93 protein-coding genes and 1 pseudogene (1 of these 94 only partly in view) are annotated in these 115,343 nt (G+C 52.5%); 22 read left to right on the top strand and 72 right to left on the bottom strand.

The features are described from left to right. The 6 genes from ACFOE0_RS17880 to ACFOE0_RS17855 form a co-directional block, all read right to left on the bottom strand. Nucleotides 1-2,602, bottom strand: the 5' portion of a protein-coding gene (locus ACFOE0_RS17880) for an efflux RND transporter permease subunit (protein ID WP_248933971.1). The gene continues 533 nt to the left of window position 1, outside the view; the window shows 2,602 of its 3,135 coding nt (coding positions 1-2,602); its start codon is at nt 2,600-2,602; its stop codon lies off the left edge, out of view. A 23-nt stretch (nt 2,603-2,625) separates the two neighbouring features. Further along, nucleotides 2,626-3,777, bottom strand: a complete 1,152-nt coding sequence (locus ACFOE0_RS17875; protein ID WP_248933970.1) for an efflux RND transporter periplasmic adaptor subunit — start codon at nt 3,775-3,777, stop codon at nt 2,626-2,628. 12 nt (nt 3,778-3,789) lie between these two features. Continuing rightward, on the bottom strand, nt 3,790-5,142 hold the full coding sequence (locus ACFOE0_RS17870; RefSeq protein WP_248933968.1) for a TolC family protein: 1,353 nt from the start codon (nt 5,140-5,142) through the stop codon (nt 3,790-3,792). A gap of 177 nt (nt 5,143-5,319) precedes the next feature. Beyond that, nucleotides 5,320-5,736, bottom strand: a complete 417-nt coding sequence (locus ACFOE0_RS17865) for a hypothetical protein (RefSeq protein WP_248934742.1) — start codon at nt 5,734-5,736, stop codon at nt 5,320-5,322. 262 nt (nt 5,737-5,998) lie between these two features. Continuing rightward, nucleotides 5,999-6,169, bottom strand: a complete 171-nt coding sequence (locus tag ACFOE0_RS17860; RefSeq protein ID WP_115137428.1) for a DUF3012 domain-containing protein — start codon at nt 6,167-6,169, stop codon at nt 5,999-6,001. 60 nt (nt 6,170-6,229) lie between these two features. After that, entirely contained in the window at nt 6,230-6,601 is a 372-nt protein-coding gene (locus ACFOE0_RS17855; RefSeq protein ID WP_248933966.1) for a SpoIIAA family protein, read from the bottom strand. A gap of 92 nt (nt 6,602-6,693) precedes the next feature. On the opposite strand from ACFOE0_RS17855, the gene arfB reads away from it, so the two are divergent. Then, the gene (arfB, locus tag ACFOE0_RS17850) at nt 6,694-7,110 is read left to right on the top strand and encodes an alternative ribosome rescue aminoacyl-tRNA hydrolase ArfB (protein WP_115137430.1); all 417 of its coding nucleotides are present in this window, start codon (nt 6,694-6,696) and stop codon (nt 7,108-7,110) included. A 240-nt stretch (nt 7,111-7,350) separates the two neighbouring features. Then, entirely contained in the window at nt 7,351-7,794 is a 444-nt protein-coding gene (gene aroQ, locus ACFOE0_RS17845; protein WP_248933964.1) for a type II 3-dehydroquinate dehydratase, read from the top strand. Here the strand turns inward: aroQ and glk are convergent. Continuing rightward, complete coding sequence (gene glk / locus ACFOE0_RS17840; RefSeq protein ID WP_248933963.1) at nt 7,787-8,767, bottom strand: glucokinase; 981 nt, start codon at nt 8,765-8,767, stop codon at nt 7,787-7,789. The two genes, aroQ and glk, sit on opposite strands and share 8 nt — an antisense overlap. Nucleotides 8,768-9,053: 286 nt before the next feature. Here glk and ACFOE0_RS17835 point away from each other — a divergent pair, with 286 nt between their 5' ends. Next, nucleotides 9,054-10,094, top strand: a complete 1,041-nt coding sequence (locus ACFOE0_RS17835; RefSeq protein WP_248933961.1) for a LacI family DNA-binding transcriptional regulator — start codon at nt 9,054-9,056, stop codon at nt 10,092-10,094. A 44-nt stretch (nt 10,095-10,138) separates the two neighbouring features. On the opposite strand, the gene ACFOE0_RS17830 is transcribed toward ACFOE0_RS17835, so the two are convergent. The 7 genes from ACFOE0_RS17830 to ACFOE0_RS17800 form a co-directional block, all read right to left on the bottom strand. Beyond that, nucleotides 10,139-11,797 carry an alpha-amylase family glycosyl hydrolase gene (locus ACFOE0_RS17830; protein ID WP_248933960.1) on the bottom strand — a complete coding sequence of 553 codons (1,659 nt, stop codon included), beginning with the start codon at nt 11,795-11,797 and terminating at the stop codon, nt 10,139-10,141. Beyond that, complete coding sequence (locus ACFOE0_RS17825; protein ID WP_248933958.1) at nt 11,790-13,316, bottom strand: MFS transporter; 1,527 nt, start codon at nt 13,314-13,316, stop codon at nt 11,790-11,792. Before ACFOE0_RS17825 ends, ACFOE0_RS17830 begins: the two co-directional genes overlap by 8 nt. A 110-nt stretch (nt 13,317-13,426) precedes the next feature. Continuing rightward, the gene (locus ACFOE0_RS17820; protein WP_248933957.1) at nt 13,427-15,814 is read right to left on the bottom strand and encodes a TIM-barrel domain-containing protein; all 2,388 of its coding nucleotides are present in this window, start codon (nt 15,812-15,814) and stop codon (nt 13,427-13,429) included. A gap of 57 nt (nt 15,815-15,871) precedes the next feature. After that, nucleotides 15,872-17,764, bottom strand: a complete 1,893-nt coding sequence (locus ACFOE0_RS17815; RefSeq protein ID WP_248933955.1) for an alpha-amylase family protein — start codon at nt 17,762-17,764, stop codon at nt 15,872-15,874. 32 nt (nt 17,765-17,796) lie between these two features. Continuing rightward, nucleotides 17,797-20,412, bottom strand: a complete 2,616-nt coding sequence (locus ACFOE0_RS17810) for an alpha-amylase family glycosyl hydrolase (protein WP_248933954.1) — start codon at nt 20,410-20,412, stop codon at nt 17,797-17,799. Continuing rightward, nucleotides 20,412-21,938, bottom strand: a complete 1,527-nt coding sequence (locus ACFOE0_RS17805; protein WP_380712475.1) for a tryptophan halogenase family protein — start codon at nt 21,936-21,938, stop codon at nt 20,412-20,414. The genes ACFOE0_RS17810 and ACFOE0_RS17805 overlap by 1 nt, the downstream gene beginning before the upstream one ends. A 420-nt stretch (nt 21,939-22,358) precedes the next feature. Next, nucleotides 22,359-25,088 (bottom strand): TonB-dependent receptor, encoded by a 2,730-nt coding sequence (locus ACFOE0_RS17800; RefSeq protein ID WP_248933950.1) that lies wholly within the window; start codon nt 25,086-25,088, stop codon nt 22,359-22,361. Nucleotides 25,089-25,630: 542 nt separating this feature from the next. Between ACFOE0_RS17800 and ACFOE0_RS17795 the strand changes: the two genes are divergently transcribed. Then, nucleotides 25,631-27,244: an alpha-glucosidase family protein gene (locus tag ACFOE0_RS17795; protein WP_248933949.1), complete on the top strand. Its 1,614-nt coding sequence runs from the start codon at nt 25,631-25,633 to the stop codon at nt 27,242-27,244. 638 nt (nt 27,245-27,882) lie between these two features. Next, nucleotides 27,883-28,542 (top strand): hypothetical protein, encoded by a 660-nt coding sequence (locus tag ACFOE0_RS17790; RefSeq protein WP_248933948.1) that lies wholly within the window; start codon nt 27,883-27,885, stop codon nt 28,540-28,542. Between the two features lie 264 nt (nt 28,543-28,806). Here the strand turns inward: ACFOE0_RS17790 and ACFOE0_RS17785 are convergent. The 3 genes and pseudogenes from ACFOE0_RS17785 to ACFOE0_RS17775 form a co-directional block, all read right to left on the bottom strand. Then, a pseudogene (locus tag ACFOE0_RS17785) lies at nt 28,807-29,484 on the bottom strand (integrase core domain-containing protein). A gap of 284 nt (nt 29,485-29,768) precedes the next feature. Beyond that, on the bottom strand, nt 29,769-30,365 hold the full coding sequence (locus ACFOE0_RS17780; RefSeq protein ID WP_248933947.1) for a DUF6624 domain-containing protein: 597 nt from the start codon (nt 30,363-30,365) through the stop codon (nt 29,769-29,771). 748 nt (nt 30,366-31,113) lie between these two features. After that, the gene (locus ACFOE0_RS17775) at nt 31,114-33,846 is read right to left on the bottom strand and encodes a TonB-dependent receptor (RefSeq protein ID WP_248933946.1); all 2,733 of its coding nucleotides are present in this window, start codon (nt 33,844-33,846) and stop codon (nt 31,114-31,116) included. Nucleotides 33,847-34,180: 334 nt separating this feature from the next. Here ACFOE0_RS17775 and ACFOE0_RS17770 point away from each other — a divergent pair, with 334 nt between their 5' ends. Next, the gene (locus ACFOE0_RS17770; protein ID WP_248933945.1) at nt 34,181-34,438 is read left to right on the top strand and encodes a hypothetical protein; all 258 of its coding nucleotides are present in this window, start codon (nt 34,181-34,183) and stop codon (nt 34,436-34,438) included. A 192-nt stretch (nt 34,439-34,630) separates the two neighbouring features. Continuing rightward, nucleotides 34,631-35,974, top strand: coding sequence for an NADP-specific glutamate dehydrogenase (gene gdhA / locus ACFOE0_RS17765; protein WP_115138261.1), 1,344 nt, complete (start codon nt 34,631-34,633; stop codon nt 35,972-35,974). Between the two features lie 71 nt (nt 35,975-36,045). Here the strand turns inward: gdhA and ACFOE0_RS17760 are convergent, their stop codons facing one another. The 3 genes from ACFOE0_RS17760 to ACFOE0_RS17750 are packed head-to-tail and all read right to left on the bottom strand — an operon-like array spanning nt 36,046 to nt 38,877. Next, on the bottom strand, nt 36,046-37,344 hold the full coding sequence (locus ACFOE0_RS17760; RefSeq protein WP_248933943.1) for a TRAP transporter large permease: 1,299 nt from the start codon (nt 37,342-37,344) through the stop codon (nt 36,046-36,048). Then, nucleotides 37,337-37,855 (bottom strand): TRAP transporter small permease, encoded by a 519-nt coding sequence (locus tag ACFOE0_RS17755; protein ID WP_248933942.1) that lies wholly within the window; start codon nt 37,853-37,855, stop codon nt 37,337-37,339. Before ACFOE0_RS17755 ends, ACFOE0_RS17760 begins: the two co-directional genes overlap by 8 nt. Next, complete coding sequence (locus tag ACFOE0_RS17750; RefSeq protein ID WP_248934741.1) at nt 37,852-38,877, bottom strand: TRAP transporter substrate-binding protein; 1,026 nt, start codon at nt 38,875-38,877, stop codon at nt 37,852-37,854. Before ACFOE0_RS17750 ends, ACFOE0_RS17755 begins: the two co-directional genes overlap by 4 nt. A gap of 124 nt (nt 38,878-39,001) precedes the next feature. On the opposite strand from ACFOE0_RS17750, the gene ACFOE0_RS17745 reads away from it, so the two are divergent. Genes ACFOE0_RS17745 through ACFOE0_RS17735 form a run of 3 tightly spaced genes read left to right on the top strand, consistent with a single transcriptional unit; the run spans nt 39,002 to nt 41,427 of the window. Then, complete coding sequence (locus ACFOE0_RS17745) at nt 39,002-39,763, top strand: 5-oxoprolinase subunit PxpA (RefSeq protein WP_248933941.1); 762 nt, start codon at nt 39,002-39,004, stop codon at nt 39,761-39,763. Then, a complete protein-coding gene (gene pxpB / locus ACFOE0_RS17740) occupies nt 39,764-40,474 on the top strand; it encodes a 5-oxoprolinase subunit PxpB (RefSeq protein WP_248933940.1) in 711 nt (236 codons plus the stop codon). Beyond that, on the top strand, nt 40,456-41,427 hold the full coding sequence (locus tag ACFOE0_RS17735; protein ID WP_248933939.1) for a 5-oxoprolinase subunit C family protein: 972 nt from the start codon (nt 40,456-40,458) through the stop codon (nt 41,425-41,427). The genes pxpB and ACFOE0_RS17735 overlap by 19 nt, the downstream gene beginning before the upstream one ends. A 30-nt stretch (nt 41,428-41,457) precedes the next feature. Here ACFOE0_RS17735 and ACFOE0_RS17730 read toward each other — a convergent pair whose 3' ends face one another. Both ACFOE0_RS17730 and ACFOE0_RS17725 read right to left on the bottom strand, forming a co-directional pair. After that, complete coding sequence (locus tag ACFOE0_RS17730; RefSeq protein ID WP_248933938.1) at nt 41,458-42,036, bottom strand: peroxiredoxin family protein; 579 nt, start codon at nt 42,034-42,036, stop codon at nt 41,458-41,460. Nucleotides 42,037-42,046: 10 nt separating this feature from the next. Further along, nucleotides 42,047-42,787, bottom strand: coding sequence for a hypothetical protein (locus ACFOE0_RS17725; protein ID WP_248933937.1), 741 nt, complete (start codon nt 42,785-42,787; stop codon nt 42,047-42,049). A gap of 166 nt (nt 42,788-42,953) precedes the next feature. Between ACFOE0_RS17725 and ACFOE0_RS17720 the strand changes: the two genes are divergently transcribed. Then, the gene (locus ACFOE0_RS17720) at nt 42,954-43,511 is read left to right on the top strand and encodes a MarR family winged helix-turn-helix transcriptional regulator (RefSeq protein ID WP_248933936.1); all 558 of its coding nucleotides are present in this window, start codon (nt 42,954-42,956) and stop codon (nt 43,509-43,511) included. A gap of 18 nt (nt 43,512-43,529) precedes the next feature. Here ACFOE0_RS17720 and ACFOE0_RS17715 read toward each other — a convergent pair whose 3' ends face one another. From ACFOE0_RS17715 to ACFOE0_RS17700, 4 genes are all read right to left on the bottom strand, one after another. Further along, nucleotides 43,530-43,760 carry a hypothetical protein gene (locus ACFOE0_RS17715; RefSeq protein WP_248933935.1) on the bottom strand — a complete coding sequence of 77 codons (231 nt, stop codon included), beginning with the start codon at nt 43,758-43,760 and terminating at the stop codon, nt 43,530-43,532. Between the two features lie 139 nt (nt 43,761-43,899). Next, nucleotides 43,900-44,133 (bottom strand): hypothetical protein, encoded by a 234-nt coding sequence (locus ACFOE0_RS17710; RefSeq protein WP_248933934.1) that lies wholly within the window; start codon nt 44,131-44,133, stop codon nt 43,900-43,902. Nucleotides 44,134-44,184: 51 nt separating this feature from the next. Then, on the bottom strand, nt 44,185-44,439 hold the full coding sequence (locus ACFOE0_RS17705; protein WP_248933932.1) for a hypothetical protein: 255 nt from the start codon (nt 44,437-44,439) through the stop codon (nt 44,185-44,187). Between the two features lie 141 nt (nt 44,440-44,580). Next, complete coding sequence (locus ACFOE0_RS17700) at nt 44,581-45,282, bottom strand: oxidative stress defense protein (RefSeq protein WP_115138273.1); 702 nt, start codon at nt 45,280-45,282, stop codon at nt 44,581-44,583. A 256-nt stretch (nt 45,283-45,538) separates the two neighbouring features. Here ACFOE0_RS17700 and rimO point away from each other — a divergent pair, with 256 nt between their 5' ends. The 3 genes from rimO to ACFOE0_RS17685 all read left to right on the top strand — a co-directional run bounded on the left by rimO (nt 45,539) and on the right by ACFOE0_RS17685 (nt 50,211). Next, a complete protein-coding gene (rimO, locus tag ACFOE0_RS17695) occupies nt 45,539-46,954 on the top strand; it encodes a 30S ribosomal protein S12 methylthiotransferase RimO (protein ID WP_248933931.1) in 1,416 nt (471 codons plus the stop codon). A gap of 606 nt (nt 46,955-47,560) precedes the next feature. Then, complete coding sequence (locus tag ACFOE0_RS17690) at nt 47,561-48,883, top strand: pre-peptidase C-terminal domain-containing protein (protein WP_248933929.1); 1,323 nt, start codon at nt 47,561-47,563, stop codon at nt 48,881-48,883. Nucleotides 48,884-48,933: 50 nt separating this feature from the next. Next, nucleotides 48,934-50,211 (top strand): thioredoxin domain-containing protein, encoded by a 1,278-nt coding sequence (locus tag ACFOE0_RS17685; RefSeq protein ID WP_248933928.1) that lies wholly within the window; start codon nt 48,934-48,936, stop codon nt 50,209-50,211. A gap of 55 nt (nt 50,212-50,266) precedes the next feature. Here the strand turns inward: ACFOE0_RS17685 and pmbA are convergent, their stop codons facing one another. Continuing rightward, complete coding sequence (gene pmbA, locus ACFOE0_RS17680) at nt 50,267-51,610, bottom strand: metalloprotease PmbA (RefSeq protein WP_248933926.1); 1,344 nt, start codon at nt 51,608-51,610, stop codon at nt 50,267-50,269. A gap of 192 nt (nt 51,611-51,802) precedes the next feature. Between pmbA and yjgA the strand changes: the two genes are divergently transcribed. Both yjgA and ACFOE0_RS17670 read left to right on the top strand, forming a co-directional pair. Continuing rightward, on the top strand, nt 51,803-52,333 hold the full coding sequence (gene yjgA / locus ACFOE0_RS17675; protein WP_248933925.1) for a ribosome biogenesis factor YjgA: 531 nt from the start codon (nt 51,803-51,805) through the stop codon (nt 52,331-52,333). Nucleotides 52,334-52,409: 76 nt separating this feature from the next. Beyond that, a complete protein-coding gene (locus tag ACFOE0_RS17670; RefSeq protein ID WP_248933923.1) occupies nt 52,410-54,899 on the top strand; it encodes an Ig-like domain-containing protein in 2,490 nt (829 codons plus the stop codon). Nucleotides 54,900-54,974: 75 nt separating this feature from the next. On the opposite strand, the gene ACFOE0_RS17665 is transcribed toward ACFOE0_RS17670, so the two are convergent. The 4 genes from ACFOE0_RS17665 to ACFOE0_RS17650 are packed head-to-tail and all read right to left on the bottom strand — an operon-like array spanning nt 54,975 to nt 59,816. Continuing rightward, the gene (locus ACFOE0_RS17665) at nt 54,975-56,147 is read right to left on the bottom strand and encodes an ABC transporter permease (RefSeq protein WP_248933922.1); all 1,173 of its coding nucleotides are present in this window, start codon (nt 56,145-56,147) and stop codon (nt 54,975-54,977) included. After that, a complete protein-coding gene (locus ACFOE0_RS17660; protein WP_248933921.1) occupies nt 56,147-57,349 on the bottom strand; it encodes an ABC transporter permease in 1,203 nt (400 codons plus the stop codon). Before ACFOE0_RS17660 ends, ACFOE0_RS17665 begins: the two co-directional genes overlap by 1 nt. Nucleotides 57,350-57,373: 24 nt before the next feature. After that, a complete protein-coding gene (locus tag ACFOE0_RS17655) occupies nt 57,374-58,345 on the bottom strand; it encodes an HlyD family secretion protein (RefSeq protein ID WP_248933920.1) in 972 nt (323 codons plus the stop codon). Next, nucleotides 58,335-59,816, bottom strand: coding sequence for a TolC family protein (locus ACFOE0_RS17650; protein ID WP_248933919.1), 1,482 nt, complete (start codon nt 59,814-59,816; stop codon nt 58,335-58,337). Before ACFOE0_RS17650 ends, ACFOE0_RS17655 begins: the two co-directional genes overlap by 11 nt. 401 nt (nt 59,817-60,217) lie before the next feature. Here ACFOE0_RS17650 and ACFOE0_RS17645 point away from each other — a divergent pair, with 401 nt between their 5' ends. Both ACFOE0_RS17645 and ACFOE0_RS17640 read left to right on the top strand, forming a co-directional pair. Further along, entirely contained in the window at nt 60,218-60,814 is a 597-nt protein-coding gene (locus ACFOE0_RS17645) for a hypothetical protein (RefSeq protein ID WP_248933917.1), read from the top strand. 77 nt (nt 60,815-60,891) lie between these two features. Further along, a complete protein-coding gene (locus ACFOE0_RS17640; protein ID WP_248933916.1) occupies nt 60,892-61,383 on the top strand; it encodes a hypothetical protein in 492 nt (163 codons plus the stop codon). On the opposite strand, the gene ACFOE0_RS17635 is transcribed toward ACFOE0_RS17640, so the two are convergent. Next, nucleotides 61,380-61,958 (bottom strand): TetR/AcrR family transcriptional regulator, encoded by a 579-nt coding sequence (locus ACFOE0_RS17635; RefSeq protein WP_248933915.1) that lies wholly within the window; start codon nt 61,956-61,958, stop codon nt 61,380-61,382. The two genes, ACFOE0_RS17640 and ACFOE0_RS17635, sit on opposite strands and share 4 nt — an antisense overlap. Before the next feature lie 147 nt (nt 61,959-62,105). Here ACFOE0_RS17635 and ACFOE0_RS17630 point away from each other — a divergent pair, with 147 nt between their 5' ends. Then, the gene (locus ACFOE0_RS17630; protein WP_248933913.1) at nt 62,106-63,146 is read left to right on the top strand and encodes an alkene reductase; all 1,041 of its coding nucleotides are present in this window, start codon (nt 62,106-62,108) and stop codon (nt 63,144-63,146) included. Between the two features lie 204 nt (nt 63,147-63,350). Here the strand turns inward: ACFOE0_RS17630 and ACFOE0_RS17625 are convergent, their stop codons facing one another. Further along, on the bottom strand, nt 63,351-63,758 hold the full coding sequence (locus ACFOE0_RS17625; RefSeq protein WP_248933912.1) for a VOC family protein: 408 nt from the start codon (nt 63,756-63,758) through the stop codon (nt 63,351-63,353). Continuing rightward, nucleotides 63,758-64,354, bottom strand: coding sequence for a glutathione S-transferase family protein (locus ACFOE0_RS17620; protein ID WP_248933911.1), 597 nt, complete (start codon nt 64,352-64,354; stop codon nt 63,758-63,760). Before ACFOE0_RS17620 ends, ACFOE0_RS17625 begins: the two co-directional genes overlap by 1 nt. 81 nt (nt 64,355-64,435) lie before the next feature. On the opposite strand from ACFOE0_RS17620, the gene ACFOE0_RS17615 reads away from it, so the two are divergent. Then, nucleotides 64,436-65,353, top strand: coding sequence for a LysR family transcriptional regulator (locus tag ACFOE0_RS17615; RefSeq protein ID WP_248933910.1), 918 nt, complete (start codon nt 64,436-64,438; stop codon nt 65,351-65,353). Between the two features lies 1 nt (nt 65,354). Here the strand turns inward: ACFOE0_RS17615 and ACFOE0_RS17610 are convergent, their stop codons facing one another. From ACFOE0_RS17610 to ACFOE0_RS17440, 35 genes are all read right to left on the bottom strand, one after another. After that, nucleotides 65,355-65,507, bottom strand: a complete 153-nt coding sequence (locus ACFOE0_RS17610; RefSeq protein WP_248933909.1) for a hypothetical protein — start codon at nt 65,505-65,507, stop codon at nt 65,355-65,357. Nucleotides 65,508-65,999: 492 nt separating this feature from the next. Further along, entirely contained in the window at nt 66,000-66,548 is a 549-nt protein-coding gene (locus tag ACFOE0_RS17605) for a sugar O-acetyltransferase (RefSeq protein WP_248933908.1), read from the bottom strand. Between the two features lie 107 nt (nt 66,549-66,655). Continuing rightward, entirely contained in the window at nt 66,656-66,934 is a 279-nt protein-coding gene (gene ppiC, locus ACFOE0_RS17600; protein ID WP_248933907.1) for a peptidylprolyl isomerase PpiC, read from the bottom strand. 436 nt (nt 66,935-67,370) lie between these two features. Beyond that, nucleotides 67,371-67,592: a hypothetical protein gene (locus tag ACFOE0_RS17595; RefSeq protein ID WP_248933906.1), complete on the bottom strand. Its 222-nt coding sequence runs from the start codon at nt 67,590-67,592 to the stop codon at nt 67,371-67,373. Nucleotides 67,593-67,954: 362 nt separating this feature from the next. Next, nucleotides 67,955-69,403: a metalloprotease TldD gene (tldD, locus tag ACFOE0_RS17590; protein WP_248933905.1), complete on the bottom strand. Its 1,449-nt coding sequence runs from the start codon at nt 69,401-69,403 to the stop codon at nt 67,955-67,957. Between the two features lie 30 nt (nt 69,404-69,433). Further along, nucleotides 69,434-70,291 carry a carbon-nitrogen hydrolase family protein gene (locus ACFOE0_RS17585; RefSeq protein ID WP_248933904.1) on the bottom strand — a complete coding sequence of 286 codons (858 nt, stop codon included), beginning with the start codon at nt 70,289-70,291 and terminating at the stop codon, nt 69,434-69,436. Then, nucleotides 70,215-74,498: a YhdP family protein gene (locus ACFOE0_RS17580; RefSeq protein ID WP_248933903.1), complete on the bottom strand. Its 4,284-nt coding sequence runs from the start codon at nt 74,496-74,498 to the stop codon at nt 70,215-70,217. The genes ACFOE0_RS17585 and ACFOE0_RS17580 overlap by 77 nt, the downstream gene beginning before the upstream one ends. Beyond that, nucleotides 74,498-76,006 carry a ribonuclease G gene (rng, locus tag ACFOE0_RS17575; RefSeq protein ID WP_248933902.1) on the bottom strand — a complete coding sequence of 503 codons (1,509 nt, stop codon included), beginning with the start codon at nt 76,004-76,006 and terminating at the stop codon, nt 74,498-74,500. The genes ACFOE0_RS17580 and rng overlap by 1 nt, the downstream gene beginning before the upstream one ends. A gap of 149 nt (nt 76,007-76,155) precedes the next feature. Beyond that, nucleotides 76,156-76,740, bottom strand: a complete 585-nt coding sequence (locus ACFOE0_RS17570) for a Maf family protein (RefSeq protein WP_283106296.1) — start codon at nt 76,738-76,740, stop codon at nt 76,156-76,158. After that, a complete protein-coding gene (gene mreD / locus ACFOE0_RS17565; RefSeq protein WP_248933900.1) occupies nt 76,740-77,228 on the bottom strand; it encodes a rod shape-determining protein MreD in 489 nt (162 codons plus the stop codon). Before mreD ends, ACFOE0_RS17570 begins: the two co-directional genes overlap by 1 nt. Continuing rightward, nucleotides 77,225-78,094, bottom strand: a complete 870-nt coding sequence (mreC, locus tag ACFOE0_RS17560; protein ID WP_115138296.1) for a rod shape-determining protein MreC — start codon at nt 78,092-78,094, stop codon at nt 77,225-77,227. The genes mreD and mreC overlap by 4 nt, the downstream gene beginning before the upstream one ends. 36 nt (nt 78,095-78,130) lie before the next feature. Further along, on the bottom strand, nt 78,131-79,180 hold the full coding sequence (locus ACFOE0_RS17555) for a rod shape-determining protein (RefSeq protein WP_115138297.1): 1,050 nt from the start codon (nt 79,178-79,180) through the stop codon (nt 78,131-78,133). Between the two features lie 365 nt (nt 79,181-79,545). Further along, the gene (locus tag ACFOE0_RS17550; RefSeq protein WP_248933899.1) at nt 79,546-83,112 is read right to left on the bottom strand and encodes a DUF2572 family protein; all 3,567 of its coding nucleotides are present in this window, start codon (nt 83,110-83,112) and stop codon (nt 79,546-79,548) included. Between the two features lie 167 nt (nt 83,113-83,279). Further along, nucleotides 83,280-87,719 (bottom strand): DUF6701 domain-containing protein, encoded by a 4,440-nt coding sequence (locus ACFOE0_RS17545; protein ID WP_248933897.1) that lies wholly within the window; start codon nt 87,717-87,719, stop codon nt 83,280-83,282. Between the two features lie 135 nt (nt 87,720-87,854). Beyond that, nucleotides 87,855-92,039 (bottom strand): DUF6701 domain-containing protein, encoded by a 4,185-nt coding sequence (locus ACFOE0_RS17540; RefSeq protein ID WP_248933895.1) that lies wholly within the window; start codon nt 92,037-92,039, stop codon nt 87,855-87,857. Nucleotides 92,040-92,163: 124 nt separating this feature from the next. Beyond that, the gene (locus ACFOE0_RS17535; RefSeq protein ID WP_248933894.1) at nt 92,164-92,628 is read right to left on the bottom strand and encodes an MSHA biogenesis protein MshP; all 465 of its coding nucleotides are present in this window, start codon (nt 92,626-92,628) and stop codon (nt 92,164-92,166) included. After that, on the bottom strand, nt 92,618-93,469 hold the full coding sequence (locus ACFOE0_RS17530) for a PilW family protein (RefSeq protein ID WP_248934738.1): 852 nt from the start codon (nt 93,467-93,469) through the stop codon (nt 92,618-92,620). The genes ACFOE0_RS17535 and ACFOE0_RS17530 overlap by 11 nt, the downstream gene beginning before the upstream one ends. Then, nucleotides 93,469-93,969, bottom strand: a complete 501-nt coding sequence (locus ACFOE0_RS17525) for a type IV pilus modification PilV family protein (RefSeq protein ID WP_248933892.1) — start codon at nt 93,967-93,969, stop codon at nt 93,469-93,471. Before ACFOE0_RS17525 ends, ACFOE0_RS17530 begins: the two co-directional genes overlap by 1 nt. After that, nucleotides 93,956-94,450, bottom strand: coding sequence for a prepilin-type N-terminal cleavage/methylation domain-containing protein (locus tag ACFOE0_RS17520; RefSeq protein WP_248933891.1), 495 nt, complete (start codon nt 94,448-94,450; stop codon nt 93,956-93,958). Before ACFOE0_RS17520 ends, ACFOE0_RS17525 begins: the two co-directional genes overlap by 14 nt. A gap of 140 nt (nt 94,451-94,590) precedes the next feature. Continuing rightward, complete coding sequence (locus ACFOE0_RS17515; RefSeq protein WP_248933890.1) at nt 94,591-95,082, bottom strand: prepilin-type N-terminal cleavage/methylation domain-containing protein; 492 nt, start codon at nt 95,080-95,082, stop codon at nt 94,591-94,593. Nucleotides 95,083-95,147: 65 nt separating this feature from the next. After that, nucleotides 95,148-95,759 (bottom strand): pilin, encoded by a 612-nt coding sequence (locus ACFOE0_RS17510; RefSeq protein ID WP_248933888.1) that lies wholly within the window; start codon nt 95,757-95,759, stop codon nt 95,148-95,150. A 69-nt stretch (nt 95,760-95,828) separates the two neighbouring features. Continuing rightward, the gene (locus tag ACFOE0_RS17505; RefSeq protein ID WP_248933887.1) at nt 95,829-96,356 is read right to left on the bottom strand and encodes a hypothetical protein; all 528 of its coding nucleotides are present in this window, start codon (nt 96,354-96,356) and stop codon (nt 95,829-95,831) included. Between the two features lie 3 nt (nt 96,357-96,359). After that, nucleotides 96,360-97,583, bottom strand: coding sequence for a type II secretion system F family protein (locus ACFOE0_RS17500; RefSeq protein WP_248933886.1), 1,224 nt, complete (start codon nt 97,581-97,583; stop codon nt 96,360-96,362). Continuing rightward, nucleotides 97,583-99,325 carry a GspE/PulE family protein gene (locus ACFOE0_RS17495; RefSeq protein WP_248933885.1) on the bottom strand — a complete coding sequence of 581 codons (1,743 nt, stop codon included), beginning with the start codon at nt 99,323-99,325 and terminating at the stop codon, nt 97,583-97,585. The genes ACFOE0_RS17500 and ACFOE0_RS17495 overlap by 1 nt, the downstream gene beginning before the upstream one ends. Next, nucleotides 99,322-100,563, bottom strand: coding sequence for a tetratricopeptide repeat protein (locus tag ACFOE0_RS17490; RefSeq protein ID WP_248933884.1), 1,242 nt, complete (start codon nt 100,561-100,563; stop codon nt 99,322-99,324). The genes ACFOE0_RS17495 and ACFOE0_RS17490 overlap by 4 nt, the downstream gene beginning before the upstream one ends. Then, on the bottom strand, nt 100,560-101,459 hold the full coding sequence (locus ACFOE0_RS17485; protein WP_248933883.1) for an ExeA family protein: 900 nt from the start codon (nt 101,457-101,459) through the stop codon (nt 100,560-100,562). Before ACFOE0_RS17485 ends, ACFOE0_RS17490 begins: the two co-directional genes overlap by 4 nt. 6 nt (nt 101,460-101,465) lie before the next feature. Further along, nucleotides 101,466-103,160 carry a pilus (MSHA type) biogenesis protein MshL gene (mshL, locus tag ACFOE0_RS17480; RefSeq protein ID WP_248933882.1) on the bottom strand — a complete coding sequence of 565 codons (1,695 nt, stop codon included), beginning with the start codon at nt 103,158-103,160 and terminating at the stop codon, nt 101,466-101,468. 10 nt (nt 103,161-103,170) lie between these two features. Beyond that, nucleotides 103,171-103,509 carry a general secretion pathway protein GspB gene (locus ACFOE0_RS17475; RefSeq protein WP_248933881.1) on the bottom strand — a complete coding sequence of 113 codons (339 nt, stop codon included), beginning with the start codon at nt 103,507-103,509 and terminating at the stop codon, nt 103,171-103,173. Continuing rightward, nucleotides 103,496-104,140 carry an MSHA biogenesis protein MshJ gene (locus ACFOE0_RS17470; protein ID WP_248933880.1) on the bottom strand — a complete coding sequence of 215 codons (645 nt, stop codon included), beginning with the start codon at nt 104,138-104,140 and terminating at the stop codon, nt 103,496-103,498. Before ACFOE0_RS17470 ends, ACFOE0_RS17475 begins: the two co-directional genes overlap by 14 nt. Then, complete coding sequence (locus tag ACFOE0_RS17465; RefSeq protein ID WP_248933879.1) at nt 104,137-104,754, bottom strand: fimbrial assembly protein; 618 nt, start codon at nt 104,752-104,754, stop codon at nt 104,137-104,139. Before ACFOE0_RS17465 ends, ACFOE0_RS17470 begins: the two co-directional genes overlap by 4 nt. Further along, complete coding sequence (locus ACFOE0_RS17460; RefSeq protein ID WP_248933878.1) at nt 104,751-105,632, bottom strand: MSHA biogenesis protein MshI; 882 nt, start codon at nt 105,630-105,632, stop codon at nt 104,751-104,753. Before ACFOE0_RS17460 ends, ACFOE0_RS17465 begins: the two co-directional genes overlap by 4 nt. 238 nt (nt 105,633-105,870) lie before the next feature. Further along, nucleotides 105,871-107,769, bottom strand: a complete 1,899-nt coding sequence (gene csrD, locus ACFOE0_RS17455; protein WP_248933876.1) for an RNase E specificity factor CsrD — start codon at nt 107,767-107,769, stop codon at nt 105,871-105,873. 388 nt (nt 107,770-108,157) lie between these two features. Continuing rightward, nucleotides 108,158-109,405 (bottom strand): malic enzyme-like NAD(P)-binding protein, encoded by a 1,248-nt coding sequence (locus ACFOE0_RS17450; protein WP_248933875.1) that lies wholly within the window; start codon nt 109,403-109,405, stop codon nt 108,158-108,160. Nucleotides 109,406-109,824: 419 nt separating this feature from the next. Then, nucleotides 109,825-110,037, bottom strand: coding sequence for a 50S ribosomal protein L31 (gene rpmE / locus ACFOE0_RS17445; protein ID WP_115138318.1), 213 nt, complete (start codon nt 110,035-110,037; stop codon nt 109,825-109,827). 142 nt (nt 110,038-110,179) lie between these two features. Further along, on the bottom strand, nt 110,180-110,911 hold the full coding sequence (locus ACFOE0_RS17440) for a FimV/HubP family polar landmark protein (protein ID WP_248933874.1): 732 nt from the start codon (nt 110,909-110,911) through the stop codon (nt 110,180-110,182). 55 nt (nt 110,912-110,966) lie between these two features. Between ACFOE0_RS17440 and priA the strand changes: the two genes are divergently transcribed. After that, nucleotides 110,967-113,162, top strand: a complete 2,196-nt coding sequence (priA, locus tag ACFOE0_RS17435) for a primosomal protein N' (RefSeq protein WP_248933873.1) — start codon at nt 110,967-110,969, stop codon at nt 113,160-113,162. A gap of 62 nt (nt 113,163-113,224) precedes the next feature. On the opposite strand, the gene ACFOE0_RS17430 is transcribed toward priA, so the two are convergent. Beyond that, nucleotides 113,225-113,881 carry a DedA family protein gene (locus ACFOE0_RS17430; protein ID WP_248933872.1) on the bottom strand — a complete coding sequence of 219 codons (657 nt, stop codon included), beginning with the start codon at nt 113,879-113,881 and terminating at the stop codon, nt 113,225-113,227. Nucleotides 113,882-113,887: 6 nt separating this feature from the next. Here ACFOE0_RS17430 and ACFOE0_RS17425 point away from each other — a divergent pair, with 6 nt between their 5' ends. Next, on the top strand, nt 113,888-114,109 hold the full coding sequence (locus ACFOE0_RS17425) for a hypothetical protein (protein WP_248933871.1): 222 nt from the start codon (nt 113,888-113,890) through the stop codon (nt 114,107-114,109). Here ACFOE0_RS17425 and ACFOE0_RS17420 read toward each other — a convergent pair. Together ACFOE0_RS17420 and ACFOE0_RS17415 are read right to left on the bottom strand one after the other, a co-directional pair. After that, nucleotides 114,096-114,752, bottom strand: coding sequence for a DedA family protein (locus ACFOE0_RS17420; protein WP_248933870.1), 657 nt, complete (start codon nt 114,750-114,752; stop codon nt 114,096-114,098). The genes ACFOE0_RS17425 and ACFOE0_RS17420 overlap by 14 nt on opposite strands. A 53-nt stretch (nt 114,753-114,805) precedes the next feature. Then, on the bottom strand, nt 114,806-115,174 hold the full coding sequence (locus ACFOE0_RS17415) for a hypothetical protein (protein WP_248933869.1): 369 nt from the start codon (nt 115,172-115,174) through the stop codon (nt 114,806-114,808). Between the last annotated feature and the right edge of the window lie 169 nt (nt 115,175-115,343).

Below are 115,343 nucleotides of genomic sequence, written 5' to 3'. Positions count from 1 at the left end.
TCTCATACTGACCACCTACCATCACGGTATAACCCGCAGGCAGCTCTGCTTTGGGCACAATGGCATAGATATCCTTTACCACAGAGCCCATATCCCGGCCGGATACGTTGGCCTGCACGACCACACGGCGCTGCACATCGTCGCGGCGAATATTGGGGGGTGCCATTTCGACCGCTACATCGGCCACTTCAGCCAGGCGCACAGTGGCGCCGTTAAGGCCGGTCAGCAGCAGGTTTTCGATGGCATCCGGGGTATTACGAAACTCTTTAGCCAAACGCACATGAATATCGTATCTGGCATTGCCGTCGATCACCTGTCCGGCCTCTGTGCCGCCAATGCCGCTGCTTACCAGGCTCATCACCTCATCCACGCTGATACCATAACGGGCCAGCATGTCGCGCTTGGGACGCACCACCAACTGGGCTTCACCCGTCACCTGCTCCAGCGATACATCGGCCGTGCCGGGAATGGTCGCCACCAGCTCAGCCAGTTGCTGTCCTTTACTGGACAGCACATCCAGATCAGGACCAAACAGCTTAATCGCCAACTGGGCTTTTACCCCGGACAGCAACTCATCCACTCGGGTGGCGATGGGCTGAGAGAAGGTATAAAGCAGGCCCGGGAACACACTCAGTTTGTCCTGCATCAGGTGTTGCAGCTCCTGACGATTGGACGCCGAAGTCCACTCCTCCATTGGCTTTAAACCTATATAGATTTCGATATTGGATACCGGCTCAGGATCGCCTCCCAGCTCGGCCGCACCGATACGGCTCAGGGCATATTCCACTTCAGGGAAGTCCATCAAAATGGCCTCCAGATGTGGTGCAACATCCAGGGCAGTTTGCAAACTGGCCGTAGGTGCCAGCGTCACCCGCAGGTTGATGGTGCCCTCTTCCAACTCAGGTACAAACTCAGTCCCCAGACGTGGCAGCAGCGCCATACTCAAACCAAACATCAGCAGGGCGCCGCCCAGTACCAGCCTGGGCTTGTTCATGGCACCTTTCAGCAGCTTGCGATAGCCCGCTTCCAGTGGCTCCAGCAAGGGGCTGCGACGAACGGTTACCCCACGCTTAAACAGATAAACTGCCAGCGCAGGCACCACAATCAAGGCCACCGCAAGGGCAGAGATCATCGCCAGGATGATACTGACTGCCATCGGCTGGAACATCTTGCCCTCAACCCCTTCCAAAGCGAACAGAGGCGCGAATACCACGATAATAATGGCAGTCGCGAAGAACACAGGGCTACATACCTCGCGGGCGGCTGTCAGCACTCGCTGAGCCACTGACTCCTTTCCTTCTCGTGATAGGTGTTTAAAGATGTTTTCCACCATCACCACAGAGCCATCCACCAGCATACCGATAGCTACAGCCAGGCCACCCAGTGACATCAGGTTGGCAGACATGCCGAAGTAGCTCATCACCATCAACGCCAGCGCGATAGACACAGGGATCGACAGCAGCACCAGCACGGTGGCTCGGATATTCACAAAAAACAGCGCCAGCACCACCAGAATGAACACAAAGGCCATCAGCAAGGCATCGGCCACTGTGGTCACTGCAGTTTTCACCAGATCCGACTGATCGTAGAACACTTCAAAGTGCACACCCTTGGGCAGTGATTGCTGGATCAACTGCACCCGCTCAGCGATATCATCAATAGTGGCCTTGGTGTTGGCACCCATACGCTTAAGCACCACGCCGGCAACCACTTCACCTAAGTTTTCTACCTCGCCATTATCAGCTTTGCGGGTCATGGTCACTGCACCCACACGGATCTCAGAGCCATAATCCACCCTGGCAATATCGGCCACCCGCACCGGGGTACCGCCGGACTCGGTCAGCGGGATCTGGCCGATAGCTTCCAGCCCGGCATCACCGGATGGCAGCAGGCCATAACCCCGCACCACCAGCTGCTCCTGGCCCTGATCCATAAACCAGCCACCGGCGTTGCGGTTATTGCTCTCCAGCGCCGCAGTCACATCCTCCATGCTCAGGCTATAGCTGAGCAGCAAGTTGGGATCTACCTGCACCTGATACTGACGCACATGACCACCAAAGGAGAGCACATCTGTAACGCCGCCAACCGGCATCAAAATCAGCTTCACCAGATAGTCATTGAGACTGCGCAGTTCATCTGAGCTCACGCCGGAGGTTTTATCCGCCCGCAGAATGTACTGGTACACCTGCCCCAGGCCTGAGGTATTGGGGCCAATTTCAGGCACACCCACACCGGATGGGATCATCTCCTTGGCCGCCTGCAACTGTTCAAACACCTGCTGACGGGCAAAATAGATATCTGTGCCCTCGGCAAACACCACAGTCACAATAGACAGACCGGTGCGGGACAGAGAGCGCACTTCCGTGACTTCCGGCAGCGCGTACATGGCCGACTCCACCGGATAGGTGATCAACTTCTCCACCTCTTCCGCCGCCAGACCTTCAGCCGCGGTATTAACGGTTACCTGCACATTGGTCACATCGGGAAACGCATCCAGATTCAACCTCGGCAGAATAAAGACACTGGCGATCAGGGCTGAAACCAACGCCAGCAACACCAGCAAACGGTGGCGCACGGCCACCTGAATCAAGTTATTCAACATATTGCTTGCCTCAGCGCTGCGCCTTAGTGATTGTGGATATCAAAGCCGGACTTGGCCTGCTCTGATGCCAGGAAGAAGGCGCCGGATACCACCACCTGCTCATCATGGTGCAGACCCATGACCAGGTTCATGCCCCGCTGACGCTCCAGCACTGTTACCTCTTTGGCCTCAAAGCCATCGCCTTCGGCCACAAACACCTGCCAGTGACCATCACTGCTGCGGGTCAGCGCCGCATCTGGCAGTACCACACCTTCGCTACCGCTGCTGGACAGATAGAGTTCAGCAAACTGACCGGCATGCAACACGTGTCCCGGGTTATGCAAACGTGCCAGCACCTGCTCGGTACGGGTCACTGCATTTAACTCATGGGAACGACCTATGATTTCGGCGGGCAGCAATTTATCGCCCACGCGCACCATTGCTTTGGCACCTACTTGCAACTCTTCGGCCTGCATAGGCGTCAACTGAGCCTCAATCCAGAGGAAGGACTCATTGGTCAGCTGCATCAAGGCAGTACCTGCGGCAAACACCTGACCACGCAGAGCCACATCCTGCTGCACGCGACCATCAATCGGCGCCAGCAGTTGATATTGACCAATGAATTGCGGGCGACTCTCCAGGGTTTTAATTTGGGCTGGTGTCATCTTCAGAGACTGCAAAATCGCACGCTTTAACTCAGCATCGACCTGTGCCTGCAGGCGACGACTGGCGCTGACAGCACTCTTGTCCATACTGCTGACCCGCTTCCACTCGGCTGCGGCATTAATGTAATCCGCCTGGGCCTGTGCCACGGCAGCGCCGCCCAGCGTCAGCAGCGCCTCACCGGTTTTAACTTCCTGACCCGGCACCACATGACGGGCCAACACCCGCACATCCAGTTGTGGTGCCAGGGTCACTGTCTTGTCTCTGTCTACGGTCAGGGTGGCCGTTGCCACTGAGTCCAGGCTGAATGCCTGCTCAGCCACAGGCATCAGCTTGATAGACGCCAGTTGCATCTGCTCGGCACTCAGGTGCAGACCATGGTCATCTTCACCCTCTTTGACCTCTACCTCTTCAGGACCATGGCCATGCCCCGGTCCAGCAATCACCACAGGGGAAAAGGAGAAAGACAGCGCCATACTCAAGGTCAGAGCCAGGGCAACAGCAGACAGTTTGATTTGATTATTGGTTTTCATGATGCAATTCCTTTATTCAGCCAGCGGCCCTGATTGGGTTTGAGCTTGGATTTGGGGTTGAGAGGCCAGCTTGAGAATGAATGTTTCCAGTTGTCCCGATACCGCCAGCCAGTCGATCCAGCTTTGGTAAATGGCGGTTTCCAGCTGTAGTCCTACCAAATAGTTGGCGGATAGCTGACGTCGGCTTTGCAGATAGTCGCTGGTACTGATATCCCCCAGCTGCCACTGTTGTCCCAGAGAGCTCGCGGCCTGAGAGCCGGCAGAAAATGCCAGCTGCTGCCAGTCGCCATATCGCTCCTGCAATCTGGGCACACTCATTTGGAATTGCTTGTGTTGTTGTTTGAGCAAACGCTCGGTGGACAGGTACCCCTGCTCGGCGACTGTCACCGCCTCATCGGCTGCAGCGCTTATATCCCGGTAGCTGTTACGCACTTGCAGCGGTACAGAAACACCAATACCGAACTTATTGTCATCACCATCCCGCTCTGCACTCAGGCTGATGGTCGGGTCGATACTGTTATCGCTGCGGGAAACTTCGGCCTGAGATTTGGCCAGCTGCACCTGCTTGTAAGCCAGCTCCAGCGCGGGTAACTGCATATCCACAGCCGCAAAGCCGTCGGCGGAGATCAGGGGCAGAAAATCGGAGAACGGCTGAGATTCTGCTCCCAGCAGGGACATCACCTGAATATCTGCCACCAGCGCGGCCTGCTCAGCCATGGCATAGTCGGCACTGTTACCGGCCAGCTCCATGGACATCAGCTCCAACTCTGCCTGGGAGATATCTCCGGCGGCAACCCGCTGACGGGCAATCTCAAGCTGAGTACCTGCGTATTCCAGCTGCTGACGGGCAAACGCCAGCTCCTTATTACGCACCTGCTGCTCAATCAAGGCACTCAGGGAGTCACCCAGCAGACGACTACGCTCCAGCTTCATCTCCAGCTGGGCAATCTGCTGTGTTAGCAAGGCCTGACTGCGGGCATTACCGGACTTGTCTCCCCAATCGATGGTCTGACTCAACTCGATACCATAGGTATCTTCAGGGCCATTGACATAACTAAGGCCCAGCTCCGGGTTGTAAACCGCCTGAGAGGCCGCCTCCAGCTCGAAGCCCAGTTGACGGGCACGGGCCTGCTGTGCCGCCATTTCCGGCAGCTTATTGATGTTTTCAAGCAGTTGAACTGTCCACTCATGGGAGACTGTTGCTCTGTACTCTGCACTATGGTTTTGAGCCGGTGCCATATCACCGGGCAATCCTGCCAAAGCGCTGGAGCCTGATGTGGCCAAGCCTGATGCGGCCCAACTTTGAGACGCAATGGGGCTGCCAAACAGTCCCACCAACGCCATAGCCAAAATGGTTTTCTTCATAACCAATCCTGTTTCAAAAAAGCATTTTTGGCAGTGTGCGAATATGACTATGTATTGCCTTGTACAGACGCTCAGGGCTCATTCACATCAGATCAAATTCAATACCTACACCCGGACGCAAGGCGACCTTATGGGTAGAGGTCAACGCACACTGAATATTTGGATTTTGAGTTGGGATCAGGCGATAGGAGGGCGATATTCAGGCTGCACCAAAGGAGGCAAATACAGACCATCGCTGAAAGGGGAAATAAACTCAGGTTGAGCATCCGGTAAAGTGGATACATAGGACAACATACTGACGACGCCACCATGACACTGGCAGTCCAGACACAGATCGAACTGCTTAAGCTCGGTCACCAGATGCTGGTGTTCGTCCTTGCTGTGTTCCAGCACATGCCTGGGATCCGGGTTGTCCGGTTCACAGACACAATCTACGCACTGCTCCAGGGTTTGCACCGGGGCCACAAAGTGCAGGTGAGCATGTTCAATATCTTCATCTTCAGGGCTACCAGCGTGCAGCTGATGGGCTCCCAGGTTGGCGGCAGCAAACTGCAACAGCACGATGGCAATCATTGCCCGTGCCAGTTTGTGCATTCCCTGTGAGACCGAATTAAGCACTTAATGCTGTCCTGAAAATTGATAAAGAGTAATTAGGGTCTGTTGACCTTTCATGGCTGCAAAACCATCTTCAAAGGTCAATAGAACTTATAATCTAACAGACCCGGATTGTAGGCGCGAGTTCCCGAACAACAAGTCTTTTGAGAAGTTTTTAGAGGTCTAAGCTCTGAGCCTGTGAACTGGATCAGAGAAAACAAAAGCCCCGGAAAACCGGGGCTTAGTTTCAACTAACAGGATATTAGTTAAATACACAGTGCTTGGTGTAATCCGCCGCTTCATTGGCAGTCCAGTCACCCTTTGGCTTCTCTTTCATCTCTTTGCACCAGGCTTCACTGCCTACTTCAGGTGCACAGGCCGCCAACAGGGTCATTACTGACAGGGCTGCCAGCAAAGCTTTAACTGATTTCATCTCGTTTTCCTTTTTTGAAGATTAAAAATCTCATCGGCGCGTCAATACTAACTCAATTTATCAACAATTTGTCTGACTTCTTAGTGCAATCCACTCTCTGGCATCCTGTTTTTTCTCCAGCGGGAACCAGGCAATATCACCATTCAAAAATGGGCCAAGCAGATGTACAGCATTGCCAACCCAGTCGGGGCCACCCACGAATACCAGGGCGTCCAGAGGCGGCAAAGGTTGCTGACTGACTTCAGGTGACACCAGCACCTCCCATCCCTCGAGCAACACGTCAGCCTCGATATAAAGGCACACTTTCTCTCCCTGCTGACGGGCATTTTCCATCAAAGGCAGGAGACACTGAACATAATCCTCGTTGGATATTCGACCACTGACAAACAGGCTGATTACCCCTTTGGCAATATCCTGAATCTGGCATAGCATAGGGCGTTTCCCCCAAAAGAGACTGCGAAACTGGTATGCTTCGCTGCAGTAAAACCAACTCAGCGAAACTGATACGGCAAACTAGCATATCCATGATAAAAATCTCAAACCGTGTATTCCTGCCGGAAAATGAAATTCAATGGCAGTTTATCCGGGCCAGTGGCGCCGGAGGCCAGCACATCAATAAGGTGTCCACCGCAGCCCAGTTAATCTTTGAGATTCGGGGTTCCTCCCTGCCAGAGATGTATCAGGAACGCCTGCTGGCCAAAAGCGACCATCGCATTACCCAAAGTGGCAAGATCATTATTAAGTGCCAACAATCCCGCAGTCAGGAAGCCAACCGGGAAGAAGCCCTGCAACAGTTTATTGCTTTGGTTGCCAGTGTTGGCGTAACACAGAAAAAACGCATTCCCACCAAGGCGACCAAAGCCAGTCAGAGGCGCAGAGTCGACGCCAAAAAGCAGCGCGGCAACGTGAAAGCCATGCGCCAACAGAAGAAGTTTGATTAACTTTTTTAAAGCGGTTTAACCACGAAGCGCTCACTGCGCTCGCTTCACCGAGGACAAGAAGGGAAAGCGGGAGAAAAATAAAAGGATCTTGCTCTTTCTTCGTGTCCTTCGTGGCTCAGCGTTTTCCTCCTTGCCCCTTGCGGAAAACGCTACCCAGAGTAATTTTCAACGGTAAATCATCGACAAAGGCGGTGGCATTTGGTTTGATTAAGCCATATCAAGAACCAAGGACCGCACTCAATGACATCCAGCCACAAAATCCTGCTGCTCAATGGCCCCAATCTGAACCTGCTGGGTCGCCGTGAGCCGGAAAAATATGGTCATCAGACATTGGCCCAACTGGTTGAGCAGGTGGAATCTGTGGCCAGCTCGCTGAATGTCTCCCTTGAGCACCTGCAGTCCAATGCCGAACATGAGTTGATCGATGCCATCCACAACACGGATGCCGACTTTATCATTATCAATCCGGCTGCCTTTACCCACACCAGTGTCGCTTTGCGCGATGCCCTGCTGGGTGTTGCCATCCCCTTTATCGAAGTGCACATCAGCAATGTGCACACCCGTGAACCTTTCCGCCAACACTCCTATTTGTCAGACGTGGCTGTTGGCGTGATCTGTGGCCTGGGCACCCAGGGGTACGAACTGGCACTACGGGCTGCGGTCAGGACTCTGGCAGTTAACTGAACATATTGCTCTGATAATACCAGGCGGCTGCGCCGGTCAGGGCGGTGTCGCTCTTCATGGCTAACTGAACCGGTACATCCTTGAGATAGTCAGACATACGTCCCTTATCCAACATGCCGTCAACAAACTCAGATTCTTTGAGGAAGTCCAGCATACGGGGAAGAATACCGCCACCCAGCACCACGCCACCCAGGGCACCATGAGCCATCACCAGATCGCCAACGGTTTGTCCCAGCCAGCGACAGAACAGAGAGAGAGTTTCCACGGCCAGGGCATTGCTGCCATCCATCGCCGCACTGCTGATCTCGGCGGCTGTTTCAAACTCAGTCGCTTCACCTTTAACGGCGGCCAATGCCCGGTACAGATTCACCAGCCCGGGACCACACAATATGGTCTCCACACTGACAAACTCGTCCATGGTACGCAGCTGCCGCACCAAAGCATCCTGCAGTTCATTGATCGGAGCCAGTGCCATATGGCCACCTTCACAGGCAACCGGCTTAAAGCCACCGGCTTGAGGATGCAAAGATGAAATACCAAAACCAGTGCCCGGCCCCAGCACCAATACTGGCGTACTCTTGTCGGCTTTACCCGGCTTAATACGGACGATCTCGGCAGCGGCCAGTAGCGGCAGACTGTTGGCGTAGGCGGCAAAGTCATTAAGCAAACATAAATGCTTCAGGCCCAGTTCGGCCTTAAGCTCTGCGGTGACCACCCGCCAGCCTAGATTGGTCAGGTTGGCACCAGTACTGCTTACCGGTCCGGCTACCGCAATTGAGCCGCCGACCACCTTGGTGTCTTCTGGCAACAATGCCTGATACTGACGGATTAACTCCAGCAATGACCCGGCATTAGCGCTGGGCAAGGTATGTTGGTGGGTCAGGCAAAAACGTTGACCATCCCGCTGTACCAGCGCGAACCGACCATTGGTACCACCAACGTCACCAACCAATACGAATTGATTCTGCTCCATATTTTCTTGATCTTCCTGTCAGGGAAATGCCTAATTATGATTATTAATCTCACTGAAGCTGCAAACCAGAACGTCTATAGACAAGTGGCAATTGCATCTTCTTCAAAAAATCGTGATGTTTACCGAATAAGCTTCATCTTCGCAACAGTACAACACAGTCAGCGAGGCTGAGAAAGCGGTTTCATTATGAACAATGTTCAAGCGTAAGCAAGACAGTTACCCGACCTGCGCGGTATTACAAATGAGGCGTCCTTGAACGCCCATAACAAAAAAGAGCGTAAAAACAGTGACCAACAAAGGCAAAGCCACCTCTATTGATATCGCTTATCTGGCCGGAGTGTCTCAATCTACCGTTTCCCGGGCACTGCGCAACAGCCCGCTGGTCAAACCTGAGACTGTGGCCCGAATTCAGCAGATCGCCCGTGAGCTCAATTACAAAGTCGATAAACATGCCAGTAGTTTGCGTACCCAACAAAGCACCACACTGGCATTGCTTTTGTTTGAGGACCCCACCTCAGACGATTCACTGATCAATCCATTTTTCCTGTCCATGCTGGGCTCGATAACCCGCGCCTGTGCCGTAAAAGGCTATGACCTGCTGGTCTCTTTCCAGCAACTGTCCGACGACTGGCATGCCGACTATGAAGACAGCCACAAAGCCGATGGCATTATTCTGCTGGGGTACGGTGACGACGTGGACTATCAACCCAAGATGCAGCAGCTGGATGCTCAGGGAACCCGTTACGTTCGTTGGGGAGCCGACTCCGGCACCCTGTGTGTCAGCAGTGACAACCGCCAGGGCGGTATTCTGGCGACCCAGCATTTGATTGAGCTTGGCCATAAACGCATCGCCTTTATCGGAGATGCCTCCAACCACTACCCTGAACTGTTCGCCCGCTATCAGGGCTATGCTGCATCCTTGCTGGCCGCCGGCATTTCCCTAGAGCCCGGTCTGCAGGTAGATGCAATTACCACGGAGGAGTCGGGGTACAAAGCCACCTGTGCATTGCTGGACAGCAAATCTGCCGGTGATTTCACCGCCATCTTTGCCGCCAGTGACCTGATTGCCATAGGTGCCATGCAGGCGCTGACTGAACGAGGTCTAAAGCCGGGCAAAGATGTCTCCATCGTGGGCTTTGACGACCTGCCTTTAGCTCGCTTCACCACCCCTGCCCTGACCACAGTGCGACAGGATACCAAGCTGGCGGGTGAATCTCTGGTGGATAAATTGATCAGCCGAATCCGTGGGGAAAGTGTCGAAGCCGTCACCATCCCCACTCAACTTATCGTCCGCAACAGCTGCGGTGCTCTGCCAGGTAAGGTTTAACTCTGCCTAAGCTCCGTGACAACTGAGCTCTGTAAAAACTAGGCTCAGTAAAAGCTCAACTCAGCGAGTTTGTCACTGACCTGCTCAGGCAGTTTATCTCCCCTGCGTACCAGCACTCTAACGCCATGGGCAGGAACCTGAAGTTCAGCTTCCTTCCCGACAGTCAGATTGTTATCGCCCATCGGCTCCTGCCACTCACCGGCAAGCAGGGGCGCTGACAGTTCAACCGAAGCTGACTTATCCCCCTTGTTGAGCAGCACCAAAGCCAGCTCATAGCCTTCAGCATTCTGCACTACCCGATAGAAGGCCGCTGTATCTTTGTCATAGCCCAGATCCCACTGCAGGCCACGTTGCAAACTGGGAAGCTGGGCGCGCAGATTGGCAATGGGCAAGAGTGCCTGACGTATAGGGTGGCTCACCGCTTTGTCGACATTATCCTGACCAAAGTAGTTACGATTACCCATATGTTCGCCCTTGCCACGCTCAAATCCCTTCTCTGAGCCGTAGTAGATGACAGGTATTCCGCGGGCGGTGAACAGCCAGTTGTGGGCATCGATAAAGCCCTCATCGCTGGCGTTCATCCGCGGCATATCATGGTTATCGTAGAAGGTCAGCAGATCATAGGGATTGGCGTAAGGGTTGTTCTTTGGCTGCAGGAACAACGCTTTTTGCAGTTCACTGTAATCAGCCCCCTTGGCGAACACACTGTCCATGGCGGCTTTCATGGGGAAATCCAACACACTCATGCCGCCCTTGTCCGGGAAGGTATACTGACCTATCTCTTTGGGATCGAAAGAGTACACCTCACCAAACATAAACATGCCGGGATACTGGGCACGAATACGGCGACTGAACTCACCCCAGTGCTCAGCGGGTACGTGCTTAACAGTATCAATCCGCATCGCCCCGGCGCCCTGGCCAAGCCATTTGAGATAGGCATTAACGAAGTAATCCATCACCTCTGGCTTACCCGTGTTCATATCAGCCAACTGGGCCAGATCTCTTTTGGTATTGAAGAAAGCCTGCAAAGGCTTGTCGGTATCCAACAGCTCAGGCGCAAGGTTGCCATGATCCGCCACCAGCTCGCCCTGCTCGTTATACAGTTTGCCAAACAGGCTGGTGCGGTACTGCTCGTCCGTCATGGTGTAAGCAGGAGAGCCGTGGTTTATCACCACATCCAGCACTGTGCTCAGGCCTTTATCAGCCAGTTGTTTATTCAGCTGGACGAAGTCCAGTCCGGCCGAAGGCAGGTGCTTATCCAGCTTGTAGAAATTGGTGCCCCAATAGCCGTGATAGGCAGCCTTGCCTCTGTCCATGGCAAAACCATGGGGCTTAATCTCATCACCACCGGTAAAGGCCTCTGCGGGATTCTCCACAATGGGCGTCATCCAGATGGCGGAAAAACCCATCTCACGAATGTAGTCGGCATTATTCAAAATCCCTTTGAAATCCCCGCCCATATAGCCCACGTTGGCACTATTGCCTTCCAGTGAGACAGGCAGCTGCCAACCTGAGTCCTGCTCAAAGTTGTTGGCAGGATCGCCATCCACAAACCTGTCAGTCACCACAAAGTAAACCGCATTGGCAGCGAAAGGATCTCTGGTGCCCATCAAATCGCTTCCTACCAGCTCAGGCTGTGAAGCCTGCGCATTGCCCGTAAGGGCGGCCGCAATGGCCGCTCCCACAAAGCTCAACTTAGCCATGGGCACCTCCCCCCACCAGCTCAACCTGATGACCATTTTGCAGTTTCACCTTCACCACCATGATGGCGGCCAGCGCGAAGGATACGGCGCCAATGACCATGGCGTAGATAGGGTTGGACTCGAATCCATAGCGCAGCAACAAACCCAGAATGCTGGCGGCCAGCAGCTGAGGGATCACGATAAAGAAGTTGAAAATACCCATGTACACGCCCATTTTGTTGGACGGCAGACAACCGGCCAGCATGGCGTATGGTAAAGACAGAATTGATGCCCAGGCGAAACCTATGCCCACCATGGAGAGCAGCAGCCACTGAGGATCTTTGATCCACAGGAATGACAGCAGACCCAGAGCACCCAACAGCAGGTTGACGCTGTGAGCCATGCGTAACCCCATGCGGCTGACCATCACAGGAATAATAATGGCGGCCAGTGCCGAGAAGCCGTTATAGGCACCAAACAGCACGCCCACCCAGTTGGCGCCGTGGTTAAAGAGCTCAGAAGCAGGGTCGTCGGTACCATAGTGGTGAGAGGTCACTGCTGCCGTGGTGTAGATCCACATGGCAAACAGGGCAAACCAGGAGAAGAACTGTACCCAGGCCAGCTGACGCATGATCTGCGGCATGGCAAACAGGTCATCCATCACGGTATCAAAGCCGGAGTTGGCTTTTGGAGTCTTGCGACGCCAGCTCATCAACCACTGGGCCAGGCCAAACAGCACCAAACCTATGGAGAGAATATACAGCTGCTTGTCCCAGCCCAGCATCCACACCAGCAAGGTACCCAATGCGGCCGGAACCATAAACAGCATACCGGATTTAAACCAGCGGCCACTGTCACGCACCGGGCTGTCGGATTGCGCCTCTTCATCCTGCTCACCAAAGGCCGCCAGCTCTTCAGGGCTGTACTCCTTGCTGCTGATGATGGTCCAGCCAACGGCAACAAACAGCACAACAGCACCCATGTAGAAGGCGTACTTGACGGTATCCGGGATCTGGCCTTCAGGAGCACTGTTGCTGACGCCGAAGTGGCTCAGGATCCAGGGCAGCATGGACGCCACCACGGCACCTACGCCAATAAAGAAGCTCTGCATGGCATAGCCTTTCGGCTGCTGCCGCTTGGGCAGATTGTCACCGACAAAGGCGCGGAAAGGCTCCATGGAGATATTGATCGATGCATCAAGAATCCACAGCATACCGGCAGCCACCCAAAGCACACTGGCATTGGGCATCACCAGCAGTGACAGGGAAGTAAAGATGGCACCAATCAGAAAGTAGGGACGACGGCGACCCAGGCGGTTCCAGGTGTTATCGCTCAAATAGCCGACGATAGGCTGCACCAGAAGACCGGTTACCGGCCCTGCGATCCACAGCAGCGGGATGGTCTCCATATCCGCGCCCAGCGTCTGGAAAATTCGGCTGACGTTAGCGTTCTGCAGGGCAAAACCAAACTGGATCCCCAGAAAGCCGAAACACATATTCCAAATCTGCCAGAAACTCAGATTAGGTTTTTCGTTCACCATGCCCTTTCCTCTTATCCATAATTCTTGTTGGCATTTGTAACATTATGGTAACCAGCCCTGTTCGGGCTGGGCACCCATCTGCATACGTATTCATGGTATGCATTTGTGGCTTACAGGCGGATTTCTACCTGATTACTGGCTTTCTGGCCCTGCAGCTTGCTGTCCAATGTCAGCACACCAGCTTGCCATTGCCACTCAACCGGTTTGCCATTCAATGTCACCGAGGCTGGCCTGGCGTCCAGATGCAGCACGCTGAGTTGGATGCTGCGGCCGTCGGCAAATTGCGGTTTGCCACTGCTGGACAGAGTCAATGTCAGGCGATCCTGCTTAAATTCAGACGCAAAACTCAGCAGCTCAAAGTTGCCGGTTTTCAGGTTGTTGGCACCCACGCCGTCATCATCAAACATCTCGCCATAACTTTGGCTGACGGCTTTATCGAAGTAGAAGCTCAGCTCCAAAGTCTGGGTACTGTAGTCGCGGCTGGAGGCCAGTTCGCCGTTGGCTTTTTCTGCTGCCAGCGCCATAGGCACAAAGCTGCCGCCACGAACCAGCACAGGAATGGTTTCAAGCGTCACAGGCACATTGACCTGCTGATCGCCCGAATAACGCTTTCCGGTGAAATAGTCGAACCAGATCCCCTCGGGCAGCTGCACAGCCACAGATTCAACACCCGGGTCAGTGACAGGCGCGACCAGGAAGGCATCTCCCCATAGATAGGCATCTTTGTTATCAAACAGGCTGGAATCCGCCTCATTTTCAAACATCAAAGGACGCATCAGCGGCATGCCGGTAGCACTGTTTTGATAAGCCAGGGTGTAGTTGTAAGGCAGCATGCGGTAACGCAGCTTTACGTATTCACGCAGAATGTCTTTAGTCTGCTGATCGTGGAATACCGGCTCAGGTGCGATGTTTTCCTGGGCGTGGGGACGATATACCGGCTGGAACACGCCATACTGCATCCAGCGGGTATACATCTCGGCATCGAACTGCTCGCCACCGGCAAAACCGCCCAGATCTGAGTGGGTATAGCCCAGGCCCAGCAGGCCCATCTGCAGCGACAGCTCAACCTGGGGCTTCAAACCACCCCAGCTGCGGCTTACATCACCGGTCCAGGGGATCATGCCGTAGCGCTGGGAGCCGATAAAGCCGGAGCGCATCATGATCATAGGGCGCTTGTCAGGCTGAGCCTGAGTCAGGCCTTGATACACCAAACGTGCCCACTCATGGCCGTAGGCGTTGTGGATCTCATCGGCGGTGCCCACAGTGTGCACTGTGTCATGGGTATGCACTTCCGGCTCACCCAGGTCACCCCACCAGCCGCCAACTCCCTGCTTCATCAGGGTTTCATAGATACCCCAGAACCACTCCTCCCCCTTGGGTGAGAACACGTCCACCAGACCGGTATTGCCAAAGTAGAAGTCAAAGGTCTTTGGCTCACCGGCAAAGTCGGTGGCCAGCGCACCGACTTCAACCGCTTCGTCCCAACGCTTGGAGGTGGTCAGGATAAAGGGCTCAGTGATCAGAATGGTATTCACACCCTGTTCGCTGAAATCGCTGATCATCTTCTCCGGGGTTGGCCAGGCTTCACGATCCCAGTCCAGGTTCCCCATATGGCCCTGCACATCCTTACCGAACCAGTAGAGGTCCAGTACGATGGCATCCAACGGGTAGTCCTCTTTGGCAAAGGTATCCACTGTGTCACGGGCTTCCTGCTCAGTGTGATAACCGAAGCGGGAGGCAAAGTTACCCAGAGACCAACGTGGTGGCAAAGGCTGGCGACCGGTCGCCGCCGTCAGGTTTTCAATCAGCTCTGGATAATCGCTGCCCGCAGCCACCAGATAGCCGGTACGGCCGCCCTGGGCTTCAAACTGCATGACATCGGATTGGGTTTTACCCAGATCCATCCAGCCCGTGGCTGAGTTATCAAACACCAGCGCATACTTGTTGGAAGACATGACCGCAGGCAGGCCGTAATACATCTGCTCGGCATGGGTGGTGTAGCCATAGGAAGCCTTGTTGTACAAAGGCAGTCTGTGACCACGTCTATCCATCCCCAGCACCCGCTGGCCGCCGCCAATCAGCTTCTCATCCGGTTCCAGCTCGAAGCGGAAGCCCCGGATATTGTCATGCACAAACAGACCGCTCTCTTCTGCCAGGATCTGTTCGCCCTCATGGAAAAAGCTCAGATGCAAGGGTGAAGACTGAATCGCCACGGTCAGCTCAGGCAGCTTATACAGCAAACGTCCATCCTGCTTTTGCAGTGTGCCTCGCTGGATGGCGGCGTGCTCATCCAGCGCATAGGATGGCAGCTGCTTAACGCCCTCATTGGCATAGTGAACGGCAACGGCACCTTCGCCATAGCCGGATAGTGTGACCAGACCTTCATCTGTACTCAGCACCAGGTTATTGCCATCAAAGTGGTGACTTTTGAGCATGGCGGCCTGAGCAACCGGGCTTAAGCTCATACCCGCCATCAGGATCCAGAGTAATTTTTTCATGGGTATCTCGTTATTCTGTTTACTCGTTTTTTATTTTGCTGAATCTGGTTCAGTTAACTATCTGCGCTTCAGCTCAAGAATGCGTGACTGCAGCGGTGCCAGCGCCATGGCGACCTGACCTTCGCCCTTGACGACAGTCAGCGTCAGCTCGTCACCACTCAGTTGGTCCACCAGCTCATAGCGGCCATCTTTCAGCGCCATGGCGGAGATCTGCTCAGCAGGCAGTTTGAGCTCAAACTCAGTGCCCGCCACCTGAGCAAAGTTGGTGGCGATGAGCAGCTGCTGCTCATCACTCCAGCGCAGGAAGGCATAAGTGCTGTCGGTATAACCGGGGTTGTGCTTGTTGGCGGTATGGATTTCAGCGTACTGACCCATCAATGCAGGGCTGGACTGTACGAACTGCATCAGGCGCACATAGTAGTCACGCAGCTGGCGTTCATCGGCAGTCAGTGCGCCGCCATCAAATTCGCCACCGTTCATCCAGCGCTGGTGTGCAGGCACGCCCCAGTAGTCGAAGATAGTGGTGCGGGTCGCCTTACCAAAACCTGCGTCCTGCTCGCCGCGCTCACCCACATCCTGACCGAAGTAGAGCATGGTTGGCGAAGTGCTCAGAGTGGCTGATACCACCATAGCAGGCAGAGCATTTACCGCTTCACCGGCAAAGTCAGGACTGGCAATACGCTGCTCGTCGTGGTTTTCCAGAAAGTGCAGCATATTGTGTTCAATATCAGCCTTGCTGGCCTGGATTGAAGCAATGGCATCGGTACTTTCACGCCCCTGAATAATGGCTTTCAGGCTGTCATACAGGTCCACCTTGTCATACAGGTAATCCATCTTGCCCATATGCAGGTAGTCGCGGTACAGGTGTGGCTGATAAACCTCTGCAAGCAGGAAGGCATCCGGGTTGGCATGTTTGATATGGCTGTTCAGATAGCTCCAGAAGGCAACCGGTACCATTTCCGCCATATCGTAACGGAAGCCGTCGATACCGAACTCAGTCCAGAACAGGGCGATATCACGGAATTTCTCCCAGGAGTCAGGTACATCTTTGTCCTGCCAGAACTCGTAGTGAGCCGTTACATCCATATTGGCAAACTCAGCAGGCAGTTGTGGGAAGTCATGGCTGCCGTCAGGACGCACGCCATAGTTCACCTTGACGGTTTCATACCAGTCGTGGAAATGAGGCTGAGAAGAGCGGGCACCATTACCTGTCCACTTGGCCGGGTTCTCAACAAATTCGCCATCGGCCTGAGGATGAGACTCGCCCCCCAACGGCTGGTAACCGTCCAGCCATTCAGGAACTTTGAAGGCCTCACCAACGGCATAGTAGAAGTTGTTATCACGGGCATACTCGACATTGGTGTTATCAGTGGCACCGAAGTCCTTCACACCTTCCGGCTTACCCAGGGACTCATAGTTACGGGCCACATGGTTGGGCACGATATCAATCAGCACTTTCAAACCATGTTGGTGGCTGCGATCCACCAGCGCCTTAAACTCATCCATACGCCTGGCAGGATCCTGAGCCAGATCCGGGTTCACACTGTAGTAGTCTTTGACCGCATAGGGGGAACCGGCACGGCCTTTGATGACATCCGGGTCATCATTGCTGATGCCGTAAGCTGTGTAATCGGCCACCAGCGCATGGTGGGGCACGCCTGTGTACCAGACATGACTGACACCCAGCTGTTTGATCCCTTCCAGCGCTTTGTCGGAGATATCGTTAAACTTGCCTACGCCGTTTTGTTCAGCAGCTCCCCAGGGAATATTGGCGGTCTGGGTGTTACCGAACAGACGGGTGAACATCTGGTACACCACAGCTTTATTGTGCTGATGCTCACCAGCGACAGTAGCTTCGCCCTTGTCCTGATCTGGTGTAAGGCTGCATCCAGCCAGGCCAATGGAAACGGCCACCATGGCCGACAGCCGTGAAATGCGGAAAAACGACATAGGGTATCTCACTCTTTTATTATTGCTTGTGCTTATTGCTGTGTATCGAGCCACAGACTATCCATAATCAGCGGCGACTGACTGTTACCTCCGCCGAATGACCATGAGGTCGCCTCTGGTGTCACCAGGCGCAGATCGCCTTCACCACTGCGATCCCAGGTGGTGATATAGATTTTGACGCCATCCCACTGCTTCAGCCCCAGCCCTTCTCCCTGATATTTCAGCGTCAGGGTTGCTGCAGCTTTGTCGACACTGATCTGAGGAGCAGGTGCAACCCGCTGGATAGCGTCCGTGTTACCTGACTCAGCGCCACCCGACTGGCTTTCACCCGGGATAAACAGGGTATTTCCCCAGCCATGGAGGGTATGACCCAGATGCCAGCGCCCCTCAGGCATACTGGCTTTAAGACTGGGCAGAGCTTTCGCCCCTTTGGCTTCTGGTAGCTGACTGGAAAGATCGAAGTAGATGTCAAAACTGACATTGTCGAAGCCCTGAGCGGGCAACCAGGAGTTACTGATCTCAGCCATACTCAGTGTCAGCTCAAGTACACTGCCGCCGCTGCGCACACTGGCTGCAGTGATATCTCGCTGGGCGCCACTGTTAACGTGTTGTGGTCGCTGATACTTTTCATCGCCAACCGGGTCGGTGATCTCCAGTTGCCACACAGGATTCTTCACCTGAGTAGTAAAACTGACGGCCTTTCCCGCAAGCCCCAATTCCGGCGCATAGAGGTTGATAGATTGGGGCCATTCGCCAACAGATCTAACCGGCAGTTGATATTGCCACCTGCCATCGGCAGAGACAGTCAGGGGAACAGCAGTATCCAGATTGCCGTTCAACACCAGCTGTAATTGGGTATCAGGCTGGCTGAAACGTCCCTGCAGCAAAGTGTCTGATGTCAGCGTCTGGCCCTGAAGCCGGGTTTCCAGCGTCAGCTCTGGCGTCATTTGCGGCATTGGCTCTGGCAGAGCCCTTGCAGATTCCCCCAGCCAACGATAAACCCGGATTGCCTTGGCAGGCAGACTCATGGTCAGCTCACCACTGCTGCTTAATACCTGCTTGTCAGCAACAGCACCATTTTCATCAAGCACCAGCTGCCAATGTCCTGACTGCAGCGGCATATTGGCCAGCAGCTGGCTGCTCTGGGCCGTATTCATCAGTATCAGAGTCTGCTGCTGAACCTGTTGTTGATCCAGATAGCTGCGCTCGAAACCAAGCACACCGGCTCCCTGGCTGGAGCTGGCCAGTATGGTCAGATCGCCTCGGGTCAGGGCTTTATCACTCAGTCTTAGCGCCGCCAGATCCTGAACAAAACGGAACATGGCTGAGTTGGTATCAAACTGACTCTGCTTCGATCCATAACCTCCGGCGAACATGGCCTGACGCGTCTGTGTCAGTGCCTGTTCATCACCCTGATAGATCACCGGAATACCCGGCACAGTGAAGATAACCGCCATCGCCTGACGGAAAGATGCCAGCGAACCGGAGGACAGGAATCTGCGAGTGTCATGGTTGTCGACAAAGTTGGGGATCACCCAGGGATTTGGATAAACCGCCATCTGCTGCTCAAGTCGGTAGGCCAGCTGCGCCGTTGGAGCCCCCTCGGCCAACCCCCGTCCCAGTTCAAAATAGAGAGGGAAGCCGATCACAGAGTTCAGCTCAGGCTTGTCTTCGGTCCCCAGAAAACTCACCAGCTTATGCTCGCCACTGTTCTCCATTGGGGCTGAGCCATCGAAGATCTCCCCAAAGGCTAAAAAGTCGTTGCGGCCAGTGCCTTTGGCTGCCGCCATAATGCCGTTCGATGCATGCAGAAAATCGTTCCAGAATTCATGCTCCACATACTTGGCGGTATCGACCCGGAAGGCATCCACACCCACGGTCTCAATCCAGTATCTGTAGCTGTCTTTCAGGGTTTCCCGAACTTTGGGGTTAGTGGTGTTGAGATCCGCCAGATTTGCCAGCTGATGGGTAAACTCCTGAGCCGGGTCTTTGTAGTCGGTAATAGGTGGCGTCCAGTGGTAAATATCTGCTGCCACATGCTCAGGATTATGTCGGTCGACCAGCTCAAACGGAGCCTGAGTCGGGAAGCGGTTGCCCGGATGGGCATCATCAAAAACGGTAAAGTTTTTGGCGGTATTCAGCGGATCATACTCGCCTTCATAACCGAAGAAGTTGCCTGTGTGATTAACCACTATGTCCTGGATCAGGTACATACCACGGCGATGCAGACCATCAGACAAAGCCTGGTAGTCTTCAAGCGTACCGAAGTGAGGATCGATACTCTTGAAGTCGGTAGCCCAGTAGCCGTGATAACCACCGTACTGACCTTTGGGATACCACCACTGGTTGGCCACAGGCGGCGTCAGCCACAAGGCCGTTGCGCCCAGCTGCTGTATATAATCCAGTTGTGCCTTCATCCCCTTAAGATCGCCACCGCTGAATTTACGATGATCTTTGGGATCAAACTCGCCTGCCCCCTGATCATTATTGGATGGGTCACCATCGTTAAAACGATCGGTTAATGCGAAATAGATGATCTGCTCGCGCCAGTCGGGAGACGGCACATGCAGCAAAGGCTCAGCATTTGTCGGCTCTGCGGCAGATACACAGCTGCTGCCAACCAGTAACAGGGGAAGTAACAGCCTCACTACGCAGTCTCCATCTGACAATAGGCTTGAATAAATTGGTCATGGGGCGGCATTTTGGACACAGCGCCGGACGTAATGGTCTGAATATTTTGCAGATATTCAGTCAGCTGCTCAGATGTCAGCTTGTCTGCCATTGGCGACCAGGATTGAGGGCTAACGCCCTGCCCCAACATCACCTGCTGCCAGGCGACCTCAGCAAAGAGCTCATCCTGCTGCCGCACGACCATACCGGACTCTTTGAACAGGGCGATTTTGTGCTCCAGAGAAGTTGGCAGTGCCATATTGCGGCAAAGACGCCACAAGCTTCCTGCCTCACTCTGGTTTGAGCCGCGGCTATTCAGGCAGTAGTGCAATATGATGAAATCACGGATCTGCTCAAACTCCTGCTGAGACTGGCGGTTGTATTCGTCACGCAATGCGTCGGCAGCCAGACCTTTGGCCGGGAACAACTTCACCAGGCGCATAATGCCGCTCTGCACCAGATGAATACTGGTGGACTCCAAAGGCTCAAGAAAACCACTGGCCAGCCCCAGTGCCACACAATTGTGGTGCCACTGTTTACGTCTGCGACCCACCTTGAATTTCAGCAGTCTGGGGTCATCCAAAGCCTGGGTATCCAGATTCGCCAACAGTGCCGCTTTGGCATCCTGTTCATCCCACCAACGGCTGGCGAACACCATGCCATTACCGGTTCTGTGCTGCAGTGGGATCTGCCACTGCCAACCGGCCTGATGGGCTATCGAACGTGTGTAAGGACGCAGCATGTCGCCTCTGGCAGAGGGCACGGCCCAGGCGCTGTCACAGGGGAGCCAATGGGACCAGTCTTCAAACCCGGCATTCAGTGTCTTGTCTATGAGTAGCGAGGCAAAGCCGGAGCAATCGATAAAGAGGTCACCGGCAATCCGAGTGCCATCGCTCAGCTCCAACGCCGTGATATCACCGCTTGTTGAATCTGTATGAACCTGACTAACCCGGCCATTGATGCGTTTGACACCCAGCCTCTGACTGAACTCACGCAGATAGTTGGCGTACAGCCCCGCATCAAAGTGGTAGGCGTGGGGCAGATCGCCTTGTCCGCCGGTCAACCCAAACCGGTTGGCGGCACTGGCGCAGGCATTGGCTGAATATCGCCAGAAGTCACTGGCGTCAACCGCCCTGGTATTGCCAGACTGCTTTAACCAAAGGTGAACAAAGGGGGTTAATGCCAGATCCCGGCCCATAGCGCCGAAGGCATGCATATAGCAGGCGTTGGGGTTGCCCCAACCTTCAAACTGAATACCCAGCTTAAAGGTGGCGGCGGTGACGGCCATAAAGTCGCGCTCATCTATACCCAGCGCGCGGTTAAACAAGGTCAGCGGAGGAATAGAGGCTTCACCGACACCCACAGTACCGATCTCTTCTGACTCCACCAGAGTAATAGCGACGCTGTGGCCCAGTGTTTTGGCCAACATAGCGGCTGCCATCCATCCGGCGCTGCCACCGCCCAGGATTACCAGCTGTTGTTGCATATCAACTCCCTGCTGCATCTCATTGCTCCCGCCCTGTCAGGCGGCCCCTTGTATCTTGGTTAAAAACAACTGAATCAACTGTTTTTAACCAGGGTCTGTTGACCTTTCATGGTTGAATTTTGCTCGTGCTAGACGCGCTTTAATCGCGACGCAAGGTGTGCCGCCTAGTGGGCCTAAGCAAATACCTTGCAACAAAGAGTAAAGCGCTTATAGCCGAGCCCTTTGGGCAGCGTTTGTCGTCGCTTTCTACTGCATTAACGCTCATTCATGTAGAACAACTACACATCAATCGCGTTGCTTTGTATAAAACAATGACAAAGTGCTGCAAAAACCATCTTCAAAGGTCAACAGACCCTAAACCACGCTTTACTGAATAACCCGGTTAAAACAATGTCCGGCAGCAGCCACTGCCGGACATTGTTGAGTTTCGATTAACCGTTAGAACGCGTAGCTGGCACCCAACATAAAGGTGCGGCCATAGCTCTGGTAATCTTTGATCTGACGCTCGTCACCATTCTCATAGGTCATAAACGGTTCATCGGTCAGGTTCAGACCCTGCAGCACCACAGACAGGCCTTCCAGTGACTTGATACCGGATTCAGAGAAGTCATAGCCAATCTGAGCATCAACAATGGTCTCGCTGACAACAAAGCGCATGTCACGGGCCAGACTCAGACCACTGACTTCACCCAAGAAGTCAGAGCGGTAACGGGCACTGATACGGGCCTGGAAGCCGTAATCTTCGTAGTAGAGGCTGGCGTTAACCACATCTTCAGACAGGCCGGGCAAAGGAATTGGGGCGCTTTCAGCGTCTTCCTTCACTTCACTGTCTGTGTAGGAGTAATTCACCGACATACCAAAACCTGACAGGGAGTCGTGCAAAAGGTCACCGTTCAGCGCCAGTGTCACTTCGCTGCCCCAGATGTAACCACCCTCACCGTTTTGCCACTCGCTGACATAACCTTCGGTCAATACAGGCTGGTTACCCTCAACCGGGATCCAGCTGAAGTCGCCTATGGTCTGCTTGTTGAAGATGTAGTTTTCCAGATCTTTGTAGAACACAGCCACGGCAAAGTAGCTGGTACCGGAGAAGTAGTTCTCGTAACTCAGGTCAAACTGCCAGGCCATCCAGGGCTTAAGCTCAGCGTTGCCGCCGCTGCCGCTCCAGGGAGAATCCTTGATATCCGTCTTATCCCAGTTATTGGCGTTGTAGTAGAACTCACGGCTGGCGGTCATCTGATCCATACGGGCACGGGCCAGCGTACGGGCAATACCTAAACGTACATACTGGTCGTCAGCCACTTCCAGGCTCAGGTTCAGGCTGGGCAGCACTTCCCAGTAATCTGTGCCACCGGAAATGGGCACAATCTCATTGGACTCATCCCGTACCGTGGTAAAACCATCCGAACTCTGGTCGGTATATACCGCCTGCAAGCCGACGTTACCTTTCAGCGGCATATCGCCGATTTCGGTATACAGGTTGGCCTGCACATAAGGGGTGATCACTTCTTCCTCTACCGTCCAGGACTTGGTGTTACGCCATGGGTCAAACTCTGCCGCGTCAAAGACGTTATAAATACCGCTGGCAAACAGGGCGCGGGGATCATAGGTGAGCATTGGACCAATACCGATAAAGCCCAGATCCACGGGGGACATCAAAAACTCGCCCGGTACCGCTGTCGGTGCGTTGCTCTTCAACTGAAGGAAGGCCGAATCATACTGCTTGGTCTTTTCGCGATTGGTGTAGTTAACACCAAACTCAATCTCTTCGACGATACCTGAGCCAAGATAGTAATTGGCGGTCAAGCGCACGGCAGACAGCTCATCCTCCAGCTCGATATCATTGATAAAGCCATCTTGCACGCCGTTATTGTTCGGAATACCCCAATTCTGCGGGTTACCCAAAGTGGCATTGATAAAGTTGGCATCGGTATCGAAGATGGCACCGTTTTCAGACATCACGAAGTCAACGTCATAGCCAGCTTCTGAACCGCCCCGACCAAAACCTGAGTAGCTTTCCAGCGAGAAAGTATGGGTATCTGCTTTGGAGTAGGACAGATCGGCTGCCAGGGTCAGGTTTTCACTGACGTCATAGCTCAGATTCCAGCCTACAGCGATCAGATCTGAATTCTTGTCTTCAAAGTCGTTGCGCAACACCGGGTTTACGCCACTGAAGGTACCTGAGGTCACCATGCCATTTTCAATCACAGCATTGGTCAGGTTGGAGGTCTTGTTACCTTCATCGTCGGTATACGATGTATACAGTGGCATTTCAGCGCCACGCAGGCTGTAGTTATCTTCAAAGTTGGTATAGAAGACATCGACAATAGAGTGCAGCTTGTCATTGGGGGCAAATTCAATCACCGCCATCACGCCATCACGCTGCAGCTCGGAAGACTGCACATAAGGCTTATAGCCGCTGATCACCAGTGGTTTGCCTTCAAGGTCCTCAGCTTCAGGGTAACCCCAGATGTGGGAGCGCTCGTTCTGGCTTGGGCTGGACATGGAGGAGAAACCGATGGCAACACCCAGGGTGTCATCCAGGAACTGGTCAATATAGGAGATACTGCTGCGGTAACCCTTGTTGCTGACGTCAGGGTTAAGCTGGTCCATGTCGTTCATCTCATAACGACCATTAACCACAAATGCCTGCTCACCAAACGCCAGTGGTCGAACAGTTTGCAGATCCACTGTGCCACCGATTGCCTGAGCCATCAGGCTGGCGTCCGGGGTTTTGTAAACCACAGCGGAACTGATCAGTTCAGAAGGATACTGGTCAAACTCGATACCACGGTTTTCGTTAACAGTGACCTGCTCACGACCATTCAGTGTGGCGGTGGTAAAGTCAGGTGCCAGACCACGAATCGACACCACGTTGGCGCGACCATTGAGTCGCTGTGTTGTCAGACCCGGCAGACGTGCCAGAGACTCGGCAATACTGTTGTCGGGCAACTTACCAATATCTTCCGCTGAAATAGACTCAACGATGGAACTGTTATCCATTTTCGTGGCCTGTGCAGCGGCCAATGAACCTCGGATACCACGGACTTCAATCACTTCTACCGGCTCGTCTGCTGTAGACTGCTCGGCTGCAACCGCAATATTCATGCTGGATACACCAGCTGCGGCCAAAGCCAACATCACCAGACTAGGCTTGAACAGTGACATGTCTCCCCCTTGGATATAATTGTCATTCTGTTGGGTATGACACGGTGCGCTTTGTTGTAGGGTATGCGCTCCCGTCTCATCACATCTTTGTTACCATCCGGTTAAACCCAGCTCAATTTCCTGCATACGTATTCATCCCTGGGCAAAACGCATTCCCGATGCCTGCTCTGCTTCAAACATGCAATCAGGGAAACAGGTAACTCCTTGTATTAACTTTTCAAACGTCAATTCCATGACAAGAGCTCAGTCAACTGAGACGCCCATTTCAATTCCGGCTAAAACGTGCCGAACATCACTCTGGCCGCCAATTTGGTGACATTGGTTAACATGGTCACTGACAATTTTTTAAAGCTCGCCAATAAGACCTCACACATGAATAAAATTCAATGACGTAGCACTCATTCTGGGCATGCATACGTATGCAAAGTGACGATCCCCTCAGGAAGCATTAACGTTAATAATCAGCACAGGCCGAACACGGCCAAATTGCGTCTGAAATATGAGCCCTTCGCTGGATGCTTCGGGGCGACTGAGGAGTGTTAATGAACAACGTGGAATGGTGGCGTGGCGCCGTCATCTATCAGATCTATCCCCGCAGCTTTGCTGACAGCAATGCCGATGGAATCGGCGATCTGCCGGGGATCGTAGACAAGCTGGACTATATCGCCGACCTGGGCGTGGATGCCATTTGGATCTCCCCTTTCTTTAAATCTCCAATGGCAGATTTCGGTTATGACATCAGCGACTACCGCGATGTCGACCCTATGTTCGGCACCCTGGCCGACTTCGACCGTTTGCTGGACAAGGCCCACAATCTCGGCCTTAAGGTGATGATTGATCAGGTACTCAGTCACACCTCAGATCAGCATGCCTGGTTCCTGGAAAGTCGTGAAAGCCGTGATAACCCCAAAGCCGACTGGTATGTATGGGCAGATCCCCGTCCGGACGGCACTCCCCCCAACAACTGGCTGTCTATTTTCGGTGGCTGTGCCTGGCAGTGGGAACCACGCCGTGGCCAGTACTATCTGCACAACTTCCTCACCAGCCAGCCGGATCTGAACTTCCACAACCCGGAAGTACAACAGGCGGCGTTGGACAATGTGGAGTTTTGGCTGAAGCGTGGTGTGGACGGTTTCCGCCTGGATGCCATCAACTTCTGCTTCCACGATAAGCAGTTGCGAGATAATCCGGCCAAGCCGGAAGCGGAACGCTCAGGTCGTGGATTCAGCAACGACAACCCCTATGCGTTCCAGTACCACTGGTACAACAATACCCAGCCGGAAAACCTGGCCTTTATCGATGACCTGCGGGCCCTGCTGGACAAGTATCCGGACACGGCAGCCCTGGGCGAGATCTCCTCAGAAGACTCACTTGCCACCATGGCTGAGTACACCCAACCGGGCAGACTGCACCTGGGTTACAGCTTTGAGTTTCTGACCGATGACAGTGATGCCGGGTATATCCGTCACACAGTGGAAAACCTGGAAAACAAGCTGGGTCAGGGCTGGCCATGCTGGGCCTTTAGTAACCACGACGTTAAGCGTGTTGCCACCCGCTGGGCCCGTAATGGTGAAGTGTCTGCCACTCAGGCCAGCATGCTTAACGTGCTGCTGGGCTGTATTCGCGGCAGCATCTGTATGTATCAGGGTGAAGAACTGGGGTTGAGCGAAGCTGATATTCCTTACGAGCTGTTGCAGGACCCTTACGGCATCACCTTCTGGCCTAACTTTAAAGGCCGTGACGGTTGCCGCACGCCAATGCCATGGCTGCAAAATGATGAGTTCGCCGGTTTCAGTACTGTGACTCCATGGCTGCCGGCGGTGGATGAGCACAAGGTCGTCGCCGTTGATACCCAGCAGGCAGCAGGTTCGGTACTGCAAAGCACCAAGGCCTTCCTGCACTGGCGTAAGACTCAGCCGGTATTGCTGGCTGGTGATATCCGCTTTACCGAGCTTTCCGAGCCACTATTGGGCTTCTGGCGTGAGTATGAAGGCAAGCGACTGCTGTGCGTATTCAACCTGAGTGCTGATGTCCACTCACTGTCGCTGGACGCTATCGCTTCCAATGCCGTACAACTGGCACCAGGTGGTGTTGAGGTGTCAGGCAACACCTTGCACCTGCCGCCGTTTGGGTATTCTGTGCTTTCTGCAGATTGATGATTGATGTGACTGTCGATCAACAGTCTGTATGATTTGATTAAGAACCCAGCTTTGACTGGGTTCTTTTGTTTTCAGCTGGCGCTGACTGTATGGGATTGGCCAAGCGAAGCTTGGAAAAAGTCGTGGGCAAATACATCCCTGTACAACGGCCAGTTCGGCATCCATGCCTCTCGCTCATAAACAGGCTTGCCACCGGCAAGCATTCGCCCAAGCCCACACCCGGGAAAAGGGAACCGTTTCGGCAGGCCCCCTTATTCAATCCCCCTGCGACTCCCGACGAAGTGGACACCCCTTTGGGGATTAGCGTCAAATTGCCTATCACGCCAGACACTCGATTTACATCCCTGTAAATCCCTCCAGCTCGACTATCCTGTCTCGCGCTCGCAGACTTATCGCTTCGCGATACTCGCCCCTGATTCGACTGGCGCTGACTCGGCATCCATGCCTCGTCCACGGCATTTGCCTCCATCCCCCGCGGCCACCTCGAGGGAGACATGGTGTACCCCGCCATTCAGAGTTCCCCACTTAATAATGGGTGTCCATGTTATTGAAGGGAACATTGAACGTACGCTGGCGAGATGGCATTCTGACTTGAATTAAAATTATGGGTGGCTGTACGCTCGATGGGGGCTGTGATGAATATGAATGTTAGACTAATAGCTTTTATTTTTGCATTAATCACGCCGATAGCAGGTTGCAATAGCGCTTTGACTGATAGAGGTAGACATGTGCAAATCAGAATAGGGAATCATATTTTATCCACTTATATTCCTGATAGACAAAGCGAGATGTTTTATAATTCTTCGGTTTTGACTGAAGTTGATTTAGATAACGACATATTTCATCATAAGCCGTTTGCTGTAGATGTGATTAATAAGTTTTGGGATTTTAAAAGTTTTTTTCGTGTTATTGGGATTCTAAGGTATTCGGTAAGAATTGTTAGAATTTCGGATACTCAAGGGATAGACAGGGCCGATATAACGGCGTTTATAGGGTTTGTTAATAGTCGATTCGAATCTTCAGGTCTTGCATGTGAAGAGGATATCAGTTTAAAGGAAGTTAATGGCGTAAATTGGTACTTTTGTAAGTTCTATAGTGGCAAGACAAACCTCAGCAACAGAGAATTTGTGGATAAGAATCTCGATTATATATATTATTCTCAACTTTCAGAACACTATTTTGTTCAAATGCTTTTCACCTTTACTGGAGATGAAAATGGTCTTCGGTGGGTTGCTCGGGCAAATTCAATTATGAATAATATATTGGAGTCGACATCGTTAATGCATATTGATTAGCAGGTTGAGATCGCTAACGTTTTTTGGCTCAGCTTGAGCCAAACTTCACCTACGGCTCTTGAAGAGCAACATGACCATATATGGCTATGTTTTCGAAAATACAGCGGAGGTCCTGGCTACCATCCGGCACATGGATTTAAATATGCTGCGACCAGAAAAAGATAAGAAAGCTAGCATCCGGCGTAAGCAAAATATCGCGGCGATGAAAGAGGTGGATCCCATTGGTTGGACAAATAAATCGATTTCTTAAGTGAACAATCCAAGTCATGCAGCGAACCTTTGCTTGCTAAAATACACCTCATCAGGAGTGAGATTGTCAAGGTTTTGATGATTTCGCTGCTCATGATAAAACACCATGTAGTGCCCAATTTCAACTTCAGCTTATTTTGGTGTCTCGTTGGCTTTTAGGTACACCTCCTCATATTTCAGACTGCGCCAGAGGCGTTCAATAAACACATTGTCAATCCAGCGACCTTTTCCATCCATGCTGATCCTTATTTCATGCTCTTTGAGCTTGTCGGTGAACTCTGTGCTGGTGAACTGTGCACTGATATCCAGAGGGCAGTAGTACGCGGTTGAGCGTGCGAGATTAAGTAACTGACACTGCTGTTTAATCGGTAACTTGTCGGTTTTATCCAGCGCATCCTTACGTTGGACCCGGCCTAACGACCGAGCACTTTGGCTAAAAAATCATTTTCCATGGTCAACTGACCGATTTTGGCATGCAGCTTGTCAACATCCTCTGCATTGTCCTTATCAGTAGCCTCTTAGCGCCGAAAAGAGAGGCCGCATTTTCAATCAGCTCTTTTTCCAAGTAGTAATTTGATTAGGGTGGAGATTGAATTGTTGCGCTAACTCAGAGACGGTTTTATCGCCCTTAGCGGCGGCCAATGCAACCTTAGCTTTGAATTTAGGTGAGTGATTTCTACGTTTTCTCGTCATAATCGGCTCCAGTTGTCTTGCTGGTTATTTAAGCAGACTATTCACTTAAAATCGTGTCCGAATTTTGGGGACTATTTCTCTTAATTATGTTGGACAATTCTTCCTTTATTATTTTTAAATAATCGGCATCTCTAACTCTATCACGATTTGACTCTCAGACATTGGATATCCTTATAATACTAACGTCGCCTTAAGCGGTGAGTAATAGCAGGCTAAAATGTGAAGCAAAGTGGAACCGGTCCAACTGCTGCGGCTCCCACTTTAAGCCCACGTTGTATTTATAGTTAGTTAAGCTCTATTTCCGGATGGTCTTTAATTCCGTACATTTCTTCCATTAGTTTTAGGTAAAAATCTAACGGTGGCATTTTCATATCTGCTCTACGCTTATCAACGTTAGCTTCATCTTTAATAGGTTTAAATACAACTTTTCCGTCGATTAAGTCAACTTGGGTCCCATATATTTGCTTCTTACCTTGCGCAATAAGAACTCGATCAGTTAATAGAGCGACTTCTTGGCCTGTAATACCCTCATCATTTAAATATGATCTTTCTAAGCAAGGCAGCATTTCAGCTTTAAAAGCAATGTCAGGTGAATGTTGAATTATTAAAAAAGCTGCACCAATCCCTTCCACACCTACCAAATCTTTAGTTAACCAAGAATGCTCCTTAATAATCAACTTAAGTTTGGCAGTATTTAATTTGTCTATTTCACTTAATTTATCCAGTAATTCCCGCGACGGATTTTGCCAGCCTGATTTACCAATCTCATTACGAATCTCTTGATCTTTAAGTCCCATTTCAATTAATTCTTTTTGTAGTTCCGAATTAATATCTGCCAACGTAAAAAAAGGAATAAGTAATAGAAATAGCAGGTATCGCATTAGCTGAACTCTCCTTCTACATATAACGTTTGTGTAGTGTGCATGCTCGTTTGTCACCTCAAACCAGTGAAAATCGCGCCACTGTTTTAATCAATTATTTAACAAGCTGGCAACAGAAGTCCAGATTAAACTTTGAGCAAAAGCGTGCCGGCACATTATCTGCCTGCCTGACGCCTGTTACCTACATGTCAATACGCCTCAAGATACTGAGTTTAATAACTATTTAAAATTTCCACTCACGAAAACCGTGCCACGCTTGATGACCAACCGTGCCATGCACAGCGAAAGTAACTTTGGGGCATTTGCGAGTTGGAGGGATACACCAGTCCCCGTCCGAAGTTGCCGGAGGGGATTGTGTGCAATAGTGAATGTCATCATGGATGATGACATAGGTGGCGCTGAGCCATGGACGGTGAATCGTCACCGGTCACGTCAGTTGCATGCAATGCACGATGGGTAACAACTTCGGTTGGGGTGTCCTTGGGGTTGTTAGGGGCGTTGGACAAGCAACGCCCCTGACCCGGGTGAAGCCTGGAAGGCTTCGATTTCGGCCAAGCGCAGCTTGGCTATCCTTGCGAAAGCAAGTTTGGAGCGCAGCTCCAATACTCTCACCGCAGGCAAGCGGCATATCCCGCAGGGATATCAAAAAAGAGTCTCACCGGCGATACGGTGGCAAAACCAGGGCAACAAAAAACCCAGTCAGGTTTCCCCAACTGGGCTTCCACAAACGTTAGCAGATTACGCCAAATCAGAATTTATAGCTGAATCCCAGCATATAGTTACGACCATACTGCTGGTAGTCGCGTATCTGGCGGGTATCGCCATTCTGATAGGTCACAAACGGCTCGTCGGTGAGGTTGTTAACCTGCAACAGCACAGACAGGCCATCGACACCCATTTCGGTAAAGTCATAGCCGATCTGGGCATCTACCAGGGTTTCGCCTTTCACGTAAACCGGGATACGGGCCAGGGATAGACCAGTAACCTCGCCCAGGAAGTCGCTGCGGTAACGGGCACTGATACGCGCCTGGAAGCCATAGTCTTCATAGTAGAAGGTGGCGTTGGCAACCTTCTGTGACAAGCCTGGCAGGTCGATTGGGTCACTGTCTGCGGTTTCCTGCACTTCACTCTCGTTATAAGAGCCGGACAGGATAAGGCCAAAGCCACTCAATACATCTGTCAGCATGCCACCTGTGAGGTGGGCAGACGCTTCAACCCCGCGGATATAGCCGCCACGACCGTTTTCCGGCTGAGTAAACTGGCCATCGGTCAATGCTGGCTGTGGATCAGGTACGATAAAGCCGCTGAAGTCGTAGACCACGGACTCATCGAAGATGTAGTTCTCCAGATCCTTGTAGAACACGCCCAACGCCAGATAGCCTTCATCCAGATAGATCTCATAGCCGAGGTCGTACTGCCAGGCCAGCCAAGGCTTAAGGCTTGGGTTACCACCGCCGCCACTCCAGGGAGAGTTGTCGATATCCGTGCTGCCAGCCAGTGAAGGGTCATAGTTGAAGGTCAGACCGGCGTTCATCTTGTCCATACGGGCGCGGGCCAGTGAACGTGCGACGGCGAACCTCAGCTGATGGCTGTCCATCACCTCCCAGGACAGGTTGGCACTTGGCAACCACTCGGTATAGGTATCGCCACCAGAGTTATCCTGCAGCACCACCAGACCATCTTTCTGGGTCACCGCCTTACCGGTTGATGACTGCTTGGTGTGCACCACCTGCAGACCAAAGTTACCCACCAGCGGGCGATCCGCCAGCTCGGTATCCACCTCGGCCATCACATAACCTGTGGTGACTTCTTCTTTCACGCTCCAGGTGCCGGTGGCACGACTGGAGACGGTTTCACCCTCTGAGGTCAGCTTGTAGTAACCATCATTCAGCAGCGCTTCGGCGTTATAGGTCAGCATCTGACCCATGCCGATAAAGTCCAGCGAGGTTGGTGACATCAGATACTGAGACGGCACCGCCAGGGTATCCGGATAGTCTTTCAGCGTCAGGAAGAAGCCCTCATCCTTTTTGGATTTCTCACGCTCGCTGTAATTCACACCAAACTGAATGCTGGCCAGTGGTCCCTCTGACAGCAGACGCTCCGCGGTCAGACGCACTGCAGACAGTTCATCTTCAATGCTTGGAGTATTGATAAAGCCATCCTGAGCATTACCTGGAACCGTGACATTGTTACCCCAGTTGAAGGGGCCACCCAGTTTGATCAGCGCGGGATCAGCATAATTGATGGAGGGGAAGAAGGTCGCGCCGCGATCTCCCTGCATCTGGAACTTAAGGTTTTCACAACCGCCCTCAGTACATCCATTGCCACGGCTGGTACCTGCGTAGGTTTCCAGACCGAAGTCGGTACGATCCGCCTTGGAGTAGGAGATATCTCCCTCCAGACTCCAGTCATCATTGATGGTGTAAATGCCGTTCCAACCCACAGAGATGGTATCCGCATCACGGCGGTTCAAATCGTTACGTACCAACACCTTAGAGTTTACAAAGGAGCCAGCTGTCACCAGTCCATCTTCATTCTGAGTACCAATCACACCATCATTGGCCCATCCGGCACCCCACTGCCCGGGGATCTCAATACCCCGCAGCAACTGCTCATCGGTGAACTTGGTGTAGTAAGCATCCAGAGTGGAGCTGAAATTACTGCTTGGCTGATACTCGATAACCAGCATCACACCATCACGCTCAAGCAGGCTGGAGCGAACAAATGGCTTGGCGCCACCCAATACCAGTGGATTGGCGTCGTCATAACCCAGATTTGGATAACCCCAGGCTTGCCAGCGCTCTTCCTGGTTAGGGGAATACAACTTGGCATAACCGAAAGCCACCCCAAGCGTGTCATCATTGAACTGATCTATGTAGGAGAAACTGGCGCGATAGCCCTTGTCTTTACCATCCGGGTTAAGCTTGCCCAGATCGTTGTATTCGCCACGACCGTTAACCACCAGTTGACGTTCGTTGTAGGACAGAGGTTTGACAGTACGCATATCAACCGTACCACCAATGGCCTGAGACAGCAGCGCAGCATTGGGCGTCTTGTAAACCACTACAGAGTTGATCAGCTCAGAAGGGTACTGATCAAACTCAACCCCCCGGTTGTCACCCACAGTCACCTGCTCCCGACCGTTCAGGGTCGCTATGGTGAAATCAGGTGCCAGACCACGAATCGATACCACATTGGCGCGGCCATCGAGACGCTGCGCCGCCAGGCCCGGCAGACGTGCCAGCGACTCAGCAATACTCACATCCGGCAGTTTACCTATCTCTTCAGCATTGATGGATTCAACAATCTCAGTAGAACCCTGCTTAACCGCCTGGCTCGCCAGCATGCTGCCACGAATACCACGCACCTCAATTACTTCTATTTTCTCATCTGCAGCCTGTTGCTCTTCGGCAACCACGCCCTGGGCCATCCCAGTTGATGCCAGCGCCAACATCACCAGACTCGGCTTAAACAGTGACATGCTCTCCCCTCCGGATTTAATTTTTTTATCAGGGTCATGCACCGATTCGCCTAAGAGGTCTGTTGCAACCGGTACACAATGCAATACTTGTTACCATTTGGTTACATACGACTCAATTTTATGCATACGTATTCATTCATCCTGTATTAGCAATACAAGACGCTCCCCGTGGTCAAAACTCACGCGACCAGCAGCGACACAACCCAAGCTAAACCACTGTATTAAAACAACAATTAGGCAACATACTCAGAATTGACAGACAGGTGATTTTCTATACTGACCGACAGCGAAGAATATTCGGGTCGCAGGCAGGGTAACCTGCAGTAGGCTGGCAATGGCAAAAGCCAATAACCAAAAACAGAATTTAACCTTTAAAAACATAACACTAACCCACAACCAAACTATGCATACGTATGCAGCAGAGGGAAGATTCTGGCGCAATAAAACTGGCCACATACTCCTCCCCCATCAATCATGGCGACTTCATGACTCAATAAAGGGTCAGCCGGATTTGCAAGCGCTCGAAACTCCAACACTTTCACAACAGCTCCTGTTTTTTGAAGATTTACAAATCCAAAGGCAGATTTATTAACGAATACTCAGCAAGTTCTGAATGCCTTCAATTTTCTTGAGGAAAACCACAGGTTTAGCAAAGTGTCATGTTCAGTTACCAGTGAACCCTGCTATAAAACGCTGCCATAAGGCGTGGAAGGCTTGCCCAGACCAGTCGGTCCACTCTAATAATCATGATTCTTCATCCTTTGTATTCCCACAGGAGCCCTAAATGAGCGCTGAGATGACTCTCGACAGCTTTCTTGCCACTGTTGCTGACCGCAACCCAAACCAGCCAGAATTCCTGCAGGCCGTACGTGAAGTACTGACCTCTATCTGGCCCTATGTTCAGCAGCATCCCGAATACCTGAATGCCGGTATTCTGGAGCGTTTGGTCGAGCCAGAGCGTCTGATCCAGTTCCGGGTATCCTGGGTTGATGATCAGGGTAAAGTGCAGGTAAACCGCGCTTTCCGTATCCAGCACAACTCAGCCATTGGCCCTTTCAAAGGCGGCATGCGTTTCCACCCGTCAGTTAACCAGTCAGTACTGAAGTTTCTGGCCTTCGAACAGACCTTTAAAAACGCCCTGACCACTCTGCCAATGGGCGGTGGTAAAGGCGGCAGCGACTTCGACCCGAAAGGCAAAAGCGAAGGCGAAGTAATGCGTTTCTGTCAGGCGCTGATGCTGGAGCTGTACCGTCACCTGGGTGCAGACACTGACGTACCGGCCGGTGATATCGGCGTGGGTGCCCGTGAAGTGGGCTATATGACAGGCATGATGAAAAAGCTGACCAACAGCGCCGAGTGTGTATTCACAGGTAAAGGCCTGTCTTTCGGTGGCAGCCTGATCCGTCCTGAAGCCACAGGTTATGGTGTGCTTTACTTCGTTGAAGCCATGCTGAAAGCCAAAGGTGAAACCCTGGAAGGCAAAACTATCGCTGTATCCGGCTCTGGTAACGTGGCTCAGTACGCCATCGAAAAGGCAATGGAGATGGGCGGCAAGGTAGTGACCGCTTCAGACTCTTCCGGCACAGTTTACGACCCGGAAGGCTTCACGCCTGAGAAGCTGGCTAAGCTGATGGAGATTAAGAACGAGCGCCGCGGCCGCGTTGCTGACTATGCCCATGAACTGGGTCTGGAATATGTGACTGCCGCGACCCCATGGCAGTTCCCGGTAGAGGTGGCACTGCCCTGCGCGACTCAGAATGAACTGAATGAAGAGCACGCCCGCCAGCTGATCGCCAATGGCGTTCGCTTTGTGGCTGAAGGCGCCAACATGCCAAGCACAGCTGAAGCTATTGTGCTGTTCCACGAAGCCAAGGTGCTGTTCGCGCCGGGCAAAGCCGCCAACGCAGGTGGTGTAGCCACTTCCGGTCTGGAAATGAGCCAGAACGCACTGCGCCTTAGCTGGAGCCGTGAAGAGGTAGATCAGCGTCTGAAGGAGATCATGTACTCCATCCACGCCACTGCCGAGAAATATGGCCGTGATGGCGACCATATCAACTACGAGCTGGGTGCCAACGTCGCCGGTTTCGTAAAAGTCGCCGAAGCCATGAAGGCCCAAGGCGTTTATTAAGAGCGCGTTTATTAAAAGCGTTCTCTGTAACTCAAAAAAGGGCCTTGCGGCCCTTTTTTATTGCTGAAATATCATGCCATGGATGCCGGCAGCGCTGTGACTATGCCCGGCCATATGGTTATCAGCACACAGGCCAACAGGAGCAGCAAAAAGAAGGGCAAAGCGGCTTTGGCAATATAAAGCAGATCCCGGCCGGTGAGATCCTGAATAACAAACAGGTTGAAGCCTACCGGCGGGGTGATTTGCGACATCTCCACCACCAACACCAGATAGATACCAAACCAGAGAGGATCTATCCCCGCCTGCTGCACCATGGGCAACACCACTGAGGTGGTCAGCAATACCACGGAGATCCCATCCAGAAAGCAGCCCAGCAATACGAACAGCAGGGTTAGACAGGCCAGTAACAGCAGGGGCGATAGCCCCATCGCCCCTATTTCAGAGGCCAACAGACTGGGCAATCCGATAAAGCCCATCGCCAAAGTCAGGAATGCGGCTCCCGCCAGAATAAACAGGATCATGCAGGATGTTTTTACCGCCCCCATCAGGCTATCTTTGAAGTTCTGCCAGCTAAGCTCGCCACTGAGACCCGCCAGCAGCAAAGCTCCCAGGACACCAAGTGCTGCGGCTTCTGTTGGGGTGACCAATCCGCCATAAATACTGCCCAGTACAAACAGCACCAGTGCCGCCAGAGGCAACAAACCGATAAGGGCTTTGAACCTGGCTCCCCATGAGTAACGCTGGGATTCCCCGGGGACGCCTTCGGGATGTCTCAGCGCCCACAGCATGGTAAAGCCCATAAACAGGCCCACCAGCATAAGTCCGGGTAAAGCCCCGGCGATAAACAAACGGGCGATAGAAACCTCGGCAGCGACACCATACACAATCAAAATAATGGATGGCGGGATCAAGAGCCCAAGCGTACCTGAGCCTGCCAGCGTGCCAAGCGCCATCTTATCGTCGTAACCGGCGCGTTTCAGTTCAGGCAGCGTCATACGACCTATGGTCGCTGCTGTTGCAGCCGATGAGCCAGACACAGCGGCAAAAATGCCGCAGCTGAGAATGTTCATATGCAGCATACGGCCGGGCAAATTGGCCAGCCAGGGAGTCAGGCCCTCAAACAGGTTGCGAGCCAGCCGGGTCCGAAACAGTATCTCCCCCATCCAGATAAACAGAGGCAGGGCCGCCAGCGACCAGTCAGATACTGCGCCCCAGGTCGCCACCGCATAGTTAAGGCCAAACGCATCATTACCCAGCAATGCCATGCCCAGCATGCCAACCATGATCAGGGTCAGGGCAATCCACAGACCGGCTGACAGCAAGGCAAACAGTGCCACCAGCAAAACAGCGCCTATCATCAACTCACTCATGGGCGGCACCTCCTTCACCTGAGGTTTCAGCTCCAGTGCCCATCAGCAATCCATCGATCAGGCTCAGGGTGAACAGCCCCATGCCCAATGGCAGTGTCCATTGCACCCAAAACAGGGGAAATGCCAGATAACCAGTAGTGACCTCCTTAAACATCCAGGTTTCCCACACCATGTAGATCAGCTGCCAGGTCAGGTAAGCAGCAAACAGACTGGCCAGCAGAAGCACACCTGTCTCAACCCGCTTTTGCCACCAAGGCGGCAAGCGGGTTATCACCAGACTGACCCGGATATGGCCACCGTGACGAAAGGTGTAAGCCATGGCCATAAAGGCGGAGGTGGCCAGTAGATAGCCACTGAGAGCGTCGGCTGCTGGCACAATAATGCCGAACCAGCGGCCAATAACCCGGGCAAGAATAAGCAGGCAAATAAGCAATATGGCCAGTGCGGAGACCAGCGCCCCCGACAGGTACAATCTATCCAGCCAAAGCCGCATTGCTGAGGCAGACTTCATCTCGACGCCTCCCGCAACCGATTGAACTGATTAACCACTGCTTCCCCCTCAGCGCCAGCCTCCTTCAACCAGTCCGCCGTCATTTGCACGCCGATATCGTTAAGCCCCTGCATCAATGCCTGTGTCGGCAGGCTGACCTGCATTCCTTGCTCTGCCAGCGCTTTGGTCTTAGTCAGGGTTTCCTCTCTGGCCAGTTGCCATCCGCGCTTTTCAGCCCGGGCAGCGGCTGTCATCAGCGCCTGCTGGCTGACTGGGGGCAAACGTTCAAATGCCCTGAGATTCACCAGCACCAGATTCTTGGGCAGCCAGGCCTGAATATCTGTGTAGTGAGAGACATAGTCCCAGGCTTGGGAACTGACCCCAGTGGTAGGAGAGGTAACCATCATATCTATCATGCCGGTGGAAAAGGCCTGGGGGATCTCCACCGTCTGCACTGTAGTGGGCTGAGTATTCAGCAGCAGCGCCATTTGCGAGGTGACCGGGCTGTAGGCCCTCATTCTGGCACCGGAGAAGTCATCCAACCCTGTAACCGGCTTTTGACTGTATAACCCCTGAGGCGGCCAGGGCACTGCATACAGGAGTATCAGCCCATGGTGTGCCAGCGCCTGTTCCATTGCGGGTTTACTGGCCTGGTACAACTGCCAGGCAGAATCAAAATCTGTCGCCAGAAATGGCAGGTTATCCAGTTTGAACAGGGGATTTTCATTGCCAAGCAGGCCACCAAACACCTCCACCATGGGCACCAAACGACTGCGCACAGCCCTGGGCAGCTCATTGTGTTTAAACAGGGAAGCGCCTGTATGCAGCACGATTCTGAACTGGCCGTGACTGGCCTGTTCTACATCTGCCACAAACTGCTTCAGATTTTGGGTATGGTGAGTGGCATCGCCATAGGGGGTGGGCATATCCCAGCGGACGCTGTCGCTCTGCTTCTGGTCATTGCCGGCCACAGCCTGCTCAGGCATGGCAAACCCAGACAAGAGCGCAAAGAGTATGACAATGATGAGACTTCTGGCGGTCACTTTATCCAACTTGCTTCAGACTTTGCTTATCAAAACTCCACATTAACCATGCAGAAACCTTTTGACAACAAACCCATAGAATCCAATCATTATCTACAGACACAAAACTCGGGAATAGGTAGAAATGAGCAGCAGGGTAGGACTGAATTGCGATATGGGCGAAAGCTTCGGTCAATGGCCGATGGGGCACGATGCGGCTGTCATGCCCCATATTCAGCAGGCCAATATTGCCTGTGGCTTTCATGCCTCCGATCCCGACGTCATGGCTGCCACGGTCAAACTGGCGCAGGAACACAAGGTCAGCATAGGTGCCCACCCCGGCTATGCCGATCTGCAGGGCTTTGGTCGCCGCCATATCCCCCACTCTCTGGAACAGATCAAACACCTTATCGCCTACCAGGTGGGTGCCTTGATGGGACTGACCAGTCAGGTGGGGGCTCAGGTGGATTACGTCAAACCCCATGGCGCTCTGTATAACCTGATGATGGTCGACAGCCAGGTGTTCAGCGCCATACTGGCGGCAGTTGCACAATTGCCCGGTAAGCCTGCGCTTATGGTGCTGAGCCGCGCCGATAACAGTGAATATCAAGCCCTGGCGGCAGACTCCGGAGTGTCACTGCTGCTGGAAGCTTTTGCCGACCGGGCTTACACCCGGGAGGGGTTACTGGTCCCACGAAATGAACCGGGCGCAGTGCTGGCAAGCAATACCGATATTCTGCGACAAACCGCCTTGCTGGCAGCCGGTTCAGTGATGACACAGGACGGTGGCCTGCTGGAACTTGAAGTGGACAGTATCTGTGTGCACGGCGATAACCCGGCCTCGATTCAGACCATAGCGGATATCGCTGCCCAACTGAGCGGCAAATCCCCGCTGAGCAATACATAAATGTCACAGTCACCCAATGCACCAGAGGTGATGCAAATTGGCGAGGCCCAGCTGCTGGTTAGATTTGCTGAGACGATAGATACTGCCCTGCCCGCCCGCATTGCCGCGCTATCGACATCGCTGAAGCAGCGCTTTGGCAATGCTTTGCTTGAGCTTGTGCCCTCCTACACCACACTGCTGATTGAATACCATCCGCTGAAGCTGTCGCCGCTGGAACTGTCCACATCAATACCCACATTGTGGATACAGGCTCAGGCAGTGGAGTCTGTCGGCACACTGCACCGACTGCCGGTACTTTATGGCAGCCATTATGGGCCTGATCTGGCCGCGCTTGCTCAGGCCAAAGGACTCTGTCCCGAAGAGGTTATCAAGCTGCACACAGGCAGGCGTTACACAATATGTGCCATTGGCTTCGCGCCGGGCTTCGCCTTTCTGGGCGAAGTGGATAACGCCATCCGCCATCCCCGTCACTCCGCGCCCAGGCTCAGCATTCCCAAAGGCAGTGTCGGCATCGCCGAGGCACAAACTGCTGTCTATCCCGATACCTCACCGGGAGGCTGGCAGATTATTGGTAACTGCCCACTGACCCTGTTCAATCCGGATAATGAGCCTATGACACCATTTATCGCCGGTGACAGCGTGGAGTTTTATCAGGTAACAGAGGAGCAATTTATCGAACTGGGAGGCGAGCCATGCCCGGTTTGGAAGTAGCGCCATCAGGTCTGGAAGTACGTCAACCCGGTCCACTGAGCCTGATCCAGGATCCCGGTCGCTTTGGCGTTGCAGGACTGGGCTTGAGTCAGGGCGGCCCCATGGACTTGCACGCCTTTTGTTGGGCCAATCGCCTGCTGGGCAACCCCATGTCTGGGGCAATGCTGGAGATCACTCTGGGTCAGGCCAGCTTCTTCGCCCATCAGGATATGACCTTATCCCTCTGCGGTGCCGATATGCAGGCGAAAATAGTCAGCAATGGGGAAGCAAGGCCACAGGCCAACTGGCGCAGCTTTCCCCTGAAGGCCGGCGAAGAGTTGCAACTGGGCACTGCAGTCTCTGGTCTGAGGGCATATCTGGCGGTTAAAGGGGGATTTCAAACCCAAGCAATATTGGGCAGCCGGGCTACAGTGGTGAGAAACAAGCTGGGGGGAACAAATGGTGAAAAACTCACCAAAGGCGCCGTCCTAAAAGTAAGTGATAACTCACAAACAAACCTAAATGTAAGCTGCACCAATAAGGTGCCTGATCGCTATCAGCCAAACTATTCAGACCCGGTTACATTGGAGCTGCTGCACGGTCCACAGTACATGGATTATACCCTGGAGCAGCTGGCTACTCTGTTTGACACTCGCTATCGTATCAGCCCCAACTCTGACCGTATGGGTATCAGATTTGAGGGGCAGGCGGTCAAAGCCGGCCCTGCAGGCATGATATCTGAGGGGATAAGTGCCGGTGCCATGCAACTGCCGCCGGATGGACAGCCTATTATCCTGATGTCAGACAGACAAACACTGGGTGGCTACCCCAAGCCCTTTGTCCTGAGTCGCTACTCCCAGTGGTGTCTGGTCCAGTGTATGCCAGGAACAGAGGTAAGCTTTGTCCCCGGCGATCTGACCCACGCATCAAAACAATGGCAGGAGTTTGTCCGCTTTTTCGAGCTGTTTGAATAAACAGCCAGCTCGAATGCGGATAGTGCTGCATCAGATGCGGCAGCCATACTCATCACAGACTGGCGGCTCCCCCTTTGCATCATCAGCACTTGCTGCGGACTTATCTGTGTCAGTTGCAGACTGTTCACAAGCGACTGGCTCAGCCAGTAAACCTGCTATCAGATCTCCCAGTTGCAGCTCATCCAGGGCGCCGAAGTGCTTAAGTCTGAGATGCCCCTGCCTGTCCAATACCAGATAGCTTGGCGTCCCCTGCAGACCATAGGCCGCCATGGTGGTGGGTACCGGCCCACTGCCGCCCGGCCGGTCAACAGCAACCGGGAAGCGGATACGGTATTCGTGCAGGAATGCCTGCAATGAAACAGGCTCCATGGCACTGTGGTGCTCAAATACCGTATGCAGACCAATAACCTGCACCTCAGTGTTTTGATAGAAAGCATCCAGCTTACGCATCAAAGGCAGGCCATGGCTGACACATCCCGGACACAGCATCTGAAAGGCATATATCACCACCACTTTGCCTTTCAGCGCATCCAGCGTCAGTGACTCAGAGGTATTGAACCACTGTGAGGTATCCAGCTCAGGTAACAAGCCATAGTCAGGATATTTCATTACATCCTCCTTATATTTTTCCTGGCAAGCTCAGGTCACCAGAGGCCATATCCATCACATCCACCACACAAAACAGTGGCGCGTGAATATTGGCGTTAACTCTCAGGCCTGCAGTGACACCATCATAGGAGACACTACTAAGCACATCGGCACTGGCGAAGGGGACTTTGATCTCCACAGTGTCCCCCTCAAGCACAGGGTCCCACCCCGGGCTGTCCAGTAAAATCGGTAAGCCTGGCCAGGTGGCCGGTAATCTTGGGTTACTGCCTTCCGGAATATCCTTTACCGTCAGAGCCCCCGGCCCACAGCGTTCATCCGGTACCAATACCACCCAGTGACTGTGCCAGACTCCGCCATCATTACCTGTGTCATTGTCATTGTTCTCATCGAACAGTGGGGTATCGTCAAAATCGGGATGGCTGGCCACAGCCAGTGCCAGAATGCCCGCGTCCTTATCAAATCCTACCTCATAGGCATTGATACTGGTCGGCCACACATAGGCGTAGGCTTCGGCACCACCCAACTTGCCATTCAAAGCAGGCTTGGCGCCACCAGCCACGCCTTTCACTCCCATATGGAAGGTCGCGACATTGCCTTTGGCTGAGACCTTGGCATGCACTATGTCAAATGCCGAGCGCACCGCATTGTCGCTATCCGCCTGGATACCGCCCTGATGTTTGTTGCCGTGTGCATCCGCCAGCGGGGAAGCCAGTGCAGCAGAGATGGCCAACGTAAGGGTTAGAGTTTTCATCTGTCAGTCCTCATTGCAAATTGAATCCGGTTTCCCACCCCCACAGACATAAACTCATCGGGTTGTAATCTGTTCAGGCTTAAACCATATGGTTTCGAGTCGAAACAACAATAAACAAAGCCATAACCAATTGTCAACCTAGTATTGATTCGATACTATCTATTCCATGAATCAGGATATCTACCAAGTACAATTCCTGCTGGAACGCATTACCGGTCTGCTGCGCAATGAAAGACGTCAGCTACTGGCCGAATATGGACTACAGCCCGTGCAGTTTGAGGCCCTTAACTATCTGGCCCACTGCAACCGTTACTCAGATACGCCCATGGCTGTGACTGAGTATCTGGGGCAAACCAAGGGCACAGTTTCACAGACCCTCAAGGTGTTGGAGACCAAGGGGCTGATCGTTAAACAGGGAGACAGTAAAGATAAGCGGGTCAGTCATTTAAAGCTGACCGAGGCGGGGAGTGAAATACTGGACACGCAACAGCTGTCACCTCAGCTGGCGCAGCTTGAAAGCCAATTGCTGAATGACTGTTATCAACCGCTGCAAAACCTGCTGACCTCAATGCAACAGGCCAATCAGTCGCGTCCATTCGGGCAATGCCGACAGTGTCGTCACAATACTCAGTTGGCCCAGGGACAATACCTGTGTGAGCTCACCAAAGAACCTTTGCAGGAACAGGAAACGCTGCTGCTGTGCCGGGAGTTTGAACGCCCTTAATGGAGTTGGGTTTTGCCGCTAATGGCGGTTGCGCCAAAACCAGTCCATCAAACTGAACACAAACACCAGCATAAGAATCAATATAATCCAGCCGTCAGACTGATTGCCGTACTTTACTTCAGTCTGAACCGGTTGCTGGATACCCACAGCCTCCAGCTTGATTACAGCTTGAGACCCGTGTTGATAAAAGGCGGGATGGTGAGCTCCGGATTGCCACTCAACCTGATTTGACGAATGCTCATTAGCCATAAGCTCTTCCTCCCTGAAGTATGACATCGCCTGAAGTTAATCCTGAAACCTCACTGCAAACAGCAAACCAAATCACATTTTAATCAAAAACTTAAAAACCAACAGTGATAGTTGGCGCCGGAATTATAAGGGGAAACGGTCAGTGACGGTTTCGCCACATCCAATCCACCAGCAGCACCAGGAACAAAACTACCAAAGCCAGAGTCATCCAACCCTGAGAATGATCGCCGTATTCCACCTCTTTCTGGTCAAGCACCTGCACATTTGTACTCACTTGCTGATGGTGCTTTGCAGAGGGAACGTAAAAAGCGGCAGGATGAAAGGCACCAGGATAAGGGACTTCATGCTGTTTATCTGATTCCGAATTCGCCATATCTCCTCCCTGATTTAGCCAATGCGGTTAGCGGTAAGTGGGTAGCCTGAGCTAAGTATTTGATTGGGTCTTTTTTCTGGCCAGGTCCCACAACCAATGCCATACAAACGCCAGAAACAGCAGGCCGCATAAGAGTGTCAGTTCATGGGATGACTGTTCGTTGTGCTGAATATTGTATAGCTGCGCTTCGTTGGCAACGCCCTGTGCCGTGCCAGCATATTCGACCTGATTGGTATTGGTCTCTCCGGAGTGCTTGCGACTGAGAGAAGACTCATACTTAACATATGGGGATAGAAAATCTGCCATAACAACTCCTTGTTAAGCCGAGCAGGAGTTCCGTCACTCCGTGCAGATTGGTACTTGTTCCAGCATATTACTTTGGTGTTAAAAAACAATGGGTGGCAGGTTATAAACCCGCCACCCAGATAGATTATTCAATAGTCTGAATTAGTTGGATATTTTATAGGTCACTTCCACTCTGTCGGTCACAGTGATCTGAGCATTCTGATAACTTTCGCCCACTGCGTCATTCATCGCTCTGGCCGCCTTATACATCACTGGACGGATAGGTTGCTGTTCAAAGTAACGGATCTGCCATACCCCATCCAACTCTTCACCGAACCCGTCAGCCACAGCTTTAGCCTTGGCCTTGGCATCTTTAATGGCAGCCAAACGGGCTTCAGCCTTCAGTGCCTCCATATTGCTGGCTTTGAACTCAATATTGTTGATGCGATTAATACCCTCGCTCAAAGCTGAGTCCAACAGTCCATTCAACATAGGCAACTTACGCACCATAACAGTGACATCACGACTGGCCTGATAGCCGGTCAGCTCAGGCGACTTACCCTGCTGGTACTTGTATTGAGGCTGCAGGTTGATATTGGCGCTCTGAATATCCTTCTGGCTCAACCCCGCCTTTTTCAGCTGCTTGATAAAGTTGGCAACCGCTTTGTCAGATGCCTGCTTGGCAGCGGCGGCAGACTGCTCGGTCACACTCACCTGCACATGGATAACCGCCATATCCGGCACAGCAATCACTTCGCCCACACCAACAGTTTCCAGGTGCGGGAAGTCAGGAACATCGGCAAACACAGGGGCAGAGGCAAACAATACAGAACCCAAAACGGCGGCAATCACAGAATGTTTCATATAAAGACTCCAAAAAAATCTAAACAGGTTTTTGACTTGATTTACCCCTATAAACGGGCCGATTCAGAAAAGGGGTTATTTTTTCAAAAAAATTTTCGTCCGTGAAAAGCTTTCCTGAATAAGGGTGTTTTTTAACCACTCACTCTGTATCTTTGTATCGGTTCGGGTATAATCCCGCGCCTGACGCGCCGTACCTCGACTTGCAGGATAATCGGCCATTTGCATCACTCAGTATTCAGAGAATATACGCAACGCTATGACAGTCGAAACCTTTAACCCAAAACAAACCACCACGCTGGAAACAGCGGAAAAGACCCTGGCCAGCGCCACTCCGGATGACAGCATCTGCAACGGCAAGCGCATCGGTTTTGTGTCTCTGGGTTGCCCAAAGAACCTGGTGGACTCAGAGCGGATTTTGACCCAGTTGCGTATCGACGGCTATGAAGTGGTTAACACCTACCACAATGCCGATCTGGTGATCGTTAACACCTGTGGCTTTATCGATGCCGCAGTGGAAGAGTCGCTGGATGCCATTCGTGAAGCACTGGAAGAAAACGGCAAGGTACTGGTTACCGGCTGTCTGGGTGCCAAAGAAAACCAGATCCGTCAGGTATACCCTGATGTACTGGAGATCACCGGCCCGCACAGCTATGAAGAAGTGCTCAAGCACGTACACAAGTATGTGCCCAAGCCAGAGCACAACCCTTTCACCAGCCTGGTTCCTCAGACCGGCGTTAAGCTGACACCCAAGCACTATGCTTACCTGAAGATTTCCGAGGGCTGTGACAACCGTTGTACCTTCTGCATCATTCCTGAGCTGCGTGGCGATCTGGACAGCCGTGGTGTCGGCAGCGTGCTGGACGAAGCCAAGCGCTTGGTGGAAAGTGGCGTTCAGGAGGTTCTGGTGGTGAGCCAGGACACCTCTGCCTATGGTAAAGACCATGGCAGCCGTACCGATTTCTGGAACGGTATGCCGGTTAAGCAGGACATCACCTCGCTGGCCCGCCAGTTGGGTAAGATGGGTGCCTGGGTTCGTCTGCACTATGTTTACCCATACCCCTGGGTTGATGAGCTGATCCCCCTGATGGCAGAAGGCCTGATCCTGCCATACCTGGATCTGCCGCTGCAGCACGCCAGCCCACGGGTACTTAAGATGATGAAGCGTCCGGGTCGTGTTGACCGTCAGTTGGACGCCATCAAGAGCTGGCGCGAGATCTGCCCGGATCTGGTTATCCGCTCAACCTTTATCGTTGGCTTCCCGGGTGAAACCGAAGAGGACTTTGAAATCCTGCTGGACTTCCTGCGTGAAGCCAGACTGGATCGCGTGGGTTGCTTCAAGTACTCAGAAGTGGAAGGCGCAGTCGCCAACACTCTGGGTGAGCTTATCAGCGACGAAGTGAAAGAAGACAGATACCGCCGCTTTATGGAAGTTCAGGCAGAGATCAGTGCCGAGCGTCTGGCCCGCCTGGTTGGTCGCGAACTGGACATTCTGATCGACGACGTCGATGAAGAAGGTGCTATCGGTCGCTCATACGCCGACGCTCCGGAGATCGACGGTATGGTATTCCTGAACGGCGAAACCGAACTGACTCCGGGTGATATGGTACGCGCCGTGATTACTCACTCAGATGAGCACGATCTGTGGGCTGAAATGGTGCAGCTGCAAGACTGATTGCCCCCAAAGTCTGCGTCATGTTTTCCCTGACGCAGGCAGGCTGATTCAATAAAACAGAAGCCAGAAAACGCTGAACCCCGCAAGACAAGTCCTAAACAGGAACTTGCTCTTGCCCAGGATGGGATCAGCGTTTTTTTGTGCCCCGTTCAAGCTGGCTACAAGCCTACCAACAAAAGAATAATCTTCTACATCCAAATAGATACACAAACCACATTCAACACAAAAGCAACAAAAAACAGCTTAAAAAAATGAAATTTATTTTTAAGCAAGATTAAAACAGCCCTCCCCTCATATATCACTCGCCAATGTCCAACATAAGCTAAAGCTTAAACATACTTTTAGAGTAAATATTTAAAACATCTGTTCCTTTCTAAGTTAAACCCGCTGGTTTCAGGGACTTGCACAGCTATTGCGGGGTAACAAATTAATTGTTACACATTTGTTGCTTCCAAGGTCAGACCTCCGAGGACCAAGGCTGGAAGCTAGATGCATTAACTCGGTTCAAGCAGGGTGAACTCCAGCAATTCGGAAAGATGCCCTACCGCTTATGCGCTGTATCTAAATAAAACAAATAGAAAATCTGAATTTGCAAGGATAACTCCCATGTCAAACACACGAACCGGTTTGCTTTCCCTCAAGCGGCCACTGCAACTATGCCTGGCAGGTATGACACTGCTTGGAACCCATAGCTGGGCCAGCACACTGGAAAATGGTCAGCCCATCTCAGATCTGTCGGGCTCGTCCGGCAGCCAGAGCTTTTTCAACCTCAACGTTCCTCAGGACGCCAGTAATCTCAATATTTCTATCAGCGGCGGCTCTGGTGATGCCGACCTCTATGTCAATTTTGGCTCAAGCGTTTCTGAAAGTGACTGGGACTGCCGTCCTTACCGCTCAGGTAACAACGAGCAATGCAGCTTTGCCACACCAGAGGCCGGTAACTACGCCATCATGCTGGATGCCTGGTCAGCCTATTCAGGCGTTACCCTGACAGCCAGTTATGATCTGGGAACCACTCCACCACCGCCACCGGCGACCGGTGTCCAGAATATCTCTGCCGCAGGTGACAGTATCACCCGCGCCTTTGCAGCCGACTGTACCGGTAACGTCTGGTTTTGGGATCTCTGGTGCTTGCTGGGCGGCGATCAGCCCGAGCACTCCTGGTTTGATGGTTGGGACAACGCAGTAGACAGTGTCCACGACAAGTACAAACGACTCGACTCCAACATTGGTGCCAACAAAGATGCCGCCACCACAGGCGCCGAAATGTTTGGTGCTGGCGATCAGGGCAGCGAACCCAACTTTGCTGAACAGGCTGCCGCCATAGTGACTCAGTCGCCACTGCCAGATCACGTGGAAGTGATTCTGGGAGGTAACGATATCTGTAACCGCAACTGTATCGATCCCGCCAACTGCAGCGATCCCCTTTACAGTGAAAGCGAGTGGCGAGGTGCGGTGCGTGCCGGACTCGACACCCTGATGCAAGGTCTGCCCCAGGGCTCCACTGTGCTGCTTGGCAGCGTGCCCAGAGTGCAGCATCTGCGCCAGGCTGGTTTGGACAAGCAGGCCAGCAGCTCAGCAATCAATTGTGAATCACTCTGGTCTACCTATGATGTCTGCCAAATCGTCACGGCCGGTGGTACCTACAACAATGAATCTCTGAGCACACGTCTTAACGGTGTTGCCCAGGCACAGCGCCTCTATAACCGGGTACTGGCTGAAGAGGCCGCGGCCTACAATGCCAACACCAATGGCCAGAACCCCAATGGCATAGAAGTGGTGTCTGAATACGTGGATGAAAATACGCCGTCGGCCGGTACCTTTGTCTTTGGCGCCGACAACATTGATGGTGGTGATTGCTTCCACCCCAATGTGGCAACTCAGGGCACGATTGCCGACTTTATCTGGAACGCCAACCCGGATAAGTAACCCCCCTGGGCCCATCCGCAAGGATGGGCCAATCATAAAAGAGGCCCAACGTGCGCTTTACAGTTAATGTCGTTTCACTGATAGCCTGTCTGTTGCTGAGCGCCTGCGATCAAAAAGAGTCTCAGACTCCAGCCAGCGACCGCCAGCAACGCCCTCCAATAGTCGAAAGCGCAGATCGGCCATTGGCCCGGCTCGCCGGACAAACCATTACCCAGAGTCAAATAGATAAAGATCTGCAACTGGCCTTATTTGATCTGGACTGGCAGGCATATCGTCTGCGGCTTGCCCGAATTGAGCAACTTATCAGTCATTCCGATCTCGAAGGCAGCAAGAGTGAGATCCTGCTAAAGCCACCAATGCCTCCCAGACTGATGGTGCCCTTTGACAAGCGGCCTGTGCGGGGCGATGTCGATGCCCCGATACAACTGCAGATATTTTGCAGCTACCAGTCCCCCCATTGCGGGCGGCTTAACCCCCTGTTGCAGCAGCTGGCCAGCCTCTACCCTGGTATGCTCAACCAAAGATTTTATGACTTCCCTCAGGGGTTTCATCGTTATGCCAAACAGGCAGCCCTGGCGGTACAATGCGCCGCAGTGCAGCAAGTACCCTGGGAGTTTCATGACGCCGTGTATGCCAGTCAGGACAGGCTGACGCAGGAACGTTTTGTCGCCATAGCCAGACAGCTTTCACTGGCATCACAGGCGTTCGAGTCCTGCCTGCAGAGTGGTCGGTATGAGTCGCAGATCCAGGCTGATATAAAGCTGGCAAAATCACTCGGAATGACCAGAGTTCCTGTGGTTCTTATCAATGGCCTGTACCTGCCCGGCCCTCAGCCACTGGCTATCTATCGTTATTTTATTGAAAGCGAACTCGCCCGTCTGGGGATCCCGCTGCCGCAACCTACTCAGGAACCGGAGGCAAAGCAGCAAGCGGATCAAGCTGAGCCAGGGCTTCAGCAACCCAGGGTAGACAGGGTCCGGGATCCAGCCGCCGCCAACAAGCGCAGCCCGACCCAAAGCAAAATGGTGTTATCGCGGCAATGGCTCGATGAGCAGCTTGAAAAGCAACAGCAGCTGGCGGCCTATTTGCAGCCCGCCGAACACCTGGTCGAAGGGCATGCATTACTTAAGCTGGGAGACGTCGCCGGAGAGGAGTTTTACCAGACACTGGGGCTGGAAACTGGTGATGTGATAATGCGGGTAGGAGATGCCTGGATGCATGCGGATCAGGTTCCGCTGTGGGACCAACTTCAGCAACAGGAAGCTTTTACCTTAATCCTGATGCGAAAGGGATTCCCCGTACACTACTCCTATAAAATCAAAGACTAGCCAATAAAAAAGCCACTCATTTTTGAGTGGCTTTCTGTTTATATCAGCAAGCGGATCAGTTACCGGCGATCTTCATCTCATCCAGCAAAATGCCGCCGGTACGAATGGCGCTGCGATAATCTCTGTCGCTGGCCACAGCCTGAATATTGCGGAACATATCCTTCAGGTTGCCCGCCATAGTGATCTCTTCTACCGGGTACAGGATCTCGCCGTTCTCCACATAGAAACCAGCAGCCCCCCGGGAGTAATCACCGGTGACCATGTTAACACCCTGGCCCATCACCTCAGTGACAATCAGGCCGGTACCCATGGCTTTCACCAGCTCGTCGAAAGTCTGGCCGCTGTCGCCCACAGTCCAGTTGTAGATACCACCGGCGTGACCTGTGTTCACCATACCCAGCTTACGGGCGGAGTAGCTGGTCAGCAGATAAGTTTCCAGCATGCCGGCACTGATGATAGCGCGATCTTTGGTCGCGACACCTTCACTGTCATAAGGCGCACTTGAAAGGCCAGCCAACAGGTGTGGCTGCTCGGCAATATTGAACCATTCAGGGAACAATTGAGTGCCCAGAGAGTCCTGCAGGAAGCTGGACTTACGGTACAGACTGCTACCACTGATGGCACTGATCAGGTGTCCCATCATACCGGTAGAGATCTCCGGGCTAAGCAGCACAGGCAACTTGGTGGTGGCAATCTTGCGACCGCCCAAACGGCCCACTGTCTTCATGGCAGCCTTGGCACCAATCTCAGCAGCCGGAGCCAGTTCGCCATATTTGCGGGATACAGTGTAATCGTAATCACGCTGCATATTGCCCTGCTCGTCTTCACCGATCACCACACAGCTCAGGCTGTAACGTGAGCTGGCATAGCCATTGAGGAAACCATGGCTGTTACCGTACACCTTAATGCCGGTATGGGCATTGGCGCTGGCACCGTCAGAGTTGGTAATACGACTGTCGGCAGACAGGGCTGCATCTTCGGTGGCAATGGCCAGTTCAGCCAGAGCCTCCGGCAGCAGATCCTGCGGGTGGTACAGATCCAGATCAGGAAACTCTGTAGCCATCAGTTCTTTGTCAGCCAGACCGCTGAAGCTGTCTTCGCCTGTATAACGGGCAATATCATTGGCCGCCTGAACCGCCTGACGAATCGCTTCCGGGCTCAGATCCGAGGTAGAGGAGCTGCCTTTACGGCCATCCCGATACAGAGTGATCCCCAAAGCACCATCCTTGTTGAACTCCACGGTCTCTACCTCTTTCAAACGGGTAGATACCGACAAGCCCTGTTGCTTACTGATAGCAACTTCGGCGTCACTGGTGCCCAATTCCCTGGCGTAGTCCAGTGCCATGGCGACAGCTTCTTTCAGCGCCCCCAGTTCATGTTCAATATTGTTTGACGACACGTCTTGTCTCTTCACTGATCTATGTTGGCCTAAGCATAACAGTCAGGCAGATACCATTCCACTGACATAAAGTGTAGAGAAGCGGGTTTAACATATTGTTCTGGTTAAAGTATCGCCACAACCTATATAGGCTTAGGCGAAAGCCTGAGCGGGATGTTAATATTAGCGCCATATTGATAGTGAGGTTTTCCCATGAATATCGTTGGCGATTCAGAACATTTTAAGCAGCCCTACGACAATGATGATGACTACATCAGCAAGACGTCATACAAGAAAGAAAGTGCAGATCTGCAGGAAGCCGGCCTTAAGCTGGTTAACCTGAGCAAGAGCCAGCTGGAAAAGCTGGAACTGAGCGAAGAACTGTATGACGCGCTAATGGCCATCAAGAAGATTAAGCCAAAGACCGAAGCTTACCGTCGTCAGGTACAGTTTATCGGCAAAGTTATGCGTAACGAAGATGTCGAGCAATTGGAAGTACACCTGGCCAACTTGCTTAACAAAAACAACAATGAAGCAGCAAAAATCCAGATTTTTGAGAAACTTCGGGATAAACTGTTAAGTGATGGAGATGCTGAGATCCAGCTTTTGTTGGAAGAACATCCGCATCTCGACAGACAGAAGCTGCGTCAGTTGGTTCGGTCAAGTAACAAAGAATTGGCCAAGGGACCCGAATCCAAATCAGCCACTGAGCTGTTTAAGTACCTGCGCAGCGAGATCGAATAACCACAGGAAGGTGTCCTGCGTATCATTAACGGGGCCTTGTATGCACCTTCCTTAAGACTTCTACAAGGAAGTGACCATGCAACGGGATTTTCGTTATGGTGTGGCGGTGCTGGCCGCCATAGGACTGGCAGGGTGCAATGGAGCCGCAGATGGTACAGACCCAACAGGTAATGATGGCAGCTACAGCCTGACCATTAAGTTTCAGACCCGGGTCGACGGGGTATGTGGTGAGACCACAGACACCCAGAGCTTTAATGCCGGCGACAGCTTCTGTGCTGTCGCTTCTCTTTCCAAAGGTTCCAGTCCCCAGTCCGGGGAAATCATCGACTTCAGTACCACATTGGGCAGCCTGTCGGCAGCCACAGCCCTTACCTCAGCCGATGGTAAAGCCACTCTGGTAATCAGTAATCCTGATGCAGCTCAGGGCGCAGGCACTGCAAGTGTGTCCTTTACGCCTGATGAAGGCGACTCCCTGCGAGCCAATCGCAACTTTGAGTTTGTGGGAGAACCCACGCCCCCAACAGCAACACTTCCCAGCCTGAACGCCAGTATTCTCCAGTCTGGCGAAGCAGTGACCCGTTTTCGGGTAGATGAAGCCGTGCAGCTGCAAGCCAAACTGACCGACAACGAGGGCAAGGGCCTGGCCAATCAATTGGTGACTTTCAGCGCGGGCAATGCCTCACTCACCCCCAATACCGCACTGACCTCTGAAACCGGAGTTGCTCAGGTCAGCTATACCCCGGCTGAAGCTGAATTGGGAGCGCACAGCCTGACCGTCTCCGCCGAGATCAACGGCAACCCGCTGACAGGTACCAGCCTGTATGAAGTGATCGCCAAAGATGCCATAGGCACAGATGGCATATTGAAACTGGGATACTTCGATGGCAGCGATTTTGTCGAAGGCAAACTGAAAACCACTCTGACTGCCAATGCTGATGGCAAATATGTGGTCAGTGCCGGAGGTTCCTTCGGTATTACCGCGACTCTGGTCAGTGAAGCCAGTGACGGCAGCATTACTCCGGTGCAAACGCCTTCCAGCATCAGTTTCAGCTCAGACTGTGTGACCGCTGAAGCTGCAACACTGGACTCCCCCGTCACCACCCTGTCCGGCAGTGCCAATTCCACCTTCCAGGATGTCAGCTGCAGTGGCAACAGTGAACGGGATGACCAGATAGTGGCGACCACGCTTGCGGGTAATGAGACCCTGACTGCCACCCTGCCATTTTCACTGGCACGACAGACACTGGCCAATCTGAGCTTTGTTTCTGCCGAGCCCAGCAGCATACGTATCAAAGGCAGCGGCGGGACAGATGCCAGCGAATCTTCACTGGTAACCTTTAAGGTATCCAGTGCCAATGGCCAGGGTGCTGCCCAGCAGGAAGTGGACTTCAGCCTGGACACTGTGGTCGGCGGTATCACCTTTGCCAATGGCGAGATCACCGACTCCAGCCTGACCAATGCAGAAGGTCTGGTGAGCGTGCGGGTACTGGCAGGAACAGTGCCAACACCGGTTCGTATTCAGGCTTCAGCCACCGACGGTGACTCAGGCGAAACCATAGTGACTCAGTCAGAGCAGTTGTCTATCAACACAGGCTTGCCACAACAGTTGAGCATGAGTCTGGCGACCTCCAACGCCAATCCGGAGACAGACAACACAGACGGTGTTGAAGTCACCATAACAGCCCGGTTGGCCGACAGCTTTGGTAACCCTGTGCCAGATGACACCACGATCAACTTCACCACTGAGGGCGGCCAGATACAGCCAAGCTGTGTGACCTCAGGAGGCGGCTGTAGTGTCACCTGGACGTCGGCAAACCCAAGGGTTCCTGATCACAGAATCACTGTGATGGCCTATGCACTGGGTCATGAGACCTTCTTCGATACCAATGGCAATAACATCTTTGATGCCGCCGATGGCAGTGCAGTGGTCGCCTGTCTGGATGGTTCAGGTAATGCGGTAAGCTGTAGTGGTAACGGCATGGACAGGGAAGCCTATATGGCATCCGGCTTCAGCGACCTTCCCGATGCCTTCAGGGATGACAATGAAAACTTCAGCTATGATGCCGGCGAGAAGTTCTTTAACACTCAGGGCAGTAACAGCTATGGCGCGGCCGATGGCAAGTTTAACGGTCCTCAGTGCGAAGGCAGTCTGTGTGGTGAAGATCAGGCGAATAAAACCTATGTGCGTAAGGCATTGGTAATGACCATGTCCGGTTCAGCCGCCTTCTTTACCATTTCCCAGGACGGCACAGAGATTTATAACAGCGCCAGTAATACTCTGACGGCTGCTCCGATAAATCCGGATGCCTCCTCCTTCTTCACAGTCCGTCTGTATGACAGCGCCAATCAGATCATGCCTTCAGGAACCAGTGTCGACGTCTCCGCAGATGCAGGTACTGTTAGCTTCAATGGTTACACTGTGCCAAAAGGCAACTCCCATGGCGGTACTCAAACAGGCTTCAGCCTGAAACATGATGGCGAGGCCGGAGTAGCCAATGTCAGCATTCAAGTGTCGACCCCGGCGGGTATCAGAACCACACTGACGCTGCCAGTTACTCTGCTGTAATCCTCTACAGGACGGGACAAGCAAATGAAAAAAGCCAGACGGAGAGTCTGGCTTTTTTACGGGAGTCACTCGCGCTCAGCTTAGCTGCTTGCTCTTGCTATCCACTAGCCTGTCTCTGTGGTACTTAATCCCCCACCACGCCAGCGGAGTGAAGATAACCAACAGCCCCCACATATGCAGCCAAGAAGGCAATATCTGGCTCCAGCTGACACCCATCTGATTCATCTCCAACATCCCCATAATTGCCGGGGTTACCGGGAAGATCTGCGACAGCCACACCAAAGGCTCAGGGATCAATGACAAGGGCCACACAAAGCCAGAGGCAAACAGGATAGGCATCGACAGCAATAGCAGCACCTGAGTCGGCTGCTCCCGCTTGGTAAACAGAGCGCTGAAGGCAATCCCCACCACAGTGGTCGCCAGCAAAAATGGCAGCAACAGCAAACCCACCTCGGTGGCACTGGCCATCAGATTGGCACCGTACCAGTAGTAGCACCAACCCACATAGTAGGCGGTAAAGACAGAGTAGATCAGCATAAAGGCCAGCATACGCCCCCCCAACAGCATCAAGGGTGAAACCTGATCCCAGTAGCCTTTATTGCGCCACTGACCGGCACCGAGAATACCTATCCCCACCAACATGGTTTGCTGCAGGATCAACAAAAACAACCCAGGCACCACATAAGGTGTGTAACCCAGCGACAGGTTAAAGGCGGGTACTGAGTTGATATCCAACGGATTTAACTGCAACTCGGCCGCCACCGGGTTGGTACCGCGACTGGTCAACGCCTGCCACTTAAGCTCGGTGGCAAAGTCCATCCCCACATCCACCAGCCCCTCAGCAATGGCCGAATACACCAGGAAGTAGCTTGCATCGCCGCCAATGGCCAGGGTCGCCCCCTTACCCAGCTTCACATCCCGGCTGAAATGCTCAGGGATCACCAGCAGGCCATGGGCCTGAATGCCCTCTCTCGGCAGTGCAATCCAGTTTGCCGCTTCCGGGATACTGCCCACCGTCCCCACCACTTCCAGCTTGGGGCTGGCATTGGCATGGCGGATCAGCTCACGACTTAAACCGCTGCGGTCCAAATCCACCACCACTATCGCCTGTCTGGTTGGTACTTCATGCAGGTAAGGCAAGGGGTAAAGTACTGAGTAAAACAGCACGCCGCCGAACAGGGTGATGGCAATGGCTTTGTCTGTCGCTATGGCTTTGAGCTCAAGCAGCACCAACTTCCAGATACTCATCAGGCCTCCTCCCCAGACGGCTTGGAAGAGCCGGTATTGGTCACCACAAGTGCATTGTTTTGCCACTGACGTTTACGCAGCGTCGCCAACGCGCCGATAGGAATAAACAAGAGTAAAAAGCCCCAGTAACCGGCAAGTTCGTTAAGCACATCTGCCCCAGTCCCCACAAGAGTGCCCAGGCCATAACTGACCACGGCAATCTGGGATTCAATATAGTGACTCGATGGCATCAATATCCGCCACAACTTGGCTAATTCCGGCATCTCATGCACAGGGAAAGTCGCCCCCATAAAGGCAAAGGCCGGAGCAAATAAAGCGGTACAGAAGCTGACAACCCTGGCCTTGTCCTGCAGCAGGAAGAAGATGGTCGAAACCCACAGGAATACAGCTGACAGCATCACCGCCTGCGCCAGCACCAACCAACCAAAGCCGCCATTGATGGGCATGCCCTGATAGCCATAGAGGAACACCATCATCACAGCACTTTGCAGCAAGGCCAGTGGCAAATACACCAGCCACTTAACCGTAAGATTACTGCCCCAGTTTGCTAACCAGTTACCGTAGCCGCTAGTGTCCAGCTCCCGATTCAGGGCGTTGACAAAAATCAGCATGCCGACAATCTGAAACAGGGCGATAAGCAGGGGTGGCATCAAGAAAGCCACATAATTACTGGCCTGGTTATACAGAGGCGTGATCTGGAACTGGATAGGACTGACATTCACCCCGACCTGTACACTGGGCACGCCTTTGGCCAGCAGTTGAGTGCGGGCCAGTTGCTGCAGCGCTGGCGCCAGACTCTGCTGCAGATTGCTGTTCAGCAGTTTTCCCACCAAGAGGAACTGGCCGTTATAACGGATCTCCAGCGTCGGCTGCTTACCACTTTGCAAACGGGCACTGAACTGGCTTGGGATAATCACCATGCCAAACACCTTGCCCCGTTTCATGGCATCTATGGCATCAGCTTCAGAATTGTATGACAGCGGCAGGCTTGCCGGGCTGGCCTGAATGTGTCGCCCCAGCGCCCGACTGAGCTGTGTTTGGTCCAGATCCACCAGAGCAACCGGCAGCTCTCTGGGTACGGCTGCAGAAAACAGCCCCCAAAGACCCAACGCCAGCAGCAAAGGCAGGTAGCTGACCAGGGCCAGCAACCAGGGATCCTTAAGCAGCGCCCGCCATTCTCGACGAATAGGCTCCAGCATCATGTATCCATCCCTTTTCGCAGAGAGTTAAAGTGGCAAGATGACAGACATGCCGGCGCGCAAACCGTCAACCGGCTGTGCGGGGCGCAGCTCTACCTCAAAGGTGCGCATATCAAAATCGTGTCCGGCCTCGGTGGCACGCCAGGTGGCAAAGTTACCCATAGGGCTGATATAACTCACCTTGAATTCAGCATCTTTATCCAGCGCAGGAATATGCAGCTTAAGGGTCTCGCCCATTTTAAAGTGCTTGAGCAGATCTTCGCGCACTTGCATCAGCGCCCAGCTGTCCAGCATATCGATCAGGCTGACCACAGGGAAACCCGTTGGTGCCAGCTCACCTTCAAACAGCAGTACCTCGCTCACCTCACCACTGTGAGTAGCGCGCATCTGGCTGTCTTTCAGTACAGATTCCACTTCGTTGACTGCGCCCTGGGCCATCATGGCTTTACCGGCAGCAGCCGCCTTGGTTTCCTTGCGGGCGCCTTCCTGAGCCATCTGATACATGGCCAGTGCAGCTTGCTCTGTGTATCTGGCAGCCTGCCACTGGGTATAGGCTTCATCGCGCTTTTGACGTGGCAGCACGCCTTCATCAAACAGGTTTTCTACCCGCTTGAAAGTAGTTTGAGCCAGCTCAGCACCGGCTTTGGCTTTCTGCCACTGCTCTTTGGCCGCCATCACCTGCTGTTTACGGGCACCGGCATCGGCTTCATCTTTCAGTGCCAGCGCAGCGTCGCGCCCCCCCTGAGCCTGCATCAATTTGGCATTCAGCTCAGGACTATTGATGGAAAAGATCAGGTCGCCCTCTTTCACCACATCACCACGGCGTACCATCACCTGCTCAATACGACCAGCCACTTTAGAGGAGACATGGTATTCACGGGCTTCAATCTGCCCCTGTAAAACCACAGGCTTGGGACTGTATGCCAGTTTGATGCCGTAGCCGAGCACGACAACCAGAGCCAACAGGGCTACCAGAGCCAGGATTCGGTTAGCGCGCATTGTGATTCTCCCCATCTTTGTGTTCAGTCTTGTTTGGTGTAATCGAAGCTGGTGTAACAGTGTGAGTGTCAGGCAGGCTGCTTCGGGCAATAAATTCATCCAGTTGGCCGGACACGGCCATCAGGCGGGCATAGGCCTGCACATATCTGTAAGTGGCGGCCAGTTGCTGTGTTTGCACCGCAGTCAGCTTAACCTGTGCGTCCACCCGCTCAATGGAGGTGGACATACCCTGATTAAAAGCCAGCTCCCGCAATCTCAGGTTCTCTTTAGCCAGTTCCAATGAGGTATTCAGTGAGGTGACCTCTTCCCTGGCTTGCTCCAGTTGTCGATAGCTTTGATCGACCAGCAGGCTTAAGTCCTGACGGGTCTGGGCCTTAGTGTATCTGGCCTGCAGCAGCGCACTCTTGGCAGCCTCGACCTTATCGCCACGGCCTGAGTTGCTGATAATTGGCATCTTGATGCCAACGCCGACCAGCCAATCCGGCTCCATTTTGGAGGCCAGGCTGTCATCTTCATAAAGTGTGTAGTTACCGTAGAGAAATACGGTGGGCATATACTGGCTCTTCTCCACATCCACCAGTCCCTGAGCCTGAGCTTCTTTGGCCTCAAGCAGTCGCAGCGCCGGATGTTGAGCCAGTGTCAGTTGGGTTAGCTGAGGCAGGGAAGGATCGGTATTGAGCATAAACAGATCTGATCTGGGATCTGCCTGCTCGAGATGCAACATACGATTGAGAGCAATCCCCGCCATTTGATATTGGCGCATGGCACTGGCTGCATTGACTCTGGCATTGGACAGTGCCACTTCGGCATTGAGGCGCTCGACCTTGGCAATCTGCCCCTGCTGCTCCAGCTTAATGGCGTGATCCAGATGCTCGCTTAACGCATCCACCAGAGCCTGCTGGGTTTGCCAGGCCTTGTGAGTGACGATAACGCCGTAATATCTGTCCACCAAGGTGGTAAAGAGATCCCGCTTAGCCAGCTCAGCAGCCTGTTTCTGTTCTGCTACCTGCGCCTTTTGAATGCTTTGTGCTGCCGTAATTTTACCGCCGGTATAGATAGGCCACAGCGCCTGCAGACTGGCGCGGAAAATATCCTGCTCGGTAAATGGCGTCACCATAGGCAGGCTTTCCAGCAAACCAGCAATAGCCGGAGGAATAGGAACTGGCAGGTCACCGCCATTAAGAGAGGCCAAAGGGTTAAGGTCGCGAAGATCCAGCTCCACCGGCTTGTCCAGATGGGTATAGCTGCCGCTGATCCCCACGGTGGGCAAATCCAGGGCTTCACCGCCCCGCTTCAATGCCTCTACCCGACTGAGGTGAGCCTCATCGGCTTTGAGCTTATCGCTGACTGTCTGCAGCTGCTCCCAGGCTTTATCAAAGCTAATTGTTTGCTGTAGCCCGCTTTGCGCCCCTTGCGTAGCAAAAGACGGCAAAGGCAGCAGCAGACAAAGTGCCAGAATCGTTAATCTCACTTGTATCCCTCATCTTTGGCAGGCTTGTTGGAAAGTGCGAATGCAGAGTTTACGCCAGTTAAATGTCACCCAGAATAAGACGCAACACTGTGCAGCCTGATCACGCAGAGCACAGGGGGAAACTCAGCATATTCAACTCGGAGTCAGAGTCATACGTCCAATGTCGGCATTCATTCCAAAAAAATTTAGAGCAAATACTCTAAAGAGGTGAAATTCTACACCTAATATCGCAGGAAATGTAGTTTTTATCAGCGTTCCGTGTAGATAATTTAATGTGCCGCCACCAATTGCTTACTCAGCTTCTACCGGGAGTCTCAACCTCATCAGGGAATCAGTCCGGCTTTAACTTCGCGGTGAATTCTGTAGATTGGTTTAAGACCACAATCAAAGAGGGAGTTGCTTTGGATATCAATTCCGTCGGCAAGCAACTGAGCCAGATGATAACCAGCGGTATGGTAAAGCACTTTGCAAACATCCACAGTGATCTGCAACAGGACGGCTTGTATGCCTATAGCCTTTACTGCGCCTCAGGCTTTTGCGCTTTTGGCATCGCAGCGTCGACCCATAAAAGTCTGATCGCGCTGAAACGCCGAATAAGACAATCTGAAGCCGAACTGCTGGAAACCCTGGAGCAACATCCGGATCTGGCAGCCCACTATTTACAGGTTTCAGATCTGCAGATAGAGATGAGCGCACCGGACTGGGACTATCTCTACAGCGATATAGACGCGTTCAATCCACTTGATGATCTGGTCAGTCAGATACGTGATTACGGGTTACAAACCCATGATGAAGAGTTCGATGTGAGCGCCTTTATCAGTGAGCATCTGGTCTTTGGAATCAAGGCATTTCAGACCAAATGCGCCACTGGTGAACTCCTTACCGGGCTACAGTTTACAGACCCTTCAACAGAAGAGGTGGAGATAACTGAAAACATCTCCAGACAGGTTAACAATGACAAATGGCACAGAAAGGTATTGGCGCTGAATACCGAATAGCGCTACTCTCCCGCCTCTTTACACCTTGGGTATCAAGCCCTGCCAGAGACGAAATAATCTTCGTCCGATTTCAATTCATGTACAGTCAAAACGCCCTTATTGAACTTTTGCATATCCAACTGGAACTGAGCCACGGTCGCAGTCAGCATATGCGCCACTTCATCGACCAATACTATTGCTACCAGCACGGCCTGGTGACTTCATCAGGAAAGGCCAACTGGAGCAAACTGCTTTGGCACGGCTATGTGTCATCGCTGGCTGTGTTGGAGTCGGACAAAAAGCTGCTGGTCAAAGAGCATGTGGTGCCCTTGAAAGTGATAGTTGAAAAACTGATTGCGCTGAGTGCAGACAAAGCTCCCTCACTGGAGGAGATAGCCGCCTGTATCGATGAGAATCTTATCTTCGCCACCATCACCAAGGCGGAAGATAAGTTGTTAAGAGATGCCAAACTTAACAGCAGAATGCCTGACGGTTACTACCAGACGGGACATTCACTGTTTAACGACAAATTCGCACGCTACAGGGTGGCTAATATCCAGCTCACCGAGTGCCAACCCCACAACGATTAACTGCGAATATAATCCATCAACTGCCGGGCAAGGCCTGCCAGTGCGCCCTTTTCCGGCTTGGTATGAGCATAGGTACGCATACCATAAATACCCATCACCAGAAACCGCGACAGGGCCTGGCAATCTTTGTTTTTGGGGATCTCTCCCTGTTGCTGCGCCAACTCAAGCTTATCGGTAAAAGCAGCCTGCCAGTCGGTCAACATGGAACCTATCAGGGCTTCCACTTCCTCATCCTGATGGGAGAGTTCACTTAACGCCTTTTGCAGCAAACAGTCACGTATCTCATCCCGCTCGCATTCATCCAGCACACCGGCAAGATACGCCTCAATCCCCTCCAGCACACTGGCCTTATCGGCAAAGAAAGTCTCAAACTCTGCACCACGCTCAGCCTTATAGTGGTCCAGCGCTGCCAGCAGCAAACCGCGCTTATTGGTAAAGGCGCAATAGATAGACCCCGGATGCAAGCCGGTAGCCTGCTTCAGGTCTTGCATACTGGTTTTGCCGTAACCCTTGCAAATAAAGGCATCCATAGCGGCGCGAAGCACCTGCTCACGGTCAAACTCTGCACTGCGCATTGTGACTCTCTAATCGGTTCGAATATCAGGGATTCTAACTCAAATCCCGGCCTGATTTGAATGAGTGCTCAAAAAACATCTTGAACGTTCATTCAAGATAGTCTAATTTGAATGAGCATTCAATAAATATCCCAAAGGCAAAGAAGCATGGACAACTTATTTCAACCTTACGCCCTCAATGACACCCTGACTCTGCAGAACCGCATTCTCATGGCACCACTGACACGCTGCATGGCAGATGAAAACCTGGTGCCCACCCAGGCCATGGCTGACTATTACGCCCGACGCGCCGATACCGGCCTGATTATCTCTGAAGCCACCATTATCAGAGCCGATGGTCAGGGCTATCCCAATACTCCGGGATTGTTTACCGCCCAGCAGATCCAGGGCTGGCGCAAAGTGACCGATGCCGTGCATGCCAAAGGCGGCAAGATTTTCGCTCAGTTGTGGCATACAGGCCGGGTCGCGCACCCTCACTTCTTTGGTGGCGAATATGTGCTGGCCCCATCGGCCATCGCCGTGGAAGGTACAGTGCCCCGTATGCGTGAGCTGGTGTACACAGTGCCAAAAGCCGCCAGCCATGAAGAGATTACCAAACTGATAGAGGACTACAGTCAGGCCGCAGCCAACGCCATAGATGCAGGCTTTGATGGAGTGGAGATCCATGGTGCCAACGGATACCTGATAGACCAGTTCCTGCACCATGCAAGTAACACACGTACCGATGAATATGGCCAGACGCCGGAGAATATGGCGCGCTTCCCGCTGGCAGTAGTGGACGCTATCAGTAACCGCATAGGTGCCGATCGCACCGCCTTGCGGGTATCTCCCGGTGCTTACTTCAATATGGGCACAGACGCCCGAGACCGTGAAGTCTTTGATTACTTCCTGGCTGAGCTGGAAAAGCGGGAATTGGCCTTCCTGCATCTGGGCATCTTCGATGACAGCATGACATTTGATTACCTTGGCGGTACAGGCTCCGCCTACCTGAGAGCCAACTACAGCAAGACGCTGGTCGGTGTCGGTGGTTACAGCGCCGAAACCGGCAGCCAGGCGATTGCCGATAATAAATTCGACCTGCTGGCCATTGGTCGTCCGCTGATCGCCAACCCTGACTATGTGGCGAAAGTTAAGGCCGGTGAAACCCTGGTGGAATATTCAGATGAAATGCTGGCCAGCCTGATTTAACAACGAAAACCCGTCAATCCCGACCTTTTATTAAGCAATCGCTAATTTTGCTGACTGGGGTTCACAATTAGCGACAGTAAAGGGGATGTACTGCGTCATCCCTGCTGATAACACTGTCGCTGATGATTTATTTACCCCTCTGCCCGCCGTGGTGAGTATGGCTACCCTCGCTGTCTCTCACCCGGCGTGGCAGTTTTTTTCTGATTAACCCAGTTCATTAAACTCAAGCACAGTGCCATCCGGATCCCGAATAAAGCAAACCAGCCGGCGCTCACCGATCCTCTTCGGCCCCTCGGTAATATCGATCTTGTGTCTGGCAAAAAATTCTGTCGCTCGCGCCATGGAATCGATCACCCAGGCAATATGGGTAATTCCCGGGTACCTGTCCGGTAAGTCCTGCAACAGATTAAATCCTTGCTGCCGGGTTGCGACCCCATTGAAGATCAGATTAACCCTGACACCTGCAGTGTTTTCCATCTCGCAGGCATTAAACTCCGGCAGCATCAGGACTTTGTCAAAACCCAACTTACGATAAAAGGCCATCGATGCCTGTGGGTCTTTGACACGTATCCCCACATGGTCAACCTCAGTGATCTTGATGCCCTGAGCCATCACTCAATTCCCGGCATAGAAACAAATCCATCCAGGCTCCTGATATCCCCCATCCATCTCATCAGGTTGAGATAGGGGGCTGCATTCACGCCTCCCTGATGCATCAGAGCCATGTAGGGATAACAGGCAATATCAGCTATGGTTGGGCCGCTTCCCACCAACCATTTGTTATTACTCAAATGCTCATCGAGGATCGCCGCGCAAAACTCAGCTCTTTCCCTGGCCAGTCCCACATTCAGTTCAACCCCAAAAAGGTCATGTAGCCTCGCATCATTTGGGCCTCTGGCAATCTCGTTGGCGGCGAATGATAACCACTGCATCACCTGTGCCTGAGCCGCAGCGTCCTGTGGCCACCAGTCGTGTAACACATGCTTTTGTGCCAAATAAACCAAAATGGCCTGGGAGTCTCTGAGCAGAAAGTCGCCATCCTCAAACAAGGGGATTTGCCCTAGAGGATTCATCCCCAGAAAGTAGTCTGACTTGTGCTCTCCTCCCATGTAATCCACTTCGTATATTTCCAGCGGCAATTGGGTCAGGGCACAGAATAAACGCACCTTAAAGCAATTACCGGACAACTCCAGATCATAGAGTTTCATTAACCGCCCTCCTTCTAATGGATGATTGAGCTTTCTCTACTCTAGAAACAAAATGATTTTTGGAACATTGGGAGAAATGCAATGAGCGATTGCAATAATGCAGAGCTGAATTGGGATGACCTCAGGATATTTCATGCCGTGGTGAGCGCTGGCACCCTATCGGGCGCATCGGCACATCTAAAGATCAGCCACTCTCAGGTTTGCAGAAGGATATCCAGACTGGAATCTGTGGTTGGCGTTCCTTTGATCCGGCGAAGCGCCAACAGAATAACCCTGACAACAGACGGTGAGCAGCTGAGTCACTTTGCCGCACAGATGACAGAGCAACACAATCAGATTCAGTTTTGGATAAAGCAAAAGCAGCTGGCTCAATCAGGTAATCTAACCATCAACTGCTGTGATATCGCCCTGCCAACTCTCTCTGTGATTGTTGGCAAGCTGAACAGCGCCAATCCGGACATTCGCTTTGATATTAAGGTGAGCCCGGTGCACGAAGACCTCAGATTGGCGCATACAGATATGGCGATACGGGCCACCAACTCCCCTGATGAGTCACTGGTGGCGATCCGGCTTAACGATTTCACTCTGGTTCCGGCAAAAAGCAAACACGCCAGCCCACTGCCTGACACCTGGATAGGACTCAACAGCACTTTCTCTCATCTGCCCGCCGAACGTTGGCAAGGCACACTGAAACACAGATGCCAAAACCAGATTAAAGTGGATTGCTATATGGCTGCGGCCCAGGTGATACGTTCCGGTGCGGGTATAGGTCTGTTACCGGACTTTATTGTTGAAGACGATGTTGAACTGCAAAGTATCCCCTCGACCGACCCTTTACCCAGCTGGACTCTGTGGCTGGTTTATCATGGCTCGCAAATAAACAACGCCCTGGTGCAGACGTTTGCCCGTCAGTTGAAACAGCAATGGAACAAGACGATGGAGGGCTGCCTTAACCCTGCCAGTACAAGGGGAAATACTGCGACGGGCACCGACAGTTAAGCTATTCAGGAGGCTGAGTCTTTTCCCACTCGGCATATTGGGCTTCACTCTTTTTCCACACATAGGCTGCCCATCCAAGTCCACCCAGGGGAAACGCAACCAGGGCGATGGCAAACCTGAGCCACCAGGGATCGACAGGCGATATAAAGGACATGATTACCGACCAGATAATTGCCGTGGTAAAGCCCCACTAGGGTCTGTTGACCTTTGAAGATGGTTTTTGCAGCTTTTTGTCGTTGTTTTATACAAAGCAACGCGATTGAGGTGTAGTTGTTCTACATAAATGAGCGTTAATGCAGTAGAAAGCGACGACAAACGCTGCCCGAAGGGCTCGGCTATACGCGCTTTACTCTTTGTTGCAAGGTATTTGCTTAGGCCCCTAGGCGGCACACCTTGCGTCGCGATTAAAGCGCGTCTATCTCGAGCAAAATTCAACCATGAAAGGTCAACAGACCCTAAAAACCATTGAACCAGATAAAATGTGCCCGACCTTTTGCCCGTGTCCTCTGCCACTTCTCATATTTGCTCATCATCGCATCCGCAAGGTTTGTACCTATTTAGAGTATTAGATAAGCAAAAAGCCCGTGGTTTTGCCACAGGCTTCAACTGAAAAGTACCGGACGACTTCAGGATATCGCTGTATGAGCTATGCCAGCCGCTTAATCACTTTGGCCGGAGTGCCGCCCACCAGAGAGTCCGGCGGCACATCGCGGTTGACCACGGAATTGGCCGCCACGACAGAGCGGGCACCTATAGTCACGCCGTAATGAATCACCGCATTACCACCAATCCAGACATCATCCTCTACCTTGATAGGCTTACAAAAGGTGGCCCAGCTGCGACGTTCAAGGTGATTCAGGGAGTGAGAAGCCGTGTAAAACTGCACATTGGGCCCCACCATCACATTGTCACCCAGAGTGATAGGCGCACCATCCAGCATAGTGACACCACAGTTAAGGAAACTATTGCGACCTACCCGAATATTCTTGCCAAACTCACAGCAAAAAGGCGGGCGGATCAATGACTCCTCCCCCATAGCCGCCAGCAGTTCAACCAGCAGAGGCTGAGCCTTATCAACGTTGCCGCACTGATTTATCTCATGCACCTGGGCATACGCGCTATCCCGCAGGGCACATATCTCGGCATCGCCGCCATCAAAGGGCTCGCCATTCATCATCTTTTGCAGTTCTGTCATTCAGGGTACGCCGTTTATTATTTTATTCTTGGTTGGTCTTTTAAGTTTATCAGGTACGGTACAACACCTTGATGGGATGATCATTGCCAGCAATTCGGCTGGCAAATCTAGGTTCTGTATAAAACTTTTACCACATGCCAACCGAACTTGGTTTTCACCAGATGTGGCGTCAGCAACTCTCCGGTAAAGCAGACTTTATCGAATGCAGGCACCATCTGCCCCTTCTTGAACTCACCCAGGCTGCCACCCTTCTTGCCAGATGGGCAGGTGGAGTGACGCTTGGCCAGCACATCAAATTTCGCCCCGCGCTTGAGCTGTTTAATGATGTCCTCGGCAAGCTCCTGATGCTTAACCAGAATGTGTAGTGCTGCTGCAGTTTTTGCCACGATGAAACCTGTGAATCTTGGTCGTAATTGGTGGGGATTATACCCTTTGGCAAGGGGACGTTCTAGGTGGATTAATTTAGAAGGAATGTTTACTCAAACATAACTTATTTCAGCAATATATTATTTTGAAAGAAGTCACTCTAGCGTTCTTAAAGTTAAAGGATGAAGATTTTTAACGATAACTTCATTAATATAGAAACTATAACTTAAAAATTCATATGCATTAGAAACATCAAAACTATAAACATGTATAGTAGGGCACCAAGGCTTATAAAGCTAATAAGGAAAACCATCTTATACAATTAATCATTATAAGACCACACAGTATTTATGCGGAATATTTACAGAAACAAAAAAAATAAGTATAGAGTTGAAATTTTGAAAAACATAAAAACTAGCAGCCTTCAAGAAAGCAGTCTTGATGGCTGCTAACATATTACTTCATCTCATGATTATTCATACAAATAATCAGTGCTCGATTGGCTTCTGACTGTGCAGCAACCGCAGAGGAATATGCAGCTGACGTAGTAGCAGAAGCGACTGCAGCTTCGGCACTCTCTAGGGCCATTTGTTCGGCGAAACACCCGCCTGCTTTTGATTGTTCTGGGAAGATGAAAAAAGCAACTACCGCTGCCAACATTATTGCCATATACTTCATTATAAATTCCTTTTCTATTGGTAACGTAATAATTTACTGCCATTGTTTAAATGACCATAAATTTTATAAATTACTTAACTATACCCGTCAACTCTTTAATTACCATAATCAGCCTTTAAATAATGGCCATGAGAAATATCAACATAATGTATTAGCAATAAGCTACGAATGCATTAGTATTTGAATGTTAATCTGAGCCGAAATTTAATTGTCTTTTTCATCAGACAATGGCCGGGAGAGATTTTTTCTTCTGGCCAGGAGGATGGCTTCGACGTGTAGTCCGCTACACGAGGAGCTGGCGACACAGCCAGGGGGAAAAATAGCCCCGGCTGTGCAGACATACACCATTCAAGAGCAAAGGCTTACGCCGTTCCTCCAACAGTTAACAGGTCCAACTTCAAAGTAGGTTGCCCAACACCTACGGGAACACTTTGTCCGTCCTTTCCGCAGACACCAACACCTTTGTCGAGTTCCAGATCATTACCCACCATGGAGATCTGCTTCATCGCCTCAGGGCCATTGCCAATCAAAGTTGCGCCCTTGATTGGTTGGGTGATTTCACCATTCTCAATCAGATAGGCTTCAGAAGCGGAGAATACAAACTTGCCTGAGGTAATATCCACCTGGCCGCCACCGAAGTTAGGGGCATAGATACCCTTCTTCACAGAGCCAATGATCTCTTTTGGATCAGACTGACCGGCCAGCATATAGGTGTTGGTCATACGTGGCATTGGCAGGTGCGCATAGGACTCACGACGGCCATTACCTGTCAGGGCTGTACCCATCAGGCCGGCATTGTGCTTGTCCTGCATATAGCCTTTGAGGATACCGTTCTCAATCAGCACAGTCTTTTGAGTTGGGGTACCTTCATCATCAATGCTCAGCGAACCACGGCGGTTCTCAATGGTACCGTCGTCCACCACAGTCACCAGCTCAGAAGCCACCTGCTGGCCGATCTTACCGGAGAAAGCACTGGATCCTTTACGGTTGAAGTCGCCTTCCAGACCATGGCCCACGGCTTCGTGCAGCAGTACACCCGGCCAACCAGCGCCCAGCACCACTGGCATTTCACCGGCTGGCGCATCAACGGCAATCAAGGCTACCTGTGCCTGACGTACAGCTTCGCGGGCGTGGGCAAAACAGGCTGGCAGGCCTTCGGCATCCGACTCCATAAAGATTTCATAGCCATGGCGACCACCGCCACCGGCAGCGCCACGTTCACGCTTGCCATTGTCTTCCATAATCACTGAGCAGTTAAAACGCACCAGAGGACGGATATCCGCGGCCAGAGTACCGTCGCTGGCCGCCACCAATACCTCTTCATGCACCCCGGACAGGCTCACAACCACCTGAATAATGCGGGAGTCCAGACTGCGGATGTAGGCATCGGCCTGACGCAGCAGATCGATCTTCTTGTCCTGCTCCATGGCAGCAATTGGATCGGCACTGTCATACAGGGTATGGACACCACGACGTTTCCACGCCTGCACCTTGCCGGTACTGCCGCTCTGGGCGATACCGCGGGCGGCAATGGCGGCTGATGTCAGTGCTTCAGGGGTGATATCGTCGGCGTAGGCAAAACCTGTTTTCTCGCCGGTAATGGCGCGCACACCCACACCACGTTCGATGTGGAAGCTGCCGTCTTTGATAATGCCATCTTCCAGCACCCAGGATTCATGACGGCTACCCTGGAAATAGAGATCAGAAAAATCAATCTGGTGCTGATGGATCAGATCCAGATACGACTGCAGATCGTCCAGCTGCAATCCTTGCTGTAACAGACTTTGTCCTACTTGCGTTAGAAATGGCATTGACTCTCTCTTTAATCCACTTGGGATAAGTTACTTGGTGGGCGCAGATTTCAGTTTCGGCGCCTCAAATCTATTATGGCTGACGATGGGCATGGCACGCCTGACTCTGGTCAGCTCTTCAAAATCCAGTGTGGCTTCAACCCAGCCAACACCTTCGGCCATTTGGGCCAGAATTCGTCCCCAGGGGTCGACAATCATGCTCTGTCCCCAGGTTTCCCGACTGCCCTGATTGTGGCGTCCCCATTGGTCGGCAGCAAGAATAAAGCACTGACTGTCCAGCGCTCTGGCTTGAATAAGGGTTTGCCAATGGGCTTCACCTGTTACTGCGGTGAAAGCGGAGGGCAGTGCAATAATCTCTGCACCGGCAAGACGCAGGGCACGGAACAGGTCCGGGAAGCGCACATCATAACAAATTGCCAGGCCGAGGCGGCCAAATGGGGTATCGATAACGCTAATCTGCTCGCCCGGACAAAAGGTGTCACTCTCACGGTAGCTGCGGGTGCCATCGGCAACCTCAACATCGAACAGATGCATCTTGTCATACTGTCCCTGCACACCGCCCTGATCATCAAACAGGTAGCAGCGACTGTAAACCCGGCCATCCTCAGCAAGTGCAGGAATGGTACCGGCAACCAGCCACACCTGAAACCTGCGGGCCAATTCAGCCAGCGCCTGTTTCAGTTCGCTCATATGAAGACCGGCAGTCAGCTCACCAGCATGGGCAAGCTGCTCCTTTTCATGACCACCAAACAGGCAGACGCACTCGGGCAGCACCACCAAATGTGGTTCTCCCGATAGGGTTTGCAATTGATTAAGCTGCGATTCGAGCTGCCTGAGATTGTCCTTTACATCCCGGCTGCTCTGGCACTGCAGCACACTGATTTGCATTACTCACTCCCTGTACTTTTCCCTTAACGGGGAAATGCAGCAATTTTGCTGTGGTATCGCCCCCGGACTCCACGGGCTCAGTCTCATTCTGAGTTTTTGGCTCCACAGGTTTGTCACCTGTATCAGGCTGTGCGGCCTGTTTACCCTGAGGCGTTCCTTCCTCTGTCGGCTGTTCAGTCACCTGCTGCTTTGGCAGCACAGATTCGGGGATCTCAATCTCCTTGCTCTTGCGCTCCAGCTCTTCCAGCTTAGGATCTGCCATGGTCCCTGTGAGGCGGAAGCGGATTTCTGAAATCACTTCAATCACAGGCTCAAGTACCTTGGTCAGCGCAAAGGCACCGATACCCAGAGTCCAGGCACTGGTGCTGAGCAAGACCACAGTGGGCACGCTTGACGCCAACTGTGGCACAAAGCTGATGTCATAGTTCAGGCTTTCGGTCCGCAGGTCAGTATAACCCCGAACTTTCATATTACCCGCCACAGCTTCCATCTCGGTATCTGTGGTTTTAATCACACCATTGTCTATCTGCAGCGTACCACCAAAAGAGTTGAAATACAGTCCCTTACCAAATACATCCGAGAAATCCAACGACAGCTTACGCAGCAAAGAATCCAGACTGAACAGGGAGAAAATACGTGCGCCTTTGTCGCTGATCTGGGACAGGTGCCCTTTACCAAGATCAAACTTCACATCCCCGTTAAGGCTGGCCACAGAGAAATTGTAGGGTGCGCCCTGCCAGTTCAGATTGGCCGTCATATCAAGCGAAGCGTCCTTTACTCCGGGATCAATACCCAGGCGTCCGGTCAAAGCATCAAACTTATTCGCCTTCAGCGTCAAAGAAAGATCAGTCAGGTTCTGACCATTTCTGTGGAACCAGTTACCTTTGGCCGCCAGGGTGGCGTCCGCTGAACTCAGTGACAGCGTCTGGATCTCATATCCCTCTGCCGAAGGTGTACCCTGCAACACCAGGTGGCCAAGGGGTTTATCGTCATACCTGAAATCATCCACATCGGCAGCAATCGGCGGTAACTGGGTTGCCCCCAGTGGCTCAGATTGTTCGCCAGTTTCTGGCTTATCTTCAAAGGCCGACAGATACAGGCGGGATGCCACCAGTTTCAGCCCCTGATTGTGCCAGTCCGGATAGAGGTCCACATGACCGATAAACTGAGGAGACTCACCTTTAATACGCCAGGCATTGGCTGTCGGCGCAGCATCAAGTTTCACTTGCTGCAACGTTTGCCCCAGCAAACTCAGACTGGTCACTTCGCCAGTAATGGCCTGCAATGATGGAAACAGTGGCCTGGATTCATTCCCGGCGACGTCAGTCGGCTCACTTGATTCAGTTAAAGCAGTATCAGGTGCCTTATCTGTCTGTGCGGTTTGAATCGGAGCGGCCTGCTCTGCAATGACAACACTTTCACCAGCGACTTCAGGACGATAGGTCACTGGCTCAGAAGGTTTCACCGGCTGTTGGGTGCTGCCACTCAGGTTCACCTCTGTCGCTGGCACTGCAGGCTGTTCAGGCAGGAAGCTGTTTATCACAGGCATCCACTCATCCATGCTGGCTGAATCCAGCGCCAGTTGGATATGGCCACCCTGACGGCGCAGTTGATCGCCGGGACGGAACAGGCGACCGAGCAGCAGGTCGTAATAGGCAAATCCTGAGCCGGAGGCCGCATCAAAGCTTCCCCAGAACTCAGCCTTATCACCCAACTTCACGCTCAGATTGGTTTCCTTGTTGTCGCCAATCAACTCAGCGCTCAAAGAAGCCTTGTCTTCCGCCGGTTTGGCAAAAGGCGCTGGCAGCATAAGCTCAACGCCGTTGAGGTCTGAATCCACCTTGGCCTGTAAACGGTAACCGGTTTGATCGAAGATCATGGTCAGTTTGCCATCCCAGTCGGCACTGCCCTTATAGTTGTTACTTAAGGGGTTATCCAATACCTGTGGCAAGGCATCCAATTGCCACTGACCGGCCAGATTCAGGTCCAGAGCATACTCATCGCCTCTGGATTCAGTGGTAAAGTCCAGTTGCAGCGGCTGGTCATACAGCAGAGCCTGCAACTCAGGGGCAGACACCCTGTCATTGTTAAAGGCAACCACGCCTTTTACCTTTTCCAGCTGAATGCCGGGCTTACTGATATACAACGGGTTGTCTTTAAGGGTTACCCAACCCAGAATCGCTTCCTCACCACCATCGTAGAGCGGAATGGTAAGGTCCAGCTTCACCCCGACATCGCCGCTGAGCCGCACCACATCCAGCGTCGAGCTGACAGACTCCAGCGGAGACTGGTTGATCACAGCGACGCCCTTATCAGCCTGAGTGTTAAGATCAGCCTTCACTCCCAGTACTACTTTATCGCCCATATCAGGAATAAAAACATGGGCGCCTTTGGCGTCGACATCCAGCAACTTGCCCTGTTTCAACCAGAGATCCATTCGCAGGTTTTCAAACAGGGCGTAAAGGCTGAGATCTGTGACTCCCGGCCAGTCAGGTTGGAATTTGAATTCGGCATCATTAAGGTGGAACCCGGCCTGAAATACTCCGGAGTTATCCTTGTAAGGGAAGCCCGACAGTTCGCCGTTCCACACCACTTTGGCATCAGGGCTGTTGCCTTTTTTCAGGGCGTCAGCCAGGTAATCCACCAGATCCTGCCCCATGGCTTCCACCGGATAGTAACGATCTGCATGGGCAGCATTCTTGATCTGCAAGTCTGCTGACAGGGCCAACAAGGGCTTATCAGCAAACTCGAGGCGGGTATCTGCAGCCAGACGAATATCCGGGTTATCCAGCACCAGTCCGGGCAACAGCAAGGTTTTACTGATACTGTTGAATTGTCCCTTGAGCTCATCCAGCTCAAAGCTCAGCGGCTTGGCAAACTCGCCGTCAAAATCGGTAATCAGCTGCTGCTTTGGCAACTGGAAGTAGAGCTGTTCATTCTGCCAGCCCAAGGTGGCCGTTAATGACTCGATACCCGGAATACCCTGAGCTGGCTTCCAACCCAACTGCTTGATATCCACTTTGGCCACAGCTTGCTGCCCCATAGGCCAGTAAAGTGCCAGTGGGCCAATTTCACCATGGGGCGCCATCGCCTGCCATTGATACAACTCATCCAGGGTGACCCCAGGTACCAGAGGCAACAGCGGCAGCAGGCGCTGAGCCAGTAACGGCTGCGACTCCAGATAGAAGGCATCATCTTTGCGGGTCAGGCTGAGCTGAGGATCAGGCCAGTTGTCACCATTGGTTTGCAGGCTCAAATCATGGGTATAAATCTGCCAGCCCCGGGCTGATGGCACCCAGTTGATCTCACCACCCAGCACTGTCAGCCGCTGAACTTCTTTGTTCAGTTGCCATTCCAGATAACTGGGAGCAAAGGCCATCATGCCTGAGGTGATAGTGCGGTTGCCCAGATCCAACCAGGCTTCAAAGTTAACCACGCCTTCCAGCGGCAAGGTGGCTTTGGGATTGTAGGGGTTGGGACGACGGGATGCCCATTCACCAAGATCCAGTGCCCTGGCCGCAAGATAAGCCTGACCTTTGAGCGTGTCCGGACGGTTGCCATCGCCGTTTAGATCAACCCTGAGGGTTAACAGCTCTTTATCTGACGCATCAGCATCAAGATACAAAGCGCCCTGCCCCTGATGACTTGCGCCACTGTTCAGCCAGTGCAGATCTTTGAGGTAAATCGGTCGGTAATCATGTTTGGCGCTGACAAGGTCCAGTGACAAGCCAGCAATGGAGAATCGCTGCAGCTGTTCCAGCAACAATCGGTACAACCAATCCAGGTTGGTATCACCGCCACCGCTTGAGAGAGACTTGAGTCTGTCGATATCCAGCTTGACTGCGACGCCGTCAAACAGCACATCCTCTACCTGAGGACTCAGTGTCATCAGGCTTTCCCAGAAGTCCAGTTTCACCTGAACCTGCTTAACATCCAGCGCCAGTGGTAACTTATCCTGCTCAGGCAGCTGCAGATCTGTCACCGTCAGGGCCGGACCAAATGCCTGCCACTGAGCCTCCAGACGGCCAACTTCGAGGTGGATGCCGTAATCCGCTTCCAGCATATGCACCAGATCCTGACGCACCTCGTCCAGCTGAGGCAGCAAGCCACGGATCAGGCTGACCGTCAGGGCAAACAGCACCAGCGCCGCGGCCAGGGTAAAGCCGCAGAATCGGGTAAACTTTGCAAAAGCGGAGGACTGGCTCACTACACCATTACCACGTCATATTTATCCTGCGCATACATGGGCTCGCTGTGAACCCGAATGCGCTTGCCGATATAGACTTCAAGCTCGGCAATTTGCTGTCCGTTGTCACTGGTCAACTGATCATAGACCGCTGGCGAGCAATACAACATAAACTCATCTACTTTGTAGGCGTGATCCAGGCGAATAAGTTCCCGCAGGATCTCATAGGAAACGGTTTCCACCGTTTTGATGCTGCCGGTACCGCGACAGGCCGGGCACTCTTCACACAAGACATGCTCCAGACTTTCACGGGTACGTTTGCGGGTCATCTCCACCAGGCCCAGACCGGAGAAACCACTGATATTGGTCTTCACCCTGTCCTGAGCCAGCGCAGACTGCAGCCCATCCAGCACTCGCTGTTTATGTTCATCATTCACCATATCGATAAAGTCGATAATGATGATACCGCCCAGATTGCGCAGGCGCAGCTGGCGGGCAATCGCCTGGGTCGCTTCCAGGTTGGTGTTGAATATGGTGTCTTCAAGGTTACGGTGACCCACAAAGGCCCCGGTATTGATATCCACAGTGGTCATGGCTTCGGTCTGATCGATAATCAGATAGCCGCCTGATTTAAGCTCCACCTTGCGGTTCAACGCCCGCTTGATCTCGTTCTCAACATCATAGAGTTCGAAAACCGGTGACTTGCCCGAGTAGAGTTCAATGCGACCGGCCATTTCCGGCATAAACTCGTTGGCAAACTCCATCAGTTCGAGGTGGGTGGTTTTAGAGTCCACCTGAATACAATCCAGCTCAGTGCCGACAAAGTCACGCACGACCCGCACCTGCAAAGGCAGATCCTGATACAGCAAGGCGATGCCGCGACGCTTACGGCGTTCACTGACCTTCTTCCACACCCGGCGAAGGAAAGCCGCATCCTGTGACAGCTCCTCTTCACCTACACCTTCAGCCGCAGTACGGATAATAAAGCCGCCATCATCGTCCACATGGGGCAGTGCGATCTTCTTCAGACGGGCACGTTCCTCTTCGGACTCGATACGCTGGGAAACACCCACATGGCTGGAGCCGGGCATAAATACCAGATAGCGGGATGGCAAAGTGATATCTGTGGTCAGGCGGGCGCCTTTGGTACCCAGGGGATCTTTCACCACCTGCACCATGATGTCCTGGCCCTGACGCACCAGCTGAGCGATGTCACGCACCACAAAGTTGCCTTTTTCTACATCGGCAACACATTCAGTGTGGGGAACTATGTCGGAGGCGTGCAGGAAGGCAGCTTTATCCAGGCCGATATCCACGAATGCAGCCTGCATACCCGGCAGTACCCGGGTGACCTTACCTTTATAGATATTGCCCACCAAACCACGCTTCATACGGCGTTCAATGTGGACTTCCTGAAGGACACCATGCTCGATCAGGGCAACCCTGGCCTCAAATGGCGTTACATTGATAAGCAGTTCTGAGCCCAGTTTGCGGGCAGTTTTTAAATTATTATTGCGGCTGCGATCCACGACTCACCCCTGGCGGGTGCCCATTTGGGCTGTCAAATTCAATCTATTACGGGAATACCGGCGGTGTTGTTCTACCGGTGGGGAACTCACTGCTCCAACCCATACTGGTTGTAGTCAATTGTGCCGTGATTGCTCGCAAAAGCCCACCATCACAGTACAGAAAAGCGTTTCAACAGATTTCTGGTTTCTACCATAGGCAACCCCACCACGGCGGAGTAACTGCCCTCAATCGCCTCAACAAAACTGCCACCTATGGCTTGAATACCGTAGGCGCCGGCTTTATCCATAGGTTCTTCAGACTCTATATATGCCAGAATATCCATATCGGACAGCTCGCAAAAGCGCACTCTGGTGCACACCAGTTCAGACTCAGTACGCTCGCCATTGGTGACGGCCACCGCTGTCATCACTGTGTGCTCACGGCCAGACAGACTGCGCAGCATAACGGCGGCGTCCTGCTCATCCACCGGCTTGCCAAGAATGGTGCCATCACAGACCACTATGGTATCTGAGCCCAGCACCACAGGCGCATCAACACCAGCGCTCAATGCCAGCCCGGCACTGGCTTTCTCACAGGCCAGACGCACCACAAAGTCTGCGGGGGCCTCGCCTGAGCGATGGGACTCGTCAATATCCGGCGCCACCAGCTCAAAGCCATCATTGTCAGTAGAGAACAGTGCCTGAGCCAGCAGCTCACGACGACGGGGAGAGGTGGAAGCCAATACCAGAGTCATTATCTCACCTTATAGTGGCGTCGCAGTCGACGCAGAATCATAAATACCCATGGCCACAGCAACAAGCTGGCGACGGCAGGCAAAAACAGGCTGATATTAAAGTGGGCACCATCAATCACAAACTCGGCCCAGAACACCACCAGGTGATAGAAACTCACCAGCAGTGCCACCACAAAGGCCTGCTGCCACAGTGGGAAATTACGTAGTCTCTGGAAATGCAGCACCACCACATAGATCACCAGAGAAAACGCCAGTGCGCGGATACCCAGCACAGAGCCGAGCAACACATCCAGGGCGATTCCCATCATAAATGCGGTGAGAATATTGTATCTGTGGGGCAAGGCCATAGACCAGTAGATAAGCACCAACAGCAACCAGTCTGGACGCCAGGCCTCAACCAGATTGGGCAAGGGCATAATCTGGAACATCAAGCCCAGCAACATAGTCAGCCAGGCAACCGGACGGCCGTGTGCAGCCTGGTAACTCATGATTTCACCTCAGCATCTTTATCTGGTTCTACAAACTCAGTGGGAGTACCGGTTTCAAGTTCAGGCCAGATAAGCAAGACATAACGAATACGGTCCAGTGCCGCCAATGGACGGGCCAATACGCTGGCATAGGTCTGGCCGTCATCTTTGATAACCTGAGTCACACGGGCAACCGGATAGCCTTCCGGGAATCTTTGTCCCAGACCTGAAGTCACCAGCAGATCGCCGGCTTTGATGTCGGTACTCTTGGCCACATGCTTGAGTTCGATTTCATCCAGCACACCGGTACCGTTAGCTACCAGACGCACATCGTTGCGGGTCACCCGCACCGGCAAACCATGGCTGGCATCTGATACCAGCAGCACCCGGCTGGTGAGTTTGGACACCTGAGTCACCTGACCGACAACACCAAAGGCGTCAACCACAGGCTGACCGACAAACACGCCGCTGTCACTGCCTTTGTTCAGCACCACATAGTGACGATAGGGATCGCTGGCGACCTCCATCACTTCTGCCACCATCTTGCGGGCGTCCATATGAACAGGAGATCCAAGCAATGCGCGCAGACGGTCGTTTTCCTGACGCAGCTGTTCAAAGCGCTGCAAACGCTCGCTCATCAAGAGTTGCTGACGCATCAGCTCTTTGTTTTGCTTTTCCAGCATATTGCGGGTTGCCAGACTTTCGGCTGACCAATCCAGCAACAGGCCGGGAACATTGGCGAGATACTGCAGCGGGCTGAGAAATGAAGACAGGGACTGACGAACAGGCTCAAGCCTGTCGTTGGCCAACATGAGTGCCACCGACAGCACAATAGCCAGTGTCAGCCTCAGTTGGATTGAGATACCGCGAACAAAAATGGGTTTCATAGAACAGCAAGGGCGGTTTGCACCGCCCTGTTATCTTTAGGTCTCTTCGGAGAAGAGGTCACCGCCGTGCATATCGATCATTTCCAATGCACGACCGCCGCCGCGAGCCACACAGGTCAGCGGGTCTTCCGCCACCATCACAGGGATTCCGGTTTCCTGCATCAGCAGACGGTCCAGGTCACGCAACAAGGCGCCACCGCCGGTCAGTACCATTCCGCGCTCGGAGATATCGGCAGCCAGTTCCGGAGGAGATTGCTCCAGTGCCACCATCACAGCGCTGACGATACCGGACAAAGGCTCCTGCAGAGCTTCCAGGATTTCGTTGCTGTTCAGGGTAAAGCTGCGTGGTACACCTTCAGCCAGGTTACGACCGCGTACTTCGATCTCCAGCACTTCTTCGCCTGGATAAGCAGTACCAATAGTGTGCTTGATGCGTTCTGCAGTCGCTTCACCGATCAGACTGCCGTAGTTACGACGTACATAGTTGATAATAGCTTCATCGAACTTGTCACCACCGATACGGACAGAGGACGAGTAAACCACACCATTCAAAGAGATAATGGCAACTTCAGTGGTACCACCACCGATATCCACGACCATGGAGCCTGTTGCTTCAGATACAGGCAGACCTGCACCGATTGCTGCCGCCATTGGCTCTTCAATCAGGTAAACCTCACGGGCACCCGCGCCCATGGCAGATTCTTTAATGGCACGACGCTCAACCTGAGTTGCGCCAACAGGCACACACACAAGTACACGTGGGCTTGGACGGAAGAAGCTGTTGTTGTGCACCTGCTTGATAAAGTGCTGCAGCATCTTTTCAGTCACATAGAAGTCAGCAATTACGCCGTCTTTCATTGGACGAATGGCCTGGATATTGCCCGGAGTACGACCCAGCATCTGCTTGGCTTCGGTACCCACAGCTGCGACGGACTTCTGACCGTTGCTGGTGCGCTCACCGCGGATTGCAACCACAGATGGTTCATTCAGGACAATACCTTCTTCACGTACGTAAATCAGAGTATTCGCGGTACCCAAATCGATCGACAGATCGTTGGAAAAAACGCCTCGCAGCTTTTTGAACATGTATCTAGCCTGTAATCGGTGGAGTCTTGAGAATTCAAACCAGCTAACTTTATCAATGCGCCCCTGTTTCCACAATAGCGCAGAGGTTAACAATCGATAATGAGTTAAATTTTTTTACGGTTATGCGCTGTAATTTTAGATATCCCGATATTTTCGACACTTTTCACTGCATCATCAGCCTGTGACCAGCGTCAAAACGCAGGACAATTGCCAATAGCCTGACAGGAAAAACCATTGCATCTCAGCTATCAGTGCCATGGATAGCGTCAAAAATTCGCAACTTTAGCCAAAATACCTCAAAAGCGTAAGAAATGTCAGTTTTATCCCTGTTGTCCCGACGAACCAAATGCCCCGGAAAACCTGGGCTACCTGACTTCCCGATGATAGATCACTTTATCGTGTCCACGATACTGACCAAACACCACACTGGCTCTCGGGTCCTGCAGTTGCTGCGGACGATCTCCCTGCCAGTTCCAGTACCACTGAAGCCAGGGGACAACCTCAACCGGAGCAGTGACTTTACCCCGGTATGTAGGAGCCGAGCCGGAAGTAAAAGTACGCCAGAGCAATTCAAATCGTCCGCCATTCACAAGGCCTGTACCGCTGCGGCTGACGCCCTGCCCCGGAGTGACTGCGGGCAGATACACATAACCCAGTTCTGTATCTGTTTCATAGGTCGCCAGGCCTGAGTTGATATCTGTCCCCGCCGCAGGAGAAACAGAGGTGCAGACATCATCACTGTTTACCCGCCAACCTCCTGGCGTCCACTGCTCTATCGCCAATGGCATGCTCAGCGTTGCAGACTCATGGCCATAGCTGTTTTGCAGTGTCACCCTGCCATGGCGTAAATCCAGGGTATCCAGTTTTTTGGCCGTCATTCCCTCACCGGTTCCTGAGGTATCCGGGTTCATATCTGCATCGGCGACAGTGCCCATTTTTCCATCGCCATCCAGTATATCCACCCCCAGATTGAGCAAAGGATAAGGTCCATCTACCCCGGGGGCAGCAACACGACCGAAGCTGATTGTCTCGGATGCCAGGCTGGCCTGTCCCGCCTGCCAATCAAGCGTGGGCAGAACGGTCAGACGATTGCTGAGATTCAGACCTGTATCACCGGACTCAGCCACCAAAGATGCATAAGCCCGCCCCAGCCATCCCTGATAGTTGAGCGTTTGCTGCCCCTGCTGATTTTGAGCCGTCAGCGTCAATGACAAGGGGAAAGTCTGGTCCATATAGGTAAAGGCACGACCGCCACTAAAGGATCCGCACCCCTGTGTAATACTCACACCTGACACCTGATAGTGAGCAGGAACAAAGCGCCCCATAGCAGCAGAAGGCGCAGACAGAATATTCAGGCCTGCATTCAGATAGGTCTGCCCGGCAGGAACAGAGGCTGACAGGTGAAAGACACCGACTTCTGACTGGGCCACCTGTAGTTGATGGTCATCCCCCAAAGGATGTTGATACTGTCCTGGAGTCAAGATGCCATCGTGCCAGGACGCTCCCTGCTCCGGGGCAGGCACATATACATCGGCAAACTCGCTGTTAAGCTCAATACTTTCATACTGGAACGAGGGTGTGACCGGGTTGGTACACACTCTGGAGCTGTTTTCACTCCAGGCATGGGCCGAGATGGCAATCGGAAACTGAGTGCCTGCTGTGGTGTAAGCAGCGTCGCTCAAAGCACTGTACTCGCCCCGGCGCTCGCCGGTGACACACAAACCGTAGGGCACACTGCGAAGGTTACCATTCACACTGTGCATCTCCAGGCCATCCTCTTCACCTGTGCCAAAGTAACTGGCCTTGAGTATCAGGTGTCCGGCATCCGGATATTGCAACTCCACACTGGCAACACCATCATCATCAAAGTCGAGTCTGTGGATATTGGGCGACTGCGCTACACTGCCACCATTCACTGTCAGTACCGCTGTGGAACTGGGCGCCACCTGGGTGACATGCTGTTTCGACAGGTTGATCTCTTTGGTTCGACCGGAGAAAGCTGCCTGACACTCAAGTCCATTGTTACTCTTACGCACCGCTTTGATATTCACACTGCCGGGTTTGTTGGCATAGCTATTGAGATCATCAATCACAAAGCCAGCTTCGGCAAAACTCAGCGTACAGGCAGCCTCAGACGCCGTTCCACCATCAGCGCGGCAAAGCGTATTATTAAGTACAGAGGTAGTAGGTGAACCGGCAGTCAGGGTCACGGGTGTCGTCGGAAAGTGGCTGAGAGAAACCGTGGCACTGCCGGTCATATTCAAACTGGATGGTGTCCAGTTCGCCTTGCCGTTATCAGAGCCCAGATTCACCACTACAGGATTGGGATAGAGTTGACTGCAGTCGGCATTGTCACAGGCTTTTACCGTGACCGACAATGGCGCACATGCCAGCGGACTGCCTGAGTAACTTAGTTCCAGGTGGTGTATGGGCTGCTCAGGAGTATCCAGTCGCTCCAGCGCCACATAACCAAAGGTTTCCCTAACATGGCGGCGCTCGGCGTCAGAGTACTGATCCTCTTCAACAACCATGGATACGCTGTTTTCATCAAGCTGGCACCGGCGTAACCAGCCACCATTGCCCCCATTACGGGTGTGTTTACCGGCAACAAAAACCGGTGACGTTGAAAATTTCTGGTTGAACTCATTGGAGTGCTGACACTGCTCAAAGGGCTCCCGAGCACCACTACTGGGTAAATTCCATCCCTGGCCGAAATCATAGGAGATCCATCGCCCATTGAGGAACATTTTGCCCGTGCCACCGGTAATCGCCAGATAAGCAACCGGGACATCATTCAACTTGGATGCGCCACCCGGTCGACAACGCATTTTTCCGCTGCTCCAGGAGCGCACTTCCGAGGTATCCAATGCTACATTCAACCCTGTGAAGGTGGGTTCAGCGGTTGAAGTTAACCAGCAGTTTTGAGTGTCATCCTGTCTTTGAGTCAAAAATACTGAGTAGCGGTTCCTGGCCGTTACCGGCATCCAGGCATTATTACTCAGCCCCAGAGCATTTTTGGCGGTGAGCAGCCCGGCTTTAAAATCCGGCCCACTGGGAAAACTGTTCTCACCACGGTTGATTGCCAACCAATGCACCTCTGGCATTGGCTTCCAGCTTGTATTGTTGTATGAGTTTGGCGCTGCCGCTTGCTCGTAGGTAAAGCCAAGATGATCGATATGGGTCAGCTCAAGTGACGCTGGCCGATCACCAGCTGGATTACTGCTGGTGATGGTGGGCATTAAAAACACCAGAGGCTTTTGCCCTTGAGGAAACGGGGTCTCAAACCTGACTTGCCCCTGACCGTTAGTGGGTTCACTGACCCCGTAGTCAAAATGGAAAGACGAAGGCTTTACCTTGTTTTCACACATACCACCGAAGTCAGCGTTATCTATAACCTCTTTGTCAAAATCAACGTCACCATTGCCCTTGATCGACAAGGAGCCCCCGGCAGCCACGCCCCCTTCCACCTCAACCTTTCCCGCAATTTTTAAATCACCTGCGACATAGAGAATACCGTTGATCTCAGATTGCCCGGCGATGTCCAGAGAGTCTTCCACATAGAGCACCAAATTGGTCTCATCATGACTGCTATTCACATTAGAGTTGGTGATCGTCAATGTTTTAAAATAGAGACGTGCGGTCAGCTCAGGCATCTCCAGCTCTGCACCATTGCTGAAAACCCCGGTTTCATAACTGTGATCGCCTTTTTCAAAACTGGCTGTAAACCAGACACGATTGGAAACGCCGGGTCTGTCTTCCGTACAGACTCGACCGCTGCATTCAAGGTAAGAGCGTTCAGCAGGGGGCCACACGTGAGATGGTGGAACCAGGGCGTTACCATGGTTGCCGGTAGGCGGGTCGGTAAAGATCTCATCACATTGCACCACAGCATGGCTGACCGATGCCCAAAAGGGCAAAGCAGCTGCGACCATTAAGATGGTTCTTTTTATCATGGTGGCAAACAAAACTGACCTCTCAGGCTGGTAGCAAACCGAATACAACAAAATGATGACAATCCTACAGAAGATTGTCTCTGCCTGAGAGGCAATGTCCAGCAAATTATTACTTTAGGCCAAACAAAACACCTAAAGCGCACAGGTTATTTTACCTCATGCCAATAGATCACCTTGTCATCTCCCCGATAGCGCCCGAAGAAAGCACTGCCTCTTGGGTCTGTTGCCTGGAGAGCATCTGATTTCTGCCAACCCCAATAGAATTTCAGCCAGTCCGGCACGGCTAAAGACGCACTCACCTCTCCCCGATAGAACCGGCTCTCCTGCGGAGCTTTTGGTGCAAAGTGATTGTGCCAGATTAGCTTGAGCCTGCCGTTACTGGTGTGGACCTGCCCCTGGGGCAGACTCCGTGACACACGCTGACCAAATTTCAATTCCGGCCTGAATTGGGCGCTCGACGGCAGGGACACAGACAAGGGGCTGGTGCACTGATCCAGCTTATTCAGTTGCCAATGCTTGCCATCCCAGAACTCTGCCAGAACAGGCATTGCCAGATCAGCGTTTTCCGGCCCATAGACATTCTCCATATGCATTCTGCCAAAACGCATTTTCTGCGTGCCAAGAACAACAGCGCCACAACCCAGAGTATGGCAATCTCCCTGTATATTTGAGCTCATGTCAGCGCCAGCCATCACCGCCATATTGCCATCCCTGTCATCTATGGCGATTCCCACAGCCAGTTGCTCATAGGGGCCATCAACGCCTGGTGCCGGAGGTCTGCTAAAGCTGACTGTCTGAGTTGGTGCTACCACGGCCTTGCCCTGTTGCCAAACAAGAGGCGGCAGTGGGCTGAGCCTGTGACTCAATGATATGCCATCGTCACTGTTTTCAGCCTGCAGTGCTGCGACTCCTTTTGCGTACTGCCCCCGATAATTAAAGGTTTGATGGTATTCAAGATTCAACGCAGTGGCAGTGAAGCCCAATCCGAAAGGTTGCCCCATGTAGCTAAAACCAGTATTACAACCCGGGGCGACCACGGCGTCACCAATCCGGAATGCGGCGGGCACAAAGCGACCAATTGCCGGTGTTTGAGCCTGCCCAACTGGGAGCCCGGCATCAAGATAATAGATAGGTTGCCCTTGTTTGTTTTCAGGGTTGGATGCGCTGAATTTGAACACACCTACTTCGTCTGTGGACTGCTCAAATCTGGCAACCCCACCAAGATTGATATCCTGCACCGTCATCCCGGTTTTACCCGTTTCACCGCCAACAGGAGCCACCAGTTCGCTACCCAGTTTGATATCCGGCATCGCAAAACTCGGCGTCACTGGGTTATCACAATACTTGTTGTCTGAGTCTGACTGCCAGGCATGGGCTGACATGGTCAGTTGGAACCCCTCACCAGCGCGTACAAAGGGCTTACAGTCTGCAGGATTACCCAGCCGACACACGGCGCCGGCGGGCGGCGTGAGACACAAGCCCGCAGGAACACTGCGCAGATTACCGTTGGTACTGCGCATCACCAGACCAGTGTCATCTCCTTTGCCCTGATAACTGACATTCAGATTTAGCCATCCGGCATCAGGGTAGGTCAGCTCCAAATGAGCTATACCCTGCCTGTCAAACTTGACCGGGGTCAGCAAAGGCGCCTGAGAGACTTTAGGCAGTGTCACCGTTTTACCGCCGGGCTGCCGGATTTTCAGACCATCACCGGAGGGGTCTACCGGCAGTCTGGGCTGATGGTGCTCCACCGACAGATAGAGATCTTTACTCTGATTGGCGAACGCAGGCTGACACATCAGACTGCTGTCAGACTTGCGAACCGCCTGCAAACGCATAGTGGCAGGTCGCCCGGCATATGTCGCCACCTCATCAAGAACAAAACCCGCCTCGGCAAAGTTCATTGAGCAACTGGCTCGGGTTCCCCCATTGAAACAGAGGGTTTGACTGTAAGGCATAGTCGCGGGGGATGAATTACCAACATCCAGGGTCACCACATCCTCAGGTGCTGCACTGGTTTGCTTGAGGAACAATCTGCGTTCACCACCTTGTATATTAACGGTATTGGTGCCCAGCAGTTGCTGATTGGCATTCAACCAGCTCACTGAGCCTGAATTTCGCGGCAGCAGATCAGCCCTTACTTCATCTGTGTAAAGCTCGCTGCAATCTTCATTGGCACAGGCCCTGACAGTGACAGCTAAAGGCGCGCAGGCCAGTGGGGAGCCGGAGTAATCGAATTCGAAGTGATGCACTTCCTCCTCCACCGGCTGGGACTTCAAGGCACACACCTGAAAATTATCAATAGCGTGCTCGTTAAATGCCTGTCCGGTTGAGCCTGTCAGCGAGATATAGAAGTTATTCGGCCTTTGTCTTTGTCCTGACAGGGTTTGGGTGATATCCATATTATTGACTATGCGTTGCTGACGGCCATTACCTGCCAATACTCTGTCTACTGAAACATAGCTGTTATCTGCACTGCGGGTATCCAGCAGGAAACTGTAGTGATCTCCCGGTCCGGGGTATGAACTGCTGGCCTGCTCCAATGGCGGGTTCAGTTTTGCGGTACTCTGGCTGTTACCCGGCGCGCCCCCCAAATAGGCGTAGCCAGTATTAAATGCGCCCCTCATTGCGACCGTGTCGGGACGAGAACCTGCCCCCCCCACCTTACCACCTTCAGAGCTGGAAAAGTTGCCCCAGGAATCGAGCGCAATACCCAACCAACCGCCATGGAAACCGGGGAACTGCTTACCATCCCGCATTCGCTGGGCATATCCCATCGCACCACCAAAGCCGCCCGGTGATGGGGATTGGTTGGCATCGGAGAACACCACGGCGACACCATCACCACCCCGTCCGGCGCTCTGGTGCCAGGCGTAATAATCAAATGAAACCCGAATGGCATTGGCATCAGCCGGGAACAGATATCTATAAGTCAAAGAGGCAGCCTGGTCCCCCAACTTACGGGTAATCACCAGTCGACCATTGTTGATCCCGGGCGAAGCGGAGCCCGGCAGCTTGGCAGAGACCCAATTACTGCCCAGTGTATCCCGGGAAAAGGTATCTATCGGCAGGCAAGTCATATCCGGCTCAGTTGGCTTCTCCAGCGCCAGAAAACCAAAGTTCTCCTGATTATCATGCCGATCCTGATTGGCGGTTTCGTCCACCACCATACTGACTTCATCGGCTTCGATACCGCACATCCGCAGCCAACCACCATCATTGTCATTTCGCGACTCAAGACCCGCCACCAGCACAGGTGCGGAGCTGAACCAGTCAGAAGCCAGCGGCGAATAGTAGCCGCACTGGCGGGACAGGCTGGCGTTATGTCCGGAGACATTAATGCCACTGCCAGCCTGAAAACGCACCTCCCCATCAGGGGTGTCTATCACGCCTTTACCCGGCGCCATCGCCAGCCAGGCCATATCTTCGTCCTGCAGGTGATTCAGATTTACTCCACCGGGATAACAGCGGTTCCCCCGCACAGCACCTGAGCTCTCCATCGCCAGCCACAGTTCATCGGAATAAGCAGACGGCCTCAGTCCCACACTGGTCAACCAACAGTTATTATTGCTGGTTTGCAATTGGGTCAACACAGTGGTCAACCCAGGTTCCAGATCAAGGCTTTCGAAGTATCCCCGTTTTCCTCCCCGGTTGACGGTATCTATCTCTTCGCGGCCAGCCACTATCAAACGTTTACCGGTGGAAGTCTTAAGCCAGTGTTTTCCGGGCAGCACAGCAATCCAATCAACCGGGGTCACGTTCGCCGCCCCACTGCTTCCCGGAGCAGTCTCACTGCGGTAACTGAAGCCATATCTGTCCACACTGGTTAAAAACGCCGACGCGGGAGCACTGCGTCCGGGGTTGGAGGCAGTAATACGCGGCATCAGGAATACCAGAGGTTTGGTGCCCGGCGGGAAGGGTCTGTCAAAGCTGACCGCTTGCTGATTTGCCTGGCCAAATTGAAGCGGTAATCCTGTCTTGACGACGGAAGGACACAAAGGGCCAAAGTCGGCATTGGCAACATCATCCAGGTCGACATCGACCCTGTCTATCCACCAGGGAGCCATTGCGCCCCCCGCAGAGAGTGCGCCGGTGATCTCAGAGGTCACATCAATATCTGCGCTCCCCCCCACATAAACCACGCCATGAATTTTACTGCCGTGGCGCATGGTCAGGTTGCCCGACACATAAATCACCAGATTGGCGGCATCACCAAAGCCATAATCAACGTTGAACCAGGTGGCATCCAGATAGAGATTATCGAAGTACAGACGCACACTTCTGTCCTCCGCTTCAACCGCTGAGATACCGCTGAAATGACCATTACCAAATCTGTAATCCCCGGGTTCAAATTCATCGGGGAAACTGTCGGGACAGGATGACAACATATGGCAGCTGATGTTACCGGCACTGCGCAGATCTCTGGGAGGGGTCAAAGCGTTGGGATGCAGCCCGGTCACTGGATCGGTAAAGATCTGCTTGCAGGCGGGTAAGGCCTGCGCGGAAGAGAGGGGAATAAACCAGCAGAGCAATGCCAGCCCTGTAATGATCAGATAGTTGACGGAGAGTGGCCGTTTACAGCCCATGGGACGCGCCTTATTGCAAAAACCGCAGCCGGTAATAAACCGGGCAAATAAGCGGCATATGTATCACTGTGTTACACAGCGTACTCCTGCATCCCCCACTCAGGCAACTTATGACGTACCTGCAGCACTTTTTTGCTACTGCTCTCGCCAGTGCAACTTCTTGTCATGCCCCCTGAAAGTGCCAAAGTAAGCACTGGATCTTGGATCCTGAGCCAGGGTTGGGCTGCTGCCATCCCAGTTCCAGTAAAATTTAAGCCAGGAGGGTGAAGCCAGAGGTGCCTGTATCCAGCCGCGATACAGGCTGCTTCCCGTAGATTGCCAAAGCAGGTTTGATTGCCCCTGAACCAGAGGACCTGAACCGCTGCGAGTGATCGCCTGGCCGCCAGCGAGGTCCGGGTCATAACTGTAGCCATTGCTATCATCTACCGAAGATAGCAATGCGGGGTTAAAACCTGAGATGCCAGAACCTTCGGCAGTGCAGCTATCCATCAGGTTCACCGCCCAGTTGCTGCCGTTCCAGTATTCTGCACGCAATGGCATCTGCAGCACTTCTGTTTCAGGGCCGTAAACATTATCCATTGTCAGCCTGCCAAACAGCAGTTGCTGACTACCAAGCTTCACTGAAGTACAGGATGCACCACTGCAAACTCCGCTACTACCGGCATCCATATCCGGGTTGACCATTTCTGCGACGCCATCACCATCCTGAATGATGATACCGGTATCCAGGGATACAAAGGGCCCATCAACTCCCGGTGCCGTTGGACGGTTAAAACTCACAGCATGGCCAGTAACAGTGGCCACGCCGTTAATCCAACTCAGTGTTGGCACACTGCTTAATCTGGCAGCCATGTCTACGCCGGAATTGGCGTTTTCAGCAGCCAAAAGCGCCGTGGCATTGGCAAAGTTGGCCGCACTTGAGGCTGAGGTGACAAAGTTCTGGGTTTGCGCCTGTTGCAGGTTTCTTGCTGTGGCAGTAAAGCTGACGGAAAACTCCTGCCCCATATAACTGAATGCGGCACCGCCACTGCCACAGGCGGGGATCAGGGAGACAGCCGACAACAAAAATTCGGCGGGTACAAAGCGCCCAACTGGCTCACTCACTGCCGCCGGAATATCTGCCACAGCACTGCTGCTGCCCAGATAGTCTGCCGGCGGGGTTGCACTGAAACGAAACACCCCAACTTCACTGACGGACTGCTCGAGTTCCTGCTGCCCAGTACCTGAGATCGTATGGTCATAGGAGGTAAGGCCGGTAACCCCGTTTGCACCTCCCACAGGAGCCACCAACTGAGATCCCAGCTGAATACCTGTGTGAGCATAGTTTGGCGTCACCGGATTGTTGCAAAGGTCGCCATCATCGGCCGCCACCCAGGCTCTGCCACTGACATTTAATTTAAACGTTTCTCCGGCTCGCTTAAATACGGGACAGGTAGCATCTGCCGCACTGCAGGTCGACTCAGTTGATACACATAAACCCACAGGGGCACTGACGAAGCTGCCCGAGCCAGTCAGCGTTAAACCTTCATCATCATCCCCTACGGCCCCTGAATAGCTGGCGTTCAAACTCACACGCCCGGCATCAGGGTAATCCAGTGTCAACTGAGCCTGTCCCTGGGCATCGAACGTTGTAGTAATTGTGGTTGAACTGGCCTGGGTTCGGCCAATGTCATTACCAAACAGGGCAATTTGAGGCTCGCTGCCAACAGGCACAGGGGCCGATGGCGAGTTGTAACCGCTCCAGAATTCAATATCTTTGCTCACACTGGCAAATGCCGGAGTGCAAACCAGCGCATTATCGGATGAACGTACAGCTGTGATATTGGCTGTGACAGGCTGACCGGCCAGCTTATCCGGCACATCAATCAGGAAACCACTGTCAGCAAAACTGAAACTGCACTGGGCTGCAGTCGCCACCGCCCCATTGCGACTGCATAGCACAGGGTTATCAGCGGCGGGCGTCGAGCTACTGATGCCTATAGTGACAGGTGACGTATTCAGCCCTTGTAAACTCACCTGGGCTGAACCATTGGTCAGATTGACTGTACTGGTTTGCCATCTTGCGGCATTGGCGTCATCCACAGACAAAACCGCACTGACACTGTCAGTCACCAACTGGGAGCAGGATGCATCGGCACAGGCCTTAAGGGTCATCACCTCTGGGGTGCAGGTCAGCGGCGTGGCTGAATATTCAAATTCAAAGTGATGAACCTGACTGTCCAGATCATTCATTTTGATAGCACACACCTGCAGGTTGTCTATCTCGTGATTGTTGGAAACATCACCGGTTGAGCCGGTAAAAGAGAGAAAGAAGTCGGCAGGCACCGCCCCCTGCCCGGATGCCGCCTGGGCATCGAAGCCGGGAATTAAATTGAAGTAACCCGAACCATTGTTGATATCACGCTCAACCAAGACTTCGGTACTGCCAGTAATTCTAGAGTCCAGGGTAATTCGGTATCTGTGCCCGGGCCCCGGCGTGCTGGTGCCACGCAAATCCAGATTAGGGCTGAGGTTGGCAGCTGTACCCGTCAGGTAGTTATAGTTTGAGGCTTCTGAGCCTCGAATAGAGACAGCCTGTGGTCGTGAACCGGGTCCGCCAACCCGCCCTTCTGTGGGGTTGGCAAAGTTGCCCCACTCATCAAAACCAACACCCAGCCAACCTCCGGCAAAACCGGCATCACCATTATTACGCTGGGCATACCCCAGAGAACCACCAAAGCTTCCGGGTTCAGGCGTTACCGAACCATCAGAAAAGATCACTGCCATACCATCAGCGCCACCACCAAAGTTGGGCGACCAGCCATAATAGTCAAATTCCACCACCACATAGTTGGCATCGGCAGGAAACAGTTTGCGTAAGGTCAATGCTGCAGCCTGGTTGGTCGCGTCTTCGGTAATCCGCAGTCGCCCGCCGGTAACATAGGGAGAAGTCACTCCTGCAGGTACTGTCACATCCCAGCTATCACTGGACAGTCCTGCGCTGAAATCATCGTTCACACATTGCAGAACCGGAGGATCCTGTTTTACTTCCAGAGCGACAATGCTGTAGTTTTCCTGATTATGATTTCGTTCAGAGTCCCAGTATTCATCTTCATCCACTACCATGGAAACACTGGAAGCCGACAAGTAACACCGCCTCAGCCAACCGCCATCAAGACCATTTCGGGATGTCTTTTTTCCCACCAGTGACGGCAAGCCGGTAAACCCGGTAAGGGATGAGCGGGCATTACATTGATCGCTCAAAGTGGGACCACTACCAGTATTAAAGTTGGCGAAGTCATACTGAATATCAGTGCCATCGACCGTGATAGTTCCGTTACCCGCACTGGTGGCCAGATAAGCGATCTCTTCATCGTTAACATTGGCGGGAAGCACAGCTCCCGGAATACAGTAACCGGCACCATTCCAGGCATCAGACAGATCCAGAGCCAAACTCAGGCTGCCGCTGTTAAGCAGTCCAATAGATGTACTCCAACAGCTGGAGTTATTGTCGGTTTGCAACTGGTGCAGTGCCACATTTAATCCGGAGTCCAGGCTTACCGAATCATAATTGGATTGATATTCCGAGGTGACGGCATTGGTGGTAAGCGTACCGGCCACCAGAGGTGTGCCATCGGAAAGAGTGTAACTGCCCGGCGTCACCGCTATCCAGGAGACATCCGTCATACTGTTGGCTGTGGTAACCGAGCTGGGAGACTGCTCCTGAGTAAAGCTGAAACCTGTGTTGCTGACACTGGTCAAGAATAAAGAGGCTGGTCCGTCAGATGAGGGAGAAGAAACATCTATGGTCGGCATCAGGAACACCAAAGGTGTCACGCCCGACTCAAATGCACGATCAAAGGTGACACTGCGCCCTGAAGTTGTACCGAATTGCAGGTCAAATGCTGGCTGACCATCACCACAAAGCCCACTAAGGTCTGCATTGGCCACGGCATCAGCGTCATAGGTTACATCGGCCCGACCGGAAACATTCAGATTACCACCTGCGGCCAATGCCCCCTCAAGTGTTGCCTGACCGCTGTAGTTAACATTGCCATCAACATAAATAATGGCATTCACCTGGTTTTTACCGGCTACGTTGAGGTTGCCGCTGACATAGATAAACAGGTTTTCGCCGGGCCCGGAGGTATTGATAAAGGAGTTGGTCAGGTTGAGCGTGTTGAAGTAAAGCCGGGTAGTTGTGCCAGAGGTTGTCAGGGAAGAACTGTTTTCAAACTGTCCCGTGTCATAGTCATAGTCTCCGGGAGTAAAAGGACAGGTTCCGTTTTTGGGACAGGTAAAATTATTGAGTGGAGGCACCATCACTCCGGGGGGAGGCACTATGGTCCCGGAACCCAAATTTCCTGATGGCGGGTCCTGAAACACATCATCACAGCTGGGCAATGCGGAAACAGATGAAACGCTTAATAAGTAAAGTCCAACTGATATCCCTATCGCCCTGAGGCTAATCCACACGTGCCTGCACCTCCACCATACGGTTTACCCGTAAGCAATTACTGTCGCCACCGGCACCACCACTACACTGCCCCGCCTCGCAAACTGCACTGCTGGACAGGGTAAACTGATTCAGGGTGTCACCATTAAAGTTAACCGTTACCAGATTACAACCCACACTTACACTACATCCACTGAAGCCGGGCTGGTTGGGTGGCGTCCAACTGGTCCCTACAGCACTGCAGTCGGTCGCCGCACTGCCTCCTGGCGGAAATAACTGGGCCAGAGCTGCATCAGCGCCACTGTTGGCAGCCAGCAATGCTCTTGTGCCCCACACCTCCAGGTTGACGTTGTCATCTGCATCGCCCAATACCCGGATCAATGCAGCAGTAATCACAAACATCACTGTGATGATAAAAATGCCCACCACAAGTGCGCTGCCTTGCTGATTGGAACGCCTAAAATTACGGGACATTAACCACCTGCACCTGTTGTTGATATCTAAACTTCTGACCCACAGCCTCAAACTCCGGACTCAGCATCACAATGGCGTTATTCACCAGGGTCGCCGGTTCCAACTCAATCGGCGCATCGGATGCCAAATCATTGGTAACCCCCTCAGCCATCAAGACTCCTGTTCCCATTGAAGAAGGAGCCAATTGGGTCGGATGATTAATGCCATAGTCGGCATACCGATACAGACTGACACTGCTGCCACCCTGGAGAAAACAGTAGCTGACAGGCTCGGACACTAAAAGCAACCTCTGCCTTGGGGAGGCCTCAGCAAACTGCACGCTACGATTAAAAGTATAGGTGGTGATATTGGCCGCGGTGGAAACCGAGTTGATTGAGAACAGTTTACCGGTAGTGGATTCGGGATTTGCGTAAACATCTGATGCCACCAAAGGGTAGATCAGCGCCATATAATCTGCACTGATCGGCATAGGAGCAATAATCGCAGTACCTGAATTGGCAGCAGCATCGGGATAGACAGGCATGGACAGATAATTGGATGCAGCCTCAATGGGTACAAATTCCAAACACTGCCATTGGCTGCCATCGCTGCGAACTCTCAAGCTGTTGGGCGCCGCATTACGGATATCACGGGTCATGCGTTCAAGGGCAAAACGGCTTTGACTTAATACCTGATCCACGGATGTAGAATCCAGAAAGATCCGGGTACCAAACACGATAAAGCTGGTGACCCCCACAGCCAGGATCCCAAGGATGATGATCACAGTGACCATCTCTACCAGGGTAAAACCACGCTGACAAAGCTTCTTTCTACCTGGCTGTTGCAACTGACGATTCACCATCAATAGTTACTCCTGACACCATTAAAGGTAATCGCTTCGCCATTGGGCGTGGTCACAGTCACGGTAATCAAGCGGGTCACATTACCACTGCCCACTGTGACCGCCAGTCCATAGCCAGGATAAATATCCGCATATGTCTGGCTGGAGTCCAACATCTGAGAGTTCTGGTTCATGCCGTTGTAGTCATCAATATCATCCCAGTCATCCCGGCTTTCACCTGTCTCTGGGCCAGGCACTGTCGTGCAGGCAGGTAAGCCATTAGTACCACAGGGTGTGCCACCATTGGCGTCCGCATTGTCGTCGTAACGCTTGCCCCAAATCTCATTCATCACTGAATGCCCAAGCTCAGCGCTTCGAACCCGATACAGGGTATCTGCCGCCCTGTCCGCCTGAGGGAAAAGCATAGTACCCAGCATCACCAGTGCCACCGCCAGCACCATCATGCCAACCACCATCTCGATAAGGGTAAAACCCTGCGACCGGGATTTAACTGCCTTCATGGATATACCCCTGGGATTCAATGGCGATACGCGTAGTGTCATCGGCGGTTATCTGTAAACAGTTACCCGCGCACACAGATCCTGCGCCCCAAAAGGCCTGGCCAAGACGGTTAAAGTCGAGGAAAAATGTTTGAGAAGCATTGGGAGTCAGGGTAAGGGATGTGCCTCTTGGCAGATCCTGCAGCGCATCGGTACGCTCGACCGTGCCGCTGCAAAGGTCACCGCTGCGGCCGTTGTAGTGAACAATTTGATAGCCTGAGGTGGTGGCGTTGAATCGATAACAGCGGTCAGCATTATTGAGCGCCATCAACTGTGCCTTACGCAACTCCCCAATCACCTCATCCCGCAGGGTAAAGCTGCTGACACTGGTCGAGGACAACAGGCGTGGCAGTACAGTCACCGACAAAATAGATATCAGCAAAATGGTGACAACAAGTTCAACCAGGGTAAATCCCGATTCAGGTTTGATGATTCCCGGCACCAGGCCTCTCCTCAAGGATATTGCTCGCCACAGGGCAAGCGGCTGACAGGACTGTGAAAAACACTATTAGTGAGTATGACAAACTCATGGCGCAGATACAAAAAAGGCCTGCTGGGCAGGCCTTTTAATAAGCGGGCTGATTAGCAACCGGTAACGACAACATTGAAATCTGGAGTATCGCCTGCTGCAGTCGGCTCAGTGTATTCAATTTTACAATCAGCTGGCGCACCATTCTGACGAATAGAAATACTGCCAGGATTCGGAGAATCTGCAGTATAGAGCCAGTCTTCAGTAGGAGTACCAGTATCCTGGCCTAAACTGATTTCCGCTGCAGCAGCGATTGCAGTATTGGTCGCATCCAAATATCCATAGACTACATCCACATCCACAGGTGAAGCTGTAGTGCCAATGTTTACAGTGCTCGTCGCAGCGTTTTGTACACCTTGCAGTGCCGCCTTGGAGTACACCAGGCTATTGGCCCCCTGAATCGCAGCCTTCAAACCATCCAATGCTGACGCACGGGCATCAGACTGCAGATTAATAAACTTAGGCGCAGCGGTTACCGCCAGAATGCCGAGAATAATGATCACTACTACCAGTTCGATTAGGGTAAAACCTTGTTGTCTTTTCATAACTTAACCTTCTCTACTTTAGCTGCCACCAGCAGTGACAAAATTCAAAACTCTTTACGCAATTATCAGTTGGTAAAGCTCAACACCTGACTTGTCCCAGGGTTGTACACCACACCTTTCCCAAGAGAAAGATCCAGCGTACCCTCCGGAATCCCCGTATTTGGGTCAAGCTTTAGCGACGCAACCTGGTGGAATAAACACAGATCCAGATTGTTTACGGTTTCACCATCAATGGAGATGCCGCTGCCACCAGCACCATCCAGCATTTTTACTGTATAACGCTTATCCCTAGCATCTTGATTGTATAGCACATTTCGCGGTGCATTTTGCAAAACATTGTTAAACACCTGTTGACAGGAAGTATCCGTCATTTGTGTAGCATTGGTGACCTGAGTACCGCCTGTCACCGCGCCGGTAGGGAAACCGAAACGGCTGTCCAGGGTCACACGGCTGCCATCCAACACCACGTTGTCATTGTTGCGACCTTCTACTTCCCATTGCGCTCGCACAAAGCCGACCGCAGTAGCCAAACCACCGGCAACACCGTCGACACTGGCGTTCTCTGCATCGTCAGTGACGTTTAAAAACCTGGGAATGGCCGTAGCAGCCAACAACCCGAGGATAACGATCACAATAACCAATTCGATCAGAGAGAAACCCTGCTGTTGTCTCTTCATCCTTCCCCCATAGACTATAACCTGTCCATTTTACCAATTAATCTCACATTAAAAAGCAGATTGTGATCATCATCTGCCACCCGTTAAAAAAATCACCTCACCGGATTGCAGCTGATAGCTGAGGCGACTGCCATCCGGTGCCATAAACCAGCATGCGCGGGAGTCTGCATCATACTCAACCAGCAGATCCTCACCGTCAGGCCGGACGCCAAGCAGTTGATACCATAAGGTTTCACAGCCTGACTGACTCTGCTCATGGGGCAAAGGCCAGCCACCATCAGCCATAGCAACCTGTGATGGCCGACTGTGCTCCAAGGAGACAGCCTCATCATCACTGGTTCCTGCCATATCCACTCGCTCCACCCATGAAAGAGTCAGCTTTGGTGGCTTCCCCTCTCCCAGCCATTTGGAGCGAGTCATGGCCAATACATTCAGCAGACGGGTCTGCTCAACCTGCAGTCCCTGGGCAACAACCCCGGGGACAGCCTCAAAATATCTGTAACCCAATACCGCCAACACCAGGAGCAACAGCACAACTGCCACCATCTGCCGAAAAACGCCCTGCAGACGACCGGCGGATTCTTCGGATGAATCCATCCGTTAACCCCCGCCTTTGACCACGTTGAGCATATCCCACATTGGCAGATAAATACCCAGCGCCAGCACCAATACAATACCGGCCACAATACCAATAAGTATGGGCTCCAGCTTGGCAGTCAGGTTCTTCAGGTCGTAATCAACCTCGCCCTCGTAGAAGTCGGCAGCATCATTCAGCAGCTGATCTATCTGGCCGGTTTCTTCGCCCACGGCCACCATTTGCAGTACCAGAGGAGTGAACAACTTACTCTGGTTGGATACCCGCAGCAGTGAGTCACCTGACTCAATGCCCTTACGCATATCCACTATTCGGTCGTGCATATAGGCGTTATCCACTGCATCAGCCACCAAACTCAGCGCCTGGGTCATGGGAACGCCTGCGCTGATCATCATGGCGAAGCTGCGACAATATCTTGCCAGGGTGGAGCGCTCAATAATGGAGCCCACTGCAGGCATATGCAGCTTCCAGCGATCCCACTTTTTCTGCCCTTCCTCCGAATTCATCCAGTAACGGATGCCGAAGATGACACCACCGGCGACCACCAACATAAATGGCCAATAGCTGACAAAAAAATCCGACGTGCCGATCAAAATCCGGGTCGGTAATGGCAGCTCGGCACCGAATCTGGAGAACATGGTGGCAAACTTGGGAATCACAAAAATATTCAATACCACCATAGCGATGGTAATAGCGAACAGTACGAACACAGGGTAACGCATGGCGGCTTTGATCCGCTTGCGGGTCTCCTGCTCGCGTTCGATATAACCGGACAGCTGTTTAAAGGCCTCTTCCAGCTTACCCGTGTTCTCCCCCACATGAACCATAGAGATAAACAGGGTATCAAACACGTCTCTGTGCTGATTCATCGCTGCCGATAGCGGGCGTCCCGAAATCAACTGCTCAGAAATATCGTTCAGCGCATCTTTCATCCGCTGAGAGTGAGCAGTCTCCGCCAGACCGGCAATCGCTCGCAGCATAGGAATGCCCGAGCGGGTCAAAGAGTACATCTGACGGGTGAAAATCTGCAGTTCATCCAGGGTAACCCGGCGACCACCAATTAAACCCTGAAGATCAAAGCCCTGGCTATCCTTAACTTCTCTCAGCTCAAGGGGGATAATTGCGCGCTGCAGCAATACATCAGCCGCAGCCGATTCATTGGCTGCGTCGAGGTGCCCCTTGATAGTGGCTCCCTGCCTGTCCCTTCCCCGATAGCTGAACTTAGCCATTATCTATCCTCAACCAACTGCTCTTCCGGCACTTCACCACCGGCATCTTCCACCAGCTTGGCCACTTCACTGATAGTGGTCATACCCTGACGAAGATAGTGCAGCGCCGATTCAGACAAAGGCGTGAAGTTGGGGCTTTCTTTGGCCGCTTTAGCGAAATCCTGAGGATTGCCGCTGCGCATTGCTTCAACCATGATCTCATCCAGCTCGAGAATCTCGAAGATACCGATACGACCACGGTAGCCACTGCCGTTACAGCTTTGGCAGCCAACACCCTGTTTCAGTGGCGCAGAGGAGAAATCATCCGGGGTAATACTTGACAGCCAGGCTGAATCCTGAGGTGTCAGTTCGTAGGGAACCGCACAGTTCTGGCAAACCCGGCGCACCAGACGCTGGGCAATAATCACCCGTAATGCACTGGCAACCAGATAAGGGGCAGCGCCCATATCCAGCAAACGCAGGGCACTGGTGACGGCATCATTGGTGTGCAGTGTCGAGAGTACAAAGTGACCCGTTAATGCGCCTCGCAGACCGATCTCCACCGTCTCCTGGTCACGCATCTCACCCACCATGATGATATCGGGATCCTGACGCAAGGTAGTTCTCAGTACGTTGGAGAAGTCGAGGCCAATCTTATGGTTCACCTGCACCTGGTTAATCCTTGGCAGCTGATATTCCACCGGATCTTCCACCGTGATGATCTTGCGATCGGCAGTATTCAATTCACTCAAAATACCGTAAAGCGTGGTGGTTTTACCGCTACCCGTAGGTCCGGTAACCAGCAGCATGCCATGGGGACGACGTATCTGTTTACGTACCCGGTTAAGAATGTCCTGTGGCATACCGGTTTCATTCAGCGTCAATAGGCCCGCCGACTGATCCAGCATACGCATTACCACTGACTCGCCGTGATAAATCGGCATGGTGGAAATACGAACGTCAATGGCGTGACCCTTAATATCCACATGGAAGCGGCCATCCTGCGGAAGACGCTTTTCTGAGATATCCAGGCCAGCCATCAGCTTAAGTCTCAGTACCAGTGCAGCCGCAATATTTGACTCATTGAGGGTGTTTTCGTGCAACTGACCATCGATACGCTGACGTATCCTCAGCACCTTCTCACCTGGCTCAATGTGGATATCCGATGCCCGCATCTGCACCGCATCTTCAAAAATAGAGTTGAGCAGTTTAACCACTGTGGTTTCGCTGTCACTGTCTGTCTGGGTCAGAGCGCCCAGGTCAAACATATCGTCGGCGGCATACTCCTCTTCCAGCTTACCCGCCATCGCCGCGATATCGCCGGTACGACGATACAGGGTATCGAAAGCAGCCATCAGCTGGGCTTCGGTAGCCACCGCCAGGGATATCGCCTTGGGAGTCAGCAGCACCTCGAGGTTATCGATCGCCTGCAGATCTGCCGGGTCACTCATGGCCACCAGTACGGAATCACCATTATCCTCAACCACAAGGGCGCGATAACGACGAGCCTGTACTTCCGGCAGAAGGTTCACTACTGCGGCGGGTACAGCCCGGCGACTGACATCCAAAAATGGAATGTTCATCTGGTGGGACAGGAATTTCAGCAATTGTTCCTCGGTCAAACATCCGAGGGTGATCAGTGCACGCCCCAGCTTCTGACCGGATTTTTTCTGCTCTGCCAACGCCTGCATCAACTGATCTTCAGAGATGATCTGCTCCTGTACCAGCAGATCACCCAGACGCATTTTTAGTTTTGGCTTCATTCCACAGCTCCCAACTGCTCCAATCTTTGCTGTACAAAAGTGGTTGCGCTGTCAGACAGCCCACCTGCCGCCAGGGCATTTCGATAAATTCCTGCAGCTTCAGCGTATCTGCCCTGCAGATCTACCGCATAGGCTTTGGCCATCAACCAACGGCTCTGTCCCGGCTGCAATGCCAGCAATCTGTCGTATGCCTGCTCTGACAGATCGTTACGATTCAGCCCCTGGGCCAAATCGCCAATCAGAGCCCATTTTTCTATTGCCTGAACACCGCTGGCTTGCATCAAAATCGCATTGTCATAGGCTTGCTGCAGCTGACCGGCTGACTGATACACTCTGGCCAGCAGCAAGCGGTAATTCTGATACTCCGGAAACGCGTCCAGCCCCTGTATCAGAGTAGAGGCTGCCTGATCCAGCTCACCCTCACCATAAAACACAGCGGCGAGATGTTCTCTGGCTCTGTGCAATCCCGGGTTGTACTCAAGCGCCCTGATGTACTCGGACTTTGCTCGCTCAAAATCACCATTTTGCTGAGCTTTATCACCCAGCTCGTAACGCTTTTGAGCCAACTCTGCCGGAGACATAGGCACAGGTGTCACCGCCATTTGCCCGGCCTGCTTATCACTACCCTTGTCAGTATTCACTGCAGCGGATTGAACCGACCTGGATGCTTTCACTCTGGGTTCCGGCTTAACCTGCGGTTCTACGGTCTGCTGATCTTTTGTGTTTACTGAGGCGCTGGCAGCGGCTTCGTCTCTGGCAGGCGGCTCGGCGGCAACACTCACTCTGGACTGCTGAGCAGTAACTGTTTCTGTACCAGCCTCAGTAAGGGCTTCTGAGGCGACGGCAGACTCTGACTGAGAGGAGTCCCGAACGGGAGTTGCTGTCCGAGATGATTGTTCGACATCCTCACCTGTCTGAGTCAGAACTTGTTCATCTGTTTGCGCCAAGCCGGTGACTGTTGGCTTGCCTTTATTGACCACTGGTTGTGGCTCAGATGGCTGCACCTGAGATTGCTGCCGGACATCCTGTTTATTCGGCGAACCAGCCTGTAATTGCAGCCACAGGTAGAAGGTTGCCCCTGTGCCCGCCAATATGACTACCAACAGCAGGACCCACAGCCAAACTCTGGATTTGGGCTGCTGAGGCAAACGCGCCGGCGCCGCTGACTCTAGATTGGTGACCTGATGTTGCTGCTGTCTGGATTCCAGATCCTTCAGCATCTGGTTAATTACACTCATAAATTCGTTACGCTCCACACAATTGCAGCGGTCAGCGCGCAAATGCTCACTGCAGCAGCGATCAAAATCCCCTGACGGTTCAACTGGGAAGCATCTTCTGTATCTTTAATGGCGCCTTTGATATGACGACGACGAATTCTGTCATCGCCTTCGCCATAACTCAGCATCATGGCCTTGTGGCTGAGCACGTTAATCAATCGCGGGATCCCCCGTGAAGCCTTGGCGATCATCTGGCTGTCACGGCCGGTAAACAGCGGACGCCCCTGATAGCCGGCGACGTTAAGCCTGTGATTGATATAGCCCTGAGCTTCCACAGCGGTAAGAGGGCGCAGCTGATAGCTGAAGGTGATTCGCTGGCGCAGCTGGCGGAATCTGTCTTCCGCCAGTCGTTGATCCAATTCAGGCTGACCAAACAGCACCACCTGCAGCAATTTGCGGCTCTCTGTTTCCAGATTGGTAAACAGGCGCAGAGCTTCCAGGCTGTCTTCCGGCAAGGCCTGAGCTTCATCCAGCACCAACACTGTATGCAGGCCCTCAGAAGCCAGTTCCACCAGCTTTTGCTGGATAAGCTGAGTCAGTTGCTGCTGATCCACCTCTTTGCTGTATTCAATGCCCAATTCCATGGCTACTGCCCAGCGCAGCTCAGCAGGTGTCAGGTAAGGGTTGGGCACATAAGCACAGCGGAAACGCTCCGGCAGCTCATTCATCAACTTACGACAAATCAGCGTCTTGCCTGTGCCCACTTCACCTGTAACCTTGATAAAGCCTTCGCCGGTTTGCAGCGCAGCCTGCAGCACCTGCAGCGCCTCCACATGGGGCGCCAGCCCAAAGAAAAAACCTGTATTGGGCGTCAGCGAAAATGGCGTCTCAGTCAGCCTGAAGTGTTGCAGATACATGGCCTGTTACTGCTCCTGCCCCTGCTGTTGGGAATCATCTTGCTGTTCTGTCGGGTACCAGCGATCCAGCAGATCCCGGGTACGTTCCAACTCTTTCTGCCAGGTGTCTTTGCCTACCACGGTTGGTTTAAGCATGATCACCAGCTCAGTCTTGCGCTTTTGCATGGCGCGGTTTTTAAAGGCTTCGCCCAGCAGCGGGATATCACCCAGCAGCGGGATCTGAGACACCACCTCTGTGTTGTCAGACTTCATCAGACCACCAATCACCACTACATCGCCTGAGTTGGCTTTAATCACGGTATCCGACTCACGAATTTCGCTTTCTGCCAGAGGCAATTCCAACGTGCTGCCACTGACCTTGATCTGCTTAACCTGCTCGCTGACGTCAATCACTGAAGGATGAATATGCAGCAATACATTGCCCTGCTCATCAATCTGTGGCGTCACATCCAGTGCAATACCGGAGAAGAAAGGGGTCAGCTCCACATCCGGGGTGGTAACCGGTGTTGCTGAAGCTACTGTGGTGGAGGACACGTTAGTGACGAAGTACTCATCCTTACCCACTTTAATGACAGCTTTCTGGTTGTTGGTTGCCGTCACCCGTGGGCTGGACAGCACATCCACATCACCCTGGGTATCCAGCAGACTAATCATGGCGGAAAAGTCTTTACCGGAAACTTTCAGAGAAGTAATACCGCCCAGAGTATTGGTAATAGTGTCGCCCAGCGTCGCGGGAGAGGTGCCAAATTCAAAGTTGGTGCTGCCGACATGGCCAAGCACATCCTGCCATTGAATGCCCTGCTGATAGCCATCAGACAGAGTCACCTCAAGCACCTTGGCTTCCAGAATCACCTGACGCTGCAGGTGACTTTCGGCTTTCTGCAGGAAGTTACGCACTTCGCGGATCTCATTGGGATAAGCCCGCACGGTCACCAGACCGGCCTGAGGAGACAACACCACCTGACGACCACCACCTGTATTGCCGATAATGGCAGTCAGGGTTTCCTGCAGTTCGCCCCAGAAATCCGTGTCAGTTTGCGAACGGATAAAAGTACCGTTGGTTTCCTGGCTGCTGGAGCCACTATCACTGCCGCCAACGTTATTGCTCAGATTATTACTGGAGGAGTTGGTATTGCTGGAATTACCATTATTGCTGTTGTCAGAAATACGACCGGCGCTGACAGAGGTGATACTCAGCCCCTGACGCTGCATGTAGAGATAATTCAGCGGGAAGGTTTCGGTACGCATGCCTGCCGGATAGACACGCAGAATATTGCCTTCGACCTTGATGTCAAAGCCATACATATCCTCAACGACCTGCAGCGCCTCACTCAGTGTCACCTTCTTGAGAGACAGAGTAATTTCGCCGGTCACATTGGGATGCACCACCACACTCAAGGGAGAACCCTGAACCAGGCTGGCAAAGAAGACCCTGGCAGACACATCATTGGCAGAAACATCAAATCTGCGCTCGGAAGGCGCTCTTGCCTGGCTGCTTCCCAGCAGGCTTGAGGCGGCCAACTCACGCTTCACTGAATCTGGCATCACTGCCGGTGGCGGGGGCGTTGCAGCTTTGGCTTGCTGCTGAGACATCATATCCCGCACCGTCTCCTTGGCTGCCTCAGGTTGAGGACGATCCACCGACTGGCACCCCATCACAAACAGGGGAACAATAAGAAAAGAATACTTGCTTGAAATCATGAGGTTAACCTTATTTCCCAGTGACAGAGGTGAACAAAACCAATTTACGACCATCTTCAAGCATCACCTGCTCTTTGTTGATCTGACTTATTTTCACTCCCTGCACACTGTCTCCCCTATGATAAATCTTGTTGTTGATAACGGCGAAAGCCTGCTTTCCCGTCCAGGTAATTGAGTTGAGCACCAACCTGCCGTTGCCATTGCTGACAACCGGGCCTTTTCCATCGGGGTCAAATATCACGGCAGGCCGGGTTGGATCTTTAAGCGTCTGGGCGCCCACACCAAAGACTACTGAACAGGTCAGCAGCCCCATCAAGGCACCGGTGGAAACAAGTCTAATAAGCAACACTGATGTACTCCTCATTGACGCTCAGGGTGTAGAACTCCAGCGATACCTCTGCCAGCGGATAATCTTTGACCTGATAGTCCAGCTGCTTCCAGTAAACCTTCTCAGGCAATTTCTCTACCGTTTGCATAAAGCGTAAAACATCAAAGTACTGACCTTTGATATTTAATTTTGCTCCATGGCTGTATAGATTGATTTTGTTTTCCGCATCACCATCAAGCAAAGGCTTGGGCGGCAAAGACTCAAAGCCGGTAACAGTGACACGCTTGGCACTGGCCATCATGGTATTCAGCAGCACAGGCATAACATCTGATGGCACGACATTGTGGCTTTCCAGCCTGTCTTCAATATCTGTCAGTTGCTGCTGCAGGTCATCGAGACGACGACGGAAATCGGCATTTGGATCTTCCGCCAGTTTCGCCTGATACATGGCGATCTGTTGATTGGAAATGTCATTTTCCTGAGTGACAGATTTAATCTCCCGGCTCAGCTTTTGATTACTCTCCATCATACTGCTCAGGGGCATGATCAATATGGTGAGCAAAACCGCCAGCACTGCTATGGCAATCAACCCCCGCTCTCTGGCGGTCAGGGCATCAAACTTATCTCTTAACTGGTGCCATTGATGCTTCATTTGGCGCCCTCCGCTGCCGCAACAGGTTTCTCTTCTGGCTTGCTGCTCAACACAAAGGCAATAGGCTGACCTTCGCCCCTGTCCATATTGATAGCGGAGAACGCATAGCCTTTAAGAGTTTCAGTCGACTTAAGCTGGTCAATCCAGAAAGGAACTGTTTGTGCCTGCACGCTGTAACCTTCAAAACTGAATTTTTGATTGGCGGCCTGAATACGGGTAAGCCATAGCTTGTTTGCTGACACGCCCGCCAGATCAGTAAGCAGGATGGAGAAGCCTTCACTGGTGATATCGCTGCGACGATCCAACTCAGCCAACAGTTGTTGTTTCAGTAACAGCCTTTCATCCATGGCTTTGACCTGAGCAACCAAGCGGGGATCCGGCTTATGATTGCTGACCTTCTGTTCCAAATCTTTCTTCTGATTCTGCAGGTGATTTCGGGCCTGATGATGTTGAGCCAGCTCCTGGGTAAGGAAGCTATTCTTCCAGTAAAACCAGGCATTGGCCGCGCCACCGACCACCAACACAATCAGTACAAGCAGCACTGTTCGCTCAAAGGAGATGCGGAGCTCAGGAGGCAGGAGATCCGGAGTTAACAGGTTAATGCGGGTTTTCATGCCTGCTCCTCCTGTTGCCACTCCTGATAAGCACAGTCAGCAAAAGAGATACCTACCGAGGTATGTGGCACTGCAGAGACGGGCTGATTAAAGTTCGCCCCCACCAACTTGGCAAGGGCCTCATTGGCACCATCGATAAGGATATCAACAGCGGATACAGGAGCCTGACGCAGCTGACTTTCGAAATAATCCATGGAGCGTTGCAGCTCCAGACTCAGATTGTCAGCAGCGCCGTATGCCAAATCCTGCTCGGAAATGGCATGAATATCAGTAAAGCCCCTGACTCGCCGATGCATACACAGGCCACCATCACGTATCACAGTGAACAGCAGGTCCTGGCCGGCGTAGTGGCTGATGATCAATTTGGCCTGTTCGTTTTTGGGAGTGGCATGACACATGGCCAGCTCTTCGATGCTGATACCTTCAATCGTCAAATGGGAGTCAATGGCGCCGTGAACCAGCTTTTGCAACTCACTTTTATCCATGACAACCACAGACACCTTGGGTTGATTGGGCAGGCATGAGTCGAAGAAATCCAGATGCAGATTCTGCACAGGAATATTGACCATATCTTTAACCGCCCACAGCAAACTGTTGGCGACTTCATTATCGTCACCATCGGGGCGGTCAACAGGCAGTAATTGGTACCAGTGAGGGGCCAGCACTATCCTTAAGCTGGCGTGACCAAACTCTTTGGCCACTTTACCGAAAATGTCTTCCCAGTCACCTTCGATTGCGAATTCCATTTCAACCGCTGCCTGGTCTTCGGCGGCAGCCTGATGAACCCAAACCCTGTCAGGTGCAATATAGACTCCCAAAACCTTCCCCTCGCGGCGCTTCTTCCAAAACGCGAGACGATTGAAAACAGTGTTATTCATATAGTATTTCTACTTTCCAGTAGTGATTAACGGGGGAAATTGCCATACCTGGCATAGACGCACAAAATCTGCCACATCAATAATCGCAACGGTTTTTCGATTCCGTTACCAAGGAAAACTCTGCAGATAATTCTTTGTGATTTAGGCAATTAACCCAATTTACCCAGCCTATCTGTAAGTTAAGCGGATTTTACAGTGTTCGCCAATTAAATTACTAACATTGCAACGCAAATCAGGATTATACCGCTTCAGGGGACCCAAAAAATTTACCCTGACCACCACTGACCCCTAAAATTTGTAATGTTTGCCACTCTTCGAACAACTCAACACCTTCGGCCAGTACTGTAACATTTGTACGGTATAAACCGCCAATCAGACTTCGCACAAACAATTGATTCTCTGGACGAAGGTGAATCTGCCGAATGATTGACCTGTGCAGCTTCATCAGGTCGACCTTGTACTCACTCATATAGTGAACACTGACCACATCCTGGCCCACATGATCGACGCAAAGCTTGGCTCCCATGGTTTTAATCATCTGCAGTACAGATTTGAACTTATCCCCATGCCTGACCATAACCTCTTCAGAGATTTCAATAATCAGCCTTTGAGTGTGCGCTCTGTGCTCCAGTAAATAGCCGGTTAGCCAGTGAACAAACGCCTTATTTTGCAAACTGTCCAGACTCAGATTAACGCTGAAATATGCATCAGGGTATTTGGGAATAACCTGAGTCAACACCAACTCTATCAACTGGCGCTCAATTCTGGGCATCAAACCAACCTTATTTGCCATCGGCACAAACTGGTTGGCACGGATCATCTTACCCTGAGCATCCTTGATACGGCTGAACAGTTCAGTGTGCAGCACGTTATTGTCAATATCGACAACTGACTGGCCGTAGGCGTACACACGACGGTGAGCCAGGGCTGTCTCCAACAATGAACGCCATCTTACAGAACCTTTGGCAAATTCTTCATCAACGGCGCCTTTATCGTACATAAACCAATTACTGGCTTCCTGCAGTTGAGCAGCCTTGAGCGACATCTCGGCCTCTTCCATCAACTGATGTACAGGGTCCCCTTCACGGAAATAAGCTGCGCCAATGTAGCAGCGAGCCTTTTTACGGGTAACCATATCCAGCTGTGACACACACAACTTGAGTAAACGCTCCGCCAGATGATCAGCCTCAGCGAGAGAAAACTGCGGCACTACCACGGCAAACTGATTGCTGGCCCGCCGGGCAAGCAGGCTGTTGGGTTGTAAACTTAGCACCTTATTGATGCCATCAATCACCAGATCCAGCAGTTCAGACAGCTCCTGCTCACCTTGCTTCTTTTTATAAGTTTCAAGGCCTTCCAGCATGATCAGGTAGAGAGTCCCCGAGACTATCATACGCTGCTGATAGCTCAGCGCCTCAAGACGATTATTCAAAAACAGCCGGTTTCCCACCCGGGTTTCAGGATCGAGAAATGTGTTGGTACGAATAAACTGATCAAAGCGGGTGCGCTCTACACTGGCGTCCTCAAGCGCATTCAGCAGCTCAGTAATCGCTTTATTAATCAATTTAGGCTGGCCATTACCCTCTGCCTTGGCCGCCTTTTGGTAATCACCCGCCAGAATCAGTTGGCTACGGGAAGAAAGCTCTTCTATCCCCATCATCTGTTTTCTCAACCAACTCTGACCGTAGGTCACCAGCAGTATAAGAAACAGCAGAGTCACGCCGATAATCGACAACTCCTGCCAGTCAGGGGTATTGATGGTGAAAGGTCTGGGAAGTTCAAGCCGCATCCTCAGATCCGGCTCGACCGACAGCTGCTCAAGATACAGAACCGGGCGCCCGGATACCTGCTCTGCACGATAGCTGTAGATAACTTTACCGTCTTCAAGAAGATCGAAGGATTGAGCGTCGTAAGCCTGGAGTATGGAGGGAAGCCACTCTTTAACATGTTCGTTGCGCTGCTCATGACGTTCAACAATGAGCAGAGATTGCAACTCATCAACCTGATGTTGCTGGAATCTGGAAGTCAGGTGCACATAGCTGAAAAATGCAAACAGCATGAACAGGAAAGCCACAGCCGCCAGAGATACAATCCAGAAGCTCACCAGTTTTTTTGTCAGCATTCGAGTCAGCTTCATATTCAGCGTCTTGTCCCTGTCACTCTGAAAACGGCCATCGCCACGTCAACTGCAGTTGAATGTCATTTTCTTAAACTACAACCATAAACTGTCGACAAGCATGATCCCGACAACAAAATAAACTCAGTGAAAGCGGTGCCACTCATCAAGTATCCTTAAGCAGTGAGCAGCTTTTTTGCCAAATGTTTCAGCACCTGTACTGAGAAGCTTGATTATTTCTAAGTGACCAACAAAAGGCAACCTTGAGTCACAGAAAAACCCATATTTGCAGCTGCTTTCACAGCCTTTCAAGCAGTTATAAAACGTCAATAAATCTTTGGTCCCGGTTAACCGGGTCGCAGACAACAAAAAGGGGCCTTGAAGGCCCCTTGTGACGGATTCAGCTAAATCAGTCCATATACCCATCAGGCAACTCAGTCAGCTGAGCGACGCCTGAGTCTATGGCAGCCTGCGCCACAGCCTTGGCAATACGGGACAACAGACGTGGATCCATTGGCTTGGGCAGCACATAGTCAGCACCAAACTTCATTTCGGTCACGCCTTCGTAGGCTGCCAATACCGAATCCGGTACAGGCTCCTTCGCCAGATCTGCGATCGCTTTAACGGCTGCGATCTTCATCTCATCATTAATGCGGGTGGCACGTACATCCAATGCACCGCGGAAAATGAATGGGAAACACAGTACGTTGTTGACCTGGTTTGGATAGTCGCTGCGGCCGGTACCCATGATCAGATCCTGACGGGTAGCATGGGCCAGCTCAGGCTTGATCTCTGGATCCGGGTTGGAACAGGCGAAGATCACCGGCTTGTCAGCCATCAACTTGATATCTTCTTCGGTCAGCAGGTCCGGACCGGACAGACCCAGGAATACGTCAGCACCGGCGATAACATCCTGCAGCGTACGCTTGTCAGTATTGTTGGCAAACAGCTGCTTATATTCATTCATATCATCACGACGGGTATGCAACACGCCCTGACGATCCAGCATATAGATGTTTTCGCGCTGAGCACCACACTTAACCAGCATGGTCATACAGGCGATCGCGGCAGCGCCGGCACCCATACAAACGAATACCGCCTTGCACAGTTCCTTACCCTGGATTTCCAGCGCATTGATCATACCGGCAGCAGTCACAATCGCAGTACCGTGCTGGTCATCGTGGAATACCGGGATAGCACAGCGCTCAATCAACTCGCGTTCAATCTCAAAACACTCAGGCGCTTTGATATCTTCCAGATTGATACCACCAAAGGTGTCGGCGATCGCTTCAACAGTATTGATAAACTCTTCAGTAGTACGGTGCTTCACTTCAATATCTGTCGCATCGATATTGGCGAAGTGCTTGAACAACAGAGCCTTACCTTCCATCACAGGCTTGGATGCCAAAGGTCCCAGATTACCCAGACCCAGAATCGCAGTACCGTTGGAAATAACGGCAACCGTATTGCCTTTATTGGTATAGCGGTAAGCATCAGACGGGTTAGACGCAATTTCACGCACAGGCTCAGCCACACCCGGGCTGTAGGCCAGTGCCAAATCCTTACTGGTGCGGGCGGGTTTGGTCAGGCAAACAGCGGTTTTACCTGGCACAGGAAACTCATGATAATCAAGGGCTTGTTGACGAAGGTCGGTCATTTTCTATTCCTGAAAAACAACTAATTTGAGCGAAAGAGGTCAACCCTTCAGATATCAACACTGTCTCTCCCAAAGCAGTATTGACAGGTGCGGGGTCTACAGGCGCACAACAATACGCCAATATCAACGCTATTTAAACAAAATATTGTGATTTATGGGTTTAGTGTAAAAAAATTAAAGCAAACCTGATATTAGCTGAATTATTCAGGCAGTAAATTAGGCTTTTGCAGCAGGGTTAACTGTAGAAAAGCTACATTCAGAACTGCCTGAAAATGCGGTTTACAGAGGAACTACTGAAGATAAATTGTAAATTTACTAGAAAATTGGACAATTGGTCGGACGAGTGGCTATTTTTTACAAATTCCAGATACAAAAAAGGCGCCCTGAGGCGCCTTTTATAGAAATCATTGCAATCGCAATTACTTCTTGCCAAGCATACCGAAACGCTTGTTGAACTTGTCGATACGACCACCGGTATCAACAACTTTCTGGGTACCAGTGTAGAATGGGTGACAAGCACCACATACGTCCAGGTGCAGATCTTTACCAGCGGTAGAGTTCACCTTGATAACGTTACCACAAGTACAAGTTGCAGTGATTTCTGCGTATTCAGGATGGATACCTGCTTTCATTGGGATTACCTCAATTTAAGGCCATGTCGCTCTTCCAACCCGAAGTCGGACACCACATGCAGTTAATGACATATGTTCAGGGCGCAGAATAGTACAGTATCTCGCCAAGGGAAACAAGCAGATTTTCCTGCCTTCGGCAGCCTTAATTAGCGCTGCTTAACTGTTCAAATATTTGCTCGGCTTCAGCCTTGCTGCCATAGCTATTCCAGGCACCTTGCGCGGGGCACTTCAACTTAGCCCCACTCTTCAAGTATTTGATATTATTCTTATAAAAAGCACTTTTATTGGCATCAAAAATCGCCAGAATCGCACCATAAACATGGGTATTCCAGGTTTTGGCATAGCGGGTACCTATGCGCCAAAGGGTCTCTGCTGGCTGATAATCTATGGTGCAATTCGCAGCAATCAGATCGGATCCAGATCCCAATTGATCGTTTTTGTTCTGAGCCGGGATCGGTTTTTGCCCTGCTGGCGCAGTCTGACTGTAATCGGGCAGAGCATCCAGTTCATTAAACAGCGCAATACGGGTCATGGGTTCCCAGCGGTTTATCAGGTAAACGCGCACCATAATATAAGCATTGGGATCGACCACCTTTTCAAACCCCATCAGCTCCACCAGATAGGGACTGAGGCGCTGCACCATCAGCTTTTCCGGACCTGACTCCTGCCACAGTACAAACTCAAGTCGCCTGAGATCTTTGGGTTCAGCGACCAGGTTTATCCGCATCTTCACCGACTCGCCCTGAAGAAACTGGAGTTTGTTCAAGCTGATATGTTCAATCTCAGCGCTCGCAGGCCAAGCTGTCAGCAACAGCAATAACAGCCCCCAAAATCCTGCACCACCTGTTCTAAGCATTCTTCCTTCGTCCTTCACAAATCATTCCCTTTGGGTAAACTAAGCTGCCATCCTGAAAAGAAATTACCCTGATATGTCCCTGTATGTAGAGGTTGCGCTGCCGGTTCCCCTGAAACGCGATTTCAGCTATCGCCTGCCAGAGAGTATGCCACAGCAACCTGCCATAGGTGCCAGAGTTAAAGTGCCTTTCGGCCGCCAGCAACTGATAGGTTTGGTGACAGGGGTAACAGATAAGTGCGACCTGGCTCCGGCGCAGGTCAAACCTATTATTGAGCTGCTGGATGACTCAGCGCTGCTGCCTGATCCACTCTATAAACTCACCCAGTGGGCTGCAAGGTATTACTTCTGCAGTCATGGTCAGATGCTGAGCCAGGCTATTCCAGCCGCGCTGCGAAAGGGTGCTGACTCCAGCCGCGATACCATCACCCAGCTGCAACTGACCGAAGCGGGACGCGCTGCCGATCCAGCCAGTATCAAAAGAGCACCGGCTCAACAGAAGATATTGATGGAGCTGGCCAGGTCAGCCCTGACCGATGAAGAGTTCAACGCGCTTGAACTGAGCAAGTCAGGACTTAAAGCCCTGTGCGACAAAAACTGGGTAGAAAAGCTGGAGATTACCCAACAACCGGATCTCAGTTGGCGCCAGCTGCTGGTGATGGATGAAGAACCGCACAAGCTCAACAAAGAGCAAGCCGTGGCGGTAGCAGCCATGACTCAGGAAGATAATTTCAGCTGTACCTTGCTGGAGGGGATTACCGGCTCAGGCAAGACCGAAGTCTATCTGGCCACTCTGGAGCACCATCTTAAACAGGGACGGCAGGCGCTAATCCTGGTCCCCGAGATTGGCCTGACACCGCAAACCATCAACCGTTTCCGTCGTCGTTTCAGGGTAAAGGTCGCTGTTATCCACTCGGGCCTGACCGACAATGCCCGCCTTAACGCCTGGCGCGACGCCAGGTGTGGTGAGGCAGCCATTATTATCGGTACGCGCTCCGCCCTGTTCACGCCGATGAAATATCCCGGTGTGATTATTCTGGATGAAGAGCATGACTCCAGCTTTAAGCAGCAGGAAGGCGTTGGCTATCACGCCCGGGATCTGGCGGTCATGCGCGGTCATCTGGAGGGGATCCCTGTGATCCTGGGAACCGCCACCCCCTCGTTGGAAACCCTTAACAACGCACTCAGCGGTCGCTATCGCCACCTGAGTTTGAGTAAGCGGGCCGGCGCTGCTCAGAATGTAAAGCAAGGGATTATCGATATTCGCAGCCAGCCTTTGACCGCCGGTTTATCCCAGCCACTGATAAATGAAATGCGCCTGCACCTGGATGCGGGCAATCAGGTACTGCTGTTTCTTAATCGCCGCGGTTTTGCCCCTGCACTGCTTTGCCACGAGTGCGGCCACCTACATGAGTGCGATCGCTGCGACGCCTTCTTTACCTTGCACCAGCAGCTGGGAGAGATCTGCTGCCACCACTGTGGTAATCAGTATCCTATCCCCCGTCAGTGCCATAACTGTGGCAGTACCATGCTGGCCGGTCAGGGGGTCGGTACTGAGCAGCTGGCCTCAGTACTGGAAAAACTCTTCCCCAAACACCCTGTGGTACGTATCGACCGCGATACCACACGGTTGAAAGGCTCGCTGGAAGAGCACCTGGGTGCCATTCACAGAGGCGAGTACAAAATTCTGGTGGGCACCCAGATGCTGGCTAAGGGCCATCACTTCCCCGATGTGACTCTGGTTGGCTTGCTTGACGTCGATGGTGCTCTGTTCAGTGCTGACTTCCGTGCGCCTGAGCGTTTCGGCCAGCTCTACACCCAGGTGTCCGGCCGCGCCGGTCGTGCCGCCAAACCGGGCATGGTGCTGCTGCAGACCCATCAGGGAGATAACCCTATCCTGAGAGATCTGATGCAGCGGGGTTATGGTGAGTTTGCCCGCAGCCAGCTACAGGAGAGACAACAGGCTCTGCTGCCACCCGCCTGGCACATGGTGCTTATCCGGGCCGAGGCCCACAACCCTCAGGATGCAGATAGCTTTTTGAATGAGATGGCGATGCTGCTGCCCAGAGACAGAGAGTTTGAAGTGATAGGCCCCATGCCTGCCCCGCTGGACCGAAAAGCCGGTAAATACAGACGACAGCTGATGTTCCAGGCCAAAGACAGAACCCGGCTGCAAAAAGAAACCGAACGCATGTTGGCTCAGGTCAGCCAGCTGCAATCGGCCAAGAAGTGCCGCTGGAGCCTGGACAGGGATCCCCAGGATCTGCTCTGAGACAGTAATAAAAAAGCGCCCGCGGGCGCTTTTTGCTTTTCCATACACATAAGATGAGATGGCTAAGCTGACTTCTTTAACTTGCCGCGGAATTTGAATATCACCCAACTGCTGATCGCCAGACACAGAGTGATGATTGGCGCGGCCATCAAAATCATGGTCACTACCCGACTGACATTTTCAGGCAGTGAAGGTAACAAGTAACCCAGTCCTACCAGCAAGCAGCCCCAGATAAAGGCGCTGAACCAGGCAAAGTACTGGAACACCCGCTGGCGCTGCAAACGCATGCCCATCATCAAGGGCAAGAGTGAGCGAACAACAGGAATAAAACGAGCAGTAAACAAGGCCACCAGACCATGTCGGCCCAGGAGTTTATCCACGGTTTGCAGTTTGTCGGATGGCACCGAGTCCACCCAACGCTGCACCATAGGCAGGCGATTAAGCCATTTACCCTGCATATTGGCCAGCCAGCTGCCGATAGCGGCGGCGCAGATAATGATGATCAACATCAGCACAGGGTTAACCACACCCACAGCCCCAAGGGTGCCAGACAGTATCACCACAGAATCACAGGGCAGCGGCGCAGCCGGAATAAAACCACTTTCAAGAAAAATCAGGGTCCCGACACACAGGTAAATCAGCAAAGCACTCCCGGGGGCCATCAGGGTAGTAAAGTCCTGATGCCACAGAGCGGTAATAACATTAACGAGGGAGTCCAATACCTTATGCTCCAAACAACCTGGCGGGGCCAGCATAAACAATGGGAATTTTCGGGCACTTGCTGGCCCGGGAAGAGCAAGCATACACCGATTTCATCTTTTCGAAGTGAAGGATTTAATGAAAAAATGGCAATGTTTGCAGATAGTGAGACTCATCAAGCAGATAGCAAAAAGGCCGGATTGATTCCGGCCTTTGTTGGTCACGACACGCAGCTCAAGCGCGCTTGAATCTGCTGCGCAACTTAATCGCAATCCAGCTGGTCACCGCCACACAGAAAGTGATCACAGGTGCCGCCATCAGCCCCATGGTGACTGTCTTGCTGATTGGCTCAGGCAAAGACGGCAGCAAATACCCCAGACCCACCAACAGAATGGTCCACAGTACAGCGCTCAGCCAGGAGAAGTAATGGAACTTGGGGGCTTCTTTCACCCGCATGCCCATCATCAGCGGCAACAAAGAGCGAACCACAGGCACAAAGCGAGCGCAGAACAGGGCAACCAGACCATGACGGCCCAGCAGCTTGTCCACCAGCTGCAGCTTTTCAGATGGAACCGAGTCCACCCAGCGCTGCACTATGGGCAAGCGGTTCAGCCAACGGCCCTGCAGATACGCCATCCAACTGCCCATAGCCGCACAGACAATCAGCAGTACCAGAATCAATACCGGGTCGATAACCCCCACAGCCGCCAAGGTGCCGGACAGCACCACAACAGAGTCACAGGGGAAAGGCGCGGCCGGAATAAAGCCACTTTCCAGGAAAATCAAAGTGCCTACACACAGGTAGATCAGGGTTGCACTGCCGGGGGCCAGCAAGGCATTAAAGTCCTGATTCCACAGGGCAGACAATACAGTATAAATGGAGTCCAACATCTCACGCTCCGAAAAACAAACAGGCAGATAAACGGTTCAATTCACACAAGCCATCATTGGCGGGACTGGGTAAACCTGAATTGCAAATTGGCTTCCTGCCAGCCGCCCAGTCTGTTATTGGCGAAGTTGAGATATCCCGGCGGCCATCGCACCAACAAGGGTTTGGCCACCAACAAAGGCAACAGAATCAACAACAGGGGAGAAAACGCAGGCAGCTGCACGCCGCAGGCCTGAGCACGTTGTAACTGTCGCTTAGGTGCCAGAGTCACCTGACCTTCACTGACAACCCTGACCTGAGAGGTCTCCGCAACCGTTTGCTGCACTATCCCCTGCTTGGCAGCCAGCAACACCCATACCTGCCCCAGAAGAAGCACAGTCAATATGGATAGTAATGGCCATAGGCGGGAGGAAAATGGGCGCATTGAGAGTCCGGCTACGCACCTGTTGAGAATGGCAGATTTTTACTGCCAAGACGGATAAAAGGCAAGCAAAGATGAAGCGATAACAGCGGATTTAAAACTCCAGCTCCATTTTATTAACAAAGCAACCTCAATCAGGCTCAAAAACGGGCTGGAATTCTGTATCTGAGCC

The sequence above is a fragment of the Shewanella submarina genome (assembly GCF_042646185.1).
GTDB classification, from domain to species: Bacteria; Pseudomonadota; Gammaproteobacteria; order Enterobacterales; family Shewanellaceae; genus Shewanella; species Shewanella corallii.
This window is presented reverse-complemented; position numbering and strand designations above follow the sequence as displayed.

Bases quoted from the DNA above. Each gene is read 5' to 3' on its own strand.
- ACFOE0_RS17875 (WP_248933970.1), bottom strand. From the start codon at position 3,777: ATGAAAACCAATAATCAAATCAAACTGTCTGCTGTTGCCCTGGCTCTG.
- ACFOE0_RS17870 (WP_248933968.1), bottom strand. From the start codon at position 5,142: ATGAAGAAAACCATTTTGGCTATGGCGTTGGTGGGACTGTTTGGCAGC.
- ACFOE0_RS17865 (WP_248934742.1), bottom strand. From the start codon at position 5,736: ATGCACAAACTGGCACGGGCAATGATTGCCATCGTGCTGTTGCAGTTT.
- ACFOE0_RS17860 (WP_115137428.1), bottom strand. From the start codon at position 6,169: ATGAAATCAGTTAAAGCTTTGCTGGCAGCCCTGTCAGTAATGACCCTG.
- ACFOE0_RS17855 (WP_248933966.1), bottom strand. From the start codon at position 6,601: ATGCTATGCCAGATTCAGGATATTGCCAAAGGGGTAATCAGCCTGTTT.
- arfB (WP_115137430.1), top strand. From the start codon at position 6,694: ATGATAAAAATCTCAAACCGTGTATTCCTGCCGGAAAATGAAATTCAA.
- aroQ (WP_248933964.1), top strand. From the start codon at position 7,351: ATGACATCCAGCCACAAAATCCTGCTGCTCAATGGCCCCAATCTGAAC.
- glk (WP_248933963.1), bottom strand. From the start codon at position 8,767: ATGGAGCAGAATCAATTCGTATTGGTTGGTGACGTTGGTGGTACCAAT.
- ACFOE0_RS17830 (WP_248933960.1), bottom strand. From the start codon at position 11,797: ATGGCTAAGTTGAGCTTTGTGGGAGCGGCCATTGCGGCCGCCCTTACG.
- ACFOE0_RS17825 (WP_248933958.1), bottom strand. From the start codon at position 13,316: ATGGTGAACGAAAAACCTAATCTGAGTTTCTGGCAGATTTGGAATATG.
- ACFOE0_RS17820 (WP_248933957.1), bottom strand. From the start codon at position 15,814: ATGAAAAAATTACTCTGGATCCTGATGGCGGGTATGAGCTTAAGCCCG.
- ACFOE0_RS17815 (WP_248933955.1), bottom strand. From the start codon at position 17,764: ATGTCGTTTTTCCGCATTTCACGGCTGTCGGCCATGGTGGCCGTTTCC.
- ACFOE0_RS17805 (WP_380712475.1), bottom strand. From the start codon at position 21,938: ATGCAGCAGGGAGTTGATATGCAACAACAGCTGGTAATCCTGGGCGGT.
- ACFOE0_RS17800 (WP_248933950.1), bottom strand. From the start codon at position 25,088: ATGTCACTGTTCAAGCCTAGTCTGGTGATGTTGGCTTTGGCCGCAGCT.
- ACFOE0_RS17795 (WP_248933949.1), top strand. From the start codon at position 25,631: ATGAACAACGTGGAATGGTGGCGTGGCGCCGTCATCTATCAGATCTAT.
- ACFOE0_RS17790 (WP_248933948.1), top strand. From the start codon at position 27,883: ATGAATATGAATGTTAGACTAATAGCTTTTATTTTTGCATTAATCACG.
- ACFOE0_RS17780 (WP_248933947.1), bottom strand. From the start codon at position 30,365: ATGCGATACCTGCTATTTCTATTACTTATTCCTTTTTTTACGTTGGCA.
- ACFOE0_RS17775 (WP_248933946.1), bottom strand. From the start codon at position 33,846: ATGTCACTGTTTAAGCCGAGTCTGGTGATGTTGGCGCTGGCATCAACT.
- ACFOE0_RS17770 (WP_248933945.1), top strand. From the start codon at position 34,181: ATGGCAAAAGCCAATAACCAAAAACAGAATTTAACCTTTAAAAACATA.
- gdhA (WP_115138261.1), top strand. From the start codon at position 34,631: ATGAGCGCTGAGATGACTCTCGACAGCTTTCTTGCCACTGTTGCTGAC.
- ACFOE0_RS17760 (WP_248933943.1), bottom strand. From the start codon at position 37,344: ATGAGTGAGTTGATGATAGGCGCTGTTTTGCTGGTGGCACTGTTTGCC.
- ACFOE0_RS17755 (WP_248933942.1), bottom strand. From the start codon at position 37,855: ATGAAGTCTGCCTCAGCAATGCGGCTTTGGCTGGATAGATTGTACCTG.
- ACFOE0_RS17745 (WP_248933941.1), top strand. From the start codon at position 39,002: ATGAGCAGCAGGGTAGGACTGAATTGCGATATGGGCGAAAGCTTCGGT.
- pxpB (WP_248933940.1), top strand. From the start codon at position 39,764: ATGTCACAGTCACCCAATGCACCAGAGGTGATGCAAATTGGCGAGGCC.
- ACFOE0_RS17735 (WP_248933939.1), top strand. From the start codon at position 40,456: ATGCCCGGTTTGGAAGTAGCGCCATCAGGTCTGGAAGTACGTCAACCC.
- ACFOE0_RS17730 (WP_248933938.1), bottom strand. From the start codon at position 42,036: ATGAAATATCCTGACTATGGCTTGTTACCTGAGCTGGATACCTCACAG.
- ACFOE0_RS17725 (WP_248933937.1), bottom strand. From the start codon at position 42,787: ATGAAAACTCTAACCCTTACGTTGGCCATCTCTGCTGCACTGGCTTCC.
- ACFOE0_RS17720 (WP_248933936.1), top strand. From the start codon at position 42,954: ATGAATCAGGATATCTACCAAGTACAATTCCTGCTGGAACGCATTACC.
- ACFOE0_RS17715 (WP_248933935.1), bottom strand. From the start codon at position 43,760: ATGGCTAATGAGCATTCGTCAAATCAGGTTGAGTGGCAATCCGGAGCT.
- ACFOE0_RS17710 (WP_248933934.1), bottom strand. From the start codon at position 44,133: ATGGCGAATTCGGAATCAGATAAACAGCATGAAGTCCCTTATCCTGGT.
- ACFOE0_RS17705 (WP_248933932.1), bottom strand. From the start codon at position 44,439: ATGGCAGATTTTCTATCCCCATATGTTAAGTATGAGTCTTCTCTCAGT.
- ACFOE0_RS17700 (WP_115138273.1), bottom strand. From the start codon at position 45,282: ATGAAACATTCTGTGATTGCCGCCGTTTTGGGTTCTGTATTGTTTGCC.
- rimO (WP_248933931.1), top strand. From the start codon at position 45,539: ATGACAGTCGAAACCTTTAACCCAAAACAAACCACCACGCTGGAAACA.
- ACFOE0_RS17690 (WP_248933929.1), top strand. From the start codon at position 47,561: ATGTCAAACACACGAACCGGTTTGCTTTCCCTCAAGCGGCCACTGCAA.
- yjgA (WP_248933925.1), top strand. From the start codon at position 51,803: ATGAATATCGTTGGCGATTCAGAACATTTTAAGCAGCCCTACGACAAT.
- ACFOE0_RS17670 (WP_248933923.1), top strand. From the start codon at position 52,410: ATGCAACGGGATTTTCGTTATGGTGTGGCGGTGCTGGCCGCCATAGGA.
- ACFOE0_RS17665 (WP_248933922.1), bottom strand. From the start codon at position 56,147: ATGAGTATCTGGAAGTTGGTGCTGCTTGAGCTCAAAGCCATAGCGACA.
- ACFOE0_RS17660 (WP_248933921.1), bottom strand. From the start codon at position 57,349: ATGATGCTGGAGCCTATTCGTCGAGAATGGCGGGCGCTGCTTAAGGAT.
- ACFOE0_RS17655 (WP_248933920.1), bottom strand. From the start codon at position 58,345: ATGCGCGCTAACCGAATCCTGGCTCTGGTAGCCCTGTTGGCTCTGGTT.
- ACFOE0_RS17640 (WP_248933916.1), top strand. From the start codon at position 60,892: ATGTACAGTCAAAACGCCCTTATTGAACTTTTGCATATCCAACTGGAA.
- ACFOE0_RS17635 (WP_248933915.1), bottom strand. From the start codon at position 61,958: ATGCGCAGTGCAGAGTTTGACCGTGAGCAGGTGCTTCGCGCCGCTATG.
- ACFOE0_RS17630 (WP_248933913.1), top strand. From the start codon at position 62,106: ATGGACAACTTATTTCAACCTTACGCCCTCAATGACACCCTGACTCTG.
- ACFOE0_RS17625 (WP_248933912.1), bottom strand. From the start codon at position 63,758: ATGGCTCAGGGCATCAAGATCACTGAGGTTGACCATGTGGGGATACGT.
- ACFOE0_RS17620 (WP_248933911.1), bottom strand. From the start codon at position 64,354: ATGAAACTCTATGATCTGGAGTTGTCCGGTAATTGCTTTAAGGTGCGT.
- ACFOE0_RS17615 (WP_248933910.1), top strand. From the start codon at position 64,436: ATGAGCGATTGCAATAATGCAGAGCTGAATTGGGATGACCTCAGGATA.
- ACFOE0_RS17610 (WP_248933909.1), bottom strand. From the start codon at position 65,507: ATGTCCTTTATATCGCCTGTCGATCCCTGGTGGCTCAGGTTTGCCATC.
- ACFOE0_RS17605 (WP_248933908.1), bottom strand. From the start codon at position 66,548: ATGACAGAACTGCAAAAGATGATGAATGGCGAGCCCTTTGATGGCGGC.
- ACFOE0_RS17595 (WP_248933906.1), bottom strand. From the start codon at position 67,592: ATGAAGTATATGGCAATAATGTTGGCAGCGGTAGTTGCTTTTTTCATC.
- tldD (WP_248933905.1), bottom strand. From the start codon at position 69,403: ATGCCATTTCTAACGCAAGTAGGACAAAGTCTGTTACAGCAAGGATTG.
- ACFOE0_RS17585 (WP_248933904.1), bottom strand. From the start codon at position 70,291: ATGCAAATCAGTGTGCTGCAGTGCCAGAGCAGCCGGGATGTAAAGGAC.
- ACFOE0_RS17570 (WP_283106296.1), bottom strand. From the start codon at position 76,740: ATGACTCTGGTATTGGCTTCCACCTCTCCCCGTCGTCGTGAGCTGCTG.
- mreD (WP_248933900.1), bottom strand. From the start codon at position 77,228: ATGAGTTACCAGGCTGCACACGGCCGTCCGGTTGCCTGGCTGACTATG.
- mreC (WP_115138296.1), bottom strand. From the start codon at position 78,094: ATGAAACCCATTTTTGTTCGCGGTATCTCAATCCAACTGAGGCTGACA.
- ACFOE0_RS17555 (WP_115138297.1), bottom strand. From the start codon at position 79,180: ATGTTCAAAAAGCTGCGAGGCGTTTTTTCCAACGATCTGTCGATCGAT.
- ACFOE0_RS17550 (WP_248933899.1), bottom strand. From the start codon at position 83,112: ATGGTCGCAGCTGCTTTGCCCTTTTGGGCATCGGTCAGCCATGCTGTG.
- ACFOE0_RS17545 (WP_248933897.1), bottom strand. From the start codon at position 87,719: ATGGGCTGTAAACGGCCACTCTCCGTCAACTATCTGATCATTACAGGG.
- ACFOE0_RS17535 (WP_248933894.1), bottom strand. From the start codon at position 92,628: ATGTCCCGTAATTTTAGGCGTTCCAATCAGCAAGGCAGCGCACTTGTG.
- ACFOE0_RS17530 (WP_248934738.1), bottom strand. From the start codon at position 93,469: ATGGTGAATCGTCAGTTGCAACAGCCAGGTAGAAAGAAGCTTTGTCAG.
- ACFOE0_RS17525 (WP_248933892.1), bottom strand. From the start codon at position 93,969: ATGAAGGCAGTTAAATCCCGGTCGCAGGGTTTTACCCTTATCGAGATG.
- ACFOE0_RS17515 (WP_248933890.1), bottom strand. From the start codon at position 95,082: ATGAAAAGACAACAAGGTTTTACCCTAATCGAACTGGTAGTAGTGATC.
- ACFOE0_RS17510 (WP_248933888.1), bottom strand. From the start codon at position 95,759: ATGAAGAGACAACAGCAGGGTTTCTCTCTGATCGAATTGGTTATTGTG.
- ACFOE0_RS17505 (WP_248933887.1), bottom strand. From the start codon at position 96,356: ATGGATTCATCCGAAGAATCCGCCGGTCGTCTGCAGGGCGTTTTTCGG.
- ACFOE0_RS17500 (WP_248933886.1), bottom strand. From the start codon at position 97,583: ATGGCTAAGTTCAGCTATCGGGGAAGGGACAGGCAGGGAGCCACTATC.
- ACFOE0_RS17495 (WP_248933885.1), bottom strand. From the start codon at position 99,325: ATGAAGCCAAAACTAAAAATGCGTCTGGGTGATCTGCTGGTACAGGAG.
- ACFOE0_RS17490 (WP_248933884.1), bottom strand. From the start codon at position 100,563: ATGAGTGTAATTAACCAGATGCTGAAGGATCTGGAATCCAGACAGCAG.
- ACFOE0_RS17485 (WP_248933883.1), bottom strand. From the start codon at position 101,459: ATGTATCTGCAACACTTCAGGCTGACTGAGACGCCATTTTCGCTGACG.
- mshL (WP_248933882.1), bottom strand. From the start codon at position 103,160: ATGATTTCAAGCAAGTATTCTTTTCTTATTGTTCCCCTGTTTGTGATG.
- ACFOE0_RS17470 (WP_248933880.1), bottom strand. From the start codon at position 104,140: ATGAAGCATCAATGGCACCAGTTAAGAGATAAGTTTGATGCCCTGACC.
- ACFOE0_RS17465 (WP_248933879.1), bottom strand. From the start codon at position 104,754: ATGAAAACCCGCATTAACCTGTTAACTCCGGATCTCCTGCCTCCTGAG.
- ACFOE0_RS17460 (WP_248933878.1), bottom strand. From the start codon at position 105,632: ATGAATAACACTGTTTTCAATCGTCTCGCGTTTTGGAAGAAGCGCCGC.
- csrD (WP_248933876.1), bottom strand. From the start codon at position 107,769: ATGAAGCTGACTCGAATGCTGACAAAAAAACTGGTGAGCTTCTGGATT.
- ACFOE0_RS17450 (WP_248933875.1), bottom strand. From the start codon at position 109,405: ATGACCGACCTTCGTCAACAAGCCCTTGATTATCATGAGTTTCCTGTG.
- rpmE (WP_115138318.1), bottom strand. From the start codon at position 110,037: ATGAAAGCAGGTATCCATCCTGAATACGCAGAAATCACTGCAACTTGT.
- priA (WP_248933873.1), top strand. From the start codon at position 110,967: ATGTCCCTGTATGTAGAGGTTGCGCTGCCGGTTCCCCTGAAACGCGAT.
- ACFOE0_RS17425 (WP_248933871.1), top strand. From the start codon at position 113,888: ATGCTCCAAACAACCTGGCGGGGCCAGCATAAACAATGGGAATTTTCG.
- ACFOE0_RS17420 (WP_248933870.1), bottom strand. From the start codon at position 114,752: ATGTTGGACTCCATTTATACTGTATTGTCTGCCCTGTGGAATCAGGAC.
- ACFOE0_RS17415 (WP_248933869.1), bottom strand. From the start codon at position 115,174: ATGCGCCCATTTTCCTCCCGCCTATGGCCATTACTATCCATATTGACT.